This window comes from Clostridium tanneri (assembly GCF_033659955.1).
GTDB classification, from domain to species: Bacteria; Bacillota; Clostridia; order Clostridiales; family Clostridiaceae; genus Clostridium_AM; species Clostridium_AM tanneri.
In genome coordinates this window covers 1-115,343 of sequence record NZ_JARUJP010000002.1, presented here as the reverse complement: position 1 = coordinate 115,343, position 115,343 = coordinate 1, and the positions used below count along the sequence as shown (strand labels likewise).

The following is a 115,343-nucleotide window of genomic DNA, read 5'->3' as shown; positions in this document are numbered from 1 at the left end:
AAATTAATAGAAGATAGTGGTTTAAAAGGCGTTAGTATTGGAGATGCCCAGGTATCAGAAAAGCATTCTGGATTTATAATAAATAAAGGTAATGCTACTGCACAGGATATTCTAGACTTAATTAAAATTGTTCAAACAAAAGTTAATGAGAAATTTGGAGTAGAACTTTCCACAGAAGTAAGAATTATTGGAGAAGATATATAAAATAAAATGGAGAATTTAACATCATATTTGTGTTAAATTCTCCATTTTATCTTGTATTCCTTCTTATAAATTGTTGTGTTATAATTATAAAAGTAAATCCATAAAGTATATATAATGAGAAGGATTTAATTAGCAGTTCATGTGAAAAAAGTTAATAGGAGGAGTGACAATGAGATTTGTTATAGTAACAGGTCTGTCTGGTGCAGGTAAAACTCAGGCTATAAGGAACCTGGAAGATTTGGGATATTTTTGTGTAGATAACCTTCCTCCTACACTAATACCTAAGTTTGCAGAGGCTTGCTATCAAACAGACGGTAAGATAGATAAGATAGCTTTAGTTATAGATATAAGAGGTGGAAAGTTCTTTGATGATTTATTTGAGAGCTTAAAGTACCTTAAAGAACAAGGATATAAGTATGAAATTCTATTTTTAGACGCTTCCGACGAGGTGCTAGTTAAGAGATTTAAAGAGTCTAGAAGAAAACATCCTTTAGCCCCAGATGGGAGAATATTAAATGGAATATCAATGGAAAGAAACAAGTTAAGAGAAGTAAAGGATAGAGCTGATAATATAATAGACACGTCAAAACTTGCCACTAGAGAACTGAGAGAAGAAATAACAAAGATATATTCAGAAGAGGGACAGATGGAGACTCAATTAATGATAACCATACTTTCTTTTGGATTTAAATATGGCATACCTGTAGATTCAGATTTAGTATTTGATGTAAGATTTTTACCAAATCCTTACTATATTCCAGAGTTAAAGAAGTACTCAGGAAATGATAAACCCGTTAGAGATTATGTAATGAGTTTTGAGGAAACTAACAATTTTATTGACAAATTAGAAGATATGTTACAATATTTAATTCCAAATTATTTAAAAGAAGGAAAAAGGCAGTTAATTGTATCCATAGGATGTACCGGGGGAAGACACCGTTCAGTAACTATAGCAAATGCTATTTATGAAAAGTTGACGAATAATGAGTACAGGGTAAACATTGACCACAGAGACATAGATGAAGACGTTAATAAAGGTGGTAAGAAACTATGAAAATAGTAGATTGGCTTAGACCGGGCATAAAGGTAAAAAGATGGGTTATGCTTGGTGCCATGGGAATATTATTTATAGTATTTGGCGTACTGGAATTTGTTAATAGAAGATTTTATAGTATGTACTATATATCCTTTTATGTATTTTTAATAGTATCTGGTGTTTTTGTATTATATATATCTATAACTCAAGGTATGAGGTCTATAATAGCATTAATAAATAAAGGTTATTTAAGCGTATCTTTAGATTCTAGAAAGTTGGAAAATCTTATATATGAAAAGAGGCTTTTGGTAAAAGGACCTAAAGTTGTAGTAATAGGTGGAGGAACAGGACTATCTACAATGCTTAGAGGATTAAAGTACTATACTTCAAATATCACTGCAATAGTTACTGTTGCAGATGATGGAGGCGGGTCTGGTGATTTAAGAGAAGATCTGGGAATGCTGCCACCAGGGGACATAAGAAACTGTATCCTTGCTCTTGCAGATACAGAACCTCTTATGGAAGAACTTTTACAGTACAGATTTAAAGATGGAAGACTTAAAAATCAAAGCTTTGGGAACTTATTTTTAGCAGCTATGGATGGTATATCTAGTAATTTCGAGGAAGCAGTTCATAAAATGAGTTCAGTATTAGCAGTAACAGGCAAAGTTATGCCTGTTACTTTAGATAACTTGATACTAAAGGCTAAACTTAAGAATGGAATGATTATAGAAGGAGAATCTAATATTCCTGAGGAAGCAATTAAGCATAACAGCCGAATTGAAAAGGTATTTATAGAACCTAAGAACGCAAGGGCCCTTAAGGAGGCAGTGGAGGCAATATTAGAAGCAGATGCCATAATTTTAGGACCGGGCAGTCTGTACACTAGTGTAATTCCTAATCTTTTAGTTAAAGATATATCTAATGCAATGCAGAAAACAAAGGCTATAAAGTTATATGTATCAAATATAATGACACAACCTGGAGAAACAGATGGATTCGGTGTAGAAGACCATATAGAATCTATTTTTAAACACTCAGTCAGCGGTATAATTGATTATGTAATTATAAATGTAGGTAAGATTGATAGAGAACTTGAGGGAAAATACAAAGAAGAAGAATCACATCTTGTAAAAATAGATGAGGAGAAAGTAAAAAAACTCAACGTTAACATTATAGAAGGAGATTTTATATCTATAAGAAATGGTCTGATAAGACATAATTCAGAAAAATTAGCATCAATTTTAATAGAGACTATTATGGAGAAGAAGCTTCTATTTGATAGAAAGAAAATTATTGAATACTTCTACTTATCAGAAAGATTAAAGCAAAATAAGAACAAATAGGGAGAGAGCATATGTCATTTTCAGTTAAAGTTAAGAATGAGGTTTGTAGATATACGAATATTACCAAAGAAGAAGCAATAGCTGAGTTATCTGCCATAATGAAAGTTAGTGGTACTTTGCTCCTTGGTGGAAATAAGCAATTTAGCTTTAAAGTTACTACAGAAAACCCTGCTATTGCAAGATTCATATTCAAGATACTAAAAGAACATTTCAACATGCATACCCAGATACTGGTAAAAAAGAGCAATTCCCTTAAGAAAAATAATGTGTATATGATATTAATTACAGAGGAAATGAATGTTAGAGGATTACTTAAACAAGTAGGACTCTTAAAAGAAAATGAAAATGTATTTTCCCTTGATTACAGCATACCAAAAAGAATAATAAAAACAGAGGAGTGCAAAAGAGCCTATATAAAAGGAGCATTTTTAGGCGGAGGCAGTATCAGCAATCCTGAGAAAACATATCATTTAGAATTTGTTACCCACGATAATGATTACTCAGAAGATTTAAGTGATCTTATAAATGAATATGGATTAAACTCAAAGGTAATACAAAGAAAGAGCAGCTATATAGTTTATCTTAAGGAAGGGGAGCAAATAGTTGATTTGCTTAATATAATAGGAGCCCATGCATCTCTTTTAGAATTAGAGAACGTTAGAATTATGAAGGAGATGAGAAATAACGTAAATAGGCTTGTTAATTGTGAAACTGCTAACTTAAGTAAAACTGTTAATGCTGCAGTAAGGCAGGTTGAAAGTATAAAACTTATTCAGAAAGAAATAGGTCTTGCTAGACTTCCTAAGAATTTAAGAGAGATCGCAGAACTTAGACTGAGTTATCCTGATGAATCCCTAAAAGAGTTAGGAGAAATGCTTAACCCACCAGTAGGCAAATCAGGTGTTAACCATAGACTAAGAAGAATAGAAAAAATAGCTGAGGAACTTAGAAAAGAAGGAAGGTAGGAACAGACTATGTCAAAACATGAGGATATAATTAAATATATACTTTCACTGGAAGTTGGAACAAAAATCTCAGTAAGAAGTATAGCTAACGATCTGGGGGTTAGTGACGGAACTGCTTACAGAGCAATAAAAGATTCAGATGCTTTAGGGATAGTTACTACCATACCTAGAGTTGGAACGGTAAGAATTGAAAAAGTGGAGAAAAAAAATATTGAAGCATTAACTTATGGTGAAGTGATAAATATTATAGATGGAACATTGCTGGGTGGGAAAGATGGTATACATAAGACGCTGCATAGATTTGCTATAGGAGCTATGACTATTGATGCTATGGAAAAGTATGTTACACAGGATTGTCTTCTCATTGTAGGAAACAGAGAAGAGGCACAAAGGCTAGCATTACTAAGCAATTCCGGCGTTCTTATAACTGGTGGCTTTGGCTGCAGTGATGAAATAAAGAGGTTGGCTAATGAAAAATGTCTTCCTATAATTTCTACTACCTATGATAGTTTTACTGTTGCTAGCATGATAAATAAAGCCATATCAGAAAATCTCATAAAAAAAGATATAGTTTTAGTTGAAGATATTATGGAAAGTAATCCTTATTTCTTGAAAGTTACTGATACAGTAGCGAAATGGAAGGAAGTAATGATTAATACTAAACACCAAAGGTATCCAGTGGTAGATGATGAGCATAAGGTTGTTGGAGTCGTTACGATGAAGGATTTATCTAACAGGGAAAGTGATGATGAAGCGATTGGCAAAGTAATGCATAAGGAGCCTATAACGGTAACTCCTAAAACCACTGTGGCTTACGCAGCTCATATAATGGGGTGGGAAGGCATTGAATTGTTTCCTGTAGTTAAAGGGAAAAAACTAGTAGGGGTTATTACAAGACAGGACGTAATAAAAGCTTTGCAATATATGGCAAGACAGCCGCAAGCTGCTGAGACCTTAGAAGACTCTGTGTTAAAGAACTTTGAATTTGAAATTACTGGAGATAAGGTTCGTTTTTATGGAAAAATAACTCCGGAAATGTTAGATCCTATAGGAACAGCTTCCTGGAGCGCTCTAAATATGCTGCTATCAACTATGGGAATTATGGCTTTGAGACAAAGAAATAACATTAATGTACTTGTTGATAGTATAAATACATACTTTATGAAACCGGTTCAGGTGGACAGCATTATAGAAATTTATACTGATATAATAGATACAGGTAGGAACTTTTGTAAGGTAGAAATTGATATGTTTAATAGCAAGAAAGATATAATAGCGAAAGCCTTTCTATCAGCTAAAATTATAAGAAGGTAAATTAAATAAGTTCATTTCAGGTAGACGGCATTTGTACTTGCTATCTACCTTTTTTATTGGAAAAACATATGTTATTAAAAAATACCTAGTATAGTGATATAATTTAAGAGTAATTTGTCAATATTTTAGATAAGCTTTTACGGAAGAGGTGAACTAATGAGCGAAAAAAAACATCAATGGGTAAGTTTACACCAGCATACTGGGTATTCTCTTTTGGACAGCTCTGCCAAGATACCAAATCTTATAGCTAGAGCAAAAGAGCTTGGAATGAAAAGTATAGCTATAACTGACCACGGAGTTATGTATGGATGTGTAGAATTTTATCAAGAGGCTAAAGCACAAGGAATTAAACCGATAATAGGATGCGAAATCTATGTTGCTGGAAAGTCAATGCACATAAAACAAAATGATAAAGAAAATGAAAACCATCATCTTGTGTTGCTAGTAAAAAATGAAGCTGGTTATAACAATCTAATGGAAATAGTATCTACAGCTTCTATTGATGGATTCTATTACAAACCTAGAGTAGATCATGAGTTTCTAAGGCAGCACAGCGAAGGATTAATAGCTCTAAGTGCTTGTCTAGGTGGAGAAGTTCAATCTAATATTTTAAACGGAAATTTGAATAAAGCTAAGGAAATAGCGCTTTTATATAAAGAGATATTTAAAGAAGGATTTTATCTAGAATTACAGTATCATGGTATAGAAGAACAGCTAAAAGTAAATGAAGAACTGGTACGTATGTCAAGGGAACTAGATATACCATTAGTAGCAACAAATGATGTTCATTATATAAATAAGGAAGATTATAAATCTCACGATGTACTTCTTTGTATACAGACGGGAAAGACCGTAGAAGAAGAGGATAGAATGAGATACGCCTCTGATCAATTTTACTTAAAGTCACCAGAGGAAATGTATGAACTATTTTCCTACGTACCTGAAGCCTTGGAAAATACCCTTAAAATTGCTGAGCAGTGTAACTTTGATTACGAGTTTCATAAGTCTAAATTGCCTAAGTTTCCACTGCCAGAAAATCAAGACCCTTACGAATATATGAGAGAGCTTTGTTATGACGGATTAAAGGAAAGATATAATGCTTTAACTGATGAACTTAGGGAAAGATTAGAATATGAGCTTGGCGTAATAAAACAAATGGGTTATGTTGATTACTTTCTTATAGTTTGGGATTTTATGAGGTATTCTAGAGATAACGGCATCATGGTTGGCCCGGGAAGAGGTTCTGCAGCAGGGTCTCTTGTAGCATATACTTTAGGAATAACTGATATTGATCCAATAAAGTATGGATTAATTTTTGAAAGATTTCTTAATCCAGAACGTGTGTCCATGCCTGATATAGATAGTGATTTCTGCTACGAAAGAAGAGGAGAAGTAATTGACTATGTAGTAGAGAAGTACGGTGTTAACAATGTTTCTCAAATAGTCACCTTTGGAACTATGGCTGCTAGAGCTTGTATAAGAGATGTTGGAAGAGCTATGAGTTACTCCTACAGTGAGGTAGATAGGATAGCGAAGATGATTCCAACGGTTTTAAGTATAACTATAGATAAAGCTTTGGAGTTAAATCCAGAATTAAAAGAGGCTTATGAAGATGAAATAAGAACTAAAGAGTTAATTGATGTAGCAAGAGCTCTTGAGGGATTGCCAAGACATACATCAACCCATGCTGCTGGAGTTGTTATAGCTTCGAAGCCTTTAGTAAATTTTGTTCCACTTCAAAGAAACGAAGGTAATATAGTAACACAGTTTACTATGGGGACCTTAGAAGAGCTTGGTCTATTAAAAATGGATTTCCTAGGTCTAAGAAATTTGACGGTTATTCGGGATGCAGTGAATATGATAAAGGATAACAAGGGAATAAATTTAGATTTAAATAAGATAGATTACAATGATAAAAAGGTCTATGGCATGCTAGGAGAGGGGAAAACTGTAGGAGTCTTTCAGCTTGAGTCTCCTGGAATGACCGCCTTCATGAAGGAGCTCAAACCAGATTCTATTGAAGACATTATCGCAGGAAATAGTCTTTACAGACCAGGACCTATGGCGGAAATACCAAGGTATATTAGGAATAAGAATAATCCAGAAGAGGTAGAATATTTGACCCCTGACTTAGAAAGTATATTAAATGTTACCTATGGGGTTATGGTTTATCAGGAGCAGGTTATGGGAATTGTTAGAAAACTTGCTGGATATTCTATGGGGAGAAGTGACTTGGTAAGACGTGCTATGTCTAAAAAGAAACATAAAGTGATGGAGGAAGAAAGACGGAATTTCATCTTTGGTATAGTAGATGAAGATGGTAAAGTAGAGGTGCCAGGATGTATAAGAAATGGTATAAGTGAAGAAATTGCAAATAAGATATTTGACCAAATGATGGATTTTGCAAGTTATGCTTTTAATAAGAGCCATGCTGCAGCCTATGCTATATTATCTTATCAGACTGCCTATTTAATGTACTACTATCCTACAGAGTTTATAGCAGCTACATTGAATAGTGTAAAAGGGGATAGTGATAAGGTTGCCTATTATTTAAGGTTTGCTAATGAAAAGGGAATTCAGGTCCTTCCGCCAGATATAAATGAAAGTTATGCCAAGTTTACTGTTGAAAAAAATACTATAAGATTTGGCCTATCTGCCATAAAAAACGTTGGAGAGAATATTATAGATAGTATAGTAAAGTCTAGAAAGGCCAAGGGTGAGTTTTTAGATATTTCTGATTTTTGCAACAAAATAGATATTTCTTCTATAAATAAAAGAGTAGTTGAGAGTTTGATTAAGGCTGGAGCCTTTGACTGCTTTAAAGTATATCGCTCAAAAATGCTTGCAGTTTATGAAAAGGTATTAGATGGTATAAGTAGTTCTAGAAAAAAGAACCTAGATGGGCAATTAAGTCTTTTTGCTGGCTTAAAGGATGAAAGTATTAAGATACAGTATCCTCCAATTCAAGAATTTGAAAAGAGACATATCCTAGCAATGGAAAAAGAAATGACTGGGTTATATCTATCAGGACACCCTCTAGAGGAATATGAAGAAACGCTAAAGAAAAATACTAGCGTAAATATTTCTGATATAGTAACAAGTGAATCCTTAGAAGAGGGGATAATTCAAGAATCAAAATTAAAGGATGGAGATAAAGTAATAATTGGAGGAATAATAGCAGCAGTAACAAAAAAATTTACGAAAAATAATGATATGATGGCTTTTATAACTGTAGAAGATTTATATAGTACAATCGAAGTGGTTGTATTTCCGAAAGTATTTCAAAGGCATAAGAGTCTAGTCAATGAGGACAGTATGGCATTAATAAAAGGAAGGGTCAGCATAAGAGAAGAAGAACAACCTAAGATATTATGTGAAAGTATTGAACCTTTACTTAAAGCTAACACGGGAAGTTTATACCTGTTAATTGAGGATGAAAGAACTTTGAAGGTCTTGCTGCCGGAAGTTAAATCTCTACTTATAAGCTTCAAAGGAAATACTCCTGTTTATCTATGTACGAAGAAAGAAAGAAAGAAGTTTAGATTGGATACTGAGTTTTGGGTTAATGAAGACTTGGAACTTATGTCCACTTTGAGAAGGAAATTTGGGGATGATTCTATTAAGATAATATAGGTTTTTAAGTATATTTTCTTAGTACAATAAACAAAATATTAGAGAGGATAGATGTACATATCTTCTCTAAAACTCTTTATATATTAATTAACAGTAAATACCGAAAATACTCTTAAAAATAAATAATATCATGTGATGAAAAAAGGCTAAATATGTGATATAATAAAAATACTTTACTTATAGAATATGAAAATAAATATTGTATAATGTTCGTGGGACATAAAATGTCCCAGCGGTCATAGGAGGTATAGATATGAGAACAATAGCTGTGTTAACAAGTGGTGGAGATGCACCTGGAATGAATGCTGCTATAAGAGCAGTAGTGAGAGCAGGATTAGAAAAAGGTCTAAACGTAATGGGAGTAAGAAGAGGATATAGTGGGCTAATTAACGGCGAAATTATACCTATGGATAGACATAGTGTGGCTGACATTATACAAAGAGGTGGAACTATTTTAAGAACTGCACGTTGTGAAGAATTTAGAACAGAAGAAGGAAGAAAAAGAGGGGCAAATATACTAAAAACCTTCGGAATTGATGGACTTGTAGTAATAGGTGGAGATGGTTCTTTTAAAGGAGCACAATTATTATCAAAACTAGGTATAGCAACAGTGGGAATACCGGGAACTATCGATAACGATCTTCCATATACTGAGTATACTATAGGATTTGATACCGCTGTAAACACAGTTTTAGATGCAATTAATAAGATAAGAGATACTTCAACATCACATGAAAGAGTAAGTATTATCGAAGTTATGGGTAGAAATTGTGGAGATATAGCTCTTTATGCAGGTCTTGCAGGTGGAGCAGAAAGTATAATTGTACCAGAAAAAGGATATAATCAAGATAAGCTATGTAGAACCATACTTGAAGGAAAATTAAGAGGTAAAATGCATAATTTAATTCTATTAGCAGAAGGTATTGGAGGAGCAGAAGAACTAGCTAAGACTGTAGCTGAGGTTACAGGAATGGAAGCTAGGGCTACTAAGCTTGGTCATATCCAAAGAGGAGGAAGTCCAACTTGTATGGATAGAGTATGGGCATCAAGAATGGGATATAGAGCTATTGAGCTGTTAGAAGAAGGAAAATCTTCTAGAGTAGTTGGAGTTAAAGACGGAAAGATATTTGATGAAGACATAGATGATGCTCTAGCAGTACCAAGACAATTTGATGAAAAACTATATGAAATTGCTAATGCGTTATCATACTAAATTATATAAATAAATAAGTGGATGTTAAGGAGAGTAAGCTATGCAAAAGACTAAAATGATTTTTACAATTGGACCAGCCAGTGATTCGGAAGAAGTTTTATCTAAACTTATCGAAGCTGGAATGAGTTGTTCAAGACATAACTTTTCTCATGGAGATCATGCTGAACATGGAGAAAGAATTAAGCTTGTAAAGAAGTTAAGGGAAAAATATAATAAACCAATAGGAATAGTGCTTGACACTAAGGGACCAGAGATAAGAACAGGATATTTTCCTGAAAAGGTAGAATTAGTTGAAGGAACAAAGTTTACTATAGTTTGTGGCGAAGATGTAGATGGAGATGCTACAAGATGTAATTTAAGTTATCGTGAACTATACAAAGATGTTAAACCAGGAGACATGATACTAATGGCTGATGGTTTAATTGGACTTGAGATTCAAGAAGTAAAGGGAACTGATATACACTGTATAGTAAGAAATAGCGGAATGATAAGCACTAAAAAGAACGTTAACGTACCAAATGTAAAAACAAACCTTCCTTCTTTCACAGACAAGGATGTTGAGGATTTAAGATTTGGTTGCGAAATAGGTGTAGATTATATAGCAGCATCTTTCATAAGAAAGGCTTCAGACGTTCTAGCTATTAGAAAGCTATTAGAACAATTTGGTGGACATGATATACAAATAATTTCTAAAATAGAGAACCAAGAAGGTGTTGATAACATTGATGAAATAATCAAGTTTTCAGACGGAATAATGGTTGCTAGAGGAGATATGGGTTCAGAAATTCCAATAGAAAGAGTGCCATCAGCTCAAAAGATGATAATTGAAAAATGTAATAGAGCAGGTAAATTTGTAGTGACAGCTACACAAATGTTAGATTCTATGGAGAGAAACCCAAGACCAACAAGAGCAGAAGCTTCTGACGTAGCCAATGCCATATTCGATGGTACTGATGCTTTAATGCTAAGTGGAGAATCTGCAAATGGAAAGTGGCCTGTGGAAGCTGCTCAAACAATGTCAAGAATAGCTATAGAAGCTGAATCTAGATTAAAGTATGAAGAAATTTTAAGTAAGAAGAGAGAAACTCATATACAAAATGTACCTAATGCTATAAGTCTTGCTACTTGCACAACTGCATCAGAATTAAATGCATCAGCTATAATAACAGCTACTCAAAGCGGTCATACAGCAAGAATGGTTTCAAAATATAGATCAGCTTGTCCTGTAATAGCCGTTACTTCAAGTGAAAGTGTAGCTAGAAAATTAGCATTAAACTGGGGTGTATTCCCTATAACTACAGATAAGGTTCAGTCAACAGACGAGTTAATAGAAAAATCTGTTGATATATCACTAAAAACTGGGTATGTAAAGAAAGGGGATCTAGTTGTAATAGCTGCTGGAATTCCTGTAAGCTACTCAGGAACTACAAATATGCTTAAAGTTCATGTTGTAGGAGATATATTAGTTCAAGGTAGAGGTGCTGGAAACAAGCCAGGATATGGTACAGCTAAAATTGCTAATAGTGCTAAACATGCAGATGAGATTATAGAAAAAGGAGATATCTTAGTTGTAAAAAACCTAGATAGAGAATATATAAATGTATTAGATAGAGTATCAGGTATTATAGCTGAGGAAGGCGGGTTAACTTCTCATCTTGCTATAGAATGTATTTCACAAGAGATTCCATTAATTTGCAATGCAGGTGGAGCTACTGAGGTATTAAAAACCGGATCTTTTATCACTATGGACGTTACAAGAGGTATTGTATATAACGGCAGAACAAATATAATGTAATATAAAGGACTACTGGTAAAAGCTAGTAGTCCTTTGTGCTGAAAATAAAATTTAGTAATTAAGATATTTATAATTATTTTTTTCTAAATATAACGACAAAAATCAACAAATAAACTATAGTTACGTAAGAATTAAACTTATGTTAGAAAATCAAGTTAAGATTTAATAGATAAGTTTTTAAGTTTTTATTGGAAATTTATATTAAAGTAATGTATAATAAGAAAACATATGGTTAAAATAACAAAATGAGAAAATAAGAGACAACTGATTCTATTTACTTTTAGCACCTTTCTGATAAAGGTGCAATTTTTTTAAAGTATAAAATTCCTCGAAATTTAGAAAACTATATTTATAGATAGTAAAGGGGAGGAATTTTTATGAGTGGAAAGTTAAGATGTAGCGCAAAAAATTGCTATAATAATGTAAATGAATTTTGTATAGCAAGTAGTATTCATGTAATGGGGGAAGAAGCAAACACTAGTCCAGATACTATGTGTGATACTTTTCTTGAAAAAACAGATGCAGATGCCATGTCACATTTTACAAATAGAAATCTAGCAGGTGAGTTTAGACAGCTTTTTAGTGCAGATACGGTAGAGCTAAGTCCCGATATAGTTTGTGAAGCTCAGAACTGTGTATATAATGTAAACAGAATATGTAGCGCTGATTTTGTTCAAGTACATGGGCCAAATGCTCGAACAAGTGAAAGTACTGAATGTGAGACCTTCAGAGAAAATGAGTAAAAAGCGGATTTTTCCGCTTATTTTTATTGAAATTATTTGATAGACAAATTACAAGGAAAAATGTAGAATATGGAGAGAGAATTTGATAGAGTAGGTGAAAGTATGAGTAGAATTATTCCTGTAGAAAAGAATAAAGAATATACATTAGATATAAGCAGTATGGGTTATGAGGGGGAAGGAGTTGGCAAAGTAAAGGATTTTACGATATTTGTTCCTGGAGCTTTGGTAAAGGAAAAGGTAAAAGTAAAAATTGTGAAGGTAAATAAAAACTTTGCCTTTGGAAAGCTTATAGAGGTGATTGATAAATCACAACATAGGAGTGAACCGGTATGTGGAATATATAAAAGGTGTGGGGGATGTCAGTTACAACATTTTAATTATCAAGCTCAGTTAAAGTTTAAGAAACAAAGAGTACAAGACTGTATTAATAGGATTGGGAAACTTAATATAAAGGATTCAGAGGAAAAGAAAGTTAAAGACAATACAGTAAATAGTGATGAAGGAATAATATTACACGATACAATAGGCATGGAGACACCTTATAGATATAGAAACAAAGTACAGCTTCCAGTAGGAGGAAGAGATGGTGAAGTGCAGATAGGCTTTTATGCTCCAAGAAGCCATGAAATAATACATATGGACTCTTGTAGTATTCAAGATGAAATAGCTGATAAAGTAGTTCTCTTGATGAAATCATGGATTGAGAAATATAGTATAGAGCCTTATAATGAGGAGCAGCATAGTGGACTGATAAGACACATTATGGTTAGAAGAGGTTTTAAAACCGGTGAGGTAATGGTTGTTATAGTAACAAGGACTGAGGAATTGCCTCATAGAGAAGAGTTTATAAAGCTAATTGCTGAAAATATTAAGGGTATAAAAAGTATTATACAAAATATAAACAATAAGAAAACTAATGTTGTCTTAGGAGAAAATAACATAACCCTATGGGGAAGTGACATTATAAGTGATTATATAGGAGAATTTAAATTTAATATATCACCACTTTCATTTTTTCAGGTAAATCCAGTGCAAACGGAAACTTTATATAATAAGGCATTAGAATATGCTAATTTAACTGGAGATGAAACTGTCTTTGATGCCTATTGCGGAACAGGTACTATATCACTATTTTTATCACAAAAGGCTAAAAAGGTTTATGGGGTGGAGATTGTTCCTCAAGCTATAGAAAATGCAAAGGTGAATGCGGTACAGAATAATATTAAAAACGCAGAATTTATAGTAGGACAATCTGAAAAGGTCATTCCTGCGCTTATCGAAGAAGGAATATATGCAGAAGTTGTTGTAGTTGATCCTCCTAGAAAGGGCTGTGAAAGAATTCTTTTAGAGGCAATAGCTAAGATGAAGCCTAAAAGAATAGTATATGTATCCTGTGATCCAGGAACCTTAGCTAGAGATTTGGCTGTATTGGATGAGTTGGGGTACGGAACTAAGGAAATTCAGCCAGTAGATATGTTCCCTCAGACGGCTCACGTAGAATGTGTTGTGAGGATAGAGAGTAAATAGGCTGATATGAAAGTGTTAGAGAGATTTAATCTTTTTTCATGTGTATTTTATATTTTCTTAGACTAAGAGTCTGTGCATAAATACTCAAAAACAGCGGTGACCAAGTGGGTCTATAAGAGTATAAATACCAAAAAATAAATTAAACTATAGGGTAGTAAAAGTTATGCCGTCTGAGGTGAAGTGAAAATATTCATCTTAGTCGGCTGTTTTTTGATATTGATTACTCTAAGGGCAGTTGAAAAGCTTGGATGCAAAATATAGTTGACAATTAGTCTAATTAGACTATAATATTTAAGTGTTAATAGTCTAATTAGACTACTAATGAATTTAGTAGTTTTTGATATCTGGGAAAATCTACTGAAAAAGTGAATTAATAATAGAATTGGAAACATTCCCTAGTAAATACTAAATGAAAAGAAAGGATGAAAAAAATGATTAAATCGTTTTTAATGTTAGGACAGTCCAATATGGCTGGACGAGGATTTATTCATGAAGTAACTCCGATTTACAATGAAAGAATACAAATGTTACGTAATGGTAGATGGCAAATGATGACTGAGCCCATCAATTATGATCGTCCTGTTTCAGGAATAAGTCTCGCTAGTTCATTTGCAGATTCATGGTGTCGTCAAAATCAGGAAGATATTATTGGCTTAATTCCTTGTGCTGAAGGTGGAAGCTCACTGGATGAATGGGCTGTAGATAAAACGCTTTTTAGACATGCAATAGCTGAAGCTAAATTTGCTATGCAGAATAGTGAGTTGACAGGAATTCTATGGCATCAAGGAGAAAGTGATAGTATCAATGGTAACTACAAAGGTTACTACAAAAAATTACTTTTAATTATTGAGGCTCTTAGAAAGGAGTTAAATGCCCCAGATATTCCCCTTATTATTGGCGGTTTAGGAGATTTTTTAGGCAAAGAAGGGTTTGGGAAAAACTGTACTGAATATAACTTTATTAATGAAGAGTTACAAAAGTTTGCTTTTGAACAAGATAATTGTTATTTTGTAACAGCCTCAGGTTTAACTTCTAATCCTGATGGTATTCATATTGATGCAATTTCTCAAAGAAAATTTGGTTTACGATATTTTGAAGCCTTTTCTAATAAGCAGCATATACTAAAGCCATTAATTAATGAAAATGAGTTAATTAATCTTAATCATGCTAGAACATATACCAAGGGAGAAAAAATGTATATAAAAAGTATGGATTTGGCATTAGGAAAAATATCATATGATGAATTCGAATCTCAACTGATACAAATCACAAATGGTTAAACTTTATAATTATGAAATAACTATCAGCATAATTTTGATGAAGAATATAAAGGAGATGTTTTTTTGATACCATTACTAATTTTAGGGTTATTAAAAGAAAACCCAGGTTCTTACGGATACGAACTATTAGCCTTAATGGAAGAGAGGCACTATAAATATATAGTAAATTTCACTAAAGGATCATTCTATTATAATCTTCAACAATTAGAAGAGAAAAAATATATTAAAAAAGTTGACCAATTAGACAATACTAGAGAGACGCATAATTATATCATCACTGAACTTGGAGATAAAGAATTTGAAAAGTTGATGTATAAATATGGCTCTAAGACAGATTATATAAATTTATCTTTTTATGCAGCAATGCTATTTGCTAATGAATATAAAAGTGAGGGACTAACGAAACTAATAGGAATACAAATCGAACAAACTAAAAAGAAAATTTCTTTATTAGAAAAATCTCTTGAGAATAATGAAACTATCCCTAGTTACTTTCGGAAAATGTTGGAAAACTCACTTTCTCATCATTTAGTAAATGTCCAATGGTTTGAAGGACTATTAAAAGATATAAGAAATGAAAGTTAGCTTAAGGGATATCTGTTATTTAGAAATCCGTAAGGATAAGCTAAAGTGGGTATGTGAGACTTAAATTATGGAGATATAGAGTTTTTAATTTCAAATTGAAAGGGGCGAGTATTTTATGCTAGGACCAGATAAAAAAAAGTTATATCCAAATGAAAATATCAAAACAGTTTGTTATATAAGTAATTTACCTAAACGGCCCAACGTAGAGATTGGAGAATATACTTATTATAGTGATAATAAAAAATCCCCTGAGAAATTCTATGATAATATAGAGCATCATTATGAATTTCTAGGAGATAAGCTAATAATAGGCAAATTTTGTGCAATAGCAGAGGGAGTCAAATTCATTATGAATGGAGCAAATCATAGAATGGATGGCATAACAACCTATCCCTTTAATATTTTTGGTGGCGGTTGGGAAAAGGTTACTCCTACAGTAGAACAGCTACCCTTTAAGGGAGATACGGTGATTGGCAATGATGTCTGGGTAGGTGAAAATGTAACCATTATGCCAGGTGTTAAAATTGGTGATGGTGCCATTATTGCTTCTAACTCAACTGTAGTAAAAAATGTTGAACCATATACAATATATGGAGGGAATCCAGCTAAACTTATCAAGAAACGTTTTAACGACGAAAAAATTGAATTATTGCTAAAGATTAAATGGTGGAATTGGAACGAAGAGAAGATATTTAATAATCTTGAAATGTTAACATCTGGGGACGGATTAGATCATTTGATATAATGTATAATTGTTGATTAAAAGCAGTTATAATATAAGTAAAGAACGAGGGCCCTCACCTTATGAGGTTTCCCCTTCTTTACTTAGGGTCATTTTAAAAAGTAATACTTTTAATTAGTTTTTTGGTCAGTTTTATTTGACACCTCTTTATCAGCCGGATATTTACGAACTACAAAAATTTCAACCCTTCTGTTTTTGGCTCTACCTTCTTCTGTAGAGTTATCAAATTTAGGCATATACTGACCATATCCTTGAATTGAAAATCTTTCAGGCTGGAGACCACCTGAGCCGACTAAAAAATTCATTACATTTATAGCACGCATAGCACTTAATTCCCAGTTAGAATGAAACTTTGCATTCTTAATAGGAACAGTGTCTGTGTGACCTACAATCTTAATACTGTTATCTAAATTAACTAATGACTTAGAAACTTCTAAAAGTAATGGTGAAGTCTCATTCAGTATTTTATCATCGCCAGAATTAAAGAGTACAACGTCTTGTATGGAAATCTCTAGGCCTTCCTTATTTAAGTTAACTTTAACTTTATCAGAGTATCCACTCTTTTCTATTTCCTTATCCAAGGTCTGTTTAATTTCATTCATCTTATCTTCTTCAACAGCACTATTACTAGATTCTGAAGGAACAACTGCTTCACCAGGGTTATCTAGAACTCCACTGCTTTTATCTCCGGAGAAAACGACATGAAATTGATCGCTAACTTGTTTCATTTTTTGTTTGTCTGCCTGACTCATGGCAAACATAACAATGAAAAGTGCTAAGAGCAGAGTAAGCATGTCAGAATAAGGTATTAACCATGTTTCATCAACATGTTCTTCGTGATGTTGTTTTTTCTTAGCCATTATTATTCTCCTTTACTATTTTCCTCAACTTTAGCTCTCTCTTTTGGTTCTACCATACATGCTAGCTTCATTTTAATGCTAGTTGGATTTTCACCTGCCTGAATTGCTAAAACACCTTCGAGAATAATATACATATTACTTATTTCTTCATGAGATTTTCTTTTTAACCTTGATGCAAAGGGGTGGAAAATTACATATCCAAAAAATATACCATAAAGAGTAGCAACGAAGGCTGCTGCAATCATATGTGCAAGTCTTTCAGTGTCACTTAAGTTTCCTAGTGCACCGATTAAGCCTATAACTGCACCCAAAACTCCAAGTGTAGGAGCAGCCCCACCGGCAGAAGTAAAGATGGAGGCACCAGCACGATGTCTTTCTTCCATGCTGTTAATCTCGCTATGTAGAATTTCACTTATAGTTTCACGTTCCATACCGTCAATTACCATTCTCAAACCATTTTTTAAAAATTTGTTATCCATACCTTGCATAGATTGTTCAAGTGATAACAAGCCATTCTTTCGGGCAGTTTTCGATATATCTGCAATTTGCTCTATAATATCGGCAGCATCTTCTATCTTTCTTTCTTTAAAAAGAACTCCTACGATTTTAGGTATGTTAAGAAACTCCTTCTTAGGAAAGGAATTCATTACTGCAGCAGCAGTACCAACAAGGATAATGATAGCAGCGGCGGGATTTAATAATACCATAACATCTGCACCTTTTACAATCATACCAACAACTATTGAAAGAAGACCGGTAATAACTCCAATAATCAAAAAAATATCCATTTTTGCACCTCACAAAATACTTAATAATTATATTTAACTTAAAGATTTGTTGAATGACTGACAATCGACAAATTCTTTAAAATATTATGGACATGCTACAAGTATATCGACACTAGAAAGGATAGTCAAGATGTTTACATAATGTAATATAATTACATTCGTGGGTATATATAGATTATAGCTATTAATCTTAAAAAACTTAGTATTAGTAAGGAGTACTATCGATACCTTAGTTACAGCATTGTGTAAATAAACTTTCAAATTTAGAAAGTATTGGAGGTAGAAATATGTTTTTGTTTTAGCAGGATTTTTACTTTGATTTTATTTTCTACTTTAGTATTTACAGTTGTTTTCGATAAATTATACAAGAATATAACATAAAACAACAAAGGGGGAAACCTTAATGCTTAAAAAAGTTAATTTAAGAAGCATACGTAGTAAACTGATAATTAGTTTAATAGCCATATGTGTACTTCCACTATATATGTTAGGAACTGTAGCATATTTCCAGGCCAAGGCAATTATGACTAAAAAATTTGAAGTTACAAGTAAACAGACCTTAGAGGAAGTTAACAGAGGGCTAGATAACTATTTTAATACCTTTGCATTTCAAATCACTATGTTATCTAGCAATGTGAATTTCATAGAATCGCAGGCTGTGCCAGAAAGAATAGATTTTGCAAAATCCCTTTTGAAGGATGTTAAAGAGAGTGATGCAAATGTTTTTAGCACTTATTTTGGTACTGAAGATGGAAGGTTTATAATATACCCTGAAGGTGAAATGCCAAAGGATTTTAATCATAAAGAAAGATCATGGTATAAGGATGCGATAAATAATAAGGGTAATATTACTGTTTCTGAACCTTTTAAGGATACTAGAACTCAAAAACTTGTAGTTTCTGTTTCTAAAACTGTAGAGTATAATGGCAAAATAGTTGGAGTTGTATCGGAAAATATAGACTTTGAAAACTTATCAAAAAACATGAGCAAAATAAAAATCGGTAATAATGGATATGTTTTTGTTACTGATAAGCAGGGAATAATGTTAGCTCATCCAAAAACCGAAAATTTAGGAACAGACGTGGCAACTAAACAGGGTTTTTGGAATACGGTAAAATCAAAGAATAGCGGTATGGAAAAGTATACATACGAGGGGGCAAATAAATATGCAACCTTCCTGACAAATGAAAAAACAAATTGGAAGCTAATTGCTGCTATGGATGAAGGTGAGATAAAAGGAGATATTAGCTCCTTCTTAAGCTTTCTTAAAGTAATACAAAATATAGTTACTGTTATTGTTATATTCGTAGCTGTACTTATAAGCAGAGGAATAGCCAAAAATATTAAAGAGCTCAATACGGCTTTTAATAGTGCAGCAGAAGGTGACTTAACTGTAAGGGTTAATATTAAGTCCAAAGATGAGTTTGGAACTCTTGGAGGAAACTTTAGCAAGATGATGGACAACATATCAAGGCTTATGTCAGAGGTAGAAGCTTCCGCTAAGACTGTTATGGAATCTTCAGTAAATTTAGCAAGCGTATCAGAGGAAACCTCTGCATCTATAGAACAAGTTTCTCATGCCATAAACGAAATAGCTGAAGGAGCTACAGAAACTGCTCAAAGTGCTCAGTGGGGAGCAGAAAAAATAAATAATTTGTCCCAAGGGATAGATAAGATAACAGTTTCTACTGAAGATATGGATTTAATATCTAAAGAAACTCAGAAACTTGGAGGAAAAGGTCTAGAGTTAATTGAATTATTAGGTGAAAAATCCGACAGGACAAAAACTTCAGCTACTCAGGTAGGAAGTATTGTTTCAGATATGAATAAAAGCACAGAAGAAATTAGCTCTATTTCAGATGCTATATCCCAAATAACAGAACAAACAAATCTACTTTCATTGAATGCTTCAATTGAGGCAGCAAGAGCAGGAGAGGCAGGAAGAGGCTTTGCTGTTGTTGCAGATGAGATAAGAAAACTTGCTGAGCAATCTAAGAACTCCACTGTAGAAATTAAGAAAATTATAGAAAGTATACAAGCTAAATCACATATCGCTGTGAAAGCTATGGGAGAAACAGAGCTAACTGTTAGAGAACAAGAAGAGACAGTTAGAGAAACTCAAAAAGTCTTTGATGAAATAATAGGAGCAGTGAATATTCTTGTACAAAGGATTGAAGAGGTAAAAATTGATACATTAAATATTAAGGATCAGAGAGAAACAGTTATAGAGCAGATGGAGAATATATCTTCTATATCAGAAGAGACGGCTTCAGGCACAGAAGAAGTTTCTGCTTCCGCGCAGCAGATAAACCTAACAATGGAAGAGGTAACAAGGCATGTAGAACAGTTGAAAGAACTTTCCGAGAAACTACAACAAGGAATTAGCAAATTTAATTTAGCTTAAGCTAAAAATTCATATTATGAAAAAATTAATATATTTCTAACTTGTTCTTAAGATTTATATTGTATAATGAGTACATCTAAAAAATGTTGAATGGAAGTGATTATTGTATGATAGCTTATCTGCAGAATATTGATATAAAAGTATTGGACTTACTAAATCGAAAGTTTCGGTGTCAATTTCTCGATAAGATAATGCCGCTTATTACTGCTATGGGTAATTGTGGTATAGTGTGGGTTCTTGCTTCAATATGTTTAGTAAATAATAAGAATTATAGAGTTAAGGGATATATGATAATTACTTCTTTAGTTATAACTACAATTATTGGTGAAGGAATAATAAAACACTTAATAAAAAGGACAAGACCCTTTGTTAATATGAAGGATAGTAAGTTGCTAGTATCAAAGCCTATAACCTATTCTTTTCCATCAGGTCATACTGCATCATCCTTTGCAGCTGCTGGAATATTTATGAACATGGACAGCAGCTTAAGCATTTTGGTGGTCATAGTAGCTTCACTGATAGCTTTTTCTAGGATTTATTTAAACGTACACTACCCAACGGATGTTGTTACGGGAATTATTTTAGGGCTCTTGTGCTCTAAGCTAGTAATAAATATATTTAGTAGTGAGTTTCTTACCTACTTAAATTACTAAAACTTATTAATTCAAGGGATTTGGTGTATTTATAAACCAAATCCCTTGAATTTTTAAACTTTTAGCTTTTTTACACTATTCAAAGCAAACAATTCTTATCTAAAGCCTATTTTTAAGAATACATTTACAGTCATTGTGCCTTAATATATTATAGATAGAGAAGAATGGAGATTAAGAGTTAAAATTTTTTATGCTAGGGATAAAGGTAATTAAAATAATTTGTTATTCAGGTAGAGGTGTGAACTATGTATAATATTATGATAGTAGAGGATGATAAAAAGATAACTGAACTTATCAAGAGAACGCTTGAGCGGTATGGTTATAAAGCTTATGCCGTAGAAGATTTTTCAAATATTAAGGAAGAGTTTATAAAGAGCAATTCTGACCTTGTGCTTATGGATGTTAACCTTCCATTTTATGATGGTTTTTACTGGTGTAGAGACATAAGAACTGTATCCAATATACCCATAATTTTTATTTCTGCAAGGAATTCAGATATGGATCAGGTTATGGCAATAGAAAATGGTGCAGATGATTATATAACAAAGCCTTTTTCCTATGATTTATTACTTGCAAAGATAAAAGGTGTTACTAGAAGAGTTTATGGAAGTTATGCTGAAAATAGTAGTGAGGTTTATGAAGTAAGAGGATTATTTTTACACATAAATCAAAATATTGTAGAGTTTAATAGGAAAAGGATAGAACTTAGTAAAAAAGAATTTCAATTATTATATACGCTGATAAGGAACGTAGATAAGATTGTATCAAGGGAGACTTTACTTGAGGTTCTCTGGAATGATACTGATTTTGTTGATGATAATACGTTATCCGTTAATATTACACGACTTAGAAAAAGGCTTGAAGATATAGAAATTAAAGATGCTATTGAAACCAAAAGAGGTCAGGGATATAGATTGGTAGCTAATTGGAGCAGGTAACAAAAGGTATGGGCAGGTGGATTGATTGAAGTTAAAGGATTTTTTAAAAGATAGAATAGCTTACACAATAATATATTTCTCAGGAATCTTTTTAACTATTATAATTATGTACTTGACTATAGTTATAAATTCTAAGGAGTATCCAAAGGTGGAAAATATACTATATCCATTATTGATATCTATAATAATTTATATAGCTTTTTTGGCATATGACTATTATAGGAAGAGCCACTTTTATAATCAGCTTTATAATATGCTTGAATCAAGTGAGAATATTAATTATTTATTAAATATTGATGATGCTAGAACTAGGGAGCAGAGAACTTATGCAGAAGTCTTATCAAAAATATATAAAGTTAATAGCCAAAAAATATCTGAATATGAAGATAGGCATAAAGAATACATATATTTTATAAATCAATGGGTGCATCAAATGAAAACACCTGTATCTGTTATTAATCTTATATTGCAGGATCAAAAAAAAGAGGAATTTAGAGAGTTATTTAACAGTATAGGTGAAGAAAACGAAAAAATATCTCATGGAATCGAAATGATGCTTAATCATGCAAGGCTTAATGAATTTAACTTAGATTTCAAAGTAGAAAGTATAGATATAATAGCAGTGGTACGAAAAGTAGTTAACGATAATAAAAAGTCATTAATTCGGAATTCTATCTTTCCTAAAATTATAGGAGACAACAGTGTAGTCGTAGAGACAGATAAAAAGTGGACTTATTTTGTAATAAATCAAATATTAGTTAATGCAATAAAGTATTCCAAAGAAGTTAAAAAGGAAAATAAATATATAAGCTTTGAGATTAAAGAAAAGGAATCAAAAGTAGTTTTATCCGTTACTGATGAAGGAATTGGTATACCTAAAGAGGATTTAGGAAGAGTATTTCAGGCTTTTTTTACAGGTAAGAATGGTAGAAAGACTTCAGAGTCTACTGGTGTGGGGATGTATTTATCTAAAAGAATATGTGATAAACTTGGGCATGAATTAATAGTAGAATCTAAAGAAGGACAATGGACTAAGTTTTCTATAGTATTCTATAAACAAAAAAATTTATTTAGGCTTTAATCTTTCAACATTGTAAGATTAAAATGTCATTTGTAAGAGAAATCGATACATGGATTTCTCTATTTTTTTTATAATGTATTTATAGATAATAAACATTAGAGAGGAATGATGATGATGCCAGTATTAGAGGCTAAAAATATAACAAAAATATATGGAGATAACAGAGGTACAATGCAAGTTAAAGCTCTTGATAAATTTAGTATTAGTATAGAAGAAGGAGAGTTCGTAGGAGTAATGGGACCTTCAGGAAGTGGAAAAACTACTCTTTTAAATATCTTAGCAACTATAGATACACCATCCACTGGTGAACTGTTAATAAGTGAAATAAATCCAGCAAAACTAAGGGAAAAAGAAGTTGCTTTCTTTAGAAGGAAGCAACTAGGATTTATATTTCAGGATTTTAACCTTTTAGATTCTCTATCCATAGAAGAAAATATAATACTTCCACTGGTGTTAGATAAGGTAGGAGTAAAGGAGATAGAGAAAAGAGTACAGGATATTGCAGAAGTTTTAAATATAAAAGATATCCTTCTAAAAAGGCCTTATGAGGTATCAGGTGGACAGCAGCAAAGGGCAGCTTGTGCTAGGGCTTTAATTCACAATCCTTCTATAATTTTGGCTGATGAACCTACAGGAAATCTGGACTCTAAGGCTTCACAGGATGTGATGGAAGCTTTAAGAAACTTGAACGAACAAAAGAAAGCTACTATCATGATGGTCACTCATGATCCTTTTACAGCAAGTTTTTGTCAGAGGATTGTTATGATTAAGGATGGAAAATATTTTTTAGAGATAGTGAATGGGGGTAAACGACAGGTTTTCTTTAAGGAAATTATAGACTCACTTTCACTAATAGGAGGTAGAACAACTGATAACTATTCTATACAGGGCGGGAATATAGGAGGGAATTATAATGACCTTAAGTAATATTGTATTTAAGAATATTAAAGGGAATTTAAATAAATATGTAATGTATTATTTAAGCAATACTCTAGTAGTAATGATATTTTTTATTTTTGCTAATTTTATATCCAATCCCCAAGTGGAAAGTGTGGATATCATGGGAAGCATGGGAGCTATGGCATCACAAACTATGTTTTTATGCGAGGTCGTAATAGTTATATTTACTATGGTATTTACAATGTACTCAATTTCAAGTTTTCTAAAATCCAGAGAAAAGGAATTTGGACTTCTTTCAATGTTTGGACTAACAAAGGGTCAGATAAGAAGTTATGTAATGCTAGAAAATGTTATTGTATCTACTGCAGCGATAGTTACAGGCCTTCTTTTAGGAATAATCTTTTCTAAACTATTTTTTATGACAATCACTGTCCTTTTAGCATTAGATATAGAAATACCCCTTATAATATCTACTAAAGCCCTCATTATAACACTAATAGTCTTTATCATATTATTTCAAGGTATTAGTTTTATAGTGAGCTATAAAATAAAAAGCAACAATATAATTGAGCTATTAAAAGGAGATAGACTGCCTAAACCTGTACCTAAATTCTCTAAATTTAAAGCTATATTTTCTATAATACTTATTGCTGCAGGCTATATTTTGGCTGCATATTCTGGTGCAGCTATAGTGTTAACTATGTTACCTATTTTAATCTTAGTTATTATAGGAACCTATCTTCTATACTCTCAGTTTACTGTATTTTTTACTAATAAACTTAAGGTTAACAAGGCGATTTATTATAAAGGAATAAACATTATAACCTTATCTCAAATTATATATAAATTAAGGGATAATGCTAACATTCTTTTTATTGCATCTATTCTTAGTGCTGTTACCTTAACGGCTTCTGTAAGTGTATATTCTATACAAAAAAACATTATAGGGAGCATAGAGCAGAACTTTCCACAAGACTTTAATATAGTTGAAAGGGGATTAAACTCTCATAGTGTAATATCACCTGAAGAAATAGAAAAAACAATAAAAGCTTATGGTCATGAAATAGAATATAAAAATAGAATTATGCTAATAGAAGCTGCAAATAAAGAAAGAGAAACTTCAAGTGTAACTAATAATAAAAGAGATTTTTATATAATGTCTAACTCAGACTATAATTTGATGGCCTCCCAGTTAAGAAAAAAACAAATATGGCTACAAAATGGAGAAGTGTTAATACACACCTATGATATTACAGGAAGAATGGGAAGTAAATACTTTATTGATGATAGTGAATATTTGACTCTAACTACTAACAGTGAAGAATTAAAGTTAAAGATAAAGAATGAAATAAGTGGGGGAATAATAAACGACGATAACAAGAACACCAATACTGCTGTGGTGAATGATGAGGTTTTTAATAAAATTGTTACAAAGGTTCCTAATGAAAAGAAGTTGGTTTACTACGGATATAACATAAAAGATTGGATGAATGCTTCTGAGGCAGTAAAGGAGATAGAAAAAATGTTTCCAGATAACAGTAAAAATTCTTTTACAGAAAGAGTGGCAAAATATTTACCTATTATAAGAAGTATGTCGCTTTTGTTATTTATTGGAACCTTCATATCTATACTATTCTTTATTTCAACTAGCAGCATACTATATTTTAAAATTTACAGTGAGATACAAAATGATAGACATGAATTTATGTCTTTAAGGAAAATGGGGATATCCAATGACGAAATAAAAAGAGTAGTAGGCACTCAAAGCGCAATCATGTTTCTGCTGCCTTTTGTAGTGGCATTAAGCCATTCTATATTTGCAATAAAATCATTAAGTAACTTGTTAGGAGATAATTTGTCAGGATATTTTATAGTAATATCATTAATTTATCTTGCTCTACAGTTATTATATTTTGTATTTGCAAGGACTATTTATAATAACCAAGTAAATGCTTGGGTTAGATAATAAACTTAAGAAAATGAGAGGATAATAATATGAAAGATTGGATTACACAACTAATGGAGAACTTCGGTTACTTTGGTACATTTCTTTTAATAGCCTTAGAAAATGTTTTTCCGCCGATTCCTTCAGAAGTCATTCTTACCTTTGGAGGATTTATGACTACACGGACAGAAATGACAATTCTAGGGGTAGTAGCATATGCAACAGCCGGGTCTACTGCTGGTGCTGTTATCCTTTATGGAATAGGACGCCTGCTTAACATTGATAGATTAGAAAAGATAATAGGTCGATGGGGACATATACTACGAGTAAGAATTGAAGATGTTCATAAAGCAAATAACTGGTTTAATCGTTACGGTTATCTTACTATTTTCTTCTGTAGAATGATTCCTTTGATCCGAAGTTTGATTTCAATCCCAGCTGGTATATCTAATATGAAATTTAGAGTATTTTTACCGCTAACAATAGCGGGAACGCTAATATGGAATATCATGTTAGTTTGGGCCGGAGCTTCACTTGGAGAGTCCTGGGAGGAAGTTTTGAGATTTATGGATATATACTCTAATATCACATACACTGGTATCGGATTATCTACCATTGTTTTTGCTACGATATGGATTTCAAAAAGAAGACAAAAAATTAAGGTGAAACAATAGAGTACTGGCTACAAGAGTATGAAAAAAGAGGATTAAGATAAAAATTCAAATATTTACTAACTTATAGCCTTGACAATTAAGTTTTTATATTTTATTATATAAAATAAGTTTAAAAAGTAAAAATATTATAAATACAAAGAAGAGGATTAGTAAAAATTTTTAGCTTTTCAAAGAGAGGGAATGTAAGGTGAGAGTTTCCTAAAAGTTTGATTTTGAACCTGCCTCGGAGTTCTGTACTGAAGTAGTAGTAGGATACAGCGGATAATTACCGTTAAGAATTAAGAGTGAATATATTTAAACTATGAATATATTAATCAGGGTGGTACCGCCGATTTAGCTTCGGTCCCTTTTAGGGATTAGGGGCTTTTTTTATTGCTAAAAATTATAAAAAGTGTCAAAAATGTTAATGTCAAGTACATAAGTTTATTAGGAGGATTAGAAATGGAAAAAGAAAAGAAACTGGTAGAACAGATAACACCTAGGGATGTAGACTTTGCACAGTGGTATACTGATATCGTTAAAAAAGCAGAGTTAGCTGACTACTCAAGTATTAAGGGATGTATGATTATTCGTCCTAATGGATATGCAATTTGGGAAAACATACAAAAATATGTAGATACAAAACTCAAAGAGTATGGACACGAAAATGTTTCTATGCCAATGTTTATACCAGAAAATTTATTGCAAAAAGAAAAAGACCACGTTGAAGGATTTGCACCTGAAGTTGCATGGGTAACTCATGGTGGAGATGATGAATTAGCGGAAAGATTATGTGTTCGTCCAACATCAGAAACACTATTCTGTGAACACTATGCTAAGATCGTGCAATCTTATAAGGATTTACCAAAGTTATATAACCAATGGTGCTCAGTAGTAAGATGGGAAAAGACAACTAGACCTTTCTTAAGAACAACAGAATTCTTATGGCAAGAGGGACACACAATTCATGAAACAAAGAATGAAGCTGAAGGCCATGCACTTAAAATATTAAATATGTATTCTAGATTATGTGAAGACATGTTAGCAATGCCAGTAGTTATGGGTAAAAAGACTGAAAAAGAGAAGTTTGCTGGTGCAGATGATACTTACACAATAGAAAGCTTAATGTACGATGGAAAAGCACTACAAGCAGGTACTTCACACTACCTTGGTCAAAACTTCTCAAAGGCATTTGATATAAAATTCTCAGACAGAAACGGAAAGTTAGAATATCCACATTATACTACATGGGCAGTAACCACAAGATTAATTGGTGCAATAATAATGGTTCATGGTGATGACAGTGGTTTTAAATTACCACCAAGAATTGCACCAACTCAAGTAATAATTATTCCTGTTGCACAACATAAAGAAGGAGTACTTGAAAAGGCAGCAGAGTTAAAAGAAAGATTAGCTAAGGTTGCAAGAGTGAAACTTGATGACAGTGATAAGATGCCAGGTTGGAAGTTTAGTGAATATGAAATGAAAGGTATTCCACTAAGAATAGAAATCGGTCCAAAAGATATAGAAAAAAATCAGGCAGTATTAGTAAGAAGAGACAATAGAGAAAAAATAATGGTTTCATTAGATGAGCTTGAAACAAAAGTTCAAGAGTTGCTAGACGCTATTCACAACTCAATGTTAGAAGAAGCTACAAGAAGAAGAGATGAAAAAACTTATGTAGCAACTACTATGGAAGAGTTTAAGGATACTATTGAAAATAAACCAGGTTTCATTAAAGCAATGTGGTGTGGAGATAGAAATTGTGAGGATAGCATCAGAGAGAAAACAGGAGCAACATCTAGATGTATGCCATTTGATCAAGAGCATGTTTCAGATAAATGTATTTGCTGTGGAAAAGAAGCTAAGCAATTAGTTTACTGGGGAAGAGCATATTAAAATCCAAACGTCATAGTTTTTACTATGGCGTATTTTCTGAGAAAATAAAACTTTTATATAGTAAAAAGCTAGGGGGTAGTTTTATGGAACTAAATGAAAGAATTGAGGAGCTAAGAGAAGAAATAATAAAATCTACACAGGACCTTGTAAAGATAAAAAGTGTTGAAGAGGAAGCAAAGGAAGGAAAGCCTTTTGGAGAAGGTGTTGCTAAGACCTTAGATAGAGCCCTAGAAATATCTGCTGAACTTGGATTTAAAACAGTAAATATGGATGGCTATGTAGGTTATGCGGAATATGGTGAAGGTGAGGACTATGTTGCAGTATTAGCTCATCTTGATGTAGTGCCAGAAGGAGATGGATGGATTCACCCGCCTTATGGGGCTGAAATTCATGACGGAAAAATGTACGGAAGAGGAACTATGGATGACAAGGGACCTATCATGTCTGCTCTATATGGCTTAAAAGCTATTAAAGATTTAAAACTTCCACTTTCAAAGAAGGTAAGAATAATATTCGGTACTGACGAAGAGACTGGTTCAGAAGATATTGCATATTATTTACAAAGAGAAAAGGCACCTATAGCAGGCTTTACACCAGACGCAGAGTATCCAATAATTTATGCAGAAAAAGGTTTGACAGTTTTTGATATAGTAAAGGATTTAAACAACAGAGAAAACAGTGATGTTAGAATAAAATATGTTAAAGGTGGAACTAGGGCAAATGTAGTTCCTGATTACTGTGAGGCAGCAATAGAGGCTAAAAATGCTTCTGAAATTATTAAATTAGCAGAAAGTTTTGCAGTAAGTAGTGGATATGATATAAAAGCGGAAATTAAGGATGATCTAGTAATAGTAAAATCTGTAGGTGTGTCTGCTCACGGCAGTGTTCCTGAGATAGGAAAAAATGCTATAATGCAAATGTTTAAGCTTTTAGAAGAACTTCCATTAGGAGATAATGATACAGCTGCTTTTATAAAGTTTTTAAATACATATATAGGAATGGAAGTAAACGGAGAATCCTTTGGAATAGGTCTTGAGGATAAAGAATCTGGCAAACTTACATTTAATGTAGGCACAGTAGATATGAATGACAAGAAGGTTACCATGGCTCTTAACTTAAGATATCCTGTTACATTTAAATTTGAGGACATGATAAATCCATTTAATGAAAAAGTAGAAAAAGCATGTATAAGAGTTGAAAATATGGATCATGACGAGCCTTTATACTTCCCAGCAGATCATTTCCTAATTAAAACTCTACAGAAGGTTTATAAGGAGCAAACAGGAAATGAAGCAACCCTTCTAGCTATAGGTGGTGGAACATACGCAAAGGCAATGCCAAATACGGTAGCGTTTGGACCATTATTCCCAGGGGAAGAAGATCCTATACACCAACCTAATGAATATATAAAAGTAGAAGATTTAATACTTAATGCTAAGATATATGCTAAGGCAATATATGAATTAGCTAAATAATATATTAAGAATGAGAGTACATACAGTGATTCTCATTCTTTCTTTATTTTATCTTTCATAGAAGTTAGTGGATAAAAGTAGCTTAAGTGTTAAAGATATATTATAAGCTCAATGAAAATTGCAAATATATATTATAGTATATATTTATAAATAAAAATATATATAAATAAAAAAATACTTTAAAATAATTTGTAAACACTATAGGTAAAAGAATATTTATTGTTATAATATAATTATAATTTAATAACAATTTACATGGAGGATAAATATGTTCAATAAGAATAAGTTTGATAGTAATAAGTTTAAGTATGGAATATACTATGCCATAGCCGTAGCTATCATAATCTTTATTTTAAATGACTATGTAGTAAACCTGAAAACACAGCACATAAAATATAGTGAGTTTATAAACTACATAAATGCAAATAAAATAGAGGAAGTGCAAATAGCTAGGGATAAGTTGATTATTGTTCCTAAAGCAAAAGAAGGAGAAAAGAGTAAAATACTATATACTGAAAGGGTAGATGATCCAGATTTAATCAAGAAACTGGATACTGCCAAAATTAAGTATGGTGGAGCACCACAGGAGAACAGTCCGTTAAGAAACTTTTTCATCAACTGGATATTACCAATTTTAATTTTTATGTTCCTTGGACGACTACTTTTTGGAAGGATAGATAAGAAGATGGGCAGTGGAGTGATGTCCTTTGGTAAAAACACTGCAAAGATATATGCTGAAAGTGAAACCGGAGTAACTTTTGATGATGTAGCTGGCCAGGAGGAGGCTAAGGAATCCCTAGTTGAGATAGTGGACTTTCTTCACAATCCTCAAAAGTACACGGATATAGGAGCGAAACTTCCTAAGGGAGCATTATTAGTAGGACCTCCAGGAACGGGAAAAACTCTTCTTGCGAAGGCAGTAGCAGGAGAAGCAAAGGTTCCATTTTTCTCTATATCAGGTTCAGCCTTTGTTGAAATGTTTGTAGGGATGGGAGCATCTAGAGTGAGAGATTTATTCCAACAAGCGCAAGATAAGGCTCCATGTATAGTATTTATAGACGAAATTGACGCTATAGGTAAAAGTAGAGAGGGAAACATTGCTGGAAATGATGAGAGAGAACAGACTTTGAATCAGCTTCTAGCAGAGATGGATGGCTTTGATTCCTCCAAAGGAGTTGTAATTTTAGCTGCAACTAATAGACCAGAAGTATTAGATAAAGCACTTTTAAGACCAGGAAGATTTGATAGAAGAGTAATAGTTGATAGACCAGACTTAAGGGGTAGAGAAGAGATATTAAAGGTTCATTCAAAGGGTGTTAAAGTGTCAAAAGATGTGGATTTAACTGCTGTTGCAAAGGCAACCCCAGGGGCAGTAGGGGCTGACTTAGCAAATATAATAAATGAAGCAGCTTTAAGAGCTGTAAAAAGTCGTAGAAAAGAAGTAATTCAAGAAGATTTAGAAGAAGCGGTAGAAGTAATTATTGCAGGTAAAGAGAAGAAAGATAGAATACTATCAGGTAAAGAAAAAAGGGCTGTAGCCTTCCACGAAGTCGGTCATGCACTAGTAGCAGCTTTATTGGAAAATACAGATCCTGTTCATAAAATCACTATAGTACCGAGAACTATGGGTGCGTTAGGTTATACTATGCAGCTTCCAGCAGAGGAAAAGTATCTTATAACTAAAGAAGAGATGATCGAACAAATCTGTGTTATGCTAGGTGGAAGAGCAGCAGAAGAAATTGAGTTTAATTCAATGTCTACTGGAGCAGCCAATGACATAGAGAGAGCAACCCAGACAGCAAGAAGTATGGTTACCATGTACGGAATGACAGATAGATTCGATATGATGGGCTTGGAATCTATTCAAAATAGATATCTGGATGGAAGACCAGTTCAAAATTGCAGTGCAGAGACTGCAGCAGTTATAGATGAAGAAACCTTAAAGATAATAAGAGAAGCCCATGATAAGGCTAAAGAATTGCTTAAGAATAACAGAGAATTATTAACTAAGATATCAGAGAGACTTTTAGAAAAAGAGACACTTATGGGTGATGAGTTCATGTCAATGGTTAATGGATATGATCAAAATAAAGAAGATAAATCTTCCGAAGCAGATTCTGATAATCAATAATTAATAGTAGGATGGAGATTTAAATTATGGATAACAGTGAATTAGAAAAGGAATTAAGAAAGGAAATAGAGCTTAACTTAGAAAAAGAAAAGTTAGAAGTAGTTCTTGATGAAATTAAAAGCCAGACTTTAAGTTTTATAGATAAGAGAAAAGAAGTAACCCAGTATATAGTGAACCTAAGAAAAAATGCTATTGATGAATATAAAGATGATGAAGACAAGGTAGCGGAATACTTTGATCATGAGGCCTTTGCTAAAGAAGAGTATTATAAGCTTATAGACAGAAAGCTAAAGGAACTTACTATTTTAAGTAGTTCCCCTTACTTTGGTAAAGTAAACTTTGAGGATAAGTTCGGTGATGAAACCATATATATAGGCAGATTTGGGATGACTAAGGAGGAGGATTATGAGCCTGTTATAATAGACTGGAGATCTCCTATATCATCATTATTTTACGCTGGTAAGCTTGGTAAAACTACCTATAAGGCACCTATAGGAGAGGTGGAGGCAGATATCTTATCGAAAAGACAGTTTGTTATAAAAAGAGGAAAAATGACAGGAATGTTTGATTCCGATATTGATGTAAAAGACGAAATTTTACAAATGGTTTTAAGTAAGAGTGCAGTAGATAAGTTAAAGGATATTGTAATGACTATACAAGCTGAGCAGGATACTATAATAAGGCAGCCAAGAACACAAGCTACCATAGTAGATGGAGCAGCTGGTAGTGGAAAGACAACTATAGCACTGCATAGAGTTGCTTATTTACTATATAATTATAGAAACATTCTTCAAGACAAAGTTCTAATCCTTGGTCCTAATAGTATATTTATGGATTATATATCTATGGTTTTACCTACCCTTGGTGAGGTAGGAGTAAAACAAACTACATTTAGAGATTTTGCTATGGAACTTCTAGAATTAGATAATATAATGAGTTTTAAAGATTATATGGAAAAAGTATTAGGGGAAAATGAAGAATTTAAAGAAGATATAGCATATAAGCATTCTTTAGATTATTGTAAACAGCTAGATAATTTTATAAAAGAATTGGAATATCAGCAATTTAAGATAGAAGATGTTAAGTTTTATGATAGGGTTATTGTTGAAAGCAATGAGATTAATCAGATGTTTAAAGAGCACTTTAAGGATATGCCTTTATTTAGAAGAAGTAAAAAAATAAAAAGAATTATATATTCAAAAATTAGGGATGAAAGAGACAATATAGTAAGAGAAATAAAAAGAGAATATGAAGAGGCTATCAAAAATCTATCTGAAACAGAATTAAAGATTCAACGGAATCATTTAGAATTTGTAAGAAGAAACAGAATAAGAGAAACTATACAGGAAGTAATAAGGATAAAAACTAACTTAGGTTGGATAGCTAATCCAGATGTCATACAGGCATATAATAGATTTAATAATGAGAAAACCTTAACCTATGATGATTTATCAGCTATTATATACTTAAAAATTAAGTTAGAGGGTTTAAAATATAAAAAAGAAATAAAACATATAGTAATAGATGAAGCACAAGATTACTCAGCTCTTCAATTTATTATTTTAAAAGAACTTACTGGATGCAAGTCTTTAACAGTAGTTGGAGATAGTAATCAAAGAATAACCCCTATCAAAGGATTAGTTCCTATGACAGACTTAGAAAATATTTTGTCAGACTTGGATATCCATAAATTTAAGCTTTCTAGAAGCTATCGCTCTACAAAAGAAATAATTGATTATGCAAATAAGTATTTAAAAGGCGATAAAACCATTCCTTTAGTTAGAAATGGTGAAGAAGTGGTGGAAAAACAGGTAAATGACGTAAATAATCTTGTAGACAAATTAATAGATAATATTATAAAATTAAAAGAGAAGGGTTATGAAAGTATAGCTGTTGTTTGTAAAGACTTAAAAGAGACAGAAATTTTAGGTAATCTAATAAAAAGTAAAACTCATATAAAAGTTATAAATAGGGAGGATATTATATACTCTAGTGGAGAGGTAATACTTCCTAGCTACTTTGCGAAAGGCTTAGAGTTTGACTGTGTTTTACTGGTAGATACTGATGAAAACCTGGATAATAAAGAAAATAAATTAAAATATGTTATGACTACACGAGCATTACATGAATTATATGTATATAAAACTTCCTCGATTAAATAAAAAAGCTTTCACTTATGAAAGCTTTTTTATTTGTTTATAGAATCTAAAAAAATACGGCACAAGTAATTTTTTAGATTCTATTGCTTAAAATATTTGTATAGTTAGTTGTTAAAACTTGGTGTAAAATAAATATATGGTCGTGATTATTTTGTAAGAAAGGAATCGTGAGATACTTATGGATAGAAACTTAGAGTTAATAAAAAAAGCAGAAGAAACTCATAATTTAAACAAATGTGAAATAGTGCAGCTTTTACAAGATGATACTTATAACGAAGAGCTTTTTAGAGCAGCGGATAGAATTAGAACTGAGTATGTAGGAGATGAGGTTCATTTAAGAGGATTAATAGAATTTTCCAACATATGTAAAAGAAACTGTTTATACTGCGGATTAAGAGCCTCAAATAGCAATGTAAAAAGATATAGATTGGAACCAGATGAAATAATAGAACTAGCTAGAAAGGCTGTAGATTATGGATATAAAACTGTAGTAATGCAGTCTGGCGAAGATGAATATTATACTTTAGATAAGATGACATATATAATTCAAGAAATTAAGAAACTTGATATTGCACTTACGCTAAGTATAGGCGAAAAAAGTTTTGAGGATTATAAGGCATATAAAGAGGCTGGAGCAGATAGGTATTTAATAAGAATAGAAACTACAGATAAAAAACTATATGAAGACATGGACCCAGGCATGAGTCATGAGGAAAGAATAAGATGTCTTAAGGAACTGAGAAAGTTAGGTTACGAAGTTGGTTCAGGGTGCTTAGTTGGACTTCCTGGACAAACTGTAGAATCTTTAGCAGATGACATAATATTTTTTAAAGAAATAGAAGCTGATATGATTGGGATAGGACCATTTATTCCCAATGAGGACACTCCATTAAAGGACGCTAAGGGTGGAGATTTTATAACTAGTTTAAAGGTTATGGCTATAACTAGACTTTTAATGCCAGATATAAATATTCCGGCAACTACCGCTATGGAAACTTTAAATAAAAATGGCAGGATGATAGCTCTTCAAAGTGGGGCAAATGTAGTTATGCCAAATGTTACCGAGGGAGAGTACAGAAAGCTATATGCTCTTTATCCTGGAAAGATATGTACAGGAGATACTCCATCACATTGTAGAAACTGTATAACAGGCAAAATAAAAGCTATAGGTAGAGCAGTTTCAACATCAAAGGGATTTAGGAGACAAATTGAGGCTTTATAAGTTTAGGGTTCTTAAGTAAACTCTCGCATTTTGCGAGAGTTTACTTATGTGTTTATATAGTTTTATTAATTTCATGCTCTTTTTCATATTTTAAAAGTCTATTTACTAGTTTATCATAGGCTTCGTCAATTTCCTCAAAGTTCATGTTTTCTATATAGTATTTTTCAAGATCATCATGAAGTTTTTTAGCTGAAGCGATAACAGTTAATCCCTCATTTAATAATTTGTAGAAGATATCTTTATCCTTTTGAACTTCGTCTTTATCCACAAGAGCATAGTCAAGTAAGTTATCCATAAATATCTGAGTTCCAATGAATTTTTTTTGATTTATTTCATTAGACGTAACAAGAGCAGTTTTTAAATTAGGTATGATAATGTGCTCAATTCTTTCTGGAATAAGTGGGTCATGATATACTTCCACAAAAAATCCTCTCTTAATTGCCTCCTCTAATATGAACTTTAAAATCTGTGTTTTACCAGTACCAGGTCCTCCATTTAAGACATATACCTTTTCTGAGCTTTCATAAAGAGAGTCAATAAAGGTTACAATACCATTAGGGGTAAAGGCTGTAGCAAAAAGGTGGCGTTCAGCTCCTATAGAAGCAATTTCGTAGTTTGATAGAATTTTATTCTTTAAGTCTTCCTGTAAAACAGCTAATTTAGACCTATCTAATGCAGTTTTGTTATAGTTACTCCAATCATCATGTATTAGTTTTGATGCTCCTATGAATTTGTAAGCTCGTTGAAAGCGACCTTTGATTTGTTTATTTGTTTTAATAATGTCTTCTCTATATTTCTTAAAGCCATCCTCATTCCAGTGTTGACCCATATTAAGAATTTCATCTACTGCACCTGGATTTTGAGGATCTACTACGTGAGGGGATGTACCATCTAATATAGCTACATCAAGTCCCTTAATAACTACACCGTCTAGTGAATTGTTATCAGAAGAGCAGTGGTGATACTCAACATCATAACCTTTATCATTAAAAAATGTTCCTATCTTTTTCATAAGAGATGATTTTCCAGTTCCAGGACCACCTTTAATGCAAATCTTCCTCGTTGCTGTATCTTGACTTATAATGTAGTCATAAAAAGAATAAAAGCCGAGAGAAGTATTACCACCTGGAAAAAAGTTTCGAATATTACCTTTCATAATTACACACTCCTACTTAATTACAATCATTATATAATATGCGAAGTGCTGTTATTTTGATTATGTGTATTTGAAAATATATTAAGTTGGATAAATATTTATAAAGAACATAAATTTTGGTATAATTATCTGGTCGTAGTGCAAAGTAATATAAATTATTAAAATAGTGGAGGAATAAAGATGAATGACCAATTAGAAAGGGCACAGGGGCTTATAGACTTCATTTACGAAAGTCCTACAGCTTTTCATGCAGTAGAGTCCATAAGAACAATACTCCTAAATTCAGATTTCACTGAACTTAAGGAAGAAGATAGTTGGAAATTGGAAAAGGGAAAAGGATACTTTTTAGTAAAAAATGAATCAGCAATTGTAGCTTTTGTAGTAGGAAAAGGGGAACTATCCAAAGAGGGCTTTAGAATAATAGGAGCACACACAGATTCTCCAAGTTTTAGAGTTAAACCAAATCCTGATATGGAGGTGGAAGGCTCTTACATAAAGATAAATACAGAAGTTTATGGGGGACCTATCATTAATACATGGCTAGACAGACCACTGTCTTTAGCAGGTAGAGTTGCTTTAAAAAGCGCTAATCCATTCTGTCCTGAAATAAGACTATTAAATATAAAAAGACCTATTTTAGTTATACCTAACTTAGCAATACATATGAATAGAAATATAAATTCAGGTGTAGAATTGAATAAGCAAAAGGATATACTTCCTCTACTCTCACTAGTCAATGAGGAATTTGAAAAAGGAAGGTATCTAATAAAAACTATAGCTGAAGAGTTAGAAGTAAAGGAAGATGATATACTAGATTTTGATTTATTCCTGTATGAATTTGAAAAGGGAAAAATTATTGGCCTCAATAATGAATTTATATCCAGTGGAAGATTGGATGATCTATCTATGGCTTATGCAGGAATAAAGGCATTAACAGAAGGAAAAGCAGGAAATGCTACAAATGTAGCAGTTTGTTTCGATAATGAGGAAGTAGGAAGCACTACAAAACAGGGAGCAGATTCTCCGCTTTTATCAAATACATTAGAGAGGATAAGTATTAGCCTTGGTAAGGATAGAGAAGAATTCTTTAGGTCTCTGTCAAAGTCATTTATAATTTCCAGTGATTTAGGCCACGCGCTACATCCTAACTATGGAGAAAAGTCCGACCCTGTAAACAGACCTATTATTAATAAAGGTCCTATTATCAAGGTAAGTGCAAATCAAAGCTATACTTCAGATAGTGTATCTAGTGCTGTTTATAGAAGCATATGTGGTGAAGCAGGAGTGCCAGTGCAAATTTTTGTAAATCGTTCCGATGAGCGAGGAGGCTCTACTATAGGACCTATATCCTCAAGACATATAAACATATCTTCTGTAGATATTGGAGTTCCAATATTATCAATGCACTCCATAAGAGAATTAGGTGGAGTAAAAGACTACTGCTATGCTGAAGATTCATTTAGAAAATTTTATGAATTATAATATGCAGAGCTCTGTATATTTTTAAAATTCAATGATTTGTGAATAAAGAAAAAGGTATAAAAAGTAGTTGAAATGTATAATTATTTATGATAAACTAAGTACAATTTAATAGAAGTACTTACCTAGGGTAGAGGTGCTGTGATTAAGAGTATTTATTTTGAGTCTGCAGACGATGAAAAATAAAGAAAGGAATTATAGCCGAAGAAAATAGTTTGGCGAAACTATTTTCTGGCTTTGCATATAATATGTGCAAGGCTGTCACATTCATTTATGAAGGTGGAGAGCTACAAAGGTACACGGAGTTGCATTTAAAAGTTTTTGATGTGCGGCAGAGGTGTTCCTTTGCTGCACTTATTTTTATTCCTTATAGTAAGTTTCTAGAAAGTAAGTAAATTTGAGGGAGTGGTGTTATGGCAGTTGTAGTACAAAAATATGGTGGAAGTTCTGTAGGAACTATAGACAAGATTAAAAAAGTTGCTAATACTGTGGTAAAAAGAAGAGAAGCAGGAGATGATGTAGTTGTTGTAGTTTCTGCTATGGGTGATACCACAGATGATCTTATAGAACTTGCTGGTCAGATTTCAAAAAATCCTGACAAAAGAGAGTTGGATGCTCTTCTCTCTACAGGAGAGATGATGTCTTCAGCGTTATTAGCTATGGCAATTAAAGAATTAGGATATGGTGCTGTTAGCTATACAGCTTATCAAATAGGGATTAAAACAAGTGGTCAATATGGAAAATCTTTAATAGATGATATAGATGGTGACAACATAAAAAGAAGTTTATCAGAAGGAAAAATTGTTATAGTAGCTGGTTTTCAAGGTATTAACCAGGAAGGAGATATTACTACCCTTGGTAGAGGCGGTTCAGATACTACTGCAGTGGCAATTGCTGTTAAGTTAGCCGGGGTATGTGAGATTTACACAGACGTAGATGGCATATATGGTGTAGATCCAAGAAAATATAATGCAGCAAAGAAACTAAATGAAATAGATTATGAGGAGATGCTAGAACTTTCAAGTCTTGGAGCTCAAGTAATGCATTCTAGATCAGTGGAGCTTGGACAAAAATATAACATTCCAATTTATGTAGGATTAAGTAACAGTGATATCAAAGGTACAATTATTAAGGGGGTAAGTAACATGAACATGGAAAGTAAGCCAGTAACAGGATTAGCTACAAGTGATGAGGATGTTGCAATAACAATAAGGGATATAAATAACGATATTAATATGATTTCAAGTTTATTTGAAAGTGTTGCAAGTAAGAGGATTAATATTGACATGATAAGTCAAACGGCACCAATAGATAACAGAGTTAATCTATCATTTACAATACCAAAGGCTGATTTAAATGAATGCTTAGAGATAGTTCGAGAGCACTATTCATGCAAGGAAGCAATAGCTATAGATGAGGATATAACTAAGTTTTCCATAGTAGGAATTGGAATGAAAACTACTTCTGGAGTAACAGCTAGAATGTTTAAGTTATTTAGAGAAAATAATATAGAGGTAAAAATGATTACTACTTCAGAGATTAGAATCACTTGTACTATAAAGCAAGAAGATAAATTAAGAGCAATAAATGCAATAGCTGGAGAGTTTAACTTATAATTAGTATTTAGGAGGAAAGCCACTATGAGATTAGCAGGTACTATGGAAACAAAAAATAATACACTATATATTGGTGGAGTAAGTACAGTAGATTTAGCAGAAAGGTTTGGTACTCCTCTATATGTTATCGATGAAGAATTAATTAGAAGTCAGTGTAAAAGATATTACAATGCTTTTAAAGGATATGAGAAAAAAAATAAAGTTGCCTATGCTGGAAAAGCCTTTTTAACTTTAGCAATGTGTCAAATAGTTAATGATGAAGGATTATGTCTTGATGTGGTTTCTGGCGGTGAACTTTATACTGCATGGAAAAGCGGGTTTCCTATGAAAAATGTATATTTTCATGGAAACAATAAAACTTCAGAGGAAATAAAGATGGGTATTGAACTTGGTGTTGGGAAATTTGTTGTTGATAACTTATACGAGATTGAAAAGATAAATTCAATAGCAAAGGAACAAAGTAAGGTTCAACAGATTCTTCTTAGAATAACTCCAGGAATTGAAGCTCATACTCATGAATATATAAAAACTGGACAAATAGACTCCAAGTTTGGTTTTACAATATTAAATAACAAAACTATAGATGCAGTAAGGAAAGCAATAGGCCTTTCTAATATTGAATTTGTCGGATTGCATTGTCATATAGGCTCACAAATATTTGATACTAAACCTTATGAAGATGAGGTAGAGATTATGTTATCTATAGTAAAGAATATAAAAGATGAAACAGGCTGTGATATCCAGGAATTAGACTTAGGTGGTGGATTTGGAATATACTACACTACAGGAGATACACCTAAAACCATTGAAGAGTTTTGTGAGGTAATATTAAACAAAGCAGAAGAAGTAGCAAATAAACTAGATATCCAGCTTCCTAGTCTAGTTATAGAACCAGGAAGATCTATTGTAGGTAATGCTGGTACGACTCTTTATACAATAGGTTCTATCAAGGACATTCCAGATGTTAGAAAGTATGTAGCTGTAGATGGGGGAATGACAGATAATATAAGACCTGCATTGTATAACGCACAGTATGAATGTGTTATAGCAAATAATATAGAAAGCACTTTGAAGGAAACTGTTACAATATCAGGAAAGTGTTGTGAGTCAGGAGACATATTATTAAATAATGTAGAAATTTCTAAAGTTAAAAGTGGAGATGTCTTAGCGGTATTAAGTACAGGTGCATATGGCTATTCTATGTCAAGTAATTATAATAAAATACCAAAGCCAGCAGTGGTGTTAGTGAAGGAAGGCAGCACAAAGCTAATTTGCAGACGTCAAAGTTATGAAGAAATTATTCAGAATGAATTATCTATATAATTAAAAAATGCTTAGTAGTAATAAACTACTAGGCATTTTTTAATTATATGTGTAGCAAAAATTACTCAGTTATAAAGTTAATTTATACTTTGTATATTTTAGGGAATAATAAGCAAAGCACAAAGTCTTTTACATGAAAGGATTGATTTTTATGCTTTATATTATTATTGTAGGAATAATCATATTGATTGTGAGTTTTTACATATTGTCAAACAAGGATGAAACAAAAGAACATAACATAATGGATGATATTCCTGTGGTGAACACGAGTAGAGAGGAACTTAAAAAACACGCATTTGAGATATCTAATTATTCCGATGTCACAAGAAAAACTAATTGTAGAAGAAAGTTAATTCAAAACTTAGATGATAGCTATAGAAAAATACTTAGTAGTCATGATTATCTAGATAAGGAGTTTAGAAATAAAAATAATGTAATTCAAGCTTCAGAATGGCTGTTAGATAACCTTTATTTAATACAAAGGGAATATAAGGATATTAAGAGAAATATGCCAGAAGCTTATTATAGAAACCTTCCTGTGTTAAGTAGGGGAATTATGAGGGGATATCCTAGGATTTACTATATAGCCATTGAGTTAGTATCTCACACAGATGGAAAGGTGGATAAAGATGCAATAGAGACTTTCATTAATGCATATCAAAAAAATACTATACTTACTAGTGGAGAATTGTGGGCTTTTCCTACAATGCTTAGAATAGCTTTAATTCAAAATATAAGTAAGGTAACTGAACGGATCACATTGATGCAAAGAGAGAGAAAGAAGGCAGAGGTTGTTCTGGAAAGAATCATAAATCCTGTAGGTAATGGAGGTATTTCAGAAGAAATAAGAAAGCTTTCAGAGGAAAAGGTAGACTTTTCTGCTCCTTTCGTTGAAAAATTGTTAAAGGGGTTAAGAGATAATGGGGTGGAAAGTCCAGAAGTATACAAGTGGATAGATCACCAACTGGATAAGTTAGAGCTAAACACGGAAAGAGTAATAAACCTGGAGCATCAAAAGCAATCTGTATATCAAATTTCACTAGGTAATTCAATAACTGGCATAAGAGAGGTAGGGGCGTTAAACTGGAGTGAAAACTTTGAAAGACTAAGTTACTTAGAGAGTATCCTGAGGAAGGATCCATTGCAACTTTATGAGAAGATGGATTTTCAATCAAGAGACCACTACAGACATAGATTAGAAAGATTGGCTAAGTATATAAAGGCTCCAGAATCTTTTATAGCGAAAAAGGCTATTGAATGTGCAGAAGAAGCCTTTCAAAATAAGGATGCTGAAAACTATGAAAAACATGTTGGCTACTACATTATTGATGAAGGTGTAGAGTGCTTAAAGAGAAAAATTGATTATAAAGAAAAGGGAATTAAAAGTATAAGGAGTTTGTTTATAAAAGCAAATGTAAGCTTTTATATAAGAGGTATAGTTTTAGGTACAGTAATATTAACAGTCTTATTGACATATTTAAGTTCACTAAGAGAAACCTATATGGAGAGCTGGAGATATGTGGTTATAGCAATAGTAGCTTTAGTGCCATGTAGTGAGATAGTTATTTCTATATTAAATTGGAGTATAAATAAATTAATTCCTCCTAGGTTTATACCTAAGATAGAATTTGAAAATGGAATTCCAGAAGAATTCAGCACTATAGTAGTAATTCCAACATTGCTTAATGATGAGTCAAAGGTTAAAGCACTAGTAAAAGACTTAGAGGTCTATTATTTAGCGAATAAAGAGAATAATATGTACTTCAGTATTCTAGGAGATTTTAAGGATAGTCACCGTGAGCATGAAGAGGATGATACAGTAATAACTGAGAGCGCTTTAAAATTGATAGAGGAATTAAATAAAAAGTACTGTAAAGATGACAATAATATTTTTTATTTTTTTAATAGGTATAGACAATTTAATAAGAAAGAAAATCTTTGGCTTGGCTGGGAAAGAAAACGGGGAAAGCTTATTGAGTTTGGTGCTTTAATTAGAGGAGATAAAAACACAAGTTATAACGTAGTAAGTAGTGATATAAGTAATTTGCAGAAAGTTAAATATATAATAACTCTAGATGCAGATACTAAGTTACCTAGAGATAGTGCAAAAAGATTAATTGGAGCTATGGCTCATATTCTAAACAGACCTTATGTAGATGCTGAAAGGAAAAAAGTATTAAGAGGACACGGTTTGATGCAGCCAAGGATAAGTGTAGGAACCTTAAGCGCTAATAAGACCTTATTTTCTAAAGTTTTTTCAGGAGAAACCGGAATAGATGTATATACAACAGCTATTTCTGACGTATACCAAGACTTATTTGATGAAGGAATTTTCACCGGTAAGGGTATATATGATGTAGATGTCTTTAACCAGTTACTAAAAGATGAAATCCCCGAAAATGCAGTATTAAGCCACGATTTACTAGAAGGATCTTATGTTAGAGCTGCTTTGGTTACGGATATAGAACTCATAGATGGTTACCCAGCTTATTATAATTCAAGTTCTAAAAGACTTCATAGATGGGTTAGAGGAGATTGGCAACTTATACCTTGGCTGTTTAAAAAGACATCTCTGAATAGGCTATCTAAGTGGAAGATCTTTGATAATCTAAGAAGAAGTCTATTGGCTCCGTCAATTATAACTTTAACTATAATTGCTTTGGCTATATTCTCTAGGCCAGATGAATGGCTATTAGTAGCTTTTATTTCACTTATCTGTCCTATATTATTTGATGTATCGGAAGCAGTAGTATCACCAATTAAGGGAATAAGTTTATCAGGAAAAGTGAACAATGGAAAGAATCTGTTAGAACAATTTTTTCTCATATTCTCTTTTCTGCCTTATCAGGCATGGCTAATGCTAGATGCTATAGTTAGAACTTTGTATAGACTTTACATAAGCAAGAAAAATCTACTGCAGTGGCAGACTGCAGAAGATGTAGAACAAAGTACAGGAAGAGAATTAAAAGATTTTATAGTTTCCATGTGGCCAGGAAGTATGATAAGTGTATTCATAGCGTACTTAGCTTTTATGAGTTCCTATGAAACAGGTTTGATAATGCTCCCTTCCTCTATCATTTGGTTTCTTAGCCCGTTGATGGCCTATAGCATAAGCAAGAATGTAAAAGCAGATAAAAGGGAATTTACAGAAGAACAGAAAGATACATTAAGAAGACTAAGTAGGAAGACATGGGCATATTTTGAGGACTTTGTAAGTGAAAAAGATAATTGGCTCGCACCAGATAACTATCAAGAAGACCCTGCAAATGGAATCGCCAGTAGAACATCTCCAACTAACATGGGGATGGGATTAACCTCTAATACAGTGGCATATGATCTGGGTTATATTGGAGTGCTAGAATTTAAGCAGAGAATTGATAGAGTAGTTACTAGTATGGAATCTCTAGAGAGGTATAAAGGACATTTTTATAATTGGTATGACACCAGAAGCAAGAATCCACTATATCCAAGATATATTTCCACTGTTGACAGTGGAAATCTTGTTAGCTATATATGGCTTGTAAATGAAGCGATAAGGGAACAAATGAATAGTCCGTTACTAAGTAAAAATCTAATTACAGGTCTAGAGGATACTCTAAAGCTTGCTGGTGATGAGATAGAAAAGTTATTGGGGTTGAAGGATTTTTATGCTGACTCCTTGATGGAATTAAAAAATAGGGAGTTTAGTGTAGGATTATGGAAGAATATTTTAAGCATTATTTGGGGTAAAGTTATAGATGCGGAAAGAAGAGCTAATCAAATAAATTTATATTGGAATGAAAAACTAAAGCATCAAGTTGGAAAAGGTTTAAATGAACTAAAAAGGTTAACTCCTTGGTTAGAAATTTTAGAACAAAATTTAGATAAGTTTTCTAACTTAGATAAAGTAATAGAGAAGCTATTGCTACAGACTCCAATAAATAAAATTTCCCAGGAGCTTCAATCTCTTGAGGATTATGTTATAGGCTCTTCGCAGAAGCTTTATAAAAATGAAGACTGGATTAATCAATTAGTTCAACTAGTGGATGCAAGTAGAAGAGAACTGAATGACCTTTTAACAAAGATGGATGATTTAATAAGAAGATTAAATAATATAGCAGAAGATACTAGTTTCAGGATGCTCTACGATGAAAAAAGACAGCTTTTTACTATAGGTTATGATGTAGAGAGAGATAGTTTAGGAAACAGTTACTACGATTTATTAGCATCGGAAGCAAGGCAGGCTAGTTTTATAGCTATAGCAAGGGGAGAAGTTAAACAATCTCATTGGTTTGCATTAGGTAGAGCACTAACACTCATAGATAAAAGCAAAGGTTTAGTATCTTGGACAGGAACGATGTTTGAATATTTGATGCCACTTTTAGTTATGAAAAATTATCCTGATACTCTTCTTGACGAAACTTATAAATCGGTAGTAGAGGGGCAAAAGCGATATGGTATGAAAAGAGGAGTACCTTGGGGAATATCTGAATCAGCATATTACTATTTTGATTTAGGTAAGAATTATCAGTATAAGGCTTTTGGGGTACCAGGCATAGGACTAAAAAGAGGGCTTGCAAATGAACTAGTAATAGCCCCATATGCTACTGTTATGGCTCTTCAGGTAGACTTTAGGGGAGCTTTTGAGAATATAAAGAACCTTATTAATATGGGCTTAGAAGGAAAATATGGTTTTTATGAATCAGTAGACTATACTAAGGAAAGACTTCAAAAGGGATGTGGGAAGGCATTAGTAAAATGTTTTATGGTTCATCATGAAGGTATGAGCCTTATGGCCTTAGATAACGCTTTAAAGAATAATATTTTGCAGCAAAGATTTCATAGGATTCCTGAAGTAAAAGCAACAGAATTACTTTTACAAGAAAAATTAACAAAGGCTGTGGTATATGATAGAGAACAGCAGTATGATAATCCAGATGTTGTAGTAGAAAAGCAGCACATGGCTGTAAGAGAATATAATACAGTTAAAACAGAAATACCGGAAACTCACTTGATTTCAAATGGAAATTATGCTTTGATGATAACCAATAGCGGAAGCGGTTATAGCAAAAATAATGATATGACAATATATAGGTGGAGGGAAGATGCAACAGTAGATGATACTGGAATGTTCTTTTATATAAAGAATTTAAATTGTAATGAGTTCTGGAGTGCCACCTATGAACCTTGCAAATATGAGGGAGAAGAGTATTCTGTAGCATTTTCTCTTGATAAAGCAGAATTTAAAAGGAAGGATGGTAATATAAGAACTCATACAGAAGTTACAGTTTCCACTGAGGATAACGCAGAAGTAAGAAGGATTTCTATAACTAATAGTAGTGAACATCCGAGAGAAGTGGAAATCACCAGTTACTGTGAAGTAACACTAGCACCTTATAATGCAGATTTAGTGCATCCAGCTTTTAGTAACCTTTTTATAAAAACTGAGTTTGTAGATGAACCAGGATGCATACTTGCAAATAGAAGGCCAAGGGCTAAGGGAGATAAAAAGCCTTGGGTAATGCAGACTGTTGCCTTAGAAGGAAATGTCATAGGATCAGTGCAGTATGAAACTAGCAGAGCTAATTTTATAGGAAGAGGTAGAGATTTAACTAATCCTCAGGCTATGGATAACGACGCTCAGTTAGGAATGACAGTGGGAGCTGTGTTGGACCCTATAATTAGTATGAGAGTTAGAGTAAGAATAGAAAAAGGAGAGACCTGTACAGTAGCGTATGCAACAGCTGTGGCCAACTCTAGAGAAGAGATAGTAGAGTTAGGTAGAAAGTACAGTGATATTCAAAATATAAATAGAACCTTTGAGCTTTCCTGGACTGGTGTTCAGGTTGAATTAAAATACTTAGGTATAAAATCATCTCAAGCTAACATATATCAACTTATGGCATCAAAGATACTATTTATTAGCTCTTTGTTTAAAGATAGGGTTGATTATATCACTAAAATAAGCAAAAGCCAGTCAGCTTTATGGCCTTATGGAATATCAGGAGATTTACCTATAGTTCTGCTTATAATTAGGGATGAAAAACATATAGATTTAGCAAGACAGCTGTTAAATGCTCATGAATACTGGAGTATAAAGGGATTAAAGGTGGACTTAGTTATTATAAATTTACAAGGAAACTCATATATTCAATCTGTTAATGATACTGTAAGAGATTTGATAAGCTCCAGCCATGCAAGAGATAAGCAAAATAAAGCTGGAGGAGTTTTTCTTCACAATACAGCTACTATTAAAGAGGAGGATATAGAACTGCTTATAGCTATAGCAAGATTAGTTATAGATGGAGATAAAGGTTCATTAATATCCCAGGTTAAAGACAAAGAAGAAAACAAGGAGAGTCTGGACCTACTAGGTGTTAATCCAAAAGAGTATAATACTATCCCTGAAAAGTTACAGATACCTAAACTACATTATTTTAATGGTATAGGAGGCTTTAATTCTGAAGCTAACTCATATGTCATACTGTTAAATAACTATAATAATACTCCTGCACCATGGATAAATGTTATATCTAACGGAAAATTTGGTTTTCATGTTTCTGAAAGTGGTATATCTTACAGCTGGAATAAAAATAGTAGGGAAAACAAACTTACAACTTGGTCAAATGACCCTGTAATAGATAGTGAGGCTGAACAGATATATATAAGAGATGAAGATACAGGGAAGTTATGGAGCATATCTCCTAAGCCTATAAGAGATGAAGGAGAATATTTAATAGAGCACGGATTTGGTTACTCTACCTTTAAGCATGAGGTTTATGGAATACTAGGAGAAATGACTGTATTTGTTGATATGAATGAAAGAGTTAAGTTATGTAAAATAAGGCTGAAAAATAATACTAATGAGGAAAGGAAACTATCTATAAACTACTATGCAAAATTAGTGCTTGGGGTAACTCATGAACAAACTGCACAGTATATATTTACAGGGTTTAATGATGAAGCCCAGTACATATATGCAAAAAATCCTTATAGTGAACATTTTGGTAAGTTAGTATGTTACCTAAAAGTTTTTGGAGGAGAACAGTTAACATATACAGGAAGAAGAGTGGACTTTATCGGAAGAGGAGAAAGTATAAGGCAGCCTAAAGGATTAAAGCTTAATTCCCTTCCCAATACTGTAGGAGCAGGTTTTGATCCCTGTCTTGCAGAAAGTGTTAAAATAACTCTAAACAAAGGAGAGAGCAAAGAGATATTAGTTATGCTTGGTCAGGAAGAAAGTTTTGAAGACATAGAAAGAGTTACAGGAAAGTATATGGAAACTGATAGGGCAGAGAAGGAATTAATTAACGTAAAAACTTACTGGAAGGATCTCCTAGGCACTATTCAGGTAGAAACTCCTGATAAGTCAATGGATCTAATGATAAATGGTTGGCTCATGTATCAGGTTATATCTTGTAGGTACTGGGCAAGAACAGCTTTTTATCAATCTGGTGGAGCTTATGGTTTTAGAGATCAACTTCAGGATGTTATGGCGGTAGGTTACCTGGAACCTGAAATTACGAGAAAACAGATTATTTACAGTGCTTCTAGACAATATTTAGAGGGAGATGTTCAGCATTGGTGGCATCCTGTAGTAGATAGCGGAATAAGAACAAGATTTTCAGACGACTTACTATGGCTTCCTTTTGTAGTTATAGATTATATACAAAATACTGGAGACCTTAGTATTTTAGATGAAGAGGTAACCTATTTAGAGGATGAAGAATTAAAAGAAGGGGAGGATGAAAGGTATAATATATCTAGAATATCAGATAGAAAAGGAAGCATTTATGAACATTGTGTAAAGGCAATAGAGAGAGGATTAAGATTTGGACCGCATAATATACCTCTTATGGGATCAGGTGACTGGAATGATGGAATGAGCACCGTTGGAAACAAGGGAAAAGGAGAAAGTGTATGGCTTGGATGGTTTTTGTATAGTATATTAGATAACTTTGTTGAGCTGTCTAATAAAAAAGAGGATTGGGAAAGAGCAAAAGAATACGAAAGAATGAAGGAATTTATCAGAGAAAACTTAGAGAAAAATGCTTGGGATGGAGGTTGGTATCGAAGAGCGTACTTCGATGATGGAACACCTCTAGGTTCTAAACAAAATGATGAGTGTCAGATAGATTCATTATCCCAATCCTGGTCAGTTATATCTGGAGCAGCTAAGGAATCTAGAGCAAAAGAGGCTATGGAAGCCTTACAGAGAAACCTTATAAAAGAAGATAAAGGAATAGTGTTGTTATTAACACCAGCCTTTGATAAATCCTTCCTAGAACCTGGCTATATAAAGGGTTATGTACCGGGAGTAAGAGAAAATGGTGGCCAATACACTCACGCATCTATATGGGTAATTCTAGCTATGGCTAAGATGGGGTTAAATAATGATGCATGGAGAATATTTCACATGATAAATCCTATAAATCATTCAAGGACGTATTTAAATAGTCAGGTTTACAAAGTAGAACCTTATGTTATGACTGCAGATGTCTACGCTGTAGAACCCCATACTGGTAGAGGAGGTTGGAGCTGGTATACCGGTGCTGCTGGATGGATGTATAGAACAGGAATAGAAAGTATATTAGGCTTTAAGTTTGTTGGGAGTAGAGGATTTACTATAGCTCCATGTGTTCCAGATAGCTGGCAGCAATATAAAATTTGTTACAGTAGAGGAAAATGCAAATATAATATAAATATTGAAAGAGGAGAAGAAAAAGGAATTTGGATTGGAGAGAAGTTGTTGAAAGATGGAGTGATTCCTATTCTTCAATCCGGAGAGTACGAAGTTAAGGTAGTGATCTAATTAGGAGTAGGTGTAAACTAATTTTTAGTTTGCACCTATTAAACTTCTGTTTTAAAATATGCTGCATATAATTATAAATGTAGTATAAAACATACTTTAATACTTGCTAATAATAATTATTCAAAAAAGAAGGATTTTAGGAATTTATCGAGAATAATTATTAGTAAGTACTAAATGTTTAAGGAGGAATGAACAATGACAGAAGTTAAACAAGTTTATAAGTGTGAGATTTGCGGTAATATGGTTGAGGTACTTCATAAAGGAGGAACTCTACACTGCTGTGGCAAACCAATGAAGAAACTAGAAGAGAACACTGTTGATGCAGCTTTAGAGAAACATGTGCCAGTTATAGAAAAAATAGATGGTGGAGTATTAGTGAAGGTTGGGGCTGTAGAACATCCAATGCAGGAAGTTCATTATATTGAGTGGATAGAGATACACACTGAAAACAAGGTATATAGAAAGCATTTGAAACCAGGTGAAAAGCCAGAAGCTATTTTCAAGATCGATGAAGAAATTCTATATGCAAGAGAATATTGTAATCTACATGGTTTGTGGAAAAAATAAATAATAACTCTAAGGCTACTTTTTCACAGTTAACTTTTAATTCTATATAATGATTTTAAAAAAGTATTGACAATTACATTTTTAGGGAATACTATATTAGAAAGAATTAAATCATTATATAACCATTGAAGGGAAGCAAGTAAGTTTAAATACAGATTTAAGAGAGTCGTAGATGGTGGAATTACGGTAATTATGCTTAAACTGAATGGGTCCTAGAGGTTCGAGATGAATTTAAAGTAGTCTTCTGACGTGTGCCTTACGTTATAAAGGCTGGAATATTATTGTATTCATAATAAGGAAAAGATTAATTATCTTTTTAAACTTAGGTGGCACAGCGGTAATGCGCCCTATGACTATTTATAGTCATAGGGCTTTTTTATATTTAGCAGTAAACCAATAAAATTTGATTAAAGAATTGGAGGTATAAACTATGGATGAAAAGAAAAAAGTAATATTTAGTGGTATTCAACCATCAGGAAACCTAACACTAGGGAATTATTTAGGAGCTTTGAAAAACTGGGTAAAACTACAAGACCAATATGATTGTTATTATTGTGTTGTAGATTTACATGCAATAACTGTAAGGCAGGAACCAAAGGAATTAAGAAGAAGAACTTTAGAAGTACTTGCAATATATTTAGCAGCAGGGATTGATCCAGAAAAAAACACAATATTTATTCAGTCACATGTACCTACTCATGCTGAAGCTGCTTGGTTATTAAATTGTTATACCTATACAGGTGAACTTGGAAGAATGACTCAATTTAAAGATAAGTCAAGTAGATATGGAGAATCTGTATGCGCAGGGCTTTTAAATTATCCTGTGTTAATGGCGTCAGATATATTAATTTATAACGCAGACTTAGTACCTGTTGGAAAAGATCAAAAGCAGCATTTGGAGCTTACTAGGGATTTGGCAGAAAGATTTAATAATCTATATAGCCCTACATTCAATATACCTGAACCATACATTCCAGAAGCAGGTGCTAAAATCATGGATTTGCAAGAGCCAACTAAGAAGATGTCAAAGTCATCAGATAACCCTAATAGCTATATACTGATAATGGATCCTCCAGAGGTTATAAGAAGGAAAATAAGCAGGGCTGTTACAGATAGCATAGGAGTTGTTAAATATAGTGATGAGCAGCCTGGAGTGAAAAATTTAATTACAATATTAAACGCTATAACAGGCATGACTATAGAGGAAATAGAAAATAAATATCAAGGACAGGGGTATGCTCAGTTTAAAGTTGACGTAGCAGAGGCTATAGTAAATGAGCTAGAACCTATACAGAAAAAGGTAAATGAAATTTTGAACGATAAAGAATATATTGAAAGCATATATAAAAAAGGAGCAGAAAAAGCTTACTATGTTTCTAGCAAAATGCTAAGAAAAATGCAGAAAAAGATAGGTTTTATTCCTGTGTCTAAATAAGTTTTCTATATTTAATAAAAGAGTATAACTAAAGCATGTGATTTAATTGAGTATTTATATAAAATCACATGCTTTTCATTTTTATAATATACAGTTACGGGGTTTTATTCATAGGCATTAACAAGCCTTGCCATCTTCTAGAATAAATTTGTTTATTACATGAGCAACACCATTTTCTATATTTGTCTTTGTTACATAGTTAGCTATTTTTTTCACTTCTGGGAAGGCATTACCCATAGCAACGCCAAGTCCAGCGTATTTTATCATGTGTATGTCATTTCCAGCGTCACCCATGCAAATTACTTCTTTTGAATTTATACCGAGGCTTTTAGCTAGAAGTTCTACTCCAAAACCCTTATTAACTTTCTTATTGATAAATTCAAGGAAAAAAGGAGCGCTTCTTACCACTGTATATTTATTATATATTTCTTTAGGAAGCTTTTCTGCTGCTTCAGATAAAATCTCCTCATCACCTGTAACAATTACTTTAACGACAGTAGTATCTTCATTAATTTTATTAAAGTCTAAAATTTCTAATGGAAGGTTATTCATAGTAGTTTCTAATTCACTATACTTGTCAGCTTTAGGTGTTATACAAGAATTAGGAGTAGATATAAAAATTCCAACACCTAATTTAGCAGTTAAATTATATATATACTTAGCATCATCTAGATTTAGAAGATTTTCAGCTATAACTTTTCCGGTTTTAGTATTTTGAATTACTGCACCATTAAAGGTAACAGCATAGTCATTTTCAGTAATCAGGTTTAATTCCTTTAGGTATTTTTCGATACCTTTTATAGGTCTTCCAGTAGCTAAAACTACCTTTACGCCATTTTTCTGAGCATTTTTTATAGCTTCTAAATTCTCTTTAGATATAGTTTTATCTTCATTTAGTAAGGTACCATCCATATCAAGTGCTACTAATTTATACATTAAATTACCTCCAAGTTTCTATTTTTATATTATTTAGGGATAATAAAGCACCCCTCTAGTTAACTCAGTCCAGTATCATAATAATTATATATTCTACTTCAGTTAAAGCAAATTACCGGAGAAGGTAATAACAAGCAGTGACAAGTAATTACATGGTAAGTTAAACGATTACCGTCATACATATTCCATAGAGGTGCATAAGGCTGTTTTTGTTGAAAGTTAGTATGTGAAATGATATAATTTAATTTGTTTTGAAAAAGTTATGATGGATGTTTGTAATAACAAGCATCCTATATTTATAAAGCGAAAACTACGGAATAATAGCAAAAAGAAGAGGAGAGAGAGCTGTGGCTGACTTAATAAGAGAGATTGAAAGAAGAAGAACCTTTGCAATAATATCTCACCCAGATGCCGGAAAGACAACATTAACTGAAAAGCTTCTGTTATATGGAGGTGCTATAAGACTTGCAGGTTCTGTTAAGGCTAGAAAAGCATCAAAACATGCAGTGTCAGACTGGATGGAAATAGAAAAACAAAGGGGTATTTCTGTTACATCATCAGTAATGCAGTTTAATTATGATGGATATTGTATAAATATTTTAGATACACCTGGACACCAGGACTTTAGTGAAGACACATACAGAACCTTAATGGCGGCAGATAGTGCAGTGATGGTAATTGATGCAGCTAAAGGTGTAGAGGAACAAACAAAAAAGCTTTTTCATGTATGTAGTTTAAAGGGAATACCTATATTTACCTTTATAAATAAGATGGATAGAGAAAGTAAAGATCCTTTTGAGTTAATAGAGGATATCGAGAATGTTTTAGGGATAAAGTCATATCCTATAAACTGGCCTATAGGTTCAGGGGCGGATTTTAGAGGGGTTTATGACAGGAACCAGAAGCTTGTTGAAGTTTTTGACGGCGGTAATCATGGGCAAACTGAGGTTGAAGCTATAGAAGGAGATATAGAAGATAAAGTATTTAAGGATCTTCTTGGTGATGCATTGCATCAAAAATTAAAGGATGATATAGAACTGCTTGATATAGCAGGAGATGAATTTGATTTGAATAAAGTTAGAAATGGTTCCCTTACTCCTGTATTTTTCGGTAGTGCTTTAACTAACTTTGGAGTAGAACCATTTTTGAGAGAGTTTCTTGGGTTGACTACTTCGCCATTACCAAGAGAGTCAGATAAGGGAGAAATTGAAGTTTTTCAAGATGATTTTTCTGCCTTTGTCTTTAAAATCCAAGCCAATATGAATCCAGCTCATAGAGACAGAATAGCATTTATGAGAATTTGTTCTGGTTCCTTCAAAAAAGGAATGGAAGTATTCCACGTTCAAGGTGGAAACAAAATTAAACTTGCTCAACCACAGCAATTTTTAGCACAAGATAGAGAAATTGTTGAGGAAGCATATGCTGGAGATATAATTGGTGTATTTGACCCAGGTATCTTTAGTATAGGAGATACACTGTGTTCACCTTCAAATAAGTTTAAGTTTGAGGGGATACCTATATTCGCACCAGAGCATTTTGCCAGAGTTAAAACTTTAGATACTATGAAGAGAAAGCAGTTTATAAAGGGAGTAACTCAGATTTCCCAAGAAGGAGCTATTCAGGTATTTAAACAATTGAATATTGGAATAGAAGAAATAATTGTAGGAGTTGTAGGTGTTCTGCAATTTGAGGTATTAGAATATAGGTTGAAAAATGAGTACAATGTAGATATAAAAATGGAGAGATTAGCTTATAGATATATAAGATGGATAGAAAGTTCCGATATCCCAGTAGATAAGCTTACTTTAACAAGTGATACTAGGCTTGTTAAGGACTTAAAAGATAGAGATATCTTAATATTCCAAAGTGAGTGGGCTATAAGTTGGGCACTAGAACATAATAAAGGACTTATATTATCTGATATAGGTAAATCTGAGTAAATAGTATAATATAATTGATGAACTTCAATTATATAAAAAGGCTAGAGCATAACTAATATAATTTAGTTATACTCTAGCCTTTGCTTTTTTAGTCTATAGAGTTAATATAGTAATTATTTACGTAGCTAGTAGAACTAGCAGGCCTGCTGTAGTAATAGCAGTTTAGTAAGTTTGATATTAATATCTTACCTTTATCTAGTACGAAATCTACAAGTTTAACAGTTACATATGCAAGCAGCATACCGGCTATAACATCTATTATCCAATGAATCTCCAAGTACATTGTGGAGAATACAACACTCAAACAATAGAATCCCCAAATATATTTGAAAGCTTTATTTCTCTCTCTTAAAACTAAAAGAAACATAGCAAAGGCTATAGATGTATGCATAGATGGAAAGCAGTTTAAGGTAACTCCTGCAGCTGCCTGAGGGCTTAAGTTTCTTGCTAAACCATCGGGATGACCTAGTACATACCATACCTCCTGTAAATGAAACATTAGGTAAAAAGGAGTAATCAAGAAGACTTGTACAATATGTCCGGACAATCCATATCTCAACATTTTTTTAAAGTCTTTAGATATAGCAGCTCTATATAGTGGAAGAAGTACTGGAAGTACGAATCCATTATTATAAACTAGTCTTAAAAACCAAGTAAGAGTTTCTGATTTATAGGCTCTTACAAAAGCAGCATCATTAAGAGGTATTTTGCTAAACAAAGGGTTTAGGTCTATTACAATATCCTTGCTCATCTGCCAGCTTAGCATTTTACCCCATAGTGCATATCCATGAACATTTAAGTAAGATACAAATATTAAAAAGGGTATACATAATGCTAAAAATGGTAGCCATTTTATATCTTTACGTAGTTCTGAATAAGCTGTAAAGCTTGCAAAAGCTAGTAAAAATAAGTATGCTTTATAATCAATTCCCGTATTTGAATTGAGAGCAGTAAGTATAGCACTGCGCAGAAAATACAGACCTATTAGTACAAAGTAGTATTTATTTAATAAGTCAAAGGCTCTAAAAGACAAATTCTTTAACGTTTTTACAAATCTTTTTTCTCTAAAAATAGACATAAAATTTTATCCCTCCCTCATACAGGATAAATTATATCATAGAGTATTAGTGGAAGTACATAAGCAAATATAGTCTATTGCTAGTGTTCAATATACTATGACATGAAAAAAAGCTCAGAATTTATCTGAGCTTTTTAACTATGATATTATACATTTTTCTTTCTTCCAAATATGGCATCTACGATGAAAACTATTGCTGCTACAATTAGAAGAAGATTAATAAAACCGCCTCCAATTCTAAATATTAAACCTACAAGCCAGAATAATAGTACAAAGCCACCTAGCCAACGTAAAAAAGTCATTAACAATACCTCCTATAAAATAGATAATATTAATAATAGTGTTATCACTAATTGCAAAAATTATTAGTAAATCACAATAAATTTTATATTAAAGAATTGTATCGTTACATTTTTGGATTTTTAAAATTACCTATATAATAAAAGAAAGAATGACAATTAAATATAAAAGGAGTGTTTTCAATCATGGAACAGAAAAAGGTAGCCTTTAGTACTCTGAGGGTTCAGGATATGGTACAAGTAGCATTGATGGCGGCTATGACTTATATAGTTACTACAGTGGCCAATATTCCTAGCGGAGTAATAGTTAAAGGAGTAGTTCATTTAGGTGATACTATGATTTTCTTAGCAGCTATATTATTAGGTAAGAAAAAAGGATTTCTATCAGCAGCTATTGGAATGTGTATGTTTGATTTACTTTCTCCTTATGCCATATGGGCACCATTCACTTTTGTGATAAAAGGGGTTATGGCATATATAGCAGCTTCGGTAGCTTATAGAAAAGGGTATAAAGGAAATAATCCGTTGAACAATGTACTAGCTTTTACTTTAGCAGGAATATGGATGATCGCTGCTTATTATGTAGCTGGAGTGCTTATAATGAATTTGGTAATGAATATAGCGCTAGGACAAGCCTTTGTTCTTGCGGTAGCAGAGATTGTTGGAAATATAACTCAAGTAGTGGCAGGCATAATTTTAGCTCTTCCTTTAGCAAAAATATTAAAGAGAGCCAATATAGTTAGGTAATAATGAAAAAGCAATTTAAGGTAAGGGTTACATTAAAAATACCTACCTTAATTACTTACAGACAACTAAATAAAAAAGAGAGGTTTTAAAGCCTCTCTTAAAATTTCTTATCTGTCTCTCATTCTGTTTTTTTCAGCTTTTCTAGCTCTTCTGCAGTCAGGGCATCTAACTGGATCATTTTCAAATCCTTTTTCCTTATAGAAAGCTTGCTCACCTTCTGTAAATACGAATTCTTTTCCACAGTCTTTACAAACAATTGTCTTATCTGCCATTTAAAAAAACCTCCTTGAATCATAGGACTAATTTTATTCTTACTACTTACCTCCCATGATTAAGGAGAATATAGTACCTTGAAAAAACTGACCTATATGAAATAATTTTAGAGTAAAACTCTAAAATTATTATATCACATTTTACTAAAAAAACAATATTTTATAAGGTTATTTAGGATTCAATAGGTGAAAATATACTATAAAAACTGTCAAGTGATTATAATGATAATATATAATAGTTTTATAAAACTATTTGCAGATAAATTGAATATAAATATTAGTATAATAGATGTGGAGTTGTTAGAATGGATAAGAAAAAACTTGCAAACTTATTGAAAAAAATCGAAGGTCCTAAGTTAGATTTTAAACAAAGCATTCAAATAGAAACAGATAGTGGACGCAGAGAGCTTGCTAAGGATATATGTGCCATAGCTAACTCCAAAGGAGGAAGAGGATATCTAATAATTGGCATAGAAGATAAAACTAAAAAAGTAATTGGAATTGAAGACTTTGAGCTCAGTGAAGAAAAGATTCAGCAAATAGTAAGTTCTAGAATTGATCCACCAATACCAATATCTTTAGAAGTTATTGAGTTTCAAAATAAAAAAGTGGCAATAATAAATGTATATGATGGTCCCCAAAAACCATATCAATTAAGGGATAATGGTGCATTTTATGTAAGAAGGGGCTCTACCAACGATACAATGAGAAAGCAGGAGATAGTTTCTGCATTACAAGAAAATTTCATGTTAAATGCAGAATTGTGCCCAATACCTGGTAGTAATCTAAGCTGTATAGATAATACACTTGTAGACAAATATTTCTTTTCTCAAGGTATTAAGGTTGATGATGATAACAGGGTAGGACTAATGGAAAGTGCTTCAATTATATATATGGATAAAGATTCAGGAAAATATATGGTTACATTAGGTGGGTTGCTGGTTTTCTGTAAAAATAATAGCATATATGTACCGCACAATATGATAAAAATAATTAATAAAGTCAATACAAACTTTGATAATACTATAGTAATTCATGGAGATTTATTAACTATGTTAAACAGCAGTGAAAAGCTATTGCGAGACATATTAGTTAAATCCTATCCAGTAGAAGCCGTTAATGAGGGTATAAAGAATGCTATTTTATATAGGGATTACACAATGTTTAATAAAATAATTGAAGTTATAATTAATTATAATAGTATCATCATTACTAGTCCTGGTATATTAGTAAAAGGGAACAATACTGGGTACATTAATTATGTAAAACGCAATATGTGGATATATGAAAAAGTCATTGCCTTAGATGATAAGTCTAAGTTCATAAAGTCCGGAAAGGGATTTAGCAGAATGAAGAATGCCTTTAAACGAAAGGGGAAAGTGAACTTTATAAACTCCATTGAAGACGGTGATTTCAAAGTAATATATCCTGGAGTAAAAAAATTTGATTAATATATGTATAATATATAGGTACATATATATATAATAACTATAGAGTAAAAGTTGTCATTCAATTATGAATATTTTTTTAAATGCTTTATAAAATGTTGAAAAAATATTCTGAATATTATATAATTTACTTATAAGGATAGCACCTAAATATTAAAGTAAGGGGTGGTAAACATGATTCACGTATTTTGCAACAAAAGAGGTTCAGGCAAAACTAAAGCATTACTTAATTTAGCTAATGAAAAGGCATCAGAAGCAAAGGGTCATATTGTATATATTGATGACAATAGCAGACCTTTGTTTCAGTTGGACAGAAGAATAAGATTTATTAACACAAGTGAATTTAGTTTAAGAAAGCAAGAAAGTTTCTATGGTTTTTTGTGCGGCATAGTTTCGGAAGATTATGATATTGACACAATTTGTATTGATGGATTGTTTAATATTATAGAAGAGAATCTTCAGGATGCGGCACAATTATTTTATGCCCTTGAAAAGTTATCCAGCCAATATGCTATCGATTTTTACATCAATGTAAACGAGGAACAGGAAATGCCAGATTTCATTATGAAATATGTTGCTTAACAAATTTTATACTTTATTATTGGAGAATTGGGGAGAAAACAACTTTAAAATTTATATATCAAGGCTGGGCTATAAACCCAGCCTTAAATAATTGTGATTTTAAGATTAGTTTTATAAAAAAGATTAAAAAACAACTATTTTATTGAAGATTTGGATTAAAAAATGCATTATATTTATTTAAATGTTGATAAAAAAATGCTTTATATATATACTATAAGTTATAGCAAAGAATGACAATTTAAAATAGTAGAAAGGTAGTGATTGAAGTGGCTAGCGTTTATGATATATTGCTAGAACGTGGATACATAAAGCAGGTTACTCATGAAGAGGAAATTAAAGAACTTCTAGAGAAAGAGAAGGTAACCTTTTACATAGGATTTGATCCAACTGCTGATAGTCTTCATGTAGGACATTTTGTACAAATGATGGTTATGGCTCATATGCAAAAAGAAGGACACAAACCTATAGCTTTAATAGGTGGCGGTACTGCAATGATTGGAGACCCAAGTGGCAAAAGTGACATGAGAAAAATGATGACAAAGGAACAAATACAACATAATGCCGATTGTTTTAAAGTTCAGTTTTCAAAGCTTATAGACTTTAATGATGAAAAAGCAATAATGGCAAACAATGGAGATTGGTTACTAGGTCTAAACTATGTAGAGTTCTTAAGAGAAGTTGGTGTACATTTCTCTGTAAATAGAATGCTTACAGCAGAATGCTATAAACAAAGATTAGAAAAAGGGTTAACTTTCCTAGAATTTAACTATATGTTAATGCAAGGATATGATTTCCTTGAACTTAATAGAAGATATGGCTGTGTTCTCCAAATGGGTGGAGATGATCAATGGTCAAATATATTATCAGGAGTAGATTTAATTAGAAGAAAAGAAAGCAAACCAGCATTTGGAATGACATTTACTCTTCTAACTACTAGCGAAGGTAAGAAGATGGGAAAAACTGAGAAGGGAGCTTTATGGCTTGATGCTGAGAAAACATCTCCTTATGAGTTCTATCAGTACTGGAGAAATGTAGGAGATGCAGATGTGGAGAAATGTTTAGCTCTTTTAACTTTCTTACCGATGGATGAAGTTAGAAGACTTGGAGCTCTTGAAGGTGCTGAGATAAACGAAGCTAAGAAAGTATTAGCTTTTGAAGTTACAAAACTAATACACGGTGAAGAAGAGGCTCAAAAAGCTAAAACTGCAGCTGAAGCGCTATTTGCTGGTGGTCAAGATATGAGCTCAGTACCAACAGTAACTATAGAAAAAGGAGAATTAAGTTGTAATGTTTTAGACCTGCTAGTAAATACAAAAATATTACCGTCAAAGAGTGAGGGGAGAAGGTTAGTTCAACAAGGTGGACTTACAATAAACGATGAAAAAATTACGGATATCAACTCGGAAATCACAGAAGAATATTTCCAAGATGGTAGTATTTTAATAAGAAGAGGAAAGAAAAATTATAATAGAATAATCCTTAAATAAGAGGGAAACACAACTATAAGTTGTGTTTCCACATTATTATCGCATCTTCTTTGTTATCTCCATAGTATTCTTTTCTTATGCCTTCTTGAATAAAGCCATATTTTTCATAAAGAGACTGAGCGATTTTATTAGACTTTCTCACTTCTAAAGTTATTTTACATATTGATTCTATTTTACATATCTCAATAAGTGCTTCAAGGAGAAGGTTTCCAGCACCTATCCCCCTATATTCTGGATGAACAGCTATATTAGTTATATGTCCTTCATCAAGAATAAGCCACATTCCTGCATAACCTATTATAATTCCATCTTTTTTGGCCACTATATATCTTGCAAATTTATTAGTCTCGATTTCTCTTTCGAAGGAATTTCTGCTCCATGGAGTTGGAAAGCTTAAGGAGTCTATTACCAACACGCTATCCACATGTTCGTGTTTCAAGGATAGAATCTCAATATCATTATTCATGATGAAGGGACTCCATTTTTTTTTCATATTCTCTTTCTGCCTGAGACTTTCTAAGGTAAAAAGGAGCAAAACTATAAAGGTCATCATGTTTTCCGGAGACTAGAAGCTCTAACCCAAGTTCACCTAAAGAGGATGATTTAACTAAATTAAGATGAGCGGGAGCAAAGCGAATATTTTCCATACTAGAGGACAGTTTTTCTCTGAACTTAGGTACTGCGTCGCCGACAAAACAAACAGATTGCCCTTGTTTATTTAAAAGAGAAATTAAATCATCTACAGAGATGACCATGTACTCACTTATAATATGAAGCTTATTATCAATAAATTTGTATAAAGCAGTATAAACGTTACCTCTAAGTGCATCTAGAATAGGACATATAATTCCTGATGTAAATGCTAAGTTATATGCAAGGGCATCTAAGGAAGAAATGCCTATAAAGGGTTTGCCGGTACCATGACTTAAGCCTTTTATAGTTGCAGCACCTATTCTTAGACCTGTAAAAGAACCAGGTCCTTTAGATACAACAAAACCGTCTACAGAAGAAATATCTAATTTTAAATTCTTTAGTAATTCATCTATCATTGACATAAGTACTACTGAATGTTGCTTTTTATAATTAAAGGTTATTTCCCCTAATAATCTATCATCTTCTAACACAGCACAGGTTGCTGATTCTGTGGCTGAATCTAAACTTAAAATTCTCATAAAATTATCCTAGCTCCTTTATATAATTATATCTATCTCCATAATATTGTATTATAATTTTTCTAAAGTTTATACCTAGTTCCGGCATTTTTCTTATTTCCACCCATATATGTTCTTCTGGTATTAGCTCCTCAATATAGTTTGCCCATTCAATAACGCTTACAGCATCGCTAAAAATATATTCATCAAAACCTATAGCCTCTATTTCATCTGGATCATTTACCCTGTAAACATCAAAATGATATAGTTTTAAACGGCCTTCGTATTCATTTACAATAGTAAATGTAGGGCTTGTAATAGGGCAATTTATTCCAAGACCGCTAGCAAGTCCTTTAGTAAAATGAGTTTTTCCTGACCCTAGGTCACCAGTTATGCAAACTATATCACCAGGATTAGCAAGAGAGCCAAGATTTTTTCCTATATTTATAGTATCTTCTAAACTATCTACGATAATTTCCATTAAAATTCACCTCATAGATATTTTATCCAAAATAGAACAAAAAGAAAAGAAACATTAAATTTTCATTAATAGTATGTAACAAGTTTGCATTGTTAAAATACATTATGTAAAATATATATTATATATCTATATCTGTAAAACATGCACTTTAATGTGTAACTCAACAGTATGTTATTGTTAGAATAATTATTATATATTTTATTCGAGAAATATAGAGGTGAAGAACTTGAGAAAAAAGTTAGGTGTATTTTTAGTTTTTATTATAATATTTCTTGTAGGGTGCGGCAGCAAAGTAGAGAAGGAGTCAGCAGCTATAGAAGAACTACCTAAAATGGAAACAAAAAAGAATGTTGATTTAAATATAGTAACTACAGATAAATTGTTATATAGTATGGTAAAAACTCTAGTTAAAGAAAAACATTTAGTTGAATATATGTTTAAGGATAGAGAATCAGAGATAAACTTTACCTTTTCAAGTGATAGTCTAAATAATGTAGCAAAGAAGGACTTATTTATTTATATGGGAGCCGGTTTTGAGCCATGGATCAACGATTTTATAGATAAGCTTAACAAAAGCAGGGTTGGGGTCATAAATGTATCTAGAGGAGTAAATCTTATTTCATATAATAAGGTAGTAAAATATAAGGATGTAGTTTTAAAGGATAACCCTTATTATCTTTTAAATATAGATAACTACAAAGTTGCATTGTTGAACATAAAGAATTCAATACAAGATAGAGACCCTAAAAATAGAGATCAATATGAAAAGAATTTCTCGGAACAATTAAAAAGATTAGAAGGCTATCAAAATGAATTGAAAACAATCCGCGACAAGCTGGCAGACTATACATTTATAGTGGTAGAAGATGAATTAAGTTACTTCGTAAAGTATAATGATTTTAAGGTAATGGAGATAAATAGTCAAGGTAATGAAAAGAGAATACTACCACAGGATAGCAATGCTGCATTAGAATTAGAATCAAAACTTAAGGAAAGTAAAAAATTAATCTTACTATATAATAATGATACTGTATTAAAAGATAACGAGGCTTTAATAGGTAAGTATAATATTAAAACTGTAAATATAAAGATGATTAATGATGAATCAAGCTATGATGCTATACTTAAAGCTAATATTGAAAGTTTAAAAAAAGTTTATGAAGAGGAACCAGTTATAAAATAGATGGATATTAAAATGTTATAGTAAAATAAAAAAATGCTTGCATTATTTTAAAATATCATATATAATAAGTATTGTCTTAGGGGTATAGCTCAATTGGTAGAGTAGCGGTCTCCAAAACCGTTGGTCGTAGGTTCGAGCCCTACTACCCCTGCCAAAAAGACCTGATAAACTAATTAGTTTATCAGGTCTTTTTTATTTTAGATTAAACTGTTAAGTGGAGGGTCTGTATTTTTAAAAAGCGATAGCTTAAAGCTTATACTGAATTGAGCAAAAAAGGAATAAGTAAGTTTTGAATTATTCATTTCACAAATAAAGGCATGCAATAAACAGCTATAAGGTATAAGAAGTAAAATGTTGTAATTACATAAAATACAAGGATATTTACATATTTGATCAAAAGTTTCTACCATAAAGTAAATGTTATACCATTTGTTTATAAGTTTATGGTATAGTTTATAAGTTTTTGAAAATGTTTTCTGGGATTATTAAAATTCTTTTTTTTAAATAAATATTAATAATAAATAGAATGATAACAATAAGAATCAACAAAACTAAGGATGCATTTATTCTAGAATGTTTGCAATAGTTAGTGAAATAGTGTAATATGAGTAGGTGTGTTTTTTCATTGTTTGTAATATTCGAAGAAATAGTAATGCAAAGATGTTAAGATATATCAATAGATGAAAGAAAAAATGCAATCTTCTAAAAAGAATTTTTGCAATAAAGTGGTATATATATATACTTTTCTCAGAAAGTTATAAGAATATAAAGTTATAAAAAATTATTTTTGTTGAAATGATTATAATACTGCATATAAATGTATAAATATAATAAAAGAAATGAAATAATTAATCGCAAGATTGCCGTGGAAATAAATGATATCTTGTCAAAATAAAAATATAATGATAAAATAATTTTGAAATTAAATTAAATAAGAAAAAGGAAGAGGGGATAACATGGAACTTGCAAAAAATCAAGGTGAAGAACAAAAGATGAAACATCCACCAGGGCTGTATATGCTTTTCATGGTAGAGATGTGGGAAAGATTCAGTTACTATGGTATGAGAGCTTTACTTGTAATGTATCTAACAGGAACACTAGTATCTGGTGGTTTGGGATTTGATAAAGCTTCAGCAATGAGCTTATATGGTACATTTACATCTTTAGTTTATTTAACTCCGCTAGTAGGTGGATATTTATCAGACAGATTCTTAGGACAAAGATTAGCTATCACAATAGGTGGTGTAACGATGGCAGCTGGACAATTTGCATTGTTCGCAAGCCAAACTAAGGGTGCGCTATATTTAGGATTATTTTTACTTATAATAGGAAATGGTTTCTTTAAACCAAACATTTCAGCTATAGTTGGACAACTATATCCAGATGGAGACAAGAGAAAAGATGCTGCCTTTACTATATTCTATATGGGAATAAACGTAGGTGCATTTATCGCTCCACTAGTATGTGGTACTTTAGCAGAGCAAATATTCGCAGTTAGACAAGGCGGAGAAATTATACACTACGGATTTAGATATGGTTTCTTAGCAGCTGCTATAGGAATGGTTTTAGGACAAGTTATATTCAACTTATTAGGAAATAAGTATCTAGGTGACATTGGAAAAAAACCAGTTACAAAAGCGAAAAATAACGACGATAACTCAGAAGATACTAATAGACCACTTACAAAGAAAGAAAAAGAAAGAACTGCAGTTATATTTATATTAGCAGCTTTCGTTATATTCTTCTGGACAGGTTTCGAGCAAGCAGGAAGTTCATTAACAATATACACTAAGGACTTTATTGACAGAAATGCATTTGGAACAGAATTACCAGTTTCTTGGTTCCAATCATTAAACCCAGTATTCATAGTAATTTTTGCACCAATAATAGGAAAGCTATGGATTAGTTTAGCTAAGAGACCACAAGGGGATATGAGTATTCCTAAAAAGATGGCTTCTGGTTTAGTTCTTTTAGGTCTTGGTTTCTTATTAATGGTAGGAGCTGTTTTACAAAGAGGAGATGCAGGTGATAACGTAGCTGTAAAAGCTAATATGTTATGGCTTGTTGGAGCTTATTGGTTCCATACTATTGGAGAACTTTGTTTATCACCAGTAGGACTTTCAATGGTAAGTAAACTAGCACCAAAGAAATTCTTATCATTACTTATGGGAGTTTGGTTACTAAGTTCATCTGTTGCTAATAAACTAGCAGGAGTATTAGCTGGATTTATGGATCAATTAGGACACTTACAAATATTTGGTGGAGTTGCAGTTGCCGTTATACTTTGTGGTGGTATACTACTTACTCTTAACAAAAAACTTTCATCTATGATGGAATAATATACAGTGATATAGGTCGCGGATAGTAAGGATAAATCCTTACTAAATCCGGGGCCTTTTTTTATATTTCTTTAATTAAAGCTTATTTTTATCAATTATAAAGGTATTGTTTTTATAATAAACTTAAGCTTTAAATTTAAGATTCTAAGTTTATTTGTCGAAAACAATCCGTTGTATTTGAAAAAGTATTCTATTATTATTGAAAACCTTATCATTTTTGAAAGTTATTAAATTTAAATAAAAGTTTACTAAAAATTTAACAATCTTTATGAAGCTATAATATAATTTGCTGATATGAAAAAAATGTCGAAAAATGCTTTAAATATTTATTAGATAGGAAGAATAACTTAAAGATCCTATAAATAATATATAGAGTCTTAAATTATTTATCAAAATTTTTTGAATAAAAAATAAAAAATACTTTGCATTGGATGATAAATTTATGATAATATAAGAGCAGATAGGAATTCATGGAAATTAATTTTGAACTAATTTGATCTAAAGTAAATAATTGTAATAGATTATATCTGTAATTTCAAACAACATGCTGATATAAATTGTATTTATATCTTAATAAAAACCCATCTGAAATTTATAATAAATACATAAAAAAATTAAAAAAATAAGTGTTTTAAGAAATAAATATAGGATTAGACTTGAGTATTCTTAATTTTATAGAGTTAAATGTTTATTTTTTAACATTTTTGTTTGTTAATCTTTTCTTTTTAATAGAAAAGGATTATAATTATAATTGTGGACATACAATTTTTTTCAATTAATATAAAAAATAGGGTTTTAGGTAATATTAGGGATTGACTAAAATTATACAGTTAATCCTACAAGGAGGGAATTATTAATGAGTGAAAAATTACTTTCCATTGACCAAACTACAATTCAAATGTTGGACAAGGCTAAAAATGAAGGTTTGGAAACAGCTTGGGACAGAAAAGTGGCTCAAAAAGCAGCTTGTGGATTCGGTTCCGCTGGTGTGTGCTGCAGAAACTGTACTATGGGACCTTGTAGAGTAAGCCCAGTTCCTGGAAAAGGTGCTGAAAGAGGTATCTGTGGAGCTACTGCAGATGTTATCGTATCCAGAAACTTTGCTAGAATGGTAGCTGGTGGAGCAGCAGCTCACTCAGACCATGGTAGAAGTATAGTTCTTGAATTATTACATGCAAGTCCAGAAGGAGCTATAAAAGTAAAAGATGAAAAGAAATTAATGAAGGTTGCTTCAAGATTTGGAATTGAAACTGAAGGCAGAGATGTATATGATATAGCTCATGAGCTTGCTCAAACAGGATTAAAAGATTTTGGTAGACAAGAGGGACATATGGTTCTACCACCAACAGTTCCACCACAAAGAAAAGAAATATGGGAAAAGTTAAATCTAGTTCCTAGAGGATTTGATAGAGAAGTTGTTGCAATCATGCACTCAACTCATATAGGATGTATGGCAGATGCTGAAGAAATGCTTAAAATGTCATTAAGATGCGGACTAGCAGATGGATGGTTAGGATCATATATGGCAACAGAATTCAGTGACATAATGTTTGGAACACCTCATGCACGTCCTACTGAAGCAAGTCTAGGAGTTCTAGAAGACAACCAAGTAAATATAGTTTTACATGGACATGAGCCAGTACTTTCAGAAATGATAGTTGCAGCTGCAGAAATGCCAGAAATAATCGAATTAGCTAAATCAGTAGGAGCAGATGGAATAAACCTTTGCGGTATGTGTTGTACAGCTAATGAAGCAACAATGAGACATGGTGTTAAACTAGCTGGTAACTTTATGCAACAGGAATTAGCAGTAGTTACTGGAGCAGTAGAAGCAGTAGTTGTTGACGTACAATGTATATTCCCAGCACTTGCTAAATTAACAGAAAGCTATCATACTAAATTTATAACTACTTCACCAAAGGCTCGTATCACAGGAGCTGTTCATATGGAAATGGATGAAGAATCACCATTAGAAACAGGTATAGCTATAGTAAAAGAAGCTATAATGAACTTCAAAAACAGAGACAAGAGCAAGGTTATGATACCTGATATTAAAACTAAAGCAGAAGTTGGATATAGTGTTGAAGAAATATTAAATAAATTAGATGGAGTTGTAAACTCACACATAGGACCAATGCAATCAACTAAACCTCTTGCAGACGTTATAGTTGCTGGAGTAATAAGAGGAGCAGCTGGTGTAGTTGGATGTAACAATCCAAAAACTGTTCACGATGAAGGACATATTGAAGTAATAAAAGGCTTAATTAAGAATGATATAATAGTTGTTGTTACTGGTTGTGCAGCTCAAGCAGCAGCTAAACACGGTTTACTTTCAAAAGAAGCAAAAGAACTTGCTGGCCCAGGACTTAAGAAAGTATGTGAATTAGTTGATATTCCACCAGTACTTCACATGGGTTCTTGTGTAGATATCAGCCGTATCTTAGAATTAGTTGGAACAACTGCTATTCATTTAGGAGTAGATATAAGTGATCTACCAGTAGTTGGTGTAGCTCCAGAATACATGTCAGAAAAAGCTTTATCAATAGGATGCTATGTTGTAGCATCAGGTATAGATACATGGCTTGGAGTAGCTCCTCCAGTTACAGGTAGTCCAGAAGTTGTGGACATACTAACTAACAGAATGGAAGAGTGGGTGGGAGCTAAATTTACAGTAGAACCAGATCCACATAAGACTGTTGAACAAATAGTTGCTAGAGTTAATGAAAAACGTAAAAAGATAGGAATCTAAAACCAGAAGTTTATACTTATTTCAGAATGAGAATAGAAAAAGTCTATTCTTATTCTGAATGAACTATTAATATAATAAGTGAATTGCAGTGAATTATATAAGGCAATTATTGTAGCAAATAAGGAGGGTCTACACATGAAAATGAAAGTGGCGATAACGGGAAAAGGTGGTGTAGGTAAAACTACATTCTCAGCCATATTAAGTAGGATATATGCAGAAGAAGGATATAAGGTTTTGGCAGTAGATGCTGACCCTGATCCTAACTTAGCCTTGGCTTTAGGTTTCCCAGAGGAACTAATGGATGAAATTGTTCCAATATCAGAGATGAAAAAGTTAGTTGCAGAAAGAACAGGTTCAACTCCAGGAGCCTTTGGTAAAATGTTTAAAATAAATCCAAAGGTTGATGATATACCAGAAAGATACTGTAAAGAACATAATGGTGTAAGACTTTTAACTATGGGAACAGTAGACACTGGTGGGACAGGCTGCATATGCCCAGAAAATGTTCTTCTTAAAAAGCTTACTTCACATCTAATTCTTCAAAATAAAGATATTGTTATAATGGATATGGAGGCTGGTATAGAGCATTTAGGAAGGGGAACTGCCCAAGGTGTAGATGTATTTATCGTTGTTGTAGAACCTGGAATAAGAAGTATTCAAACTTACAAGCATGTAAGAAGGCTTGCTAAGGATATAGGTATAGATAAAATTTTTGTAGTAGCTAATAAAGTTAAAAATGAAGAAGATGAAAAATATATACTCCAGAATGTAGACGAGGGAGCTTGTCTTGGATTCATACATTATAAGGACGCTGTAGGAAGTTCTGATAGAGTTAATCAATCTCCTTACGATTCTAATAAGGATACTGTTGAGGAGGTAAGAAAAATAAAAGAAAAATTAGAGATGGGGGTATTTTAAATGGGATTTAAATCCGATATCGAAATAGCACAGGAGTGTAAACTACAAGACATAAGGGAAATAGCTTCAAAATTAGGTTTTACTGAAGATGATATTGAACTTTATGGAAAGTATAAGGCTAAAGTAGATTATAATCTTTTAAAGAAAACTCCTTCAAAAAATGCAAGACTTATTCTTTGTACAGCAATAAATCCAACACCAGCTGGTGAAGGAAAAACTACTACTTCAATTGGTGTAGCAGATGCTTTATCAAAAATAGGTAAAAATACAATAGTTGCATTAAGAGAGCCATCACTCGGACCAGTATTTGGTGTTAAGGGTGGAGCTGCAGGTGGCGGATACGCTCAAGTTGTTCCAATGGAAGATATAAACCTACACTTTACAGGAGATTTCCATGCTATAGGAGCAGCTAATAACTTGTTAGCAGCAATGGTTGACAATCATATTTATCAAGGAAATGCATTAGATATAGACCCAAGAAGAATTGTTTGGAGAAGATGTGTTGACATGAACGACAGACAATTAAGATTCGTAGTAGATGGTATGGGTGGAAAAGCTAATGGAATGCCTAGAGAAGATGGTTTTGATATAACTGTTGCTTCAGAAATAATGGCTATATTCTGTTTATCAAATGATATAAATGACTTAAAAGAAAGATTAGCTAGAATAGTTGTAGGATATACAAGAAAAGGAGAACCAGTAACAGCTGGTCAAATTAATGCTCAAGGTGCAATGGCTGCATTACTTAAAGATGCATTAAAGCCAAACCTTGTTCAAACACTTGAAGGAACACCAGCATTTGTTCATGGTGGACCATTTGCGAACATTGCTCACGGATGTAACTCAATAATGGCTACAAAGATGGCTACTCATTTTGCTGATTATGTAGTTACAGAAGCTGGTTTCGGAGCTGACCTAGGAGCAGAAAAATTCTTAGATATTAAATGTAGAATGGCTGGATTAAAACCAGATGCAGTAGTAATAGTTGCTACAGTTAGAGCATTAAAATATAACGGAGGAGTTCCAAAAGCTGAGTTAAATAATGAAAACTTAGAAGCTTTAGAAAAAGGACTTCCAAACTTATTAAAGCATGTTGAAAATATAACTAAGGTATTTAAATTACCAGCAGTAGTTGCAATAAATGCATTCCCAACTGATACAGCAGCTGAGTTAAAGCTTGTTGAAGACAAGTGTAAGGCACTTGGCGTAAATGTTAAGTTATCAGAAGTTTGGGCAAAAGGCGGAGAAGGCGGAATTGAAGTTGCTAAAGAAGTTGTAAGATTAATAGAAAGTGGAGAAAATGAGTTCCAATTCTCTTACGACACAGAACTTCCAATAAGAGAGAAAATAAGAGCTATATCTCAAAAAATATATGGAGCTGATGATGTTATATTCACAGACCAAGCTAACAAGGAAATTGATGAGTTAGAGAAAAATGGATATGGAAAGACTCCAATATGTATGGCAAAAACTCAATATTCCTTAACTGATGACCAAACTAAGCTTGGAAGACCAACAGGATTTAACATTACTGTAAGACAAGTAACAATTTCAGCAGGAGCAGGCTTTGTTGTTGCTTTAACTGGTTCAATAATGAAGATGCCAGGACTTCCTAAGGTTCCAGCAGCTGAAAGAATCGATGTTGATGAAAGTGGAGTAATAAGCGGATTATTCTAAAGAATTTTAGGGGGAACGAATAATGAAGCTAGCGGATAAAACTTGTACAGAATTTATAGAAGTTCTTGCTTCAAAAGCAGCAGTACCTGGTGGTGGCGGGGCTGCAGCATTAACAGGTGCGATAGGAATGGCACTTGGAAGCATGGTTTGTAATTTGACAATAGGAAAGAAAAAATTCGTTGAGTACGAAGAAAAGCTACAAGGCATATTAAATAGAGCTGGAGAGTTACAACAAGAACTTCTCAAAATGATAGATGCAGATGCAGAATGCTTCTTACCTTTATCAAAGGCTTATGGAATGCCTAAAGATACAGATGAGCAGAAAAAACTAAAGGAAGAAACTTTAGAGAAATGCTTAAAAGATGCCTGTGAGGTTCCTGTATCTATAGTTAAATTAGCCTATGAGTCAATTAAACTTCATGAAGGATTAGTTGACAACTGCTCAATGTTAGCTATAAGTGACGTAGGGGTAGGAGTGCAGTGTTTAAGAGCTGCTATAATCGGTGCTCAATTAAATGTAATAATCAACATAAATTCTATTAAAGATGTAGATTATGTTGAAAAAGTAAAAAAAGAAACAGAACCTCTAATAGAAGAGGGAGTTAAACTTTGTGATGAAGTTTATGAAAAGGTAGTAAAAGCACTTTCTAAGTAGTGCATTGTGGCACGGCTTCAGAGAAAAGCTTTTTTCTCTGAAGAGTGCTTACACATATAATTACTTGAGAATTTTAGTGTGAAGGAGATTATAAGTATGGGTCAGTTAATTAAAGGAAAACCAGTTGCAGATGCAATAAGTGCAGCATTAACTAAAGAAGTTGAAGAATTAAAGGTAAAGGGTATTGTGCCAAAGCTAACAATAGTTAGAGTTGGAGCCAACGGAAGTGACCTTGCTTATGAAAGAGGAGCTTTAAAAAGATGTCAGTCTATAGGAATAGCGACAGAAGTTAAAGAGCTTCCAGAAGACATATCTCAAGATAAGTTCATAGAAGAATTAAAAAAGGTAAATGATGATAAATCTACTCACGGAATACTAGTTTTTAGACCTTTCCCAAAACAACTAAGCGAAAGCGTTATTAAATATGTAATTGCACCTGAAAAAGATGTTGATTGTTTCAGCCCTGTAAATGTAGCTAAGGTTATGGAGAACGACCAGACTGGCTTTGCACCATGCACTCCATCAGCTGTTATTGAAATTCTTAAGCATTACAATGTTCCTATGAAGGGCAAAAAGGCTGTAGTTATAGGAAGATCAATGGTAGTAGGAAAACCAGTATCAATGTTGCTTTTAAACGAACATGCTACAGTTACTATATGTCATTCAAGAACTGAAAATATGCCAGCAGTATGCTCAGAAGCTGATGTCTTAATAGTGGGGATAGGTAAGGCAAAGATGATAGATTCAGCTTATGTAAAAGAAGGAGCAGCAGTTATAGATGTTGGTATAAATGTTGATGAACAAGGAAATCTTTGTGGAGATGCTGATACTGATGACTGTGTAAATAAGGCTTCAGTGATAACACCAGTTCCAGGTGGAGTAGGAGCGGTTACTACTTCAATACTTGCTAAACATGTTGTAAAAGCATGTAAGCAGCAAAATAACCTATAAGCATTTATAAATTGGGGGAATAAAAATGATTATTTCAGAAAAAAAGCCTTTTGAAGAAGTAATTGACTATTTAAAAGATAGTCAAAAAGTTGTTTTAACAGGTTGTTCCTTATGTGCATCCACATGTAAAGTAGGTGGAGAAGAGGAAGTTTTAGCTATGAAAGCTAAGCTAGAAGAGAACGGAAAAACAGTTTTAGGATATAAAATATTAGATCCTTCTTGTAATTTGCTTAAAACTAGAAAAGACTTAAAAGCTTTAAAGGATGAGTTAAAAGAAGCTGATGCAGTTTTATCTTTAGCTTGCGGGGATGGAACTCAGACTGTTGCAAAGCTTGTAAAAAATTCAGTTTACCCTGCTAATAACACATTGTTTATAGGCGAAGTAGAGAGAGTTGGCCAGTATGCAGAAGCTTGCAGAGCTTGTGGAAGCTGTCAGCTTGGCTGGACTGGGGGAATATGTCCAGTAACAATGTGTGCAAAGGGTCTTTTAAATGGAGCTTGTGGTGGAGCAAGAGATGGAAAGTGTGAAGTTGATCCGGAAAACGATTGTGCATGGATAGCAATATACAATAAGTTAAAGGAACAAGATAAGCTTGAAAATCTAGTAGAGATAAGAGAGCCAAGAGATTATCAAATTAGTGCACATCCAAGAAAAATAGATTTAAAAGATAAGTAATTATAACTAAGGGGGATTATGAAAAATGAGTCTATTGAAAGAAGCTTTTGAAAGAGGAGATTTTGCTGTTACAACAGAAATGGCTCCTCCAAAAGGTACAAATCTTTCCCATCTAATAGAATGTGCTAAAGCGGTAAAAGGAAGAGTTCATGGGGTTAACGTTACAGATTTCCAATCTGCTACATTAAAAGCTACCTCCTTAGCAACATGTAAGGTTTTAAAAGATGCAGGACTTGAGCCTGTGCTTCAGGTGACAGGAAGAGATAGAAATAGAATAGCTATACAGGGGGAGTTATTATCTGCTGGGGTTTTTGAGATAGAAAACGTTTTAGCTCTTACTGGAGACTATACTATGACAGGAGATCATCCAGGTGCTAAGCCAGTTTATGATTTAGACAGTGTAAGCATACTTCAGGTAGCTAGCACTTTATCCAGTGGAAAGGATATGTCTGGCAATGAGTTAAATGGAAAGCCAGATTTCTATCTAGGAGCCTGTGTAACACCAAGATATGAACCTTTAGAGGTACAAATACTAAAAATGGAAAAGAAAATAAAGGCTGGTGCTAGGTTCTTCCAAACACAAGCTGTATTTGACATAGATACTTTAAGAAATTTTAGAGAGAAGACTAAGCATTTAGACGCAAAACTAATGCTAGGTATTATACCTCTAAAATCAGCTGGAATGGCTAAATATATGAATAAAAATGTTCCAGGCATATTTGTTCCAGATGAATTAATTGAAAGAATGAAAAATGCTGAGGACAAGGTAAAAGAGGGTATTAAAATATCCGGTGAATTTATAAAACAAGCAAAAGCTGAAGGGCTTTGTGATGGTATTCATATAATGGCAATCGGGGCGGAAGAGAATGTGCCATTTATATTAGACGAAGCAGGATTATAAAAAAGGGGCGATTTAAATGAAGATAGTTGTTGTTGGTGGGGGTCCAGGTGGATATGTAGCTGCATTAAAAGCTGCAATGTTAGGTGCTGAAGTTACTGTAGTTGAAAAGGGTAAAGTTGGGGGAACTTGCTTAAATGTAGGATGTATACCTACAAAAGCTTTACTTGCTTGTTCAGACGTATTAAATCATGTTAGAGAAGCTAAAAAATTCGGCATTACTATAGAAGGGGATATAAGTGCTGATTTTGCAACTATAGTAGAAAGAAAAGAAAAAGTTGTTACTCAGCTTGTAAAAGGAATTGAATACCTATTTGAAAGCAGAGGAGTAAAACTTGTAAGAGGACTTGGAAGATTAGTAAGTAATAAGGAAGTTGAAGTTACAAAGGAAGATGGAACAAAGGAAAGTATACCAGCAGATAAGATAATTCTTGCTACAGGTTCTGTGCCAGTAGTTCCAAGATTCCTTCCTTATGACGGAAAGAATGTAATGACTTCTGATGAAATTTTAAATCTAAAAGAACAACCAAAATCAGTAATTGTTGTTGGTGGCGGTGTAATAGGCTGTGAAATAGGACAGTTCCTACATAGACTCGGAACTGAGGTTAAAATAGTAGAAATGTTACCACAATTATTACCTCTTGAAGACGAAGATACAGCAAAAATACTACAAAGAAGCTTTAAACAAGAAAAGATAAAGTTCTTTGTAGGTGATGGTATCTCAACTGTAGAAGTTGGAGAGGACAAGGTCGTTGCAACTTTAGCTAGTGGTAAGAAAGTAGAAGCAGAAAAGATGCTTGTAGCTATTGGCAGAAGAGCATATACAGAAGGTCTTGGATTAGAAGAACTAGGAATGCAAATGGATAGAGGTAAAGTAATAGTTAACGAGTGTTTGGAAACTAATGTAGAAGGCGTTTATGCAATAGGCGATTTAACTATAAGTCCTGATTTAGCTCATGTAGCTTCAAGACAAGGTATCGTAGCTGTAGAAAATGCTGTTCTAGGCAAAAATAAGAAAGTTAGCTATAAAGCTATACCAGGATGTGTATTTACAGAACCAGAAGTTGCTTCTGTTGGTATGAAAGAAAAACAAGCAAAAGATGCTGGAATTAATTACAAGGTAGGAAAATTCGATTTTAGAGGACTTGGAAAAGCTCAAGCTATGGGTAAAATACAGGGATTTGTAAAAGTAATTACAGATGAAAAAGATGTAATTATTGGTGCAGCTATAATCGGAGAAAGAGCAGCAGACATGCTTGGAGAATTAACAGTAGCTTGTGAACTCGGCTTAACAGCAGAACAAGTAGGAGAAGTAATTCATCCACATCCAACTTTATGTGAAGGAATTATGGAAGCACTTCATGATGTTCATAAACAATGTGTTCACTCAGTAGACTAACAGCATAGGGCTTTAGCCCTATGCATAGCGATAAAGGGAGGTTGTACTATGGGATATAAAATAGCTGTAGCAGGTAAAGGCGGCACTGGAAAAACTACTTTAACAGGTCTTTTAATTGATTACTTAGTTAAAAAAGGTAATGGACCTATCTTAGCAGTTGATGCAGATGCCAATGCCAATTTAAATGAAGTATTAGGTGAAGAGATAGAAGCCACTATAGGAGAGATAAGAGAAGATGTAAGTCAAAGATCACTTGATCAAAACTTCCCAGGAGGAATGTTAAAGGCTGATTACCTAAAGTATAGGTTGAATACTGCCGTAACAGAAGGAAACGGCTATGACATGATAGTTATGGGAAGGTCCCAAGGAACAGGCTGTTATTGTTATGTAAATGGGGTACTAAAGTCCCAAATAGATTCTCTTTCAGGAAATTATAATTACCTGATTATTGATAATGAGGCAGGTATGGAGCATTTAAGTAGAAAAGTAGTTGAAGATATAGACACTTTATTTTTAATAAGTGACTGTTCTAGAAGAGGAATCCAAGCTGTTGGAAGAATAAGAAGATTAGTTGATGAGTTAAAACTAAAAGTAGGACAAATTTTTCTTATAGTTAATAGAGCACCAGAAGGTAAGTTAAATGAAGGAACAATGGAAGAAATAGAAAAGCAAGGTTTAAATTTATTAGGTGTTGTACCAATGGACCCTATGGTGTATGAATATGATACTAGCGGAAAGCCTCTTGTTGAAATGCCAGAGGATTCCATGTCTAAAAAAGCATTAAATGATATTTTATCAAAAATTGAATTTAAAAAGTAGTTTAAGGAGGCATTAAGTTATGTTCAAAAAAACAGTACAGAAGTTCTCAGGTAAGATTTGTGAAGTTGAAATCGGAACTGGAGAAAAAGCTATAAAGTTAGGTGGAGAAAGCACACTTGCATTCCATAGCTTTGATGGAAATGTAGGAAATGCTCCAAAGGTTGGTTTAGAAATATCAGACGTATATCCAGAAGAGTGGATAGAATCATTAAAAGCTCTTTACAGTGATGTAAGCAAAGATCCTGTTGCATGGGCAAAGTTTGTTGAAGAAAAATATTCTCCAGACTTCATTTGCTTAAAATTAGATAGTGCAGATCCAAACGGATTAAATAAGCCTGTTGAAGAAAGTGCTAAAGCTGCTAAGGCTGTAGCAGAAGCTATAAAAACTCCTCTAGTAATAGCAGGAACAGGTAACCATGATAAGGATGCTAAGCTTTTCGAAAAAGTTGCTCAAGAATTAGATGGACATAATGTTCTTTTACTAGCTGCAGTAGAAGATAACTATAAGACAATAGCAGCTGCTGGTACAATGGCTTATAACCATAAAGTTGCAGCAGAGTCTTCTGTTGATATAAACCTTGCAAAACAAATAAATATATTAGTTAATCAGTTAGGTGTTCCTAATGAAAAGATAGTTGATAACATAGGTTCTGCAGCAGCAGGCTATGGTTATGAATATGTTATCTCAACTTTAGATAGAGTAAGACTAGCTGCTCTTGGACAAAATGACAAAACTCTTCAAGTGCCAATAATAACACCAGTTTCTTTTGATACTTGGAAGGTAAAGGAAACAGTTGAGTTAGAATCAGATTCACCACAATGGGGATGTCAAGAGGATAGAGGAATTGCTATGGAAATAGCAACTGCTACAGGAGTTTTAGCATCAGGATCTAACGCTGTAATCTTACGTCATCCAAAATCAGTAGAGACAATTAGAACATTCGTAAATGAGTTAATAGGTTAATAAAAATATAAATTTATACTGGGATTAGGTAAGGGAGGATTCAAAATGGCTTTAACAGGATTAGATATATTTAAATTAACACCAAAAAAGAATTGTAAAGATTGTGGTTTTCCAACATGTTTAGCATTCTCAATGAAGGTTGCTGCAGGTGGAGCAGAAATAGGAAAATGTACACACATGAGTGCAGAAGCTATAGAGAAGTTGTCAGAAGCTACAGCACCATTAATGAAAACTATAACTATCGGTAAAGACGAAAATGAATATAAATTTGGTGGAGAAACTGTTTTATTCCGTCATGAAAAGACTTATGTAAATAGAAATAGATTTGCAGTATTATTATCAGATAGCATGGATGATGCTGAAATAGACTCAAAGATTCAACACATGAAAGATGTTAACTATGTAAGAATCGGAGAAGAAATGAAGGTTGAATTTGCTGCATTAAAATATGCTGGCAATAAAGATAAGTATGTTGCTTTAGTTAATAAAGTGAAAGCAAGCGGATTAAAGGTAGCTTACATACTAATTTGCGAAGACGTTGCTGTTGCAAAGGAAGCTCTTGAATTAGTAAAAGCTGAAAATCCTATGATGTATGGTGCTAACAAAGAAAACTTCAAGGAAATGGTTGAGCTTGTTAAGGCTGACAACATTACTTTAGGAGTAAAAGCTGATGATTTAGAAGCTTTATATGGATTAGTAGAGGAAATACAAAAATTAGGATACAAGAATTTAGTACTTGATCCAGGATCAAGTTCAGTAAAAGAAGCATTTGAAAATACAGTTCAAATCAGAAGAATGAATCTTCAAGGACAGGATAGAACTTTTGGATATCCTTCAATCTTATTCGTAGATGAGCTTTCAAAAGGCGACAAGTTTATGGAAGTAGCTTTATCTACACTATTCACTATGAAGTATGGCTCAATAATAGTTTTACGTGATATGGATTATTCTAGAGCGCTACCATTATATGGTCTTAGACAAAATATCTTCACTGATCCTCAAAAACCAATGAGAATAGAACCAAATCTTTATGGAATAAATAACCCAGATGAAAATTCTCCAGTATTATGTACAGTTGACTTTGCTTTAACTTACTTCGTAGTATCTGGTGAAGTTGAAAGATCTAAAGTGCCTGTATGGATGGCAATTCCAGACGCAGGTGGATATTCTGTTCTTACTTCTTGGGCAGCTGGTAAATTTACAGCTAGCAGCATAGCTAAGTTCATAAAAGAAAACGGAATAGAAGAAAAAGTTAAGAGCAGAAAACTTTTACTTCCAGGAAAAGTTGCAGTTCTTAAAGGTGACTTAGAGGAAAACTTACCAGGATGGGAAATAATAGTTGGACCAGCAGAAGCTATGTTCCTTCCTAAGTTCTTAAAAGAATTAACAGCAAAGTAATTATTAAGATAAATTAAGTTTGAGAATCGGGATTTCTCGATTCTCAAATAAAAAATAAAAATGTATTAAGGCTATCTTTAAAATTTAAAGTTAAAATGGGAGGGTATTTGACCATGGATAAATTTTTAATCATAGGCGAAAGAATTCACTGTATATCACCAGCTATTAGAAAGGCTATAGCAGAAAGAAATCCAGAACAAATTATAAAAAGAGCAAAAGAACAGTTAGATGCAGGTGCTCATTATATAGATTTTAATATAGGACCAGCAGAAAAAGACGGAGAAGAAGTAATGCAATGGGGAGTTCAATTACTTCAAAAAGAGTTTGACAATGTTCCACTTGCACTAGATACAACAAATAGAAAGGCTATAGAAGCAGGACTTAAGGTTTATAACAGAGAAAAAGGAAAACCAATTGTAAACTCTGCAGATGCTGGTGAAAGAATCGAGAATATAGATTTAGCTGCAGAATATGATGCAATGTGTATTGCACTATGTGCAAAGGAAGGTATAACTAAAGACAATGACGAAAGAATAGCTTACTGTACAGAAATGTTAGAAAGAGCTATGGGACTTGGAATGGATCCTACAGATTTATTATTCGACCCATTATTCTTAGTAATAAAGGGAATGCAGGATAAACAAAAAGAAGTTTTAGAAGCTGTTAGAATGATAAGCGAAATGGGACTTAGAACTACTTGTGGATTAAGTAACATATCAAATGGAGCTCCAAAGGAAATAAGACCAATCATGGATGCTACATTCTGTGCAATGGCTATGCAAGCAGGACTTACTTCAGCGATAATGAACCCATGTGACAAGAGATTAATGGAAACAATTAAAACTTGTGACGTAGTAAATGGAGCTGTTCTATACGCTGATTCTTACTTAGACTTATAATACTTTAACTATAAATTTCAATAATTTAAAATTTGGGAGGGGCTAAAAAATGAATTTATTTCAAACTATATTCACTGGTTCCAAGCAGGCATTAGCAGCTGCAGAAGGTCTTGTAAGTAAAGCAGTAGAAGAAAAAGGTAGAGACCATAAAGTTGCGTTCCCTGATACAGCATATTCATTACCAGTTATTTATGCTGCTACAGGAAAGAAAATCACTAATGTAGGAGAATTAGAAAGTGCTTTAGACATAGTTAGAAGCTTAATAGTTGAAGAGGAAATGTTAGACAAAGCATTAAACTCAGGTTTAGCTACTGCTGTTGCAGCTGAAATAGTTGAGGCTGCTAAATACGTTCTTTCAGATGCTCCATATTCAGAACCATGTGTTGGTTTCGTATCAGACCCAATAATCCGTTCACTAGGAGTTCCACTAGTTACAGGAGATATTCCAGGTGTAGCAGTTGTGCTTGGAGAATGTCCAGATGCTGAAACAGCAGCAAAAATAATAAAAGATTATCAATCAAAGGGTATAATGACATTCCTAGTTGGTAAGGTAATAGACCAAGCTGTAGAAGGCAATGTTAAAATGGGTCTTGAATTAAGAGTTATTCCTTTAGGATATGATGTTACATCAGTTATTCACGTTGTAACTGTTGCAATAAGAGCAGCATTAATATTCGGTGGAGTTAAACCAGGAAACTTAGCTGAAGTTCTTCAGTACTGTTCTGATAGAGTTCCAGCATTCGTAAATGCTTTTGGACCATTAAGTGAGCTTGTAGTTTCAGCAGGTGCAGGTGCAATAGCACTTGGATTCCCTGTAGTAACTGACCAAACTGTAACAGAAGTTCCTACATTGTTATTAACTCAAAAGGATTATGATAAAGTAGTTAAAACTTCTTTAGAGGCTAGAAACATTAAGATAAAGATTACTGAGATTCCAATACCAGTTGCATTTGCAGCAGCATTCGAAGGCGAAAGAATTAGGAAGAATGACATGTTTGCAGAATTTGGTGGTAATAAATCAGAAGCTTGGGAATTAGTTATGAGTGCTGAGCTTGGAGAAGTTGAAGACCATAAAATAGAAATTATAGGACCAGACATAGATTCTATAACAAGTGCTCCAGGATTATTACCTCTTGGAATGATGATAAAAGTAGCTGGTGCTAAAATGCAAAAAGACTTCGAGCCAGTTCTAGAGAGAAGACTTCACTATTTCTTAAACTACATTGAAGGCGTAATGCACGTAGGACAAAGAAATATGACTTGGATAAGAGTTGGTAAAGAAGCATTTGAAAAAGGCTTCAGATTAAAACATTTTGGTGAAGTTGTATATGCTAAAATGTTAGATGAGTTTGGTGAAGTTGTAGATAAATGTGAAGTTACATTAATAACTGATCCAGAAAAAGCTGTACAATTTAAAGATCAATATGCTATGCCTAGATTTGCTGAAAGAGATGAAAGACTTAGCTCATTAATAGATGAAAATGTTGATACATTCTATACATGTAATCTTTGTCAATCATTTGCTCCAGCTCATATATGTATAGTTACTCCAGAAAGACTTGGTCTTTGCGGAGCAGTTTCATGGTTAGATGCTAAAGCTACACTTCAATTAAACCCAGTAGGTCCATGTCAAGAGGTTCCAAAAGAAGGTTTACTTGATGAAAGAGCTGGTATTTGGACAAAGGTAAACGAAGCGGTAGCAAATGGTTCACAAGGTGCTGTAACAGAAGTTACATTATATAGTATTTTAAATAGTCCTATGACTTCTTGTGGATGTTTCGAATGTATTACAGGTATTATGCCAGAAGCAAATGGTGTTGTTATAGTAAACAGAGAACATGCTGCTACAACTCCACTTGGAATGACATTTGGTGAACTTGCATCTATGACTGGTGGTGGAGTACAAACTCCAGGATTCATGGGTCACGGAAGAGCATTTATTCCATCAAAGAAATTCATGAAGGCAGAAGGCGGAATTGAAAGAATAGTATGGATGCCAAAAGAATTAAAAGATTTCGTAGCAGAGAAATTAAATGCTACTGCTAAGGAATTATATGGAGTAGAAAACTTTGCAGATATGATCTGTGATGAAACTATAGCAGTAGATTCAGAAGCTGTAATGGCATTCCTAGAAGAAAAAGGACATCCTGCATTAGGCTTAGATCCAATAATGTAATCAAACTAAGAAACTTAATCAAGTTGATAGTGGACTATAATGGTTCACTATCAACTCTCAACTAATAATTAAGGGGTGTTTATAATGAATTTACCAAAGGAATTATATTATCATGTTGAACATACTTGGGCTAAAATCGATGGAGATGTAGCTTATATAGGAATAACTGACTTTGCTCAAGACCAACTTGGAGACATATTATTTGTTGAAATGCCAGAAATTGAAGATGAAGTTACACAAGGTAAACCTTTTGGAGTTGTTGAGTCTTCAAAGAAAGCTTCAGATTTATTTGCGCCGATTTCTGGTCAAGTATTAGAAGTAAATGAGAAACTAGATGATGAGCCAGAGTATATTAATGAAAATGCTTACGATGCATGGATAGTAAAAATAAAAGTTAGTGATAAAGGTGAACTTGATAACTTATTAAGTGCTTCTAAATACGAGGAAGGCTTAAAGTAGAAAAAAAAACTTCTCGGTATTTTAACCGAGAAAGTTTTTTTTAAGGAGGTATTTATAAGATATGTTAAAGGTTAAGTTTGTTCCACAAAATATAGAACTAGAAGTTGCTGAAGGAGAAAACTTATTAGAAGCAGCAAGAAAAGCAGAAATATTTATAGATGCACCTTGTAATGGGAACAGTGTTTGTGGAAAGTGTAAGGTAAAAATAGTTGATGGAAAGGTACATACTGAAAAAAGTAGACATATAAAAGATGATGAGTGTAATGAAGGGTATGTTTTAGCTTGCTGTTCTAAGGTAACAGAAGATATTATTGTGGAAATACCATCTAATGCAGGATCTGCTATGCATGGTATGAAAATAGAGGATTTATCAGGGGAAAGAGAACAGTTAATATTTGAAAAAGCTAAAAGCCAAGCCTTAGAAAACGGAATGGAATTTAAGACCTATGTAAGAAAAGATTATATTGAATTAGATCCACCAACTTTAGATGATAATATATCTGACTTTGAAAGGATAAAAAGGCATCTCAGAACTAACCTGGGATATAATCAAGTATTTTGTAGACTGCCTTTGCTTAGAAAGATACCTCCAATATTAAGAGAAGCTAATTTTAAAGTAACAATTACTCATATACCAAGAGGCGAAGGAAAAACAACAATAATCAGAATGGAAGTAGGAGATTCTACTAATAAATTATATGGTATAGCTTTAGATATTGGCACAACATCTGTAGCAGCTTGCTTAGTAAATCTGCAGGAAGGAAAGCTAGTTGCAAAAGCATCTTCTGGAAATGCGCAGATAAAGTATGGTGCCGATGTTATAAATAGAATAATGTACTCAACTAAGAGAAATGGGCTAGAGGATCTTAATAATGCAATTATAAAGGAAACTATAAACCCATTGTTAGATAAAATGTATAGAGATTCTGGTATAGGCAGAGATGACGTTGTATCTTTTATTGCAGCTGGTAATACAACAATGTCCCATCTTTTTCTAGGAATATACCCAGATTACTTAAGAATGGAACCTTATATACCTGCTTTTGTAAAGGCACCATTTATAAAGGCATCAGAGTTAGGGATAAATATTAATTCGGAAACCTTCATATACTTAGTACCTTCAGTAGCAAGTTATGTGGGTGGAGATATTACCGCAGGAGTATTGTCTTCTGGGTTATGGAACAGCACTGAAAATATATTATTTATTGATTTAGGAACTAACGGAGAAATTGTATTTGGAAATAGAGAATTTTTAATGACCTGTGCATGCTCAGCAGGGCCAGCCTTTGAGGGCGGAGAGATAAGCTGTGGAATGAGGGCCGCAGGAGGAGCTGTAGAAGGAATAAGAATTAACAAAGAGAATTATGAGCCTGCAATTAGTGTAATAGGTAATGAGAAACCATTAGGAATATGCGGTTCAGGTATTATTGACTTAATATGTGAATTGATGCTTGCAGGAATAATTGACAGAAGAGGAAAGTTAGTAAAAGGTCTAAACACATCAAGAGTTAGATTTGATGAGCATGGAATTGGAGAATATGTTCTTGTATTTAAAGAACATTATGGATTAGAAAAAGATATTACCATAACGGAAGTTGATATAGATAACTTTATTAGAGCTAAAGGGGCTATTTACTCAGGACTTACTACTTTACTAAATAGTCTTGGAATGGATTTTACTATGATAGATAAAATTTATATAGCTGGAGGTATAGGAAACAGTTTAGATATTGAAAACTCAATAAAAATTGGAATGCTTCCAGATATAGAGAGAGAAAAGATATCATACATTGGAAACAGTTCACTTATGGGATGTTATTTAACTTTGATGAGTGAGGATGCAAGACATAAGTTAGAGGATGTTGGAAATCAGATGACCTATGTAGAGTTAAGTGTAGAGCCAGCATATATGGATGAGTTTGTGTCAGCCTGTTTCTTGCCACACACAGATATAGAAAAGTTCCCTACAGTTAAGGAAATTTTAGGATAAGCTAATTGTAAAATTGTGTGAAAAATTGTACAATTAAGTTGAGTAAAGGTTTACTATGTACTAATTTATAGAAAAGGGGAGGCAATAATAATGTGTGAATCAACAGCATACTTAATAACACCAGAGGGAGAGCGTAAGTTAATGGAATATGTAGTGGATGTAGTACCAAAGGATAATGGAAGATTAGCTTTAACAGATATTTTAGGTGAGGAAAAGATTATTGAAGGAATGTTAAAGGAAATCAGACTACTAGAGCACAAAATAGTAATAGAAAATATTAAGTAAACTTTAGTTCATATATTTAACTAAGATAAAAATAAAGTATTAAGGATGGGGATTTAGGATGAGTAACGAAAATTTACATGAACATAGTCATGAACATGGACATACACACGATCATGAACACCAACATCATCATGAGCATAATCATATGCATGATGGTCATGAGCACAGTCATGAACACGATCACAATCATGTTCATCCACATAATCACAGTCATAGTCATGAGCACAATCATGATGGATCACATGGACACTGTCATTGTTCAGATAAAGAGATGGACAACATTAGTAAAGAGGAAAGAACTTTAAGACTTTTATTAAATCATTGGGTTGAACATAACAAATCCCATGAAGAAGGGTTTAGTGAATGGGTTGAAAAATCAAGAGTAATGGGAAAGGCTGATACAGCTGATTTTATACAAAAGGCAATAGATTTAATGAAAAAAGCAGATGAAATGCTTTTAGAAGCTCAAAAACATATGTAGTATATGAGGTTATAAGTTAGCAAGAGCCAAGGTATCTATAATAAATTCCTCAGTACTGTTAACTGCACTTAAGAACTCTAAGAGTTCTAAAAATACAGTTAAATGTATCTTCGGAATTCATTATAGACACCTTCTCAAAGCTAACTTTTAAGCTAGTATAAAATGTTTTGAGTATTTTTATAAGTATTTGAAAATTAGAAAGGCAAAGCAGAAAGGATGAAGTTCATGGATAGAGTAGCTATTGAAGAGAAGAGAAAAGATAAGATACCTTATGATTATCATAGTAGTATATTTAAAGATTTTGATCCGGAGTTGATGTCTAAGAATACTGGATGTCATTATGATAAGGAAAAAGGTGAATTTGTTGTAAGGTTGATGGGTGAGGACATAATTGTAAAATATCCTAGTGGACAAGTTTTAAAGGCAGATGGCTCTGAGATAAATAAATATCCACCTAAAACTTTAGTATTAAGATATTTAATGAATGCAAAAGGGGTTGCTCCATTAAATAGGGATATTACCTATAGAGATGTTGATGGTGGTAATATGTATTTTAGAAATTTTAATGGAAGATGTCTTTTAAGATTAGCTAAGACTTTTGGAAATAGTATAGATAAATTTAAAAATGTATTTGAAAAGCTTCAAGCAGAAAAGGTTAATATGGGGGATGCCGCGTACAGATTTGAATTTCTTAATAATATATATGTAACCTTCGCGTTGTGGGAAGGTGACGAAGAGTTTCCACCAGCTTCTCAAATCTTATTTGATGGAAATGCACCTTTTTACTTTACTGCGGAAGACCTAGCGGTAGTTGGAGATGTTTCAATTGGAACAATTACTACTTTGGCTTACTCTAAATAGTCAGACTAACTATAAGAATTATTGTCGAAATATTAGGAAAAATGCTTAATTATATAACCTGGAGGAATTAATATGAAATATATATTGAATAATTCACTGAACCCATATTTTAATTTAGCATTAGAGGAACATATATTCAAAACCGTGGGAATGGATGATGATTTTATTATATTATGGCAAAACGATAAGACAATAGTAATTGGAAGACATCAGAATACTATTGAAGAGGTCAATTCTGATTTTGTAAAAGAAAATAATATAAACGTAGTAAGAAGAATAACTGGCGGCGGAGCCGTATATCATGATTTGGGGAACCTTAATTTTTCTTTTATCACTGGATATGATAAAAATGATAAAATTGATTATAAAAAATACACAATACCTGTAATTAATGCTTTAGATAAGATAGGTATTAAAGCAGAACTAAGCGGAAGAAATGATTTAACTATTGATGGAAAAAAGTTTTCAGGAAATGCTCAAAGTTTACATAAAGGGAGGATATTGCATCACGGAACCTTATTGTTTAATTCTGATTTAGATGTTGTTAGTAAGGCATTAAATGTAAAAGCAGATAAAATTAAATCAAAAGGTATTAAATCAGTAAGAAGTAGAGTTACAAATATAAGTGATTATTTAGATAAAAGTATAGAAATAGGTGAATTTAAAGATATACTTTTAAAAAATTTATTTGAAGAAAATGATCTTCAAGAATATATTATTACAGAAGATGACCTAAAGGCCATCAATGAGCTTAAAGATAACAAATATAATACATGGGAGTGGATATATGGAAAATCTCCCAAGTTTAACTTTAAGAGCTCTAAGTGGTTCACAAACGGAAATATAGAAGTTTTACTTAATGTAAAGGGCGGAATAATTACAGATTGTAAAATTTACGGAGATTTCCTAGCGTTATATGGTATCGATGAGGTAGAAAAAAATATTTGTGGGCTTCAATATGAAGAAAATGTTATTGAAAATTTAATAAAGAGCTTTGATTTAGTAAAATACTTCGGAAACATCACACTTGAAGAGGTCCTAAGTTGCTTTTTTAATTAATTTAGATAAAAAGTTATTATAACTATAATAATTTTTTATAAATTTAATAGTAAAGGGGAAGCTTATATGGAAAGTGGAATGTTAAAACCGACAGAATTATGTGATGCATCCATAGGTGGAGGTTGCGGTAAAGCCAAGTTAACGGTATTACAACAGACTGTTCTTGGCATTATGGCAGGTATCTTTATAGCACTAGGGGGAGCAGCTTCAGCTGTTGCTTCGCATAGTGTAACTAACGTAGGATTGGCAAAGTTTGTAGGAGGGGCTATATTTCCTGTAGGACTTATATTAGTAATAATATGTGGAGCAGAACTGTTCACAGGAAATTGCCTTATGGTTGTACCCCTTATGGACAAAAAAATAAGCTTTAAAGATTTAATAAGAAACTGGGTAGTAGTATACATTGGAAACTTTATAGGTTCAGTACTTTTAGCATTCTTAGTTTTCGAATCAGGGATGCTTACTATGAGCTCAGGAAAACTAGGAGGAACTGTAATAAAGGTTGCCTCAACAAAGGCAGGTTTACCATTTGCTACAGCATTCGCAAGTGCAATATTATGTAATTTACTTGTTTGTCTTGCTGTCTGGGGAGCGGCAGCGGCTAAAGATGTTGTAGGAAAAATAGCTATAGCATGGTTCCCTATAATGGCTTTTGTAACCTGCGGCTTTGAACACTGTGTTGCTAATATGTATTTTCTAATGGTAGGTCTTTTCGCTAAATCCAATCCAGTCTTTGCCCAAGCCTCTGGTTTAACTCCAGATAAGATGGTAAATGGATCTGGAATTATTCACAATTTAATACCTGTAACTCTTGGCAATATGGTGGGAGGTGTAATTTTAGTAGGTTTTACTTATTATATAGCATATAAGTATGCCCCTGCTTTAAGTGAGAAAAGTAAGAGTAATTTAACACAAGCAAACGTTAATTAGATTAGGTTTTGGATTTATATTTTAGATAGTTTTTTGGACAATTCCTTAGAAATTCAGAGTATACGAGAAATATGATAAGTACAGACAGTATAAACATATGAAAAAAATCTAATTTTAAAGGTTTTCATCCTTGAAGGATAAAATAATATGTGTTAAACTTAGAGCATAAAGTTAATTAAATTAAATACTAAGGCAGAGTTTTAGAGAGCCAAATTTTAAGATACAGGTACAACTGTATCTTGGATTTGAGCTCTTTTTTGTTTATATTTAAGGAGGTATATAAATATGTTTGATGTAACAATTATTGGAGCAGGAGTTATAGGATGTTCAATAGCTAGAGAACTATCAAAATATAATTTAAAAACTTGTGTGGTAGATAAAGATTCAGATGTTTCTAACGGAACTACAAAGGCTAATAGTGCCATAGTTCACGCTGGTTTTGATGCTAAGAGTGGTACTTTAAAAGGTAAATTAAATGCGTTAGGTAATGCAATGTTTGATAAGTTATCAGAGGAATTAGATTTTCCCTTTAAGAGAATTGGTTCACTAGTTTTATGTTTTGATGAAAATGATATAAATAAGCTTTATGAATTAAAGGAACAGGGAGAGAAAAATGGAGTTCCCAATCTTCAGGTTTTAGATGGAACTAGAGTAAGAGAATTAGAACCTAACACTAGTGATAAAGTAGCAGCAGCTTTATATGCGCCAACTGGTGCTATAGTATGCCCTTATGAGATGACTATAGCCCTAGCTGAAAATGCTTATACTAATGGAGTTGAATTTTTATTTGAAACGGAAGTAACAGATATAATAAAAGAAGATAGTTATATATTAAAAACAAATAAGGGCGACATAAAGACTAAGTTAGTAATAAATGCTGCAGGAGTATTTGCAGATGAAATAAACAATATGGTAAGTGAAAATAAAATCAGTATAGTTCCTAGAAAGGGTGAGTACTGTTTATTCGATAAGGCTGCAGGAGATACAGTTTCAAGAACTATATTCCAGCTGCCAGGTAAGATGGGAAAAGGTGTATTAGTTACACCGACAGTAGATGGTAACTTACTAATAGGACCTAATGCTACAGAAATAGAAGATAAAAATGATTTAACTACAACTAATGAGGGAATTGATGAAATATTAAGTAAGGCTTCACTTAGTATAAATCAGATACCAATGAGACAAGTAATCACTTCCTTTTCAGGGCTAAGAGCTCATAGTGTAGTGGATGACTTTATAATAGAAGAGCTAAAAGATGCAGAAAACTTTATTAATGCAGCAGGTATCGAATCACCAGGACTTTCAAGTGCTCCAGCTATCGGAGAAATGGTTAGAGATATAGTTATAGGAAAGCTAAATCCTGAGAAAAATGGGACATTTAATCCTATAAGAAAGGGAATACCTAAGTTTAGAGAGTTAGACAATGAAGAGAGAAAGAAGCTTATAGAGAAAGACTCAAGATATGGAAAAATAGTTTGTAGATGTGAAACAGTTACTGAAGGAGAAATAATCAGTGCTATAAGAAGACCAGTAGGTGCGAAGACATTAGACGGTGTTAAGAGAAGAACTAGAGCTGGAATGGGAAGATGTCAAGCAGGCTTCTGTGCAACAAAGATAGTTGAGATTTTATCAAGAGAGCTTAATGTTTCTCCAACAGAGGTAACTAAATTTGGAGGAAACTCTAATGTTTTAGTTGGAAAAGACAAAGAGACTATTTAATTTCACTTTAAAGATAAACTAAGGTTTTTATGATAAGGTTTTAAAGTAATTGTTAAATATGAATTAGAATTGTCGGAGGTTTAGAGATATGCAAGAATTTGATATAGTAATAATCGGCGGAGGTCCAGCAGGACTTGCAGCGGCCATTTCAGCAAAAGAAGAAGGAATAGACAGCATATTAATACTAGAAAGAGATACCCAATTAGGGGGGATATTAAATCAATGTATTCATAACGGATTTGGCCTTCATACTTTTAAGGAAGAGCTAACAGGACCTGAATATGCACAAAGATTTATAGATAAAGTAGAAGATATGAAAATACCATATAAACTGAACACTATGGTATTAGACTTGAATAAAGATAAGGTTATTACAGCGGTTAATGAAGAAGATGGAATACTTGAAATAAAGGCTAGAGCTGTAGTTCTAGCTATGGGTTGTAGAGAAAGACCAAGAGGAGCAATAAATATACCAGGAAGCAGATCAGCAGGAATATATACTGCAGGATCAGCCCAAAAATTTGTAAATATTGAGGGATATATGCCTGGCAAGGAAGTGGTTATACTTGGATCAGGAGATATAGGCCTTATAATGGCAAGAAGAATGACACTTGAAGGAGCAAAGGTTAAGGCTGTAGTTGAGCTTATGCCTTATTCAAGTGGTCTTAAGAGAAACATAGTTCAATGCTTAGATGACTTTGATATACCACTAAAGTTAAGTCATACTGTAACAGACATAAAAGGCAAGGATAGAGTTGAAGGAGTAACTATTGCAAAGGTTGATGAAAATAGAAAGCCTATAAAAGGAAGTGAAGAGTTTATTCCTTGTGATACATTACTTTTATCCGTTGGTCTTCTTCCAGAAAATGAACTTTCAAGAACTGCAGAAGTTAAGTTGTCTAATATAACAGGTGGACCAGAAGTGGATGAAAGTTTAGAAACAAATATAGAAGGTATATTTGCTTGTGGAAATGTGCTTCATGTTCATGATTTAGTAGATAATGTTTCGGTAGAAAGCTCTAATGCTGGAAGAAACGCAGCTCAGTATGCTAAAGGTAAGAGATTTGACGGTAAAAAGATAGAAGTTATAGCTACAGAAGGCGCTAGATATACAGTGCCAAAGGCTATTAATCCTAAAAATATTGAAAAAGCAGCAGAAGTTAGATTTAGAGTTGGAGATGTATTTAAAGATAGTTTCGTATCAGTTTATTTTGATGATGTTAGAGAAATGCATATAAAGAAGAGAGTATTAGCACCAGGTGAAATGGAGACTGTGAAACTTACAAAGGCAATGTTTGAAAAATATCCTAACTGTGAAAAGATAACAATTAAGGTGGAAGGAGAGTAATAGATATGAGAGAACTAATATGCATAGGATGTCCTATAGGATGTCAGCTTGCAGTTAAGCTACAGGGAAATGAAGTTGTGGAAGTTACAGGTAATACCTGCAAAAGAGGAGAAGACTATGCTAAAAAGGAATGTACTAATCCTACTAGAATAGTAACTTCTTCTGTATGTGTAGAAGATGGAGACATTGACATGGTAGCTGTTAAGACTGAAAGTGATATACCAAAGGATAAAATCTTCGACTGTATCAAAGAACTAAAGGGAATAGTAGTAAAGGCACCTGTAAATATTGGAGATGTAATAGTTGAAAATGTACTTGGAACTGGTGTAAATATTATAGCTACAAAAAAGATAATTAAAGTAGAGAAAAAAATAGATAAAATTGCTTAATAATAAAGCCGGCAGGTACAGGTTACTGTATCTGCTGGTTTTTATTTGTAATAGTACTTTCTAAATATTACTGTAAATACTATAATAGTAGTAGGAAGAGGAGGGAAAATTAAAAATGAATGAAAATGAATTGAAAAGGATAATAGAGGAGATAAGTTCCTTTGAACAGTTGAAGCTTTCTAATATCCCTGATATAGATTTGTATATGGATCAAGTAACTACCTTCATTGATGAGAAGCTCGGTTACTTAAAGAGAAACGAAAAGGACAGCATTCTTACAAAAACAATGATAAATAATTACACCAAAGCTGGAATAGTAATACCTCCTAAAAAGAAAAAGTATTCCAAACAACATATGATACTTATCATTCTAACCTACTATCTAAAGCAAGTCCTCTCAATAAGTGATATACAAAGTCTACTATCTCCAATTGTTCAGTCTATAAACTCTGGGAAAATCCATGAGCTAAATGTAGAAGATATATATAATAAGTTTTTAGAAATAGAGAGAGATGAAATTGCAAGCTTTAAAGGTGAGTTTGAAGATAAGCTTAGTCTAGAATTAGCAGATGACCTCAGCGAAGCGGAGGTTGAGTCTGAGGAGAAACTAGAACAGGATTTAGAAGAAGATACTCATGATTTAGATGATAAAGAAAAAGATATCAGTAACTTAATAATGACAGTAATAACTCTAGTAGTAAGGTCAAGCATACAAAAAAGAATGGCGGAAAAGATAATTGATGAACTACTTAATGAAAATAAATAAGGCTAAAGATATAACTTTTATCTTTAGCCTTAAAATAAATTCTTAAAGCAGTTTCTACATATTGCTGTTTTGCCCTTATTTGCAGATATTGATTCCTCTTTTTTTATAGATTTACCACATACTTCACAAAAGAACTTGTTTTGATTAGTACTAGAATGACAAGCAGAGGTTTTTGTGGATAAAGAGGAAGCTTTTTTTCTATTCGGAGGGGGAGAATAGTTGATAGGGTTGTCCTCTACTTCTTTTTTCACTACTTTATATTCAATTGAATAGGTGCTTTCTCCAAAAAGATCCAATTCAAACCTTGGGTTTTCTTCGTCATAAAACTCTTCTATTATAATTCTTCGTATCTGAGCATCATTGATTATAAGACCACTTTTTTCAATACCATCAAAAATGCTTTTAGTAATATTATTAGTATCAGGGTGTCTTTTTCTACTTTTGTAGTAAACCTTTAACACTGCTATTAAGGCCTCTGTAAGCACTTTGCCAGGATTCTGACGTCGGGTTTCGTATGCTATTTGTTCCTCATAGTGGGCATACCTATCGTGGTATTTACCAGAGTTATAAGGCAGTATAGCTCTACCATTAATATTAAAAAGTTTAAAATTTGATTTTGATATAGGAGAGCCCTTCACTATAACCTTTGCGTAATTATCATTCATAATTTATCCCTTCTTTTACTTTTGTCCATAAAAGCTTTTATTCCATACAATTATAGCATAATATTTAATGGGATAGTGGATAGAATAATTTACAACTGAAAATCAATACTAAATGGCTATTGTCAATTGTCAACAGTCATTTGTATGAAGTATAATATTTGTTAGTATTGCTAATTAAAATAAAGTGAGGGAAAAGCCATGGATAAGGATATAAAGATACTTGCACTAGAGAGCAGTTGTGATGAAACTTCAGCAGCTGTTGTAGTTAATGGAAGAGAAGTGTTATCAAATATAATATCATCTCAAATAGATATACACACTAAATTTGGAGGGGTAGTGCCTGAGGTTGCATCTAGAAAACATGTGGAAGTTGTTTCAGTTGTTGTACAGGAGGCTTTAGATAAAGCAGGAGTAACTTTAGAGGAGATAGATGCCATAGGAGTTACTTATGGACCAGGACTGGTTGGCGCTCTTTTGGTAGGGGTTCAATATGCAAAGGGATTAGCTTATGCGACAGGAAAACCTTTAATTGGCGTTAACCACATAGAAGGACATATATGTGCTAATTTCATACAACATAAAGATCTAGAACCACCTTTTGTATGTCTTGTTGTTTCAGGTGGGCACACCTTTATTGTGTATATGAAAGACTATGGTGAGTTCGAAATTTTAGGACAGACAAGAGACGATGCAGCTGGGGAGGCTTATGACAAAGTAGCTAGGGCAATAGGACTTGGTTATCCTGGTGGGCCTAAAATTGATAAGATTTCAAAAGAAGGGAATCCAGATGCCATTAAATTTCCTAGAGCGAACTTTCATGATGATAGTTCATTAGATTTTTCCTTTAGTGGAGTTAAATCTGCGGTATTAAACTATTTAAATCAGATGGAAATGAAGGGTGAAGAAATAAATAGGGCAGATGTTGCTGCATCTTTCCAAAAAGCAGTGGTAAGCTTCTTAGTAGATAACGCTATGAAGGCTTGTAAGCTAAGGGGAGTTAGTAAAATAGCAGTTGCAGGTGGAGTGGCATCAAACAGCTGTCTAAGAGAAAGTCTAATTAATGAAGGCGAGAAAAGGGATATAAATGTACTATTTCCTGAATTTATACTCTGTACTGATAACGCAGCTATGATAGGTAGTGCAGCATATTTTGAATATACAAAAGGAAGAACAGCAGAGTTAACATTGAATGCCATTCCTAATTTAAAGCTTGGTGAAAGATAAGGCTGAGCAAGTATTCAATTTTTATAATTTACTCAAACCTGTATAAGGTTTGAGTAAATTTTTTTTTATATAATGATAAAAATAAGTAAACAGAAACAATAGAGTATCACAAATACCGATTAGAGTATACTGTTTACAAAATAAAGTATATGCTATATAATGGATGTGTGAAAGGGATGATTACGATATAGCTTTAAAGTTGCATTGTTATTTTATAAAGAAAATTAACACAATATTTAAAAGTGTAGACATGCCCTAAATGTGCTAGTAGTTAAATATAATACTAACAACAGCTTTTTTATTCAAAAGTGCAAGTAAAAAAATTTTTAAATGCAATTGAAATAATTTTAATGCTTGTATATAATATTATTATCTTGTTAATATTTATTATGATTTCTTAATAATTATTCAATATACGTAATTTTTATGAAAAGGGGCTGAGGAATTTGGTTAAAAAGTTTAAAAGAGTTCTTGTAGCTAATAGAGGAGAAATTGCAATAAGAATCTTCAGAGCATGTCAGGAACTAGGTATAAGAACAGTTGCTATATATTCAGATGAAGATAAGCGTTCACTTTTTAGAACAAAAGCAGATGAAGCTTATCTAATAGGAAAAAATAAAGGGCCGGTAGAGGCCTATTTAAATATTGATGAAATAATTAGTCTTGCTCTTAAGAAAGGCGTTGATGCAATACACCCAGGTTATGGATTTTTATCAGAAAACGCTGAATTTGCGAGAAAATGTCAAGAGGCTGGTATTGAATTTATAGGACCAACTTCAGAAATGATGGAGAATCTTGGAGATAAGATTAAATCCAAGATTGTAGCTCAAAATGCAGGAGTACCTACGATTCCAGGAGTAGAAAAACCTATAGAATCAGAAGAAGAAGCAGTAGAATTTGCTAGAAGCTGTGGTTACCCTGTAATGTTAAAGGCAGCTGCAGGTGGTGGCGGCAGAGGGATGAGAATAGTAACAAAGGAAGATGAGCTTATTTCTTCATACAGAAGTGCTAAAAACGAAGCAAAAAAGGCTTTTGGAATAGATGATGTATTCATCGAAAAGTATCTTGAAAAACCAAAGCATATAGAAGTACAGATACTTGCAGATAAATATGGCAATGTGGTTCATCTCTTTGAAAGAGATTGTTCAATACAGAGAAGGCATCAAAAGGTTGTAGAGTTTACTCCAGCTATAGCTTTACCTGAGGAAAAGAGAAAAGCTATATGCGAAGATGCACTAAAAATAGCTCAATATGTAGGATACAGAAGTGCAGGAACTCTAGAATTTCTTGTAGATAAAAATGGAAATCATTATTTTATAGAGATGAATCCGAGAATACAGGTTGAACATACAGTAACAGAAATGGTTACTGGAATAGATATTGTTCAAAGTCAAATTTTAATAGCAGAAGGTTATTCTTTAGGTTCAGAAGAACTTGGCATAGGCTCACAGGAAGATATAAAGCCTAGAGGTTTCGCTATTCAGTGTAGAGTAACTACAGAAGACCCTTCTAATAACTTTGCACCAGACACCGGAAAAATTGATGTATATAGAACAGGATCTGGTTTTGGAATAAGACTTGATGGAGGTAATGGATTCACTGGTGCTGTTATAAGCCCTTACTATGACAGCCTTTTGGTTAAAACTACGTCATGGTCAAGAACATTCCAGGATGCAATAAGAAAGTCAATTCGTTCTATAAAGGAGATGACAATCTCTGGAGTAAAAACAAATGTTGATTTTCTAATAAATGTGTTAAACCATGAACAATTTGCAAAGGGTATATGTGATACTAACTTTATAGCAGATAACCCTGAGCTCTTTGATATATCACCAAGAACAGATGATGAGTTAAGAGTACTAAGATTTATTGGTGAGAAGGTAGTTAATGAAACTCATGGACAAAAAACAGATTTTGATGTTCCTGTAGTGCCAAAAGTAGATATAAGTGAGCCTTTAAGAGGAACAAAACAAATACTAGATGAGCAAGGTCCTGAAGGACTTGTTAACTGGATTAAGGATCAAAACAAGTTACTTTTAACAGATACAACGATGAGAGATGCTCATCAATCGCTTATGGCTACAAGAATGAGAACAAAGGATATGCTAAAAATTGCAAAAGCTCAATCAGTACTTGGTAAGGATTTATTCTCCATGGAAATGTGGGGAGGTGCAACTTTTGATGTTGCCTATAGATTCTTAAAGGAGTGTCCTTGGGAAAGGCTTACTGAATTAAGAAAGAAAGTTCCTAACGTATTATTCCAAATGCTTATAAGAGGAGCAAATGCTGTAGGATATAAGAATTACCCAGACAATGTAATAAGAGAATTTATAAAGGAATCTGCAGAGTCAGGAATAGATGTATTTAGAATATTTGACTCATTAAACTGGTTAAAGGGAATGGAAGTGGCTATTGACGAGACCTTAAAACAAAATAAGGTAGCAGAAGCATGTATGTGCTATACCGGCGACATTCTTGATGAGTCTAGAGATAAATATACCTTAGAATATTATATAAAGCTTGCTAAAGAAATTGAGAAGACAGGAGCTCATATTCTTGGAATAAAGGATATGTCAGCTTTACTAAAGCCTTATGCAGCACTAAAACTTATAAGGGCGTTGAAGAATGAAATATCTATACCAATTCATCTTCATACACATGATACTACAGGAAATGGCGTAGCAACAGTGCTTATGGCAGCGCATGCAGGAGTGGATATTGTAGATACTGCTTTTAATAGCTTATCAGGACTTACAAGTCAACCAGCACTAAACTCTGTAGTTGCAGCGTTAAAAAATACAGAGAGAGATACAGGTATAGATTTAGATGGTCTTCAAAAGTTATCTGATTACTGGAGTGCTGTTAGACCGGTTTACAGTCAGTTTGAATCAGGACTGAAAACAGGAAGTGCAGAAATATATAAGTATGAAATACCAGGAGGACAGTATTCTAACCTTAAACCTCAAGTTGAAAGCTTTGGCTTAGGTCATAGATTTGATGAAGTAAAAGAGATGTTTAGAGAAGTAAACCATATGGTTGGGGATATTGTAAAAGTTACTCCTTCTTCTAAGATGGTTGGAGACTTAGCTATATTTATGGTGCAAAATGATTTAACAACTGAGAATATATGTGAAAAGGCTAAAAATATGAGTTTCCCTGATTCTGCTGTATCATACTTTAAAGGTATGATGGGTCAGCCAATGGGAGGATTTCCAAAGGATCTTCAGAAGATAGTATTAAAAGAAGAGAAACCTATCACATGTAGGCCAGGAGAAATGTTACCAGATGAAGATTTTAGTAAGATAAAGAATTATCTAGAAGAAAAGCACAAAATAGAAGCCACTAACAAAGAATCGCTGAGCTATGCTTTATATCCAGATGTGTTTGAAAACTACCTTAAGTACATCAAAGAAAACGGAGATTTTAGCCGTATGGGAAGTGATGTATTCTTCCATGGCTTACGAGAAGGTGAAACTTCAGAAATTGAAATAGCTGAAGGTAAAACTCTAATTGTTCAGCTTATGGAAATAGGAAAAATTGATTTACAGGGAAATAGAACTGTGGTCTTTGAGGTTAACGGTAACAGAAGGGATATAAAAATAAAAGATAAGTCTAGCAACTCTGCAGCTCAAGGGCGTGAAGAGACAATGATTATGGCTGATTCAGAAAATAGCCTAGAAATAGGTGCAAGTATTCCTGGAAATATATTAAAGATACTTGTAAAAGAAGGGGATACAGTAAAAGAAGGAGACAGCTTGATTGTAATTGAAGCTATGAAGATGGAAACCAATATTGCGGCAGCTGTTTCAGGAGTTGTTGAAACAATATTTGTTAAGGAAGGACAACAGGCTAAGTCAGGACAGTTATTAATTAAACTTAAATAAAAATTTTATATAATAACAGATATACCAAAAAAGACTTTGCTCTAATTAAAGAGTAAGGTCTTTTTTATTGGAAAATAATCAATGTTATATTAAAATATGCTTAAATGGATATAAATTTAGGTATATTTAACCAGAACCAATGTATGATAGAATATAATATATCATAAGACAGTTAGGAATAATAATACATAGGTCAGTTGACATATTACTTACGTAGTAGTAAGAAAAAATGTCTAGTAGCAGTAAAAGAAAAAGTAGTAAATTCCTAAGTGATATATCTTAACTTAAGAAATATGGAGAGTGGTAAATTTGGATAAGAAAGTAGGATTTTTAGGCTGTGGAAATATGGCTCAGGCTATTATAGGAGGAATAATAAGATCTAAATTAGTAAATTGTGATAATGTTGCTGCTAGTGGTGTTCGTGAGGAACAGTTAAGAAAGATAAAAGAGAAATATGGTATCAGAGCTACTGATGATAATAAAGAACTGGCTCAGTTTTCTGATATATTGTTTTTAGCAGTAAAACCAGAAAAATACGAAATTGTGGCAGAAGAAATAAAAGAAGCTATAAAAGATGAAGTTATCATAGTAACAATGGCACCAGGAATAAGTACTAAGGATATGGAAGTTTTCTTTGATAAAAAGATAAAAGTTGTTAGAACAATGCCAAATACTCCTGCACTTGTAGGCGAGGGCATGACAGCAGTATGCCATAATGATGAGATATGCAAAGAGGAGTTGGAACAGGTTATTAAAATTCTGGAGAGCTTTGGAAAGGTTCAGATAATAGATGAAAAACTTATGGATGTAATTCCTGCTGTAAGTGGCTCATCCCCTGCCTATGTGTATATGTTTATCGAAGCTTTAGCAGAAGGCGGTGTTCTGAGAGGGTTGACTTGGGATCAAGCATATAAGTTAGCGGCTCAGGCTGTACTAGGTTCAGCAAAAATGGTATTAGAAACAGGGGAGCATCCAGCTGTATTGAGAGATAAGGTTTGTTCTCCTGGAGGAACTACTATAGCTTCAGTATATAGTCTTGAGAAAAATAATTTTAAGGGAACTATTATAGAGGCTATGGAGAAATGCACTGAAAAGATAATTGATATGTCTAAAAATAAATAAAGAAAAGCTGAATATCTTTAATATATTTCAATTCAAAAGGAAAAAATAAAAAAAAGTAGGTTCATAATAAATTAGAATATATAGTAAGATTTGAAATTAATAACATTAAGTCTTTGAAAGGGGCAGAGTAATGGAACTAGGGAATATTTATAACGGGTTTAAATTATTAGAAGAGAACAATATTGATGAAATTAATTCTACAGGTATGTTGTTTGAACATGAGAAAACAGGAGCTAAACTATTTTACTTAAAGAATGATGATGATAACAAGGTGTTTTCTATAAGCTTTAGAACACCGCCTACAGATAGTACAGGGGTACCGCATATACTAGAGCACTCTGTACTTTGTGGATCAAGAAAGTTTCCTGTGAAGGAACCCTTTGTAGAGCTAGTAAAAGGTTCTTTAAATACTTTTTTAAATGCTTTTACGTTCCCGGATAAAACTATGTATCCAGTAGCAAGCACGAATGACAAGGACTTCAAAAATTTGATGGATGTATATTTAGATGCTGTTTTCTATCCAAACATATATAAGTATCCAGAGATTATGATGCAGGAAGGATGGCATTATGATTTGCAGGATAAGGATGGAGAACTTACCTATAAGGGTGTGGTTTATAACGAAATGAAGGGAGCTTTCTCATCTCCAGAATCAATACTGTTTAGAAAAATATCAGAATCACTTTTCCCAGATACTCAATATGGAGTTGAATCCGGTGGAGATCCTGATGTTATACCAGAGTTAACGCAGCAGCAGTTTCTAGATTTTCACAAAAGATACTATCACCCATCTAATAGTTATATATATCTGTACGGTAATATAGATATATCAGAAAAATTAAAGTTTATAGATGAAGAGTATCTAAATAATTTTGAAAGGATTCAGGTGGATTCTCAATTAAACATTCAAAAACCTTTTGAAAAGCAGAGAGAGGTAATTATAGAATATCCTATATCTAGTACTGAAAAGGAAGAAGATAAGACATTTTTAAGTATGAACTTTGCAGTTGGTAAAGCAACAGATGATGAATTGTACTTAGCCTTTGATATTCTTGAACATCTTTTACTAGAGACACCATCATCACCACTTAAGAAGGCGTTAATCGATGCGAATATAGGTAAGGATGTTTTTGGGTCTTTTGAAGGTGGTATGCTTCAGCCTATGTTCAGTATTGTTGTAAAAAGTTCAAATGAAAAAGAAAAAGATAAGTTTAAGAGTATCGTTACAGAAACTCTAACTAAGCTTGTTAAAGAAGGTATAGATAAAAAGCTCATAGAAGCTTCTATAAATATAAAGGAATTCAAACTAAGGGAAGCTGACTATCATGGATATCCTACAGGACTTATATATAGCATGAAGGCTATGGATAGCTGGCTTTATGATGAAAAGCCTTGGGAGCATTTAGCTTTTGAAAATATACTAAAGAAGATAAAAACTGCTTTAACTACAAATTACTTTGAAAGTATGATAGAAAAGTATTTACTTGATAATAATCATAGTTCAGTTCTTATTGTAAAACCTGCAAAGGGATTAGCAGAAAAGAAAGAAGCAGATTTAAAGAAAAGGTTAGAAGAATATAGAAAAAGTTTAAGTGATAAGGAAATTGAAGAAATTATAAATAATACTAAGCTGCTAGAAAAAAGACAGACTACTTCTGATTCTCCGGAGGAGTTAACAAAGATACCACTATTATCAATAAAGGATATTGATCCTAAGGCAAAGAGATTACCTTTAGAGGAGAAAGAGGAGCAGGGAATAAAGATACTTCACCACTCTGTATTTACTAATGGAATAGCCTATGTAAATATGTACTTTGATACACAGGGAGTTAACGAAGAACAAATACCTTATATATCACTATTAAGTACTATAATGGGTAAAGTAAGCACTGAAAAATATAATTATGAGGACTTAGCTAAAGAAATTAATATTAACACTGGTGGTATAAGACATACTGCTCAGGCTTATTATGAGACTGGTGATGCTGAGAAGTTTTACCCTAAGTTTGTAATAAGGTCTAAGGTTCTATTAGAAAATATATCAAAGCTATCACAGTTACTAGGTGAAATAATTAGCCATACTAGATTTGATGAACATAAACGCTTAAAAGAAATAATCCAGGAAACAAAATCACGTATGGAGATGATAATTTTTGATAGAGGCCATGTAGTAGCGGCAAATCACCTATTCTCATATTTTTCACCAATAGGCAGGTATGAGGATATACTCAGTGGGTTGTCTTTCTATAAGTTTATTGTAGAATTAGAAAAAAACTTTGACGATAGGGTAGAAGAATTAGTTAAAAACCTACAAGAAGTGTCTAAAGTTATTTTCAATAAAAATAACTTGCTTTTAAGTGTTACTCTTGAAGAAAAAGACTACGAGGAATTTAATAAAAACTTTGGATCATTATACAGTGAGCTGGGAAATGAATATATAAAACCAACAGAATATAAATTCAAATTTGAAGCCAAAAATGAAGGGTTAATGACCTCGGGAAAGGTTCAGTATGTTGCTAAAGCTTATAACTTTATGAAGTTAGGATATTCTTATAATGGAAGTCTTCAGGTTCTAAGAGCTATAGCAAACTATGATTATCTATGGAATAGAGTACGTGTACAGGGAGGAGCATACGGTAGTTTTTCTTCCTTCCAAAGAAACGGTAATACCTTCTTTACTTCTTACCGTGATCCAAACTTAGATAATACACTAAAGATTTACCAAGAAGCAGGGGATTACTTCAAGAAATTTGAGGCAGATGATAGACAGATGACTAAGTATATTATTGGAACTATATCAGATTTAGATTTTCCGTTAACTCCTTCAATGAAAGGTGAACGTGCAGCTGAAAACTATATAAAACATTTTACACATGAAGATATACAAAGAGAAAGAGAAGAGATATTAGCCACTAAGGTTGAAGATATACGCAAATTCGGAGACCTAGTTTCAGATGTAATGAAACAAAATTACCTATGTGTATTAGGAAATGAAGATAGAATCAAAGAAAATAAAGAACTCTTTAATGAATTAGTAACATTATTCGAGTAAAAAAATCCACAATGTGAATCTTTTTATATTCACATTGTGGATTTCTCTTTTTAATAAGTTAAATAGCGTGGCTACCAGAGGAATTCATATTCTTCAAGTCTTTTATCCATGCTCTTACGCTTTCTATTATTATAAATAAAACCATAATTATCAGCACGAAGGAAAGCACTGCTAGAAGCATCTTACCTTGTGGTAGGTAATTTTGGAATATATTTAGTAATGCTGCATCTACAGTTATTATAGTTATGATAACCATTGGTATTGCAGTAATAAGGCCGTATATAGGTTTGCTATGCCTTATTATAACTGTAGTGCCTATAGCAAAGGCTATAGCTGCAAGCATTTGGTTTGCTGTTCCAAATAGAGGCCATATAGTTGATACGTTTCCGGTATACAATAGATAGCCCCAACTAAAGGAAATTAATGCACTAAAGAGTACCATGTTAAATACTGAATTTTTATTTTCAAAAGGTTTATAAAACTTTCCGCATAAATCTTGAAGAAGATATCTTCCTATTCTAGTACCAGCGTCTATTGTAGTCAATATAAATAACGCTTCAAACATTATACAGAAGTGATACCAGTAGGACATTAAATGTTCAAGTCCTGGAATCTTATAGAATACATAGGACATACCTACAGCAAGAGATACCGCTCCACCAGGTCTACCGGCAAGGTTCTCACCAACCATTTGTGAAAGCATTGGAAGTTCACTAGGAACCATGCCAAGCTTAGCAAATACAGCAGGAGTTGAGTTTATAGCAAAATAATCAGCAGTTGGAAGACAAGTTGCTGCAATTAATGCCATCATTCCTACGAAGCATTCCAAAAGCATAGCACCAAAACCTATTGGAAGTATATCTTTTTCGCTTGAAATTAATTTAGGAGTCGTACCAGAACTTATTAATGCATGGAAGCCGGATAAAGCACCGCAGGCTATTGTTATAAATAGGAACGGGAATACTTTACCAGGGATAACAGGTCCGCCACCATGTATAAAACTAGTTACAGCTGGCATTTGAACAACTGGTCTAACAATCAATATACCAATAGCTAAGAAACCTACAACACCAAGCTTCATGTATGTGCTTAAATAGTCTCTAGGAAGTAGTAGTAGCCATACAGGAAGGGCTGCTGCACAAAAACCGTATAATGCTAGTATAATTGACATTTGTTTAGCATTAAAGGTTAAAAATGGAGCTAAGGCAGTATGTTGAATAAATGGTCCTAGTATAACGCCTAGTAGTATAAGAGCCATACCAATTACAGTAGCTTCAGCAATTTTACCAGGTCTTAAGAATTTTAAGTATAATCCAATTAGTATAGCAACTGGGATAGTGAATCCAACGGTGAAGGTACCCCAAGGACTGTTATAAAGTGAGTTAACAACTGGAAGTCCAAGACCAGCCATTGCAATTATTAATATAAATAGAACTGCAATTGATGTAACAAAGCCCATTTTTGCACCAAAATTTGCTCTAGCGATTTCAGCTATGGATTGTCCATCCTGTCTAACAGAAGCAAACAATAAAACCATATCGTGAACAGCACCAGCAAAAACACCACCGATTAAAATCCAAAGTGTACCTGGAAGGTAACCGTATTGTGCTGCAAGGACTGGTCCTATCAGTGGTCCAGCACCAGCTATAGCTGCGAAGTGGTGACCAAGGAGTACCCATTTGTTTGTAGGTACGTAATCTCGACCATCCTCATGAACTTTCGATGGAACTTCTCTAGTTTCATCAGTAACCAATACCTTTGCTGCTATAAATGCACCATAAAGTCTGTAACCTAAAATTAAGACAAGAGCAGCTATTATTACAAGAACTATTGAATTCATAAAAAACCCCCCTTTAGTTATTAAGTAGAATATTCTAATAATTCTTACTATAATAATAATATTACTTTTGAAGGTAGTAAAATATATTTATTGGGTGATTAGGTAAAAAAAGGGGGTGAATGGTTAAATAGCTATTCCGTTTAGCAGTTATAAAAAATCCCCCCTATACTTTCTGCCAAAGTATAGGGGGAAATTTTAATTGTTAGAAATTAACTAAAAGGATAGATTTGTTTGCTAAACGGCTTGGTTACTATTTTTAATTTTATTTGAAGATTGATTGCTAAGTTCTTTAATCCAAACCTTTATACTCTCCACAATAATTATAATCATCATTATTATAAGTACTCCGGAAAGACCTGCTAGTAGATTTTGATGTTTTGGTAAATAATTTGAGAATATATTAGTAACGATAGCCGTTAAAGTTGTTATAGCAACGAAAGTCATAGGAATTATAGTTATAGGAGCATATTTTTGTTTACCCATTTTAATCAGTACTGTTGTACTTATTGCAAAGGCTATAGTTGCAAGGGTCTGATTTGCTGTACCAAAAAGTGGCCATATCGTTGATATATTTCCTGTAAATAGCAGGTATCCCCAAGTAAAGGACATAAGTGCACTAAAGAATATTATATTAAACCAGGAATCTTTTCGAGCTAATGGTTTGTAAGCTTGACCGAATAAATCCTGTAATAGATATCTTCCTATTCTAGTACCAGAATCTATTGTAGTTAATATAAATAGGGCCTCAAACATTATGCAGAAATGGTACCAGTAAGCCATAAGTCCTTTGAACCCAGGAATTTTGTAGAAGATATAAGACATACCTACAGCAAGAGACACTGAACCACCAGGTCTTCCAGCAAGCTCTTCTCCAACCATTTGAGAGAGCATTGGCAATTCCTTTGGAATCATATTAAGTTTAGCAAATAAAGCAGGAGCTGAATTTATAGCAAAATAATCGGCAGTTGGAAGACAAGTTGCAGCGATTAGTGCCATTAAAGCTATAAAAGATTCAATAACCATTGAGCCAAAACCTATTGGAAGTATATCCTTTTCATTGGCAATGAGTTTTGGTGTTGTACCAGAGCTTATAAGAGCGTGGAAACCTGATAAAGCACCACAGGCTATTGTTATAAATAGGAATGGAAATACTTTACCTGGAACAATTGGGCCACCACCATGGACAAATTGAGTAACAGCAGGCATCTGAACTGTTGGTCGAACAATTACTATACCAACGGCAAGAGCACCTATAACTCCTAGTTTCATATATGTACTTAAGTAGTCTCTAGGAAGTAGCAGTAGCCATACTGGAAGAGCTGCTGCACAGAAACCGTAAATAGCTAGTATAATTGATAACTGTTTAGCATTGAAAGTTAAGTAAGGAGCTAAAGCTGTGTGTTGAATATATGGTCCAACAATAACACCGAATAAAATTAATGCCATACCTATAATTGTAGATTCACCAATCTTACCAGGTCTTAAAAATCTTAGGTATATACCAATAAGCATAGCAACTGGAATTGTAAATCCAACAGTAAAGGTGCCCCAAGGGCTGTTATAAAGTGAGTTAACAACAGGAAGTCCGAGTCCTGCCATAGTAATTATTAGAATGAATATAACTGCTAAAGATGTTATGAGTCCCATTCTTTTGCCTAGATTGGCTTTAGCAATTTCAGCAATGGATTGTCCATCATGTCTAACTGATGCAAACAATAAAATCATATCGTGAACTGCACCAGCAACTACACCACCGATTAAAATCCAAAGTGTGCCTGGAAGGTAACCGTATTGTGCTGCAAGAACTGGTCCTATAAGTGGTCCAGCACCAGCTATAGCAGCGAAGTGATGTCCTAGTAACACCCATTTGTTTGTAGGCACGTAATCTCGACCATCCTCGTGAACTTTTGCGGGCACATCTCTAGATTCATCTAAAGCTAGAACCTTTGCTGCTATGAATGCACCGTAAAGTCTGTAACCTAAGCTTAATACAAGAGCAGCGATAATAACTAGAATGATAGAATTCATATAATTTCCCCCTTTTAAAATATTTGTTGTATAAGATTTAGTAATTAAAAAAACAATGTAAATATTAAAATGATTTTTGGTATCGATTACGAATACTATAATACTATTTTATTATCTGTATATACACAAAAATATGCTAAATAGGTAAAAGTCGACAATGAACAGCAGAAATTAATCCTTAATTAGCATTAAAAGAATATAATTATTTTAATATTTTTATTTTGTTATATAATATAATGTATAAAGAATATTTATAATTATAAAACAAGGGGGAGGGCTATTTGATTTATATACAAATGCTAGAGCGAATGGCACTGATTGCCCTAGCAGCATATATATATAATCAATCTCACATTTTTAAAAATCTAATTAAGGACGAATTAACAGTTACAGACAAAGTAGGGATGATTGTATTTTTTAGTTTGTTAGGAATAATAGGTACTTATACAGGTATAGAATTAGAGCCCTATGCAATAGCCAATACAAGACCAATTGGAGCAATAGTTGCTGGGTATGTAGGGGGCCCTATAGTAGGAGTAATTGTAGGGGCAATTTCAGGAACACACAGATACTTGCTGGGAGGGTTTACAGCTTTGGCCTGTGGTATAGCGGCAGTTGTTGAGGGGCTTACAGGAGCTCTAGCTAGGAAATATTCTAAGGATGGCGCTTTTAGCGTAAGAAGTGCTTTTATAGGTGGGATAGTTGCAGAGTGTATGCAGATGCTTATGCTTTTAATTTTTGCTAGGCCACTAGAAAGTGCAGTAAAGTTGGTAGGATTTATATCTCTACCTATGATTATTATAAATTCTTTTGGAGTTCTTATATTCATAAATATAATACAAAATGCCAGAAATGATTATAACAGGATTGGAGCGATACAAGCGCAAAAGGCACTAAACATTGCTAAGAGAACTATGGGACATATAAGAAAAGGTTTAAACAAGGATACTGCTGAAGAGGTAGCTAAAATTATATATGAAATATCAGATATTAAAGGAGTCTTTATAGGAGATAAAACTGGCCTTCTTGCATACTATGGAGAGGAAGTAAACGAAGAAGCCTTAAAGGAAAATTTATATAGTTATTATAAACTGCCTAACTATAGGGTTATTAAGGTCAATAATCATAATAGACAAGCATTATTTGTTTGTACACCTTTTTTAGTATCTGGTGATAAGTTTGAAGGTCTAATAGGATTAAGGGTAAAGTCAGAGAAGAATATAGACTTATATTTTTGGGAGTTCGCAAAAGCATTAAGTGAGTTGCTATCTACTCAATTAGAGCTATATAAGTTGAATAAGTTAGCTCAGGAGGCGTCAACGGCAAAATTTAAAGCGTTAAGAGCGCAAATAGAACCTCATTTCTTATTTAATGCATTAAATACAATAGCATCATTTTGTAGAACTAGCCCTACTAGAGCAAGAGAGCTAATAATAGATCTTTCTAATTATTTTAGACAAACACTAAAAAAGCAAGAGGATTTTGTTGCTCTTAAAGATGAACTTGAATTTATCCAATCTTATTTATCCATTGAAAAGGCAAGGTTTGGAGAAAGACTTCAGCTAATTGTGGATATACCAGAGGATATGATGAATATAATAATACCATCTTTTGTGTTGCAGCCAATTATAGAGAATTCTATTAAACATGGAATACTCCCTAAGCCAGAAGGAGGGAGTGTTTATGTCAAGGCATGTTATGTGAAACAAGATATATCAATTTCTGTTGAGGATACAGGAGTTGGAATGAGTGAAGAAAAATTAAAAGAAGTTATAAATGAATGGCCAGGCATAGGCCTCAAAAATGTAAATGAGAGACTAAAACTTTTATATGGGGAAAGATATGAAGTAAAAATAGTTACAGCCTTAAATAAAGGAACAAAGGTTAGTTTTTCATTACCAAAGGAGGGTAAGTAATTGGTTAATAAATTAAGGGTAATTATTGTTGAAGATGAGCTGCCAGCGGCAGAGGAACTTAAATTTATTATATCTCAGTATGATTTTATTCATGTGGAAGGAGTTGCACACGATGGACAAAAAGGGTTAGAGCTTATTAAAGAAAAGAAACCTAATGCTGTTTTCTTAGATATAAATATGCCGCTTCAGAACGGTATAAAATTAGCAGAAGAAGTAAAAAGGTTTGATAACTCTATTGAGGTGATTTTTGTAACTGCTTATGAGGAACATGCTATAAAAGCTTTTGAAGTAGATGCCTTAGATTATATTCTAAAACCTTTTGACGATAAAAGAATAGCAGTAACAATAGATAGGCTTATTAGCAAACTCAACGTTAAAAAAGTGGATCAGGATAACATTCCAAATATAATAAATGAAATAATAAACAAAATAGATAGAGTAGAGAAATTAGTAAAAAAGATACCCTGTGAAAGAAAAGGTAAAATTATATTAGTAGATGTAAAGGATATATATTTTTGTTTTATTGAGGATGAAAAGACCTATATTAAGACTAAAGCTGAACAATACTTAGTAGGATATACTCTTCATCAAATAGAGGAAAAAACTAACTTTTTTAGAGCCCATAGAAGTTATTTAGTGAATATGGATAACATTAGAGAGATGTATTCTTGGTTCAACGGTACTTATAAATTAGTAATGAATGATAATGAAAAATCAGAAGTGCCTATAAGCCGTAATAATGTTAAAAAGTTAAAGGAGCTGCTTGAAATCTAAATATCGTTGACAGTAGGTTTTAATGAAGATAATATAGTTCATATCTATAGGCTTACAAATTAGGAGGAATAATAAGATTATGGCGAATTTATTCACGGATAGGTTGCTAATACATGTTGAGGATATTGATGAACAGCACAGAAGGATATTTGAAATTGTGGAAGAATTTTATAGTGAATGTATGAATGGAAAGAATAAGGATAGGATATTAGAGATATTTAGAGTTTTAAAGGGTTCTCTTGAGGAGCACTTTAAAAGTGAAGAGGACTATATGGTTACATATAGTTATCCAGAATATGAAGTACATAAAGAAAGACATAATATTTTTATGTTAAAACTCCAAGCTTTAGATAGTGCATTTAAAGGAGGTTTTATACCTTTTACAAAACTGATGGAGGCAAATGAATTTTTTGCAGAGGGATTTGTAACACATATTTCAGATATAGACAGCAGGCTAGGTGAGTTTCTAAGAGATAAGCTATAACTATATATTCAGCTTACGGTTTAAGGTTTAATACATGAAGGAATGCTATAGTAGTATATTTAAGGAGGAGAATTAAATGGTGGTTGCTAATGTAAGTTTACAGGTGTTACCTGTTGTAGGTGAAGAAGAATTATATGGAGTGGTTGATAAGGTAATAGAATATATAGATTCAACCGGTGTAAAGTATGAAGTAGGAGCAATGGAAACCACAATGGAAGGAGATATTGATAAGCTCTTGGATATAGTTAAAATAGCACAACAGATATGCGTAGATAATGGTGCTGTAAGGGTGGTGTCTGTAGTAAAGATAGATTATAAACCAGAGGGAGTTACTATGGAAGAAAAAGTAGGTAAGTATAGAGGATAATAGTAGAATATATTTATAAAATATAAAATATTCAATGATCCTTTAATTAAATATGTATAAAATCCGTTGAAAAATAGTAGTTAATGGGTTAAAATCAGATTAGATTGTTATGTGGTGGTGAAACCATGAAAAGAGTTCTTGTAGTAAATGATTGCAGATTTGAAAGTATGATAATGAAAGATTTTTTAAGCGATATTGGATATAATGTACAAGTCACCAATGAATATGATACATTTATTCAGATAAAAGTTTTTCAGCCAGATATAATAATAGTGAATTTAATAATGAAAGATAACAGAGGAGATAGGTTAATTAATAATATAAAGAACAACTATCCGGGTATTCTATGTTTACTTTCATCCTGTGATTCTATAAAACTTCAAGATTTTATCCAAAGTAAGGTAGATGAGGTTATTCATACACCAGTAACCAGATCTAAGTTATCAGAGATTTTGGATGAAGCCTTGGACAAGTTTTATAGTAGACATGATGAGTATAAGAATATAGAAAAAGATTTTAAAGGATTAACTAGAGAAAACTTAAAAGAGAATAAAAATGAAAAAACTGCTTTAGTATTGAACGAAGAAACAAACGTCAAATTACCTAATAAATTTTTATTCTGCCCTTACTGTGGTGGAAAGTTTACGGAAGAAGTTGCTAACTTTTTATTCTGCCCTTTCTGTGGACAAAAACTAAAATAAGAAAAATTTTTCATTATACTAAAAAACCTTGAAGTATGAATTGCTTCAAGGTTTTTTAACTTTTAACTAAATAAGAGTTTCCCACTGCTCATAAAGTTCATCTAACTTAGTTTGGGCGTCTGCTAATTGCTTATTTACATTCTCACTTTTTTCGGGACTCGAATAAACTTCTTCTAGACAAAGCTCATCTTGAAGTTTTGTTATTAACTCTTCTAAGTTTGAAATTTCTGTTTCTAAGTTTTTAACTTTAGATTTTTTTTCTTTCTCCGCTTTTTCTAGTTCTCTTTTCTTTCTCTTCTCATTTTGTATCTGAGTCTTAGTTTTGCCAGCAGCTTCCTCTTCCTCTTGATACCTAAGTGGGTTTTTTTTCTTCTCAACATAATAACTATAATTACCCAGATACTCTTTAACACCATCTATATCTAATTCATAGATTTTGTCGACAACTTTATTTAAAAAGTATCTATCATGAGATATTACGAGAACAGTACCATCATACCCTAAGATTGCATTCTCCAAGGCTTCACGGGAAACTATATCAAGATGGTTTGTAGGCTCATCCATTAATAAAAAGTTTGACTTTGAAAGAATGAGCTTTAAGAGATTAATTCTACATTTCTCTCCACCGCTTAAGGCTGAAATTTTTTTAAATACATCATCTCCTGTAAAGAGGAAAGAAGCAAGGGCATTTCTAATTTCAGTAGTAGTTAATTCTGGAAAGTCGTCCCAGACCTCATCAATTACTGTTTTTTCTGAAGTCAAGTTGGATTGTTCCTGATCATAATATCCTATAAAAACATTTTTACCAAGTACGCTTATCCCCGTATTAGGCTCTATGTCATCCATTATTATTTTAAATAAAGTTGTTTTACCTCTACCATTTTCACCTATAAGAGCTGTTTTTTCTCCTTTTTTAATATCTATATCTAGATTATTAAAAAGAACTTTATCTCCAAAGCTTTTACTAAGGTTTTCTACATGTAAAACATCGTTTCCGCTTTTTATCTGAGTTTCAAAGACTACATTTTTAATTTTCCTTTCCTTATCCGGTGCCTTTATCCTTTCAATTTTATCTAAGGCCTTTTGTCTGCTTTCAGCAGCTCTTACACTCTTTTCTCTGTTGAAGGAACGGTATCTCTCTATTATTTCTTCCTGTCTTTTCAGTTCAGATTGTTGAATATTGTAAGCCTTTAATTGGATTTCATAATTTTTTTCTTTTAAGTCCAAGTAGGTAGTGTAATTGCCATTGTAGCAGTTAACATGTCCGTTTATAAGTTCTAATGTTTTAGAAGTAATTGCATCTAAGAAATATCTATCGTGAGATATAATCAAGATTGTACCTTTGTATGCTTTTAAGTATTCTTCTAACCATTCTATAGCATCTAAATCCAAGTGATTTGTAGGCTCATCTAATAGAAGAATATCTGGCTTGGTTAAAAGCAGCTTACATAGAGCTATTCTAGTTTTCTGACCTCCGCTCAGAATACTTATGGCCTTATTGTAATCATCTTCAGAAAAACCTAATCCTTTTAAGACTTTGCCTATTTCAGCTTTATAAGTATACCCTCCTCTATTTGTGTATAGTTCAGAGCAAGTAGTATAATCTTTAATTAATTTGTTGTGATAATCTTCTTTTTCAGGATCATAGGGTTCGTTCATTAAATTTTCTAGTTTTTTTAATTTGTTTTCTAAGTTCAATAGATCTTGAAATACAAGTAGTAGTTCATCATATATTGTGCTTGAAGAATCAAGAGATAAATGCTGTGCTAGGTAGCCTACGGTTTTATTTTTATCTATAAATAAATCTCCAGTATCTTGTTCCATTTGATTGGTAATGATTTTAAAAAGAGTAGATTTACCAGCGCCATTTGGACCTATTAAGCCTACTTTTTCCCCTTCATTTATATTAAAGGTCAAGTTTTCCAAGATAACATCTATTCCATAACTTTTTTTTATATCTTTACAACCTAAAATTATCATAAGTTTCACCTTCCTTAATCATTAATATTTTACTATGTAAGAGAAATTTTTTGTAGTGGAATTTAAGAATTTATCTTGGAATAATTTAGTACAAGCTCAGTTTATATGATATTAATTTCACTTTACAAGCAAAACAAAAAGTTACAATCAAGGCTAAAAAATGTAAAAAAATAAGTGAAAGAACATAAAAAATTTTGCTAATAGCGCAAAGAAAAAGAAAGTAATAAAAAATATATTATTGACATATTATATATTTAAATAATACTATAAAAAGTAGGACAAAATTATTATAAAATGATAAAATATAGACAAAGTGATTAGTTTAAAATATAGCTTTTTAAAATATAGCTTTTTAAAATATATATAAGAGGTGCGGTATGGAGAAGAAAAAGAATATTTCAATGGCAGTTATAAAGAGATTACCTAAGTACCACAGATATTTAGGAGAATTAATGAACAATGATGTAGATAGAATATCTTCAAAGGAATTAAGTGAAAAAATAGGCTTTACAGCTTCCCAGATAAGACAAGATTTAAACTGTTTCGGTGACTTTGGACAGCAAGGTTATGGCTATAATGTAAGAGAGTTACATGGACAAATAAGCAATATACTTGGGCTGACAAAGGTATATAAAACAGCAATAATAGGTGCAGGAAATATAGGTCAGGCTATTGCAAATTATACTAGATTTGAAAAACTTGGATTCAGTCTTGAGGCTATTTTCGATGTAAATCCAAAGGTTATCGGACTTAGAATAAGGGATGTAGAAATAAAAGATATAGATTTTCTATCAGACTTTTTAAAGGAAAACCCAATAGATATAGGAATTATATGTGTTCCAAGTAATAATGCACAAAAGGTTTGTGATACTTTAGTGAAAAATGGTGTTAAAGGAATTTGGAATTTTGCATATGTTGACCTTGTGGTACCAGAGGATGTAAAGGTTGAAAATGTTCATCTAAGTGATAGTTTACTTACTTTAAGTTGCTTGTTAACTGATATAGAGTAACATATGAAAATAATTGAAGTTATGCTTCAGTTATTTTTTTGTTTAAATTTGTTGTAATATGAGTATGCTTTGTCATATAGGACTAGTATATGTGACGGAATTATATTTTATTATTAAAATATAATTCTATAAACTTGTATACTATTAAAAATTTATAGAAAATGATGATTAGTTGTGCAATTTTTGTTTTAATGTGTTATAATAGTAACAGGGTTTAGGAGTAATTAAAATTAAAACTTTCATTTCGGGGAGGAACCAAAATGTATAAAATTTTGAGCAAAAGAGAGCTTGCGCCGAATATATTCTTAATGGATATTGAGGCTAAAAGAGTTGCAAAGTCTTGTTTACCAGGACAATTTGTTATAGTAAAAACTGATGAAAAAGGTGAGAGAGTACCTCTTACAATCTGTGACTATGATGCTGAGAAAGGCTCAGTTACTATAGTGTATCAAACTCTTGGTGGATCAACACAAAAAATGGCTAAATATGAAGTAGGCGAAAGCTTTACAGATTTTGTAGGACCACTTGGACAACCTTCAGAGTTTGTACATGAAAATATAGAAGACTTAAAGAAACAAAAAATGATATTTATAGCAGGTGGAGTTGGTGCAGCACCAGTATATCCACAGGTTAAGTGGCTTCATGAAAACGGTGTAGATGTAGATGTAATCGTTGGAGCTAAGTCAAAGGAATACGTACTACTTGAAGAAGAAATGAAAGCTGTATGTGGTAACTTATACGTAGCAACAGATGACGGAAGTTATGGATATAAAGGATTAGTTACAAACTTATTAAAAGAGCTTATAGATAATGAAGGAAAGAAATATGACCATGTAATTGCTATAGGACCTATGATAATGATGAAATTCGTAGCTAAGCTTACAAAGGAATATGGAATACATACAGTTGTAAGCTTAAATCCTATAATGGTAGATGGAACAGGAATGTGCGGAGCTTGCAGAGTTTCTGTAGGTGGAGAAGTTAAGTTTGCTTGTGTAGATGGACCAGAATTTGATGGACATCTAGTAGATTTCGATGAGTCAATGAGAAGACAAGCTATGTACAAAACAGAAGAAGGCAAAAAACTTCTTAGACAAGAAGAAGGAGATACTCACCATAGAAAAGGCTGTGGCTGCGGAGGTGACAAGTAATGGATAGAATGAAGAGAACGCCAATACAAGAACAGGATGCAAAGGTAAGAGCAACTAACTTTGAAGAAGTTTGTTTAGGATATACAAAAGAAGAAGCTATCCAAGAAGCTGCTAGATGTTTAAATTGTAAAAATCCTAAATGTGTAGGGGATTGCCCTGTATCTATACATATACCAGAATTTATACAGCAGGTTAAAGAAGGAAACTTTGAAGAGGCTGCTAAGGTTATAGCTAAATCAAGTGCACTTCCAGCAGTATGTGGAAGAGTATGTCCGCAAGAAAGCCAATGCGAAGGTGTATGTGTACTTGGAATAAAAGGTGAGGCAGTAGCTATAGGTAAGCTTGAAAGATTTGTAGCTGACTGGTCAAGAGAGAATAATGTGGATTTATCAGAAAGAAAGCCAAGCAATGGAAAGAAAGTTGCTGTTATAGGAAGTGGTCCTGCAGGATTAACTTGTGCAGGAGACTTAGCTAAGCTTGGTTATGATGTAACTATATTTGAAGCATTACACGAAGCAGGCGGAGTTTTAGTTTATGGAATACCAGAATTCAGACTTCCAAAGGATACAGTAGTTAAGCATGAAGTTGAAAACGTTAAAAAGCTTGGCGTTAAAATAGAGACAAACGTAATCGTAGGAAGAACTGTTACAATAGATCAGTTAATGGAAGAAGAAAATTTTGATGCTATATTTATAGGATCAGGAGCTGGACTTCCTAAGTTTATGGGAATACCAGGAGAAAACCTAAATGGAGTATTCTCTGCTAACGAGTTCTTAACAAGAAATAACCTAATGAAAGCCTTTAAGGAAGATTTCGATACACCTATAAAGGTTGGCACAAAGGTAGCAGTAGTTGGAGGCGGAAACGTTGCTATGGAC

Annotated in this window: 88 protein-coding genes, 1 tRNA gene, 1 riboswitch and 2 other annotated features (1 of these 92 running past the window's edge); of the genes, 75 read left to right on the top strand and 14 right to left on the bottom strand. The window is 32.9% G+C overall.

Annotation, left to right across the window (positions count from 1 at the left end):
- The 13 genes from murB to P8V03_RS02725 form a co-directional block, all read left to right on the top strand.
- Positions 1 to 204, top strand: partial view of a UDP-N-acetylmuramate dehydrogenase gene (gene murB / locus P8V03_RS02785; RefSeq protein ID WP_318796701.1) — the 3' end only. The gene continues 714 nt to the left of window position 1, outside the view; the window shows 204 of its 918 coding nt (coding positions 715-918); its start codon lies beyond the left edge, outside the window; the stop codon is at positions 202 to 204.
- 169 nt (positions 205 to 373) lie between these two features.
- Entirely contained in the window at positions 374 to 1,258 is an 885-nt protein-coding gene (rapZ, locus tag P8V03_RS02780; RefSeq protein WP_261671116.1) for an RNase adapter RapZ, read from the top strand.
- Positions 1,255 to 2,586 carry a gluconeogenesis factor YvcK family protein gene (locus P8V03_RS02775; RefSeq protein ID WP_318796700.1) on the top strand — a complete coding sequence of 444 codons (1,332 nt, stop codon included), beginning with the start codon at positions 1,255 to 1,257 and terminating at the stop codon, positions 2,584 to 2,586. The genes rapZ and P8V03_RS02775 overlap by 4 nt, the downstream gene beginning before the upstream one ends.
- 11 nt (positions 2,587 to 2,597) lie before the next feature.
- The gene (whiA, locus tag P8V03_RS02770; protein ID WP_261671114.1) at positions 2,598 to 3,551 is read left to right on the top strand and encodes a DNA-binding protein WhiA; all 954 of its coding nucleotides are present in this window, start codon (positions 2,598 to 2,600) and stop codon (positions 3,549 to 3,551) included.
- Between the two features lie 9 nt (positions 3,552 to 3,560).
- The gene (locus tag P8V03_RS02765; protein ID WP_318796699.1) at positions 3,561 to 4,865 is read left to right on the top strand and encodes a DRTGG domain-containing protein; all 1,305 of its coding nucleotides are present in this window, start codon (positions 3,561 to 3,563) and stop codon (positions 4,863 to 4,865) included.
- A 156-nt stretch (positions 4,866 to 5,021) separates the two neighbouring features.
- Positions 5,022 to 8,498 carry a DNA polymerase III subunit alpha gene (locus tag P8V03_RS02760; RefSeq protein WP_318796698.1) on the top strand — a complete coding sequence of 1,159 codons (3,477 nt, stop codon included), beginning with the start codon at positions 5,022 to 5,024 and terminating at the stop codon, positions 8,496 to 8,498.
- Between the two features lie 253 nt (positions 8,499 to 8,751).
- Positions 8,752 to 9,711, top strand: coding sequence for a 6-phosphofructokinase (pfkA, locus tag P8V03_RS02755; protein ID WP_261671111.1), 960 nt, complete (start codon positions 8,752 to 8,754; stop codon positions 9,709 to 9,711).
- A 40-nt stretch (positions 9,712 to 9,751) separates the two neighbouring features.
- A complete protein-coding gene (pyk, locus tag P8V03_RS02750; protein ID WP_318796697.1) occupies positions 9,752 to 11,506 on the top strand; it encodes a pyruvate kinase in 1,755 nt (584 codons plus the stop codon).
- Between the two features lie 377 nt (positions 11,507 to 11,883).
- Positions 11,884 to 12,249, top strand: a complete 366-nt coding sequence (locus tag P8V03_RS02745; RefSeq protein WP_261671109.1) for a DUF1540 domain-containing protein — start codon at positions 11,884 to 11,886, stop codon at positions 12,247 to 12,249.
- Between the two features lie 102 nt (positions 12,250 to 12,351).
- Positions 12,352 to 13,776 carry a 23S rRNA (uracil(1939)-C(5))-methyltransferase RlmD gene (rlmD, locus tag P8V03_RS02740; protein ID WP_318796777.1) on the top strand — a complete coding sequence of 475 codons (1,425 nt, stop codon included), beginning with the start codon at positions 12,352 to 12,354 and terminating at the stop codon, positions 13,774 to 13,776.
- Positions 13,777 to 14,207: 431 nt separating this feature from the next.
- Positions 14,208 to 15,056: a sialate O-acetylesterase gene (locus tag P8V03_RS02735; RefSeq protein WP_318796695.1), complete on the top strand. Its 849-nt coding sequence runs from the start codon at positions 14,208 to 14,210 to the stop codon at positions 15,054 to 15,056.
- A 63-nt stretch (positions 15,057 to 15,119) separates the two neighbouring features.
- Entirely contained in the window at positions 15,120 to 15,641 is a 522-nt protein-coding gene (locus P8V03_RS02730) for a PadR family transcriptional regulator (RefSeq protein WP_318796694.1), read from the top strand.
- A 115-nt stretch (positions 15,642 to 15,756) separates the two neighbouring features.
- Positions 15,757 to 16,386 (top strand): Vat family streptogramin A O-acetyltransferase, encoded by a 630-nt coding sequence (locus P8V03_RS02725; RefSeq protein ID WP_318796693.1) that lies wholly within the window; start codon positions 15,757 to 15,759, stop codon positions 16,384 to 16,386.
- A 107-nt stretch (positions 16,387 to 16,493) separates the two neighbouring features.
- On the opposite strand, the gene P8V03_RS02720 is transcribed toward P8V03_RS02725, so the two are convergent.
- Positions 16,494 to 17,243 (bottom strand): flagellar motor protein MotB, encoded by a 750-nt coding sequence (locus P8V03_RS02720; RefSeq protein ID WP_318796692.1) that lies wholly within the window; start codon positions 17,241 to 17,243, stop codon positions 16,494 to 16,496.
- A 2-nt stretch (positions 17,244 to 17,245) separates the two neighbouring features.
- Positions 17,246 to 18,031 carry a flagellar motor stator protein MotA gene (motA, locus tag P8V03_RS02715; protein ID WP_318796691.1) on the bottom strand — a complete coding sequence of 262 codons (786 nt, stop codon included), beginning with the start codon at positions 18,029 to 18,031 and terminating at the stop codon, positions 17,246 to 17,248.
- A 403-nt stretch (positions 18,032 to 18,434) separates the two neighbouring features.
- Between motA and P8V03_RS02710 the strand changes: the two genes are divergently transcribed.
- The 12 genes from P8V03_RS02710 (at position 18,435) to hydE (ending at position 35,491) form a co-directional block, all read left to right on the top strand.
- Positions 18,435 to 20,435: a methyl-accepting chemotaxis protein gene (locus tag P8V03_RS02710; RefSeq protein WP_318796689.1), complete on the top strand. Its 2,001-nt coding sequence runs from the start codon at positions 18,435 to 18,437 to the stop codon at positions 20,433 to 20,435.
- Between the two features lie 107 nt (positions 20,436 to 20,542).
- On the top strand, positions 20,543 to 21,088 hold the full coding sequence (locus tag P8V03_RS02705) for a phosphatase PAP2 family protein (protein WP_261671102.1): 546 nt from the start codon (positions 20,543 to 20,545) through the stop codon (positions 21,086 to 21,088).
- A gap of 245 nt (positions 21,089 to 21,333) precedes the next feature.
- On the top strand, positions 21,334 to 22,026 hold the full coding sequence (locus P8V03_RS02700) for a response regulator transcription factor (RefSeq protein ID WP_318796688.1): 693 nt from the start codon (positions 21,334 to 21,336) through the stop codon (positions 22,024 to 22,026).
- A gap of 25 nt (positions 22,027 to 22,051) precedes the next feature.
- Entirely contained in the window at positions 22,052 to 23,107 is a 1,056-nt protein-coding gene (locus tag P8V03_RS02695) for a sensor histidine kinase (RefSeq protein ID WP_318796686.1), read from the top strand.
- Between the two features lie 114 nt (positions 23,108 to 23,221).
- Positions 23,222 to 24,034, top strand: a complete 813-nt coding sequence (locus P8V03_RS02690) for an ABC transporter ATP-binding protein (RefSeq protein WP_318796776.1) — start codon at positions 23,222 to 23,224, stop codon at positions 24,032 to 24,034.
- Positions 24,021 to 25,973, top strand: coding sequence for an ABC transporter permease (locus tag P8V03_RS02685; protein WP_318796685.1), 1,953 nt, complete (start codon positions 24,021 to 24,023; stop codon positions 25,971 to 25,973). Before P8V03_RS02690 ends, P8V03_RS02685 begins: the two co-directional genes overlap by 14 nt.
- A 29-nt stretch (positions 25,974 to 26,002) precedes the next feature.
- Positions 26,003 to 26,626: a DedA family protein gene (locus tag P8V03_RS02680; protein ID WP_318796684.1), complete on the top strand. Its 624-nt coding sequence runs from the start codon at positions 26,003 to 26,005 to the stop codon at positions 26,624 to 26,626.
- 127 nt (positions 26,627 to 26,753) lie between these two features.
- Positions 26,754 to 26,977, top strand: a binding site (T-box leader).
- A 90-nt stretch (positions 26,978 to 27,067) separates the two neighbouring features.
- The gene (gene proS / locus P8V03_RS02675; RefSeq protein WP_318796683.1) at positions 27,068 to 28,504 is read left to right on the top strand and encodes a proline--tRNA ligase; all 1,437 of its coding nucleotides are present in this window, start codon (positions 27,068 to 27,070) and stop codon (positions 28,502 to 28,504) included.
- Between the two features lie 83 nt (positions 28,505 to 28,587).
- Positions 28,588 to 29,979 (top strand): dipeptidase PepV, encoded by a 1,392-nt coding sequence (pepV, locus tag P8V03_RS02670; protein ID WP_318796682.1) that lies wholly within the window; start codon positions 28,588 to 28,590, stop codon positions 29,977 to 29,979.
- Between the two features lie 268 nt (positions 29,980 to 30,247).
- Positions 30,248 to 32,110, top strand: coding sequence for an ATP-dependent zinc metalloprotease FtsH (ftsH, locus tag P8V03_RS02665; RefSeq protein ID WP_318796681.1), 1,863 nt, complete (start codon positions 30,248 to 30,250; stop codon positions 32,108 to 32,110).
- A 26-nt stretch (positions 32,111 to 32,136) separates the two neighbouring features.
- The gene (locus tag P8V03_RS02660) at positions 32,137 to 34,272 is read left to right on the top strand and encodes a HelD family protein (RefSeq protein ID WP_318796680.1); all 2,136 of its coding nucleotides are present in this window, start codon (positions 32,137 to 32,139) and stop codon (positions 34,270 to 34,272) included.
- A 175-nt stretch (positions 34,273 to 34,447) separates the two neighbouring features.
- Positions 34,448 to 35,491: a [FeFe] hydrogenase H-cluster radical SAM maturase HydE gene (gene hydE, locus P8V03_RS02655; RefSeq protein WP_318796678.1), complete on the top strand. Its 1,044-nt coding sequence runs from the start codon at positions 34,448 to 34,450 to the stop codon at positions 35,489 to 35,491.
- Between the two features lie 52 nt (positions 35,492 to 35,543).
- Here the strand turns inward: hydE and P8V03_RS02650 are convergent, their stop codons facing one another.
- Entirely contained in the window at positions 35,544 to 36,647 is a 1,104-nt protein-coding gene (locus P8V03_RS02650; RefSeq protein ID WP_318796676.1) for a PRK06851 family protein, read from the bottom strand.
- A 180-nt stretch (positions 36,648 to 36,827) separates the two neighbouring features.
- Between P8V03_RS02650 and P8V03_RS02645 the strand changes: the two genes are divergently transcribed.
- The 6 genes from P8V03_RS02645 (at position 36,828) to trpS (ending at position 51,858) form a co-directional block, all read left to right on the top strand.
- Positions 36,828 to 38,129, top strand: coding sequence for a M18 family aminopeptidase (locus P8V03_RS02645; RefSeq protein ID WP_261671091.1), 1,302 nt, complete (start codon positions 36,828 to 36,830; stop codon positions 38,127 to 38,129).
- A 120-nt stretch (positions 38,130 to 38,249) separates the two neighbouring features.
- Positions 38,250 to 38,424: riboswitch (Lysine riboswitch) on the top strand.
- A 115-nt stretch (positions 38,425 to 38,539) separates the two neighbouring features.
- On the top strand, positions 38,540 to 39,742 hold the full coding sequence (locus P8V03_RS02640) for an aspartate kinase (protein WP_318796675.1): 1,203 nt from the start codon (positions 38,540 to 38,542) through the stop codon (positions 39,740 to 39,742).
- Between the two features lie 24 nt (positions 39,743 to 39,766).
- Positions 39,767 to 41,065, top strand: coding sequence for a diaminopimelate decarboxylase (lysA, locus tag P8V03_RS02635; RefSeq protein ID WP_318796674.1), 1,299 nt, complete (start codon positions 39,767 to 39,769; stop codon positions 41,063 to 41,065).
- 151 nt (positions 41,066 to 41,216) lie between these two features.
- Entirely contained in the window at positions 41,217 to 49,856 is an 8,640-nt protein-coding gene (locus P8V03_RS02630) for a glycoside hydrolase family 94 protein (RefSeq protein WP_318796673.1), read from the top strand.
- 195 nt (positions 49,857 to 50,051) lie between these two features.
- Positions 50,052 to 50,423, top strand: coding sequence for a desulfoferrodoxin (locus tag P8V03_RS02625; protein WP_261671087.1), 372 nt, complete (start codon positions 50,052 to 50,054; stop codon positions 50,421 to 50,423).
- A gap of 116 nt (positions 50,424 to 50,539) precedes the next feature.
- Positions 50,540 to 50,776 (top strand) — a binding site (T-box leader).
- A 77-nt stretch (positions 50,777 to 50,853) separates the two neighbouring features.
- Positions 50,854 to 51,858: a tryptophan--tRNA ligase gene (trpS, locus tag P8V03_RS02620; RefSeq protein ID WP_318796671.1), complete on the top strand. Its 1,005-nt coding sequence runs from the start codon at positions 50,854 to 50,856 to the stop codon at positions 51,856 to 51,858.
- 117 nt (positions 51,859 to 51,975) lie between these two features.
- Here trpS and yidA read toward each other — a convergent pair whose 3' ends face one another.
- The gene (gene yidA / locus P8V03_RS02615; RefSeq protein ID WP_318796670.1) at positions 51,976 to 52,794 is read right to left on the bottom strand and encodes a sugar-phosphatase; all 819 of its coding nucleotides are present in this window, start codon (positions 52,792 to 52,794) and stop codon (positions 51,976 to 51,978) included.
- Positions 52,795 to 53,141: 347 nt separating this feature from the next.
- On the opposite strand from yidA, the gene P8V03_RS02610 reads away from it, so the two are divergent.
- Positions 53,142 to 54,734: a peptide chain release factor 3 gene (locus tag P8V03_RS02610; RefSeq protein WP_318796669.1), complete on the top strand. Its 1,593-nt coding sequence runs from the start codon at positions 53,142 to 53,144 to the stop codon at positions 54,732 to 54,734.
- An 88-nt stretch (positions 54,735 to 54,822) separates the two neighbouring features.
- Here the strand turns inward: P8V03_RS02610 and P8V03_RS02605 are convergent, their stop codons facing one another.
- Both P8V03_RS02605 and P8V03_RS02600 read right to left on the bottom strand, forming a co-directional pair.
- Complete coding sequence (locus P8V03_RS02605) at positions 54,823 to 55,812, bottom strand: phosphatase PAP2 family protein (RefSeq protein WP_318796668.1); 990 nt, start codon at positions 55,810 to 55,812, stop codon at positions 54,823 to 54,825.
- Positions 55,813 to 55,958: 146 nt separating this feature from the next.
- Positions 55,959 to 56,114 (bottom strand): DUF5670 family protein, encoded by a 156-nt coding sequence (locus P8V03_RS02600; RefSeq protein WP_261671082.1) that lies wholly within the window; start codon positions 56,112 to 56,114, stop codon positions 55,959 to 55,961.
- 183 nt (positions 56,115 to 56,297) lie between these two features.
- Here P8V03_RS02600 and P8V03_RS02595 point away from each other — a divergent pair, with 183 nt between their 5' ends.
- Positions 56,298 to 56,858, top strand: a complete 561-nt coding sequence (locus P8V03_RS02595; protein ID WP_261671081.1) for an ECF transporter S component — start codon at positions 56,298 to 56,300, stop codon at positions 56,856 to 56,858.
- Between the two features lie 107 nt (positions 56,859 to 56,965).
- On the opposite strand, the gene P8V03_RS02590 is transcribed toward P8V03_RS02595, so the two are convergent.
- Positions 56,966 to 57,130, bottom strand: coding sequence for a zinc-ribbon domain-containing protein (locus P8V03_RS02590; protein WP_218318734.1), 165 nt, complete (start codon positions 57,128 to 57,130; stop codon positions 56,966 to 56,968).
- Positions 57,131 to 57,435: 305 nt separating this feature from the next.
- Here P8V03_RS02590 and P8V03_RS02585 point away from each other — a divergent pair, with 305 nt between their 5' ends.
- The 3 genes from P8V03_RS02585 to tyrS all read left to right on the top strand — a co-directional run bounded on the left by P8V03_RS02585 (position 57,436) and on the right by tyrS (position 60,647).
- Complete coding sequence (locus P8V03_RS02585; protein WP_261671080.1) at positions 57,436 to 58,581, top strand: AlbA family DNA-binding domain-containing protein; 1,146 nt, start codon at positions 57,436 to 57,438, stop codon at positions 58,579 to 58,581.
- 171 nt (positions 58,582 to 58,752) lie between these two features.
- On the top strand, positions 58,753 to 59,160 hold the full coding sequence (locus tag P8V03_RS02580; protein ID WP_261671079.1) for a hypothetical protein: 408 nt from the start codon (positions 58,753 to 58,755) through the stop codon (positions 59,158 to 59,160).
- A gap of 266 nt (positions 59,161 to 59,426) precedes the next feature.
- A complete protein-coding gene (gene tyrS / locus P8V03_RS02575; protein WP_318796667.1) occupies positions 59,427 to 60,647 on the top strand; it encodes a tyrosine--tRNA ligase in 1,221 nt (406 codons plus the stop codon).
- Between the two features lie 13 nt (positions 60,648 to 60,660).
- Here tyrS and rimI read toward each other — a convergent pair whose 3' ends face one another.
- From rimI to tsaE, 3 genes are read right to left on the bottom strand one after another with little or no spacing between them, the layout of a single operon-like run.
- On the bottom strand, positions 60,661 to 61,113 hold the full coding sequence (rimI, locus tag P8V03_RS02570; RefSeq protein WP_261671077.1) for a ribosomal protein S18-alanine N-acetyltransferase: 453 nt from the start codon (positions 61,111 to 61,113) through the stop codon (positions 60,661 to 60,663).
- The gene (gene tsaB / locus P8V03_RS02565) at positions 61,106 to 61,819 is read right to left on the bottom strand and encodes a tRNA (adenosine(37)-N6)-threonylcarbamoyltransferase complex dimerization subunit type 1 TsaB (protein ID WP_261671076.1); all 714 of its coding nucleotides are present in this window, start codon (positions 61,817 to 61,819) and stop codon (positions 61,106 to 61,108) included. The genes rimI and tsaB overlap by 8 nt, the downstream gene beginning before the upstream one ends.
- A 4-nt stretch (positions 61,820 to 61,823) precedes the next feature.
- Entirely contained in the window at positions 61,824 to 62,279 is a 456-nt protein-coding gene (tsaE, locus tag P8V03_RS02560) for a tRNA (adenosine(37)-N6)-threonylcarbamoyltransferase complex ATPase subunit type 1 TsaE (RefSeq protein WP_318796666.1), read from the bottom strand.
- Positions 62,280 to 62,496: 217 nt separating this feature from the next.
- On the opposite strand from tsaE, the gene P8V03_RS02555 reads away from it, so the two are divergent.
- The 27 genes from P8V03_RS02555 to P8V03_RS02425 all read left to right on the top strand — a co-directional run bounded on the left by P8V03_RS02555 (position 62,497) and on the right by P8V03_RS02425 (position 92,267).
- Positions 62,497 to 63,462, top strand: coding sequence for a metal ABC transporter substrate-binding protein (locus P8V03_RS02555; protein ID WP_318796665.1), 966 nt, complete (start codon positions 62,497 to 62,499; stop codon positions 63,460 to 63,462).
- Between the two features lie 78 nt (positions 63,463 to 63,540).
- A tRNA-Trp gene (locus P8V03_RS02550) sits at positions 63,541 to 63,616 on the top strand.
- Between the two features lie 802 nt (positions 63,617 to 64,418).
- Positions 64,419 to 65,801: a peptide MFS transporter gene (locus P8V03_RS02545; RefSeq protein ID WP_318796664.1), complete on the top strand. Its 1,383-nt coding sequence runs from the start codon at positions 64,419 to 64,421 to the stop codon at positions 65,799 to 65,801.
- 856 nt (positions 65,802 to 66,657) lie between these two features.
- Positions 66,658 to 68,550, top strand: a complete 1,893-nt coding sequence (gene cooS / locus P8V03_RS02540; protein ID WP_261671072.1) for an anaerobic carbon-monoxide dehydrogenase catalytic subunit — start codon at positions 66,658 to 66,660, stop codon at positions 68,548 to 68,550.
- A 141-nt stretch (positions 68,551 to 68,691) separates the two neighbouring features.
- On the top strand, positions 68,692 to 69,468 hold the full coding sequence (locus P8V03_RS02535; protein ID WP_261671243.1) for an ATP-binding protein: 777 nt from the start codon (positions 68,692 to 68,694) through the stop codon (positions 69,466 to 69,468).
- Complete coding sequence (locus tag P8V03_RS02530; protein WP_261671071.1) at positions 69,469 to 71,145, top strand: formate--tetrahydrofolate ligase; 1,677 nt, start codon at positions 69,469 to 69,471, stop codon at positions 71,143 to 71,145. It abuts the gene before it with no gap.
- Positions 71,146 to 71,167: 22 nt separating this feature from the next.
- A complete protein-coding gene (locus tag P8V03_RS02525) occupies positions 71,168 to 71,800 on the top strand; it encodes a cyclodeaminase/cyclohydrolase family protein (RefSeq protein ID WP_261671070.1) in 633 nt (210 codons plus the stop codon).
- Positions 71,801 to 71,896: 96 nt separating this feature from the next.
- Positions 71,897 to 72,751: a bifunctional 5,10-methylenetetrahydrofolate dehydrogenase/5,10-methenyltetrahydrofolate cyclohydrolase gene (locus P8V03_RS02520; protein WP_261671069.1), complete on the top strand. Its 855-nt coding sequence runs from the start codon at positions 71,897 to 71,899 to the stop codon at positions 72,749 to 72,751.
- Positions 72,752 to 72,776: 25 nt separating this feature from the next.
- On the top strand, positions 72,777 to 73,427 hold the full coding sequence (locus P8V03_RS02515) for a methylenetetrahydrofolate reductase C-terminal domain-containing protein (RefSeq protein ID WP_261671068.1): 651 nt from the start codon (positions 72,777 to 72,779) through the stop codon (positions 73,425 to 73,427).
- A 25-nt stretch (positions 73,428 to 73,452) separates the two neighbouring features.
- Entirely contained in the window at positions 73,453 to 74,328 is an 876-nt protein-coding gene (locus P8V03_RS02510; RefSeq protein WP_261671067.1) for a methylenetetrahydrofolate reductase, read from the top strand.
- 16 nt (positions 74,329 to 74,344) lie between these two features.
- Positions 74,345 to 75,724 (top strand): dihydrolipoyl dehydrogenase, encoded by a 1,380-nt coding sequence (lpdA, locus tag P8V03_RS02505; RefSeq protein ID WP_261671066.1) that lies wholly within the window; start codon positions 74,345 to 74,347, stop codon positions 75,722 to 75,724.
- Between the two features lie 48 nt (positions 75,725 to 75,772).
- Positions 75,773 to 76,543: an ATP-binding protein gene (locus tag P8V03_RS02500; RefSeq protein ID WP_261671065.1), complete on the top strand. Its 771-nt coding sequence runs from the start codon at positions 75,773 to 75,775 to the stop codon at positions 76,541 to 76,543.
- 19 nt (positions 76,544 to 76,562) lie between these two features.
- On the top strand, positions 76,563 to 77,507 hold the full coding sequence (gene acsD / locus P8V03_RS02495) for an acetyl-CoA decarbonylase/synthase complex subunit delta (RefSeq protein WP_261671064.1): 945 nt from the start codon (positions 76,563 to 76,565) through the stop codon (positions 77,505 to 77,507).
- Positions 77,508 to 77,552: 45 nt separating this feature from the next.
- Positions 77,553 to 78,905, top strand: a complete 1,353-nt coding sequence (acsC, locus tag P8V03_RS02490) for an acetyl-CoA decarbonylase/synthase complex subunit gamma (RefSeq protein WP_318796663.1) — start codon at positions 77,553 to 77,555, stop codon at positions 78,903 to 78,905.
- Between the two features lie 113 nt (positions 78,906 to 79,018).
- Positions 79,019 to 79,804: a carbon monoxide dehydrogenase/acetyl-CoA synthase methytransferase subunit gene (gene acsE, locus P8V03_RS02485; protein ID WP_261671062.1), complete on the top strand. Its 786-nt coding sequence runs from the start codon at positions 79,019 to 79,021 to the stop codon at positions 79,802 to 79,804.
- 49 nt (positions 79,805 to 79,853) lie between these two features.
- The gene (gene acsB, locus P8V03_RS02480; protein ID WP_261671061.1) at positions 79,854 to 81,980 is read left to right on the top strand and encodes an acetyl-CoA decarbonylase/synthase complex subunit alpha/beta; all 2,127 of its coding nucleotides are present in this window, start codon (positions 79,854 to 79,856) and stop codon (positions 81,978 to 81,980) included.
- 84 nt (positions 81,981 to 82,064) lie between these two features.
- Positions 82,065 to 82,439, top strand: a complete 375-nt coding sequence (gene gcvH / locus P8V03_RS02475) for a glycine cleavage system protein GcvH (protein ID WP_318796662.1) — start codon at positions 82,065 to 82,067, stop codon at positions 82,437 to 82,439.
- A 61-nt stretch (positions 82,440 to 82,500) separates the two neighbouring features.
- Positions 82,501 to 84,429 (top strand): corrinoid activation/regeneration protein AcsV, encoded by a 1,929-nt coding sequence (gene acsV / locus P8V03_RS02470; RefSeq protein ID WP_261671059.1) that lies wholly within the window; start codon positions 82,501 to 82,503, stop codon positions 84,427 to 84,429.
- Between the two features lie 90 nt (positions 84,430 to 84,519).
- Complete coding sequence (locus P8V03_RS02465; RefSeq protein WP_261671058.1) at positions 84,520 to 84,714, top strand: CooT family nickel-binding protein; 195 nt, start codon at positions 84,520 to 84,522, stop codon at positions 84,712 to 84,714.
- A gap of 58 nt (positions 84,715 to 84,772) precedes the next feature.
- On the top strand, positions 84,773 to 85,195 hold the full coding sequence (locus P8V03_RS02460; RefSeq protein WP_261671057.1) for a DUF8180 domain-containing protein: 423 nt from the start codon (positions 84,773 to 84,775) through the stop codon (positions 85,193 to 85,195).
- A gap of 225 nt (positions 85,196 to 85,420) precedes the next feature.
- Positions 85,421 to 86,056 carry a DUF3786 domain-containing protein gene (locus tag P8V03_RS02455; protein WP_318796661.1) on the top strand — a complete coding sequence of 212 codons (636 nt, stop codon included), beginning with the start codon at positions 85,421 to 85,423 and terminating at the stop codon, positions 86,054 to 86,056.
- A gap of 72 nt (positions 86,057 to 86,128) precedes the next feature.
- Positions 86,129 to 87,115: a lipoate--protein ligase gene (gene lplA, locus P8V03_RS02450; RefSeq protein ID WP_261671054.1), complete on the top strand. Its 987-nt coding sequence runs from the start codon at positions 86,129 to 86,131 to the stop codon at positions 87,113 to 87,115.
- Between the two features lie 66 nt (positions 87,116 to 87,181).
- Positions 87,182 to 88,045: a formate/nitrite transporter family protein gene (locus tag P8V03_RS02445; RefSeq protein WP_318796660.1), complete on the top strand. Its 864-nt coding sequence runs from the start codon at positions 87,182 to 87,184 to the stop codon at positions 88,043 to 88,045.
- A gap of 285 nt (positions 88,046 to 88,330) precedes the next feature.
- The gene (locus P8V03_RS02440) at positions 88,331 to 89,764 is read left to right on the top strand and encodes an NAD(P)/FAD-dependent oxidoreductase (RefSeq protein ID WP_318796659.1); all 1,434 of its coding nucleotides are present in this window, start codon (positions 88,331 to 88,333) and stop codon (positions 89,762 to 89,764) included.
- An 88-nt stretch (positions 89,765 to 89,852) separates the two neighbouring features.
- Positions 89,853 to 91,112, top strand: a complete 1,260-nt coding sequence (locus tag P8V03_RS02435; RefSeq protein WP_261671050.1) for an NAD(P)/FAD-dependent oxidoreductase — start codon at positions 89,853 to 89,855, stop codon at positions 91,110 to 91,112.
- A 5-nt stretch (positions 91,113 to 91,117) separates the two neighbouring features.
- Positions 91,118 to 91,501, top strand: coding sequence for a DUF1667 domain-containing protein (locus tag P8V03_RS02430; protein ID WP_396125095.1), 384 nt, complete (start codon positions 91,118 to 91,120; stop codon positions 91,499 to 91,501).
- 115 nt (positions 91,502 to 91,616) lie between these two features.
- Positions 91,617 to 92,267: a DUF1836 domain-containing protein gene (locus P8V03_RS02425; RefSeq protein WP_318796658.1), complete on the top strand. Its 651-nt coding sequence runs from the start codon at positions 91,617 to 91,619 to the stop codon at positions 92,265 to 92,267.
- A 29-nt stretch (positions 92,268 to 92,296) separates the two neighbouring features.
- On the opposite strand, the gene P8V03_RS02420 is transcribed toward P8V03_RS02425, so the two are convergent.
- Complete coding sequence (locus P8V03_RS02420) at positions 92,297 to 92,932, bottom strand: RusA family crossover junction endodeoxyribonuclease (protein WP_318796657.1); 636 nt, start codon at positions 92,930 to 92,932, stop codon at positions 92,297 to 92,299.
- Between the two features lie 198 nt (positions 92,933 to 93,130).
- Between P8V03_RS02420 and tsaD the strand changes: the two genes are divergently transcribed.
- From tsaD to P8V03_RS02400, 4 genes are all read left to right on the top strand, one after another.
- The gene (gene tsaD, locus P8V03_RS02415; protein WP_261671047.1) at positions 93,131 to 94,156 is read left to right on the top strand and encodes a tRNA (adenosine(37)-N6)-threonylcarbamoyltransferase complex transferase subunit TsaD; all 1,026 of its coding nucleotides are present in this window, start codon (positions 93,131 to 93,133) and stop codon (positions 94,154 to 94,156) included.
- 446 nt (positions 94,157 to 94,602) lie between these two features.
- Complete coding sequence (locus tag P8V03_RS02410) at positions 94,603 to 98,040, top strand: pyruvate carboxylase (RefSeq protein ID WP_261671046.1); 3,438 nt, start codon at positions 94,603 to 94,605, stop codon at positions 98,038 to 98,040.
- A 309-nt stretch (positions 98,041 to 98,349) separates the two neighbouring features.
- Entirely contained in the window at positions 98,350 to 99,162 is an 813-nt protein-coding gene (gene proC / locus P8V03_RS02405; protein WP_318796656.1) for a pyrroline-5-carboxylate reductase, read from the top strand.
- Positions 99,163 to 99,292: 130 nt separating this feature from the next.
- On the top strand, positions 99,293 to 102,214 hold the full coding sequence (locus P8V03_RS02400; protein ID WP_318796654.1) for an insulinase family protein: 2,922 nt from the start codon (positions 99,293 to 99,295) through the stop codon (positions 102,212 to 102,214).
- A 58-nt stretch (positions 102,215 to 102,272) separates the two neighbouring features.
- Here P8V03_RS02400 and P8V03_RS02395 read toward each other — a convergent pair whose 3' ends face one another.
- A complete protein-coding gene (locus P8V03_RS02395; protein WP_261671043.1) occupies positions 102,273 to 104,054 on the bottom strand; it encodes a carbon starvation CstA family protein in 1,782 nt (593 codons plus the stop codon).
- 234 nt (positions 104,055 to 104,288) lie between these two features.
- Complete coding sequence (locus P8V03_RS02390; RefSeq protein ID WP_318796653.1) at positions 104,289 to 106,082, bottom strand: carbon starvation CstA family protein; 1,794 nt, start codon at positions 106,080 to 106,082, stop codon at positions 104,289 to 104,291.
- A gap of 281 nt (positions 106,083 to 106,363) precedes the next feature.
- Between P8V03_RS02390 and P8V03_RS02385 the strand changes: the two genes are divergently transcribed.
- From P8V03_RS02385 to P8V03_RS02365, 5 genes are all read left to right on the top strand, one after another.
- On the top strand, positions 106,364 to 107,998 hold the full coding sequence (locus P8V03_RS02385; protein WP_318796651.1) for a LytS/YhcK type 5TM receptor domain-containing protein: 1,635 nt from the start codon (positions 106,364 to 106,366) through the stop codon (positions 107,996 to 107,998).
- Positions 107,999 to 108,772 (top strand): LytR/AlgR family response regulator transcription factor, encoded by a 774-nt coding sequence (locus P8V03_RS02380; protein WP_318796650.1) that lies wholly within the window; start codon positions 107,999 to 108,001, stop codon positions 108,770 to 108,772.
- 79 nt (positions 108,773 to 108,851) lie between these two features.
- Positions 108,852 to 109,256, top strand: coding sequence for a bacteriohemerythrin (locus P8V03_RS02375; protein ID WP_261671039.1), 405 nt, complete (start codon positions 108,852 to 108,854; stop codon positions 109,254 to 109,256).
- 76 nt (positions 109,257 to 109,332) lie between these two features.
- Positions 109,333 to 109,623: a thiamine-binding protein gene (locus tag P8V03_RS02370; protein ID WP_318796649.1), complete on the top strand. Its 291-nt coding sequence runs from the start codon at positions 109,333 to 109,335 to the stop codon at positions 109,621 to 109,623.
- A 125-nt stretch (positions 109,624 to 109,748) separates the two neighbouring features.
- On the top strand, positions 109,749 to 110,324 hold the full coding sequence (locus P8V03_RS02365) for a response regulator (protein ID WP_318796648.1): 576 nt from the start codon (positions 109,749 to 109,751) through the stop codon (positions 110,322 to 110,324).
- A 66-nt stretch (positions 110,325 to 110,390) separates the two neighbouring features.
- Here the strand turns inward: P8V03_RS02365 and abc-f are convergent, their stop codons facing one another.
- Entirely contained in the window at positions 110,391 to 112,304 is a 1,914-nt protein-coding gene (gene abc-f / locus P8V03_RS02360) for a ribosomal protection-like ABC-F family protein (protein WP_318796646.1), read from the bottom strand.
- A gap of 377 nt (positions 112,305 to 112,681) precedes the next feature.
- On the opposite strand from abc-f, the gene P8V03_RS02355 reads away from it, so the two are divergent.
- The 3 genes from P8V03_RS02355 to P8V03_RS02345 form a co-directional block, all read left to right on the top strand.
- Positions 112,682 to 113,314 (top strand): redox-sensing transcriptional repressor Rex, encoded by a 633-nt coding sequence (locus tag P8V03_RS02355; protein WP_261671035.1) that lies wholly within the window; start codon positions 112,682 to 112,684, stop codon positions 113,312 to 113,314.
- Between the two features lie 260 nt (positions 113,315 to 113,574).
- Positions 113,575 to 114,465 (top strand): sulfide/dihydroorotate dehydrogenase-like FAD/NAD-binding protein, encoded by an 891-nt coding sequence (locus tag P8V03_RS02350; RefSeq protein WP_261671034.1) that lies wholly within the window; start codon positions 113,575 to 113,577, stop codon positions 114,463 to 114,465.
- The coding region (locus tag P8V03_RS02345) for an FAD-dependent oxidoreductase (protein ID WP_318796645.1) at positions 114,465 to 115,343 on the top strand (879 nt) is incomplete at its 3' end. The genes P8V03_RS02350 and P8V03_RS02345, both read left to right, overlap by 1 nt.

Bases quoted from the DNA above. Each gene is read 5' to 3' on its own strand.
- rapZ (WP_261671116.1), top strand. From the start codon at position 374: ATGAGATTTGTTATAGTAACAGGTCTGTCTGGTGCAGGTAAAACTCAG.
- P8V03_RS02775 (WP_318796700.1), top strand. From the start codon at position 1,255: ATGAAAATAGTAGATTGGCTTAGACCGGGCATAAAGGTAAAAAGATGG.
- whiA (WP_261671114.1), top strand. From the start codon at position 2,598: ATGTCATTTTCAGTTAAAGTTAAGAATGAGGTTTGTAGATATACGAAT.
- P8V03_RS02765 (WP_318796699.1), top strand. From the start codon at position 3,561: ATGTCAAAACATGAGGATATAATTAAATATATACTTTCACTGGAAGTT.
- P8V03_RS02760 (WP_318796698.1), top strand. From the start codon at position 5,022: ATGAGCGAAAAAAAACATCAATGGGTAAGTTTACACCAGCATACTGGG.
- pfkA (WP_261671111.1), top strand. From the start codon at position 8,752: ATGAGAACAATAGCTGTGTTAACAAGTGGTGGAGATGCACCTGGAATG.
- pyk (WP_318796697.1), top strand. From the start codon at position 9,752: ATGCAAAAGACTAAAATGATTTTTACAATTGGACCAGCCAGTGATTCG.
- P8V03_RS02745 (WP_261671109.1), top strand. From the start codon at position 11,884: ATGAGTGGAAAGTTAAGATGTAGCGCAAAAAATTGCTATAATAATGTA.
- rlmD (WP_318796777.1), top strand. From the start codon at position 12,352: ATGAGTAGAATTATTCCTGTAGAAAAGAATAAAGAATATACATTAGAT.
- P8V03_RS02735 (WP_318796695.1), top strand. From the start codon at position 14,208: ATGATTAAATCGTTTTTAATGTTAGGACAGTCCAATATGGCTGGACGA.
- P8V03_RS02725 (WP_318796693.1), top strand. From the start codon at position 15,757: ATGCTAGGACCAGATAAAAAAAAGTTATATCCAAATGAAAATATCAAA.
- P8V03_RS02720 (WP_318796692.1), bottom strand. From the start codon at position 17,243: ATGGCTAAGAAAAAACAACATCACGAAGAACATGTTGATGAAACATGG.
- motA (WP_318796691.1), bottom strand. From the start codon at position 18,031: ATGGATATTTTTTTGATTATTGGAGTTATTACCGGTCTTCTTTCAATA.
- P8V03_RS02710 (WP_318796689.1), top strand. From the start codon at position 18,435: ATGCTTAAAAAAGTTAATTTAAGAAGCATACGTAGTAAACTGATAATT.
- P8V03_RS02705 (WP_261671102.1), top strand. From the start codon at position 20,543: ATGATAGCTTATCTGCAGAATATTGATATAAAAGTATTGGACTTACTA.
- P8V03_RS02700 (WP_318796688.1), top strand. From the start codon at position 21,334: ATGTATAATATTATGATAGTAGAGGATGATAAAAAGATAACTGAACTT.
- P8V03_RS02690 (WP_318796776.1), top strand. From the start codon at position 23,222: ATGCCAGTATTAGAGGCTAAAAATATAACAAAAATATATGGAGATAAC.
- P8V03_RS02685 (WP_318796685.1), top strand. From the start codon at position 24,021: ATGACCTTAAGTAATATTGTATTTAAGAATATTAAAGGGAATTTAAAT.
- P8V03_RS02680 (WP_318796684.1), top strand. From the start codon at position 26,003: ATGAAAGATTGGATTACACAACTAATGGAGAACTTCGGTTACTTTGGT.
- proS (WP_318796683.1), top strand. From the start codon at position 27,068: ATGGAAAAAGAAAAGAAACTGGTAGAACAGATAACACCTAGGGATGTA.
- pepV (WP_318796682.1), top strand. From the start codon at position 28,588: ATGGAACTAAATGAAAGAATTGAGGAGCTAAGAGAAGAAATAATAAAA.
- ftsH (WP_318796681.1), top strand. From the start codon at position 30,248: ATGTTCAATAAGAATAAGTTTGATAGTAATAAGTTTAAGTATGGAATA.
- P8V03_RS02660 (WP_318796680.1), top strand. From the start codon at position 32,137: ATGGATAACAGTGAATTAGAAAAGGAATTAAGAAAGGAAATAGAGCTT.
- hydE (WP_318796678.1), top strand. From the start codon at position 34,448: ATGGATAGAAACTTAGAGTTAATAAAAAAAGCAGAAGAAACTCATAAT.
- P8V03_RS02650 (WP_318796676.1), bottom strand. From the start codon at position 36,647: ATGAAAGGTAATATTCGAAACTTTTTTCCAGGTGGTAATACTTCTCTC.
- P8V03_RS02645 (WP_261671091.1), top strand. From the start codon at position 36,828: ATGAATGACCAATTAGAAAGGGCACAGGGGCTTATAGACTTCATTTAC.
- P8V03_RS02640 (WP_318796675.1), top strand. From the start codon at position 38,540: ATGGCAGTTGTAGTACAAAAATATGGTGGAAGTTCTGTAGGAACTATA.
- lysA (WP_318796674.1), top strand. From the start codon at position 39,767: ATGAGATTAGCAGGTACTATGGAAACAAAAAATAATACACTATATATT.
- P8V03_RS02630 (WP_318796673.1), top strand. From the start codon at position 41,217: ATGCTTTATATTATTATTGTAGGAATAATCATATTGATTGTGAGTTTT.
- P8V03_RS02625 (WP_261671087.1), top strand. From the start codon at position 50,052: ATGACAGAAGTTAAACAAGTTTATAAGTGTGAGATTTGCGGTAATATG.
- trpS (WP_318796671.1), top strand. From the start codon at position 50,854: ATGGATGAAAAGAAAAAAGTAATATTTAGTGGTATTCAACCATCAGGA.
- yidA (WP_318796670.1), bottom strand. From the start codon at position 52,794: ATGTATAAATTAGTAGCACTTGATATGGATGGTACCTTACTAAATGAA.
- P8V03_RS02605 (WP_318796668.1), bottom strand. From the start codon at position 55,812: ATGTCTATTTTTAGAGAAAAAAGATTTGTAAAAACGTTAAAGAATTTG.
- P8V03_RS02600 (WP_261671082.1), bottom strand. From the start codon at position 56,114: ATGACTTTTTTACGTTGGCTAGGTGGCTTTGTACTATTATTCTGGCTT.
- P8V03_RS02595 (WP_261671081.1), top strand. From the start codon at position 56,298: ATGGAACAGAAAAAGGTAGCCTTTAGTACTCTGAGGGTTCAGGATATG.
- P8V03_RS02590 (WP_218318734.1), bottom strand. From the start codon at position 57,130: ATGGCAGATAAGACAATTGTTTGTAAAGACTGTGGAAAAGAATTCGTA.
- P8V03_RS02585 (WP_261671080.1), top strand. From the start codon at position 57,436: ATGGATAAGAAAAAACTTGCAAACTTATTGAAAAAAATCGAAGGTCCT.
- P8V03_RS02580 (WP_261671079.1), top strand. From the start codon at position 58,753: ATGATTCACGTATTTTGCAACAAAAGAGGTTCAGGCAAAACTAAAGCA.
- rimI (WP_261671077.1), bottom strand. From the start codon at position 61,113: ATGAATAATGATATTGAGATTCTATCCTTGAAACACGAACATGTGGAT.
- tsaB (WP_261671076.1), bottom strand. From the start codon at position 61,819: ATGAGAATTTTAAGTTTAGATTCAGCCACAGAATCAGCAACCTGTGCT.
- tsaE (WP_318796666.1), bottom strand. From the start codon at position 62,279: ATGGAAATTATCGTAGATAGTTTAGAAGATACTATAAATATAGGAAAA.
- P8V03_RS02545 (WP_318796664.1), top strand. From the start codon at position 64,419: ATGGAACTTGCAAAAAATCAAGGTGAAGAACAAAAGATGAAACATCCA.
- cooS (WP_261671072.1), top strand. From the start codon at position 66,658: ATGAGTGAAAAATTACTTTCCATTGACCAAACTACAATTCAAATGTTG.
- P8V03_RS02535 (WP_261671243.1), top strand. From the start codon at position 68,692: ATGAAAGTGGCGATAACGGGAAAAGGTGGTGTAGGTAAAACTACATTC.
- P8V03_RS02530 (WP_261671071.1), top strand. From the start codon at position 69,469: ATGGGATTTAAATCCGATATCGAAATAGCACAGGAGTGTAAACTACAA.
- P8V03_RS02525 (WP_261671070.1), top strand. From the start codon at position 71,168: ATGAAGCTAGCGGATAAAACTTGTACAGAATTTATAGAAGTTCTTGCT.
- P8V03_RS02520 (WP_261671069.1), top strand. From the start codon at position 71,897: ATGGGTCAGTTAATTAAAGGAAAACCAGTTGCAGATGCAATAAGTGCA.
- P8V03_RS02515 (WP_261671068.1), top strand. From the start codon at position 72,777: ATGATTATTTCAGAAAAAAAGCCTTTTGAAGAAGTAATTGACTATTTA.
- P8V03_RS02510 (WP_261671067.1), top strand. From the start codon at position 73,453: ATGAGTCTATTGAAAGAAGCTTTTGAAAGAGGAGATTTTGCTGTTACA.
- lpdA (WP_261671066.1), top strand. From the start codon at position 74,345: ATGAAGATAGTTGTTGTTGGTGGGGGTCCAGGTGGATATGTAGCTGCA.
- P8V03_RS02500 (WP_261671065.1), top strand. From the start codon at position 75,773: ATGGGATATAAAATAGCTGTAGCAGGTAAAGGCGGCACTGGAAAAACT.
- acsD (WP_261671064.1), top strand. From the start codon at position 76,563: ATGTTCAAAAAAACAGTACAGAAGTTCTCAGGTAAGATTTGTGAAGTT.
- acsC (WP_318796663.1), top strand. From the start codon at position 77,553: ATGGCTTTAACAGGATTAGATATATTTAAATTAACACCAAAAAAGAAT.
- acsE (WP_261671062.1), top strand. From the start codon at position 79,019: ATGGATAAATTTTTAATCATAGGCGAAAGAATTCACTGTATATCACCA.
- acsB (WP_261671061.1), top strand. From the start codon at position 79,854: ATGAATTTATTTCAAACTATATTCACTGGTTCCAAGCAGGCATTAGCA.
- gcvH (WP_318796662.1), top strand. From the start codon at position 82,065: ATGAATTTACCAAAGGAATTATATTATCATGTTGAACATACTTGGGCT.
- acsV (WP_261671059.1), top strand. From the start codon at position 82,501: ATGTTAAAGGTTAAGTTTGTTCCACAAAATATAGAACTAGAAGTTGCT.
- P8V03_RS02465 (WP_261671058.1), top strand. From the start codon at position 84,520: ATGTGTGAATCAACAGCATACTTAATAACACCAGAGGGAGAGCGTAAG.
- P8V03_RS02460 (WP_261671057.1), top strand. From the start codon at position 84,773: ATGAGTAACGAAAATTTACATGAACATAGTCATGAACATGGACATACA.
- P8V03_RS02455 (WP_318796661.1), top strand. From the start codon at position 85,421: ATGGATAGAGTAGCTATTGAAGAGAAGAGAAAAGATAAGATACCTTAT.
- lplA (WP_261671054.1), top strand. From the start codon at position 86,129: ATGAAATATATATTGAATAATTCACTGAACCCATATTTTAATTTAGCA.
- P8V03_RS02445 (WP_318796660.1), top strand. From the start codon at position 87,182: ATGGAAAGTGGAATGTTAAAACCGACAGAATTATGTGATGCATCCATA.
- P8V03_RS02440 (WP_318796659.1), top strand. From the start codon at position 88,331: ATGTTTGATGTAACAATTATTGGAGCAGGAGTTATAGGATGTTCAATA.
- P8V03_RS02435 (WP_261671050.1), top strand. From the start codon at position 89,853: ATGCAAGAATTTGATATAGTAATAATCGGCGGAGGTCCAGCAGGACTT.
- P8V03_RS02430 (WP_396125095.1), top strand. From the start codon at position 91,118: ATGAGAGAACTAATATGCATAGGATGTCCTATAGGATGTCAGCTTGCA.
- P8V03_RS02425 (WP_318796658.1), top strand. From the start codon at position 91,617: ATGAATGAAAATGAATTGAAAAGGATAATAGAGGAGATAAGTTCCTTT.
- P8V03_RS02420 (WP_318796657.1), bottom strand. From the start codon at position 92,932: ATGAATGATAATTACGCAAAGGTTATAGTGAAGGGCTCTCCTATATCA.
- tsaD (WP_261671047.1), top strand. From the start codon at position 93,131: ATGGATAAGGATATAAAGATACTTGCACTAGAGAGCAGTTGTGATGAA.
- P8V03_RS02400 (WP_318796654.1), top strand. From the start codon at position 99,293: ATGGAACTAGGGAATATTTATAACGGGTTTAAATTATTAGAAGAGAAC.
- P8V03_RS02395 (WP_261671043.1), bottom strand. From the start codon at position 104,054: ATGAATTCAATAGTTCTTGTAATAATAGCTGCTCTTGTCTTAATTTTA.
- P8V03_RS02390 (WP_318796653.1), bottom strand. From the start codon at position 106,082: ATGAATTCTATCATTCTAGTTATTATCGCTGCTCTTGTATTAAGCTTA.
- P8V03_RS02375 (WP_261671039.1), top strand. From the start codon at position 108,852: ATGGCGAATTTATTCACGGATAGGTTGCTAATACATGTTGAGGATATT.
- P8V03_RS02370 (WP_318796649.1), top strand. From the start codon at position 109,333: ATGGTGGTTGCTAATGTAAGTTTACAGGTGTTACCTGTTGTAGGTGAA.
- P8V03_RS02365 (WP_318796648.1), top strand. From the start codon at position 109,749: ATGAAAAGAGTTCTTGTAGTAAATGATTGCAGATTTGAAAGTATGATA.
- abc-f (WP_318796646.1), bottom strand. From the start codon at position 112,304: ATGATAATTTTAGGTTGTAAAGATATAAAAAAAAGTTATGGAATAGAT.
- P8V03_RS02355 (WP_261671035.1), top strand. From the start codon at position 112,682: ATGGAGAAGAAAAAGAATATTTCAATGGCAGTTATAAAGAGATTACCT.
- P8V03_RS02350 (WP_261671034.1), top strand. From the start codon at position 113,575: ATGTATAAAATTTTGAGCAAAAGAGAGCTTGCGCCGAATATATTCTTA.